Genomic DNA, 114,058 nt, shown 5'->3' on the forward strand with positions numbered 1-114,058 from the left:
ACCATGGTGCAGGTCGAAGACCTGCCCCACCTGCACAGCTTTATCCGGGGCCTGACCCTCGACCTCGACGCTGTCTGTGCCGGAATCACCCTGCCCTACAGCAACGGGCCTGCCGAAGGCGTCGTCAACAAGATCAAAATGATCAAGCGGCTGATGTTCGGCCGCGCCGGATTCCTGCTCCTCCGCAAGATGATCTTGCACCGCTGATCAAAGCTACATTCCGTAACCACGAAAATCTTGGCAGAACCCTTAGAGTGATACCCCCCTAACCCCTGATCTGGGATGTCCGTCAAACCGGAACAAGCTCATGAGCAGTGGCGGTGTCGGGCGGAGTGTGGCAGTGGGGAAATGGTCGAGCGTTGCGAGGGGTGGGTCTGTGGGGCGCGATCCGTACCGAGAGCCTGGGCCGGGGCGTACAGCACTTGAGTGGCGGCAGTGCCGGGCGGAGCGTGGCAGCGGGGAAACGTTCGAGCGTGGCGAGGGGCGGGCTCTTCGCTTGCGCGAAGTGAAGGCCCGTGACGGTCAGGGGGATCGCGTCCTACCCGGTGATGGTGCTTCCCCGCGGCCCTGGGCTGTTCCCATTGACACCACTCGGCGGGACGCCGCCCTTGCGCAAGGGGCCCGGGTGCCTTCGGAGCCTCGTCTCCTCCGTCCAGGCGCGGCCGCGTCCCTCGGTCCTCGGTGGGTCAAGGTAATGGGCGGAGTACTGGTTCGGCGGGGAAATAATGGGCGTACGAGGGGTTGGGGCGGGGGTGCCGTTGGGTTTCGTGGATGGTCAGGGCAGAATGCCCGGGATGTCGTATACCCCGGTGTTCTCCTGCGCCGGGGACTCGGACACCGCGAGGAGGCCGGGATGAGTAGGCGGCGGAGGGCCGGTATCGCGGGCGCGGTCGTCGGTGTCGCGTCCGCCGGGGTGGCGGCGGTGGCGCTGGCCAAGCGTTACGCCGTGGGCCGCATCCGGTTGCGTCCCGACCCCGAGGCGGGCGAGCCGTTCGGCGAACTGCGCGGACGTGCCGAGACCGTGGTCACCTCCGACGGCGTCAGTCTGTACTGCGAGGTCGACGGCGTGGAGGACGCGCCGCTCACCGTGGTGCTCTGCCATGGGTACACGCTCAACCTCGACTCCTGGCACTACCAGCGGCGCGACCTGAGCGGCACCCACCGTGTGGTGCTGTGGGACCAGCGCTGCCACGGGCGCTCGCAGCGCAGCCCCGCCGAGGACTCCACGATCGACCGTCTCGGTGACGACCTCGCCGAGGTGATCGAGGCCCTGGTACCAGGCCCCTGCATCCTGGTCGGCCACTCCATGGGCGGCATGACCATCATGGCGCTGGCCGACCGCCGTCCGGAGCTGTTCCGTGAGCGGGTGCGCGGCGTGGCGCTGATCTCCACGTCGGCGGGCAAGCTCGCGGAGCTGACGCTGGGGCTGCCCGCGCTGGTGTCCAAGGCGGTGCACAAGGTCGCGCCCACCGCCGTGTCGGCGATCGGCCGTCGCGGGGCCTGGGTCGACCGGGGGCGGCAGGCGGGCAGTGACGTGGCATTCTTGGGATTGCGGCTGTTCGGGTTCGGCGATTCGGCGAACGCGAGCCCGACCGTCGTCGACTTCGTCGAATCGATGATCAGATCCACGCCGACAGAGGTCATCGCCGAGTTCTATCCGGCGCTGATGTCGCACGACAAGCTGAGCGCGCTGGGCGTTCTCGGCGATGTGCCCACCGCGATCCTGGTGGGCGAGAAGGACTGGCTGACCCCGCCCGAGCACGCGGGCGCCATCGCCGCGGCGCTCCCGCACGCGCGGTTCACCCAGGTGCCGGACACCTCGCACCTGGTACAACTGGAGCGCCCGGGCGTGGTCAACGACGCGCTGCGCGACCTGCTGAAGCAGGCCGCCGGGGAGGGATGACCGCGATGGAGGAGCGCCGGGTGGCGGCGACCGCCGACGACATGCGGGCGCTGGGAGCCGAGCTGGCCGAGCTACTGTCGGCCGGTGATCTTCTGGTGCTGTCCGGGCCGCTCGGCGCGGGGAAGACCACGCTGGTCCAGGGGCTGGCCGACGGCCTGAAGGTACGCGGGCCGATCACCTCGCCGACGTTCGTGATAGCACGCGTACACCCGTCGCTGTGCGGCGGACCGCCCCTGGTACACGCCGACGCCTACCGCCTCGGCGGCCGGCTGGAGGTCGACGACCTCGATCTGGACGCCTCGCTGGAGGAGTCGGTGACGGTCGTCGAGTGGGGCGAGGGCCTGGTCGAAGGGCTCACCGACGAGCGCCTGGAGGTCTCCATCGAACGCCCGGAGGAGGACGGTGGCGACGAGACCCGCATCGTCCACCTCCACGGCATAGGCCCCCGCTGGTCCACGACGGCCGACTGAAGCCCCGGCGCTGTTTGCGCCCGGATCCGTCCACGCATGTGGAGTCGGTGCCTCGGTAGGTGGTTGAGTTTCGGCTGTTCGATTCCGTATGCCCCCTCCTGGGGTTGGTGTCCGCTGGTCCATGACGGCCGACTGAAGCCGCGGCCTTTCCGTCCCCGGATCGTCCGCGTACGTGGGGTCGGTGCCTCGGTAGGTGGTTGAGTTTCGGCTGTTCGATTCCGTATGTCCTCTTCTGGGGTTGGTGTCCGCTGGTTTGGGGCGGGCCGTCCGAGGGGTGAGCCGTGGTGTCGATTGCCCGGAGTTGGGGCTGGCGCGAACTCGTGGTTCGCCTGTCGCGGATCGGGATGGGGGGTTTGTTGTTCTGTGGGAAGTGGTGGGCGTATCCACTAGGTAGCTCTTACGTTTTCCGCCACCACACGGGGCGGGTTTTTGGGACGCTTGACGTCAGTCCCGGTTGATATAGATCATCGGTCTTGAAGATCGCCTGCGGCGGGTTGGGCTGATATTTCGGGGTATCAGGTTCATTGGGCGATCAACAGTCGACGGCGAAGTGGAGCACGCGGTGGCAGCGGTGTCGAGAATCAGGCGTGTCACGGCCGTGGGGGCCCTCGCGATGATCGGTGTGGTGGGGTGCAGTGCGGAGGCCGGTACCGGGGCGCCCACGCCCGCGCCGACGCCGACCGATTCGGGGGCAACGCCCGCGCCGACCGGGCCCGGGCGTCAGAACATCACGGTCCGGCTCAATCCCGACAGCGTGATCGAGGGCGAAGAGTCCAGCGTGTGGATCCTGGCCAACTGTCCCGTGCCGAACGGCGGCCCGGAGCACAGTGGCAGCGCGACCTCCGACGCGTTCGTCCGGGCCGTCACCCTGGACCCCGTGCCGCCGCCCACGCCCACCGCGACCGCCGACGGCCAGCCCGCCCCCGTTCCGTGGGTCCGTGGCGAGGCCCAGGTGCGCAGTGGGGCCGACCCCGGCCGCTACAACGTCGATGTCAAGTGCGAGGGCACCAACGACACCGGCAGAGGGCGGCTGCGGGTGACCGCCGACAAGGACGAGCCCACGGTGGTGCCGACCAAGGCGCCGAAGGCGGGCGGCGGCGGTACCGCGGCCGGGGCCGCCCAGAGCGACGAGGGCCTGTCGCCCGGCCTGACCGCGCTGTTGCTCGGCGCGGCGCTGGCGGGTGGCGTCGGCGTGGCCGTCGTACGGCGTCGTCGCTCGTAGGCGTCCTGGCGAGCAAGTAGCAAAGCACCTGGCATGGCGGAAACACGGTGGGGCCGCATCGTCCTGGCGGGGGTGGTCACCGGCGCGGTACTGGTCGCGATCAACCGCGGCGGGCAGGAGGAACGACCGGCCTCCCAGGCCGGCGTGGTGCCCCGGAGCATCGACATCCCGGCGCTGAAGCTGGAGGCGCCGCTGATGAAGCTCGGCATGTCCGGCGACGGCGAGGTCGAACTGCCCCCGTACGAGAAACCGGACACGGCCGGATGGTTCCGGCACAGCGCGGTCCCCGGGGACGAGGGCGCGTCGGTCATCATCGGCCACGTGGACACCAAGACCGCGCCCGCCGTGTTCTACCGGCTCAGGCAGCTTCGCAAGGGCCAGGAGATCCGGGTCGAGCGCAGCGACGGCAAGGTGGCGAGGTACCGGGTCCAGTCGGTGGAACAGGTGGACAAGAACCGCTTCCCGGCCCGCCGCGTCTACGTGGAGGACGGCCTGCGGCTGGTCACCTGCGGCGGTTCGTTCGACTGGTCCAAGCACGAGTACCGCGACAACATCATCGTGTACGCCTCCCTGGTCAAGCGGGCTTGACCCGCTAAAACCGCTCGCCGGACGCCGGCGCGATGCGAAACCATGTGTGGATGAGCGACCAGGACGAGATCGCCGTCCCACGGGCGGCCGGTGTCCGGCTGCCCTGGCACAAGGTGCCCCCGGCCGTGCGCGCGGCCGTCGAGGAGCACCTGGGCGGGCGTGTCGTCGAGGCCGTCACGCAGGTCGGCGGGTTCTCGCCCGCCGCCGCGGCCCGGCTGCGGCTCGCCGACGGACGCCGGGCGTTCGTCAAGGCGGTCGGGTCCGAGGTCAACCCCGACTCCCGCGGGATGTACCTCGAAGAGGCCAAGATCTCCGCCGCGCTGCCCGCCACGGCTCCCGTGCCGCGGCTGCTCGCCGCGTTCGACACCGACGGCTGGGTGGCGCTCGTCTTCGACGACGTGGACGGACGCCAGCCCGCCATGCCCTGGCGGCCCGACGAGCTGGCCCGGGTGCTCGGCGCGCTGGGCGAGCTGGCTCGGCTGCCCGCCCCGCCCGCCGTTCCCGCCCTCGAAGACCGCCTGGCGCGGGCCTTCACCGGCTGGCGCAGGCTGGCCGGCGGCGAAGACGTCACCGGCCTGCACCCGTGGGCGGTGCGCCACCTCGACGCGCTGGCCGCGATCGAGGCGGACTGGCCGCTGGGGGTGGCGGGCGAGACGCTGGTACACGCCGACATCCGCGCCGACAACGTACTGCTGACCGGTGACCGGGTGGTGATCGTGGACTGGGCGTGGGCGAGCCGGGGGGCGGCCTGGTACGACCTGGTGCAGATGCTGCCCAGCGTGCGAATGCAGGGCGGGCCGCCGCCGCAGGAGGTCCTTGACGGGCACCCGCTCGGCCGCGTCGCCGACCCCGGCGCGGTGACCGCGGTGGTGGCGGCGCTCGCCGGGTTCATGCTGAGGATGAGCCGTCGGCCCGATCCGCCCGGTCTGCCCAGTCTGCGGGCCTTCCAGCGGGCCCAGGGCGTCGTGGCGCTCGACTGGCTGCGCCTCCGCACCGGCTGGCCGGACTGACCCCGCCCACCTGGGCGCCGGCGGGCGTGGGCACGTCCGGGAGCCGATAGGCTAGACGTTCGTGCTGGTCCTGGCCTTTGACACGGCGACCCCCGCGGTCACCGCTGCGATTTACGACGGTGCCCGGGTGCTCGCGGAGTCCACCACGATTGACGCCCGGCGACACGGTGAGCTGCTGATTCCCGCTGTTCAGGCGGTGCTGCGCGAGGCCGGTGCGACGCCGCGCGAGCTGACCGCCATCGTCGCGGGCACCGGCCCCGGCCCCTACACCGGGCTGCGGGTCGGCCTGGCGACCGCCCAGGCGCTCGCCGCCGCCGCGCAGGTTCCGGCGTACGGCGTCGGCACGCTCGACGCTCTGGCGCACGCGGCCGGCATGTCCCGGCCCTTCATCGCGGCCACCGACGCCCGGCGCAAAGAGGTCTTCTGGGCCCGCTACGCCGCCGACGGCACGCGCGAGGCCGGGCCGTTCGTGGACAGGCCGCACGACCTGCCCGCCGAGCTGCCGGTCATCGGGGCGGGCGGCCTGATGTACGCCGAGATCATCGGCCCCGGCCGGGTGGTCCAGGACGCGCCCGAGCACCCGTCGGCGGGCGCGCTGGCCGCCATCGCCGCCGCCCGCATCACCGCGGGCGCGGAGCTGGACCCGCCGCTGCCGATCTACCTGCGCCGCCCCGACGCGCAGGTGCCCGGCGCGCCGAAGCGGGTGACGGCGTGACCGGCGAGCCCTCCGCGGCGCTGCGCCCCATGACCGTGGACGACCTGCCCGCCGTGCTTGAGATCGAGCGTTCCACGTTCCCCGCCGACGCGTGGAGCGAGGGCATGCTCCGCGGCGAGCTGGACGACCAGCCGCGGACCCGCCACTACGTGGTGGCGCTGGTGGGCGGGGAGATCGTGGGATACGCCGGGCTCGCCGCCGCGGGCGACCAGGCCGATGTGCAGACCATCGCCGTCACGGCCGCGCACCAGGGCACCGGCGTCGGCGGGGCCATGCTGCGCGAGCTGCTGGCCGAGGCGGCACGCCGCGGCGCCACCAGCGTCTTCCTTGAGGTGCGCGCCGACAACCCGCAGGCCAGAGGCGTCTACGAGCGGTACGGCTTCACGGAGCTCGGCGTACGCCGCGGCTACTACGACGACGGCACCGACGCGATCACGATGATGAGGAAGCTGCATGGCTGACCAACCGCTCGTGCTGGGCATCGAGACCTCCTGCGACGAGACCGGCGTGGGCATCGTCAGGGGCCACACGCTGCTGGCCAACACGATCGCCTCCAGCGTGGAGCAGCACGCGAGGTTCGGCGGAGTGGTGCCCGAGGTGGCTTCCAGGGCCCACCTGGAGGCCATGACGCCCGCCGTGGAGCGGGCTTTGGCCGAGGCCGGGGTGGGCTTCGGCGACATCGACGCCATCGCCGTCACGGCCGGTCCCGGGCTCGCCGGGGCGCTGCTGGTCGGGGTCGCCGCCGCGAAGGCGTACTCCCTCGGGCTCGGCGTCCCGCTGTACGGCGTGAACCACCTGGCCGCGCACGTCGCGGTGGACCAGCTCGAACACGGGCCGCTGCCCAAGCCGTGCGTGGCCCTGCTGGTGTCCGGCGGGCACTCGTCGCTGCTGCTCGTCCCCGACGTGGCGCACGACGTGATCTCGCTCGGCTCGACCGTGGACGACGCGGCGGGCGAGGCGTTCGACAAGGTCGCCAGGGTGCTCGGGCTGCCGTTCCCGGGCGGCCCGCACATCGACCGCGAGGCCCGCGAGGGCTCGGGCGCGGCCGTCGCCTTCCCGCGCGGCAAGTACGACGACGGCACGCTGGACTTCTCCTTCTCCGGCCTGAAGACGGCCGTGGCGCGCTGGGTGGAGGCCCGCCGGGCGGCCGGCGAGTCGATCCACGTGCCCGACGTGGCGGCGTCGTTCCAGGAGGCGGTCGTCGATGTGCTGACCCGCAAGGCGATCGACGCCTGCCGCCGGTACGACGTACGCGACCTGCTCATCGGCGGCGGTGTGGCGGCCAACTCGCGGCTGCGCGCGCTGGCCAGGGAACGCTGCCAGGCCGCGGGCATCCGGCTGCGAGTGCCCCGGCCCGGCCTGTGCACCGACAACGGCGCGATGGTCGCCGCGCTCGGCGCCGACCTGGTGAGCGGCGGCGCGGCTCCCTCCGCCCTCACCATCCCGGCCGACTCCTCGCTGCCGATCACCACCGTCCACGTCTGAGCGGCCCCTCGGTCAGTCCTTGGCGGTCCTGGCCGGGCGCAGCAGCGCCTCGGCCAGGGCCAGCATGGTCTCCTCAAGCGCGCTGAGCCTGCGGGTGAGGTCGGCGTGGGCGGGCTGGACGACCTCGCTCACCGCCTCGGTGAGCTGGTCGCGGTCGGGGTGGGCGTCGATCAGCTCGGTGAGCGCGGCGGCGGCCTTGGACAGGGCCTCGAAGCGCCTGGCGTGGTCCTCGCTCTGCGCGTCGAGGAGTTCGCCGACCTTCTCGCCGACGCGTTCGCCGATGCCGAGCGTGGCCGGAAGCTGGCCGATGCGCTGGTTGACCGCCTCCACGTGGTCGTCCACCGCCTCGATCTGCTCCCTGGTCTCCTCGGCCCCGCCGGCCAGCTCGGACAGCCGGGTGTCGACCTTGTCGAGGCGGCCGCCGAGCCCGGTCAGTACCTCCGCCGCCGCCGCGAGCCGGTCATCGGCCTGCCCGATCCGCTCGCCCAGCGCCTCGACGCGCCCCTCGATGTGCCTGCCCGCCTGCTCACCGGCCGCCGGGCCGACGGCGTCGATGCGCTCGCCCAGCCTGGACTCCGCCGTGTCGATCCGCTCACCGACTCTCGCCTCACCGCCGCCGACGATCTCGCTGATCCGCCCCTCCAGCGCGTCGAGGCGTTCGGACAGCCGCGTCTCCGTGCCCTCCACCCGCTCGGTCATCTGGGTCTCGGCGACGCCGAGCAGGCCGCCGATCCGCTCGATGGCCGTCTCGACGCGGGCGGTGAGGGCGGTGGTGTCGTCCTGCCGGCGCTGGGCGAGGTCGGCCACCGCCTTGTCCAGCCGGGCGAACCGGCCCGCCGCCGCCTCCATGCTGCTCTGCATCTGACCGAGGCGGGCGGTGAAGTCGCCGATCCGCTGGGACACCGCCTGGGTGCCCTCCACCAGCGTCGCGAGGCGTGACAGGGCCTGCTCGACGTTCTCGCCCACCGCGCCGATGTCGGCCCACACGCTGGGCAGCTCGGCGATGGGCTTGACCTGCTCGCCGACCGCGTCGACGTGGACACCGACCACGTCCACGTGGTCGCGCACGGCCTCGATGTGCTGCGCCAGCCCCTCGGCCCAGGAGGGCGGGCGGGTGGTGATCTCGTCCAGGCGTCCGGACACGGCGTCGAGACCGCCGCTGAGGCCGCCCAGCTCACGCTCGCGTACCTCGCGCAGCAGCCACTCCATGCCCTCCAGCCGCTGCCGGATCTCGTCCAGCACCGCACCCTGCGTGCGCTGCTCGTAGACGTGGTCCTGGGCAGCGCGCGCGAGGAGTTCGCGCATGCGCTCGGAGATGGCGGTCTGACTGCCTGCCTGCAACAGGGTGTTGCCGGAGTGGTCCACCGAATGGCTCCTTCGCTCGCCGACGGTCGGCCGAACAGCGGTGGGATGGTCGAGGCTCGGAGCCCGGGGGGCCGCATGGGCCCGACCGGTGTGGACGACCTCACCGAGTCACTGACGGCGGGTCCCTCCGAGGCTCCAAAACTGTAGCCCGTCCTGGCGGGATCGGATGCCGGTAATCAAAAACTTGGTGATTGTCGAGGAATTGTCCCTAAATCAGGGAGGCGGTGTGTTTCGCCGGGGCGGTGGCGGTGCAGAGAAGTGCGAACGGCTTTTCGGCGATACGGGTAAGTACCACCGTGAGGGAATTCTCCCCGGAAAGGCGGAGATCTCGGCGTAGCCGTTCGATGTCCACGGCCGAGCCGCGCTTCTTCAGCGTCACGGTGCCGACCCGCCGCTCGCGCAGCGCCGCCCGCAGCCGCTTGAGCGAGAACGGCATCACCTCGCTGACCTCGTAGCGCGCGGCCCAGGGCGTGTCGACGTCCTCGTCACCGGTGATGTACGCGATCCGCGGGTCCAGCAGCCGCCCGCCCACGGAGGCGGCGATGTCGGCGACCAGGTGCGCCCGGATCGCGGCGCCGTCCGGTTCGTACAGGTAGCGGCCGGGCGGGCCGGTTTCGGGAGCCGTCTCGGACGAGCCGGGGCCGGTGGCCAGGGTCATTCCGTACGGGAGCATCGTCGCTCTCCGCAGGAAGGGCCGTTCCGAGCCTTCGGCCGATGGCCCGGCGAGGTCGCCGAGCCAGATGGCCGCCTCCTTGACCTCGCCGCGGTACGAGACCCACTCAGCCTCCGCCCCCTCCGGCACGAACTCGTACGGCAGCCCCGGGGCCACCTTCAGGCACGCCCCGCGGGCCGCCGCCGCCATGGCGAGCGCGTCGGGCAGGGGAGGGGAGTAGGACATCGGGTCGAACACCCGCCTGGCCGAGGTACGCCGGGCCGGGTCCAGGAACACGACGTCGTGGTCGCGGGGATCGACGGAGGCGGCCTCGGCGGTACGGACCCGGACGAGGTCGGAGAGGCCGAGCGCGTCGATGTTGGCCTGCGCGACGGCGGCGGTGAGCGGGTCGCGATCCACCGCCACCACCCTCAGCCCGGCCCGCGCCAGCTCGATCGCATCGCCCCCGATCCCGCAGCACAGATCCGCCACCGACCTGCCCGCCGCGTCGTCCGGGCCGGTGGCGATTCGGCGGGCGCGGTGGGCGGCGACCTCGGGGCGGGTGGCCTGTTCCAGGCCGTCCGGGGTGAAGTACATGCGGGCGGCGTCGGGGCCGAACTTGGCGTGGGCGCGGGTGCGCAGGCGCGCCTGGGTGAGCGCCGCCGTGGCCAGATCCGCCGGGTGGACGCGGCGGAGCGCGGTGGCCGCCGCGACCGGATCGTCCCTCGACGCCAGCTCCATGGCCATGGTCAGGGCGGCCTGCCCGCGGCTCGTCAGGAGCTCAAGAAATGCGTCAAGGTTCATGTTCCCGACGCTATCGCAGGGGGCCCTCCGGGTGGTCCAGGAGCGGTGCATATGAGGGGATAAGTCACCATATTTAGGTCATAAGTGATAGATCTTGCATAGTTGCGATTTACCCGGCACCCAACAGGAGTGCCCTTGGCGGGCAAACACGGCGCAAGTGGGTGATGCCAGGAAAAGGGATGGTGTTGTTTGTCTTTCTGGGATCAGAGGTATTCAAGACGACGGAAGATTCGAGTGGCGAGTTGGTGAGTTCGATTCGAGACCGTCCAACTTTTGCCTGGCGAGCACGAAGTACGGAGTCGCAAAGCGATGATCAGGAAGATGACAACCGCGGGCCTGCTGGCCGCAGGTCTGGCCATGACCTTCGCCGCCCAGGCGAGCGCCGGCACCGAGCCGACGAAGAAGCCTGCCGAGAAGAAGCACGAGACCGTCAACACGCTGTACTACGTGTACCTGTGCGACGTTGAGAAGAACAACGTCGGTCACTGGGTGGGTACGTCGTTCGAGGGCATCTACAACGCCCAGGACAAGAAGCACCGCCGTAGCGACTGCGACCGGTACGTGTACACCGATGACTCTTTCAACAGGGACTTCAAGAACAAGAAGTCGAAGGACTCCCACGACCGGGAGATCGAAGTCGAGAAGTCCTTCAACAAGGACGACTCGGCCAAGGGCTCCTACAACAAGGAGGCCACGGCCAAAGACTCGTTCAACAAGGACGACTCGACGGACGTGAACTACGAGGAAGAGAAGAAGTACACGTACGTCGAGGCCGACAAGGCGGACCACAAGAAGCACGAGTGGAAGAAGCCTGAGTACAAGAAGCCGGAAGAGAAGAAGTCCGACGAGAAGTGGGACGACGAGAAGAAGTCCGACGACAAGAAGTCGGACGACAAGAAGTACGACGAGAAGAAGTACGACCACAAGAAGCATGAGTACAAGAAGCCCGGATACAAGAAGTCCGGGCTTGACCTTGAGGGCTGGGTCTTCGAGGACTCGGAGCACAACAGCGCCGTCCTGAGCCAGGACTGACGCGTCGGCACGCGCACCCGGTTCGCGACGAACGGGCCGGGTGCCGTCCCCCACAGGGGCCGGGCAGGGTCATGCCGGCCCCCTTTTCCCATGCCCCCACCAGGGCGGAACGGCCGGTCTCCATCACCCTGAGACGTCCATGTCGAACGGGCACTCCCGCGCGCCCCGGCAGACCCGTCCGAAGTGAGCCCGTCGGCGGAATGCGCCTGACCTCCCAGGCCGCCCCCGTGCGATGCGATCCCGCAGGCCGCTCGGCCTGAACCGACCCCTTGACGCGGGTCCCCCGCCGACGCATGGCGGAATGAGGGGCGCCCGGCCGCGCCCATGGCCGGATACCCGGCCCGCGTCCCGCGCCCACCATCGGTATCCGCGCCGGGGCCGCCTGGCGTGCGTCTCGGACCCGGCCGGGCGGCGGGACCAACACACGGCCTGCGCGATGTCCGGTCAGAACGTTCCCCTGTCCCCCCTTCGGCGGACGCCAGGCCCGCTCTCGGAGCCGTTGGCCGGGCCGCCGCGTGCGTCCGTCGCAGGCCCGCGAACGGGCGGCGCCGCCCCGCCCCTGGGCATGTGCGGCCGAGCGGCCCACGGCCACGTTCGGGACGCCCGCTCGTCCCGACCCGGTGCCGTCCGGTTCGGCCTCGTCGCTCACCCGGTGGAACGGTCGTGGAACGGTCTTGGTCGTCGCAATTCCTGCACGCTGCGGGATCCGGCCGCCGTACTTGCCATGGCGGTTCGCGATCGACCGGCTCTCGACATTGAACCGGAGGGAAATATTGCCACTGAGAGGTTTGATGGGATGGCGTCCAATTTGGAATGATACGCCCGCCCAGTATGTCGCTTTTATCCCACTAAAGGGTGTACCGGTGAGAGTTGGGCTTTCTTTACCGCTATTCGCTTGCTATTGGCGCAATGTCTCAGGTCTACTAATTAGTGGCTCGGCATCCACGGAGGGAGGCCGGGCTATCAGACCAGATCGAACGGGAGATTGTCATGCTCAAGAAGTTCATCGTCGGCAGCGCCGTTGTCGCCGGCTTTGCCGCCCTGGGACTTTCCACGCCGGCGTATGCGGGTGAGGGCTGGGAAAGCAACGCTGCGGAGCAGAGCGGAAATGTTAACGTCTGCGGTAACCGCACCATCGGGGACATCTTCATCCCGATCATCCCGCTGGGCCCGGTCACGAACTCCAACAACGAGTCGACGGACTGCAGCTTCCGGGTGCACCAGAACTAAGGTGCCCCCGGCAAGCCTCGACGAGCGGGTGCCGAAGCAGCGATTCGCTCATGGGGGCAGCACGTGGATCCTTCGCCACCGTGCACTCCTGGCCGGTCGGGCACCATTGGCCGGCCGCTCACCTGCGACGCGGACTCGCGGTCTGCGGGGGCGGCCGGCCTGGGCCGGGGAGCGAGAGGGGGCGGGCGGCGGCGGGTCCGCTTATCGCCGTTCCTGGTCTGTTCGTTCACGTTGGGCGCGATGAGGATCTCTAAGGTCCGCGTGCCCGCGTGATCGGCGGATCTTCGAGGGTATACGCCTCTGATGCAACGAAATCCATTATTGGGGATGCATCGGCTTCGCGAGGATAAAGTTGGGCTTGCGGGTGTCGCGGCGAAAGCCGTGGCACCCGCTTCCTTTTTTGTTCCGCCAGATCTGCGCCTAACCGGCTCTGGTGTCGGGGTTTGTCGTACGTGCGGGCAGGTCAAGCCATCGCTCAGTGCGTATTAAGGTTCGCGTTCACCGGGCTGTGGTCGTTGGCGTGGCGCATGACTTCCGTTGGGGTTCTTTTTGCGGTCGCTGGAGTGGTGATTGGCTTGCCGTTCGTGTCGCCTGCCGTTTTACTGGCTAGCGGCTCGGCCGTCAGTGGTACGAGCTGAATTCTCATTCCGAGATCGATCGGGAGATCTAAATGCTCAAGAAGCTCGCACTCGGTGGGACCATGATCGCCGCATTCGCCGGCGTGGGGCTCGCCGCACCGGCCCACGCGGCCACGCCGTGGCCCGGGGGCGAGACCAACGCCTCGCAGCAGAACGGCAACACGATCACCTGTGGCAACAGCGCCATCGGCGACGTGTTCGTCAACCTCCTCAACCTGACGCCGGTGACCCTCGCCGACCGCAAGCCGGTGGACTGCGGCATCCGGGTCACCCAGAACAACAACTGAGCCGCAGACGCTGAGTTCCCTTTCCTGACGGGTGGCGGAAGCGGAGACCGCTAGGGAGACGTTCGTGACGCCGGCCTCCAGCCCGCCGTCTCCATCTGGAGGCCGTCGTCCGAGGCGCGGCGTGAGACGACGGCCCGTGAACCACCGTCGATCTCCATCGGCCGCCCCTCGGTGCCCTTGCCCGATCGACCGCCGGGGCCGGTCGTGGACCGCCCCATCGGGCGCTGTCCGGCCCCAGGGGCCGGTCGATCGGGTGCGATACCTCACACGCCACCTCTGGCCGGGGAACTCATGGCGACCGGCGAGTCCGGCGGGTCGTCCTCGGCGTATGGACGGTCACCGCCGGGATCGCCGGGTCGCCGGGGCCTTCAGGGAGACGTTCCGGCTGTGCGGGCACCGCTGCCGACGCTGCGGTGCCCCTTTTTCGTGGATTGCGAATCCTGTAGTAGTAGGCGCACTTCATGCCCGAAGTCCGATTTATTGGGATATAGGCATCAGGCGGCTGAAGTCCGCAAAGTGGAAATCCGGTTGATTGCCGTTTCTTTACGGCAATAACGGTGCTATTGGCTTGCTGTTCGTGACCGGTCCGGGTCTACTTGCAATCGGTCCTGCGCTCGGGTGGCGAGCGCCGGAGCCTCACGCAAGATCGATCAGGAGAATTCAGATGCTCAAGAAGCTCGCAATCGGCGGAATGCTGACGGCGTTCGCCGTCTCGGGGGTCGCCGCGCCGGCGGTGGCGGCCGCACCTTGGCCGGGGGACGAGACCAATACCGCCCAGCAGTCCGGCAACGTGATCGTGTGTGGCAACAGCGCCATTGGCGACATCATCGTCACGCTCCTCAACCTCGCCCCGGTAAGCGTCGCGACCAAGAAGCCGGTGGACTGCAGCGTTCGCGTTTACCAGAACTGAGCCGCTTGAGTCGCACACAAGGGGTGACCGGACGCCGGCGCGGACCTCGGCCCAGGGGCCTTGGTGGACCGTCTCCAGCGTCGGCGCACACCTTCGGCCACGGGCGCACCGAACCTTCGGTTCCCGCTCGTGCGAAGGCTCTGGGGGAGACATCGATGGGACCCTCCCATCCGGTGTCTCCCCCTCTCGCATGTACGGCCGGCCTCTCGCATGTACGGTCGGCGCGGCGGTGTCGGTCACGCAAGGTAGTGGGAAGATCCGGACAGTCTTCCTATAAGCCCCTGAGGTAGGAAATCTCCAATTCGCCTGCCTGAAAGCCGCTAGAAGCCCCAACCGTAAGAATTCCCCCTTCAGGGCCCGCGAATGCTCGCATGAATTCACCTGCCCGGGATGGTGATTTGCCTTTTCTTTACGGCGGTTATGGTGCAATTAGCTTGCTGTTCGGCCCACGGGTGGGTCTACTTGCTATCGGCTCGGCCTTCAGGTTGGTACGAGCTGGATCCTCATCCGAGATCGATCGGGAGATTTAGATGCTCAAGAAGCTCGCATTTGGTGGTGCGGTGCTCGCGGCTTTTGCCGGAGTGGGGCTCGCCGCTCCGGCCCACGCGACCATCGGGCCCGACGACGGCGGCAATGTTGCTCGGCAGTCGGACAACATCGTCGTCTGTGGCAACCAGGCCATCGGCGACATCATTATCCCGGTGATTCCTCTCACCCCGGTTACCATCGCCACGCGCAAGCCTGTCGACTGCAGCATCCGGGCCTACCAGAACAACAACTAATCTGGTACCCGTGATCAACGGGGTATTTGATCGCCCACTGAGGGAGCCGGCGCCGCGAGGCGCCGGCTCCCTCGTGTGTCCGGCCCCGCCGCCCCGGGCCGGGAAGCCCATGATCGAGTGTGTGCGCGTAGTGTGGACCCTTGCGCGTTCTGCCGCCCGTAGCGACACGCGTTCCTCTCTGGGCGGACAGGATAGGGCCTGACCTGCGGGCGGTTCGTGTTGACGACTCGCGCACCCTTGCATACTGTTTCGTGTTGGCACTCTCCCCTTGAGAGTGCCAACATGCGACGAGGCAGGTCTGACACCCGCGACGGCAGGCCCCGCTGGTCGCCTCTTCTAGATAATCGAAATCTGAAGGGGAGGTCCGATCGTGACGACCGCCACCAAGGTTCCCGTTAAGCCGCTCGGCGACCGCATCGTGGTTCAGCCGCTTGAAGCCGAGCAGACCACCGCCTCTGGCCTGGTCATCCCGGACACCGCCAAGGAGAAGCCGCAGGAGGGCAAGGTCCTCGCGGTGGGCCTCGGCAACTGGGATGAGGACGGCGAGAAGCGGATTCCGCTCGACGTCAAGGAGGGCGACGTCGTCCTCTACAGCAAGTACGGCGGCACCGAGGTGAAGTACGGCGGCGAGGAGTACCTGGTGCTCTCCGCCCGTGACGTGCTCGCCATCATCGAGAAGTAAGCGCCCACGGGGACTTACTCACATGACGTATCCGAGCCCCGGGCGCACCTGAGCCCGGGGCTTTGATGCGTCCTCCGCTGTGCCCCCGAGCCTCCCTGGCTCGTTAGAGAGGACTGTCATGCCGAAGATCCTGGAGTTCGAGGAGGACGCGCGGCGCGCTCTTGAGCGTGGCGTGAACGCCCTCGCCGACGCCGTCAAGGTGACCCTCGGCCCGCGTGGCCGCAACGTGGTCATCGACAAGAAGTTCGGTGCGCCGACCATCACCAACGACGGCGTCACCATCGCTCGCGAGGTCGAGCTTGAGGCCCCGTACGAGAACCTCGGCGCCCAGCTCGCCAAGGAAGTCGCGACGAAGACCAACGACATCGCCGGTGACGGCACGACCACCGCCACCGTGCTGGCCCAGGCGATGGTCCGCGAGGGTCTGCGCAACGTCGCCGCGGGCGCCCAGCCGATGTCGCTCAAGCGCGGCATCGACCAGGCCGCCAGGGCGATCAGCGAGAAGCTCCTTGAGTCGGCCCGCCCGGTGGTCGACAAGAAGGAGATCGCCGACGTCGCGACCATCTCCGCGCAGGACGCCAAGATCGGCGACCTGATCGCGGAGGCGTTCGACAAGGTGGGCAAGGACGGTGTGATCACCGTCGAAGAGTCCAACGCGATGGGCCTGGAGCTGGAGTTCACCGAAGGTCTCCAGTTCGACAAGGGCTACCTGTCGCACTACATGGTCACTGACCAGGACCGGATGGAGGCCGTCCTGGAGGACGCCTACATCCTGCTGACCCAGGGCAAGATCGCCTCCGTGGCCGACTTCCTGCCGCTGCTGGAGAAGGTCGCCCAGACCAAGCGGGCGCTGTTCGTGGTGGCCGAGGACGTCGAGGGCGAGGCCCTTGCCGTGCTCGTGACCAACAAGATCCGCGGCACCTTCACCTCGGTCGCGGTCAAGGCCCCCGGCTTCGGCGACCGCCGCAAGGCGATGCTCCAGGACATGGCCATCCTGACCGGCGGTCAGGTGGTGTCCGAGGAGGTCGGCCTGAAGCTGGAGCACGTCGGGCTGGACGTGCTCGGCACGGCCCGCCGGATCGTGGTCACCAAGGACACCGCCACCATCGTGGACGGCGCCGGTGAGGCGTCCGCGATCGAGGACCGGATCCGCGAGATCAAGCTCGCCATCGAGCAGAGCGACTCCGACTGGGACCGCGAGAAGCTCCAGGAGCGCCTCGCGAAGCTGGCCGGTGGCGTGTGCGTGCTCCGCGTGGGCGCGGCCACCGAGGTGGAGCTGAAGGAGAAGAAGCACCGCCTGGAGGACGCGATCTCGGCGACCCGCGCCGCGATCGAGGAGGGCATCGTCTCCGGCGGTGGCTCGGCCCTGATCCACGTCGGCAAGGACCTCGGCGACCTCGGCCTGACCGGTGACGAGGCCACGGGCGTGGCCATCGTCCGCCGCGCGCTGGTCGAGCCGGCCCGCTGGATCGCCGAGAACGCCGGCCTCGAAGGCTACGTCGTGACCTCCAAGGTCACCGAGCTTGAGGCGGGTCACGGGTTCAACGCGGCCACGGGCGAGTACGGCGACCTGATCGCTCAGGGCGTCAACGACCCCGTCAAGGTGACCCGCTCGGCCGTCCAGAACGCCGCTTCGATCGCCGGCATGCTGCTGACGACCGAGGCGCTGGTCGTGGACAAGCCCGAGGAGGAGGCCGACGCCCCCGGTGGCCACGGTCACGGTCACGGCCACGGGCACTGACCGCGCCCCGGCGTAACGGCTCTCACGTACGGCCCGCGCCCCCTCTCACGGAGGGGTCGCGGGCCGTACGCGCGTGCAGGGTCACATGTGCCATTCCGCGGGCATGTGATCAGTGGGACGCGAGTGCGTCAGATAGAAATCTGTTTCGCGGTAAACCTACGCCCGGCTTAAAGCGTCGTCCAAGGATCGCCCCAATAGACCGCATATTGGCTAATCCCCGGAAATATTTCGTGGCAATTAATCCGCACTGTCGTCATTCGATTACGGGGGGTCAGCGTCCCGTCAATGTGACCAATCCGTAGCCGTTCGCCATGACGACAGGCCCGATCAGTACGGGCATCATGCCTAACGTGACCGAGGGAAGCGTCGCCGACGCCATAGGTGGGGTAAGGCTTGCGACGAGATCGGATGAGTCCGACCTCAGGGAACTGACGAGCCTGGCCGTTCAGGGGGATCGCAGTGCGATCGAAACATTGCTCGGGCGGTTGCGCCCGATGGTGGTGCGTTATTGCCGTGCACGACTGGGCCGAGTAGCCGGGCAGTATCACATTGCCGATGACGTCGCCCAGGAAGTGTGCATTGCGGTGCTGTCCGCGCTGCCGCGCTACCGCGACATGGGGCGCCCGTTCGCGTCGTTCGTGTTCGGCATCGCCTCGCACAAGGTGGCCGACGCGTTGCGCAGTTCGGTGCGCTCGGCCGTACCGACCCAGGACCTGCCCGACGGGCCTGACGACGGTCCTGGGCCCGAAGAGACCGTGGTCCGCTACATCGAGGCCGAGCACGCGCGGCGGCTGCTGTCGCGGCTCCCGGACAACCAGCGCGAGCTGATCATTCTGCGCGTGGTCTCCGGCCTGTCCGCCGAAGAGACGGGTAATGTACTCGGCATGTCACCAGGTGCCGTTCGGGTCGCCCAGCACCGGGCGCTGGCGCGACTTCGCGCGATGGCCGAGCTGGAGTCGATCGCTTGAGCGCGCTCGACCCCTTCTGTCAGGCTCGCTCGCTGCGGCCCGGCGGCGAGGAGTCGGGCGTGGTCGCCGACGACATGATCTGCCACGCGTTGTCCCGCCGGGAGGCGCCCGCCGAGCCGGATGACCCGGCGGTCCGTCTGCTACAGGCGCTGATCGACGACGTCGATCAGCGCCGTTCCTCGGTGTCGATCACGCCATCGACGTAGCCTCTGGCGTACTCCCAGCTCACGTAGTCGGTCGGGTTGGGCTGGAAGGCGGGCTCGTGTACCTGCGGGCGGCCGTGGTCGATCATCTGGCGTAGGTTGCCGCGGAGCAGGTCCCAGTCAAAGTAGTGCTGTTCACCGCATTCGGGGCAGTCGAGCACCAGGCCCAGTACGCCCTGCGGCTCCAGGAGCGAGCGGAACACCTCCACGTCGGCGAGGTCGGTGATGGCCTCGTCGCGCTCGGCGGGCGTCAGCGGCTCGCTCTCCGTGAGCCCGCCGAAGGCTCCGGCCGGGTCTTCAGGATCGTCCGCGAACGGGTCGCGGGGGAGATCTTCCACGCATCCCACCTTGTCAACGACTATGGGGAAAGAGCCTATAGTCTGGCTTCCCGTATTGCTCGGTGTGTGACGCGCCTGATGAAGCACTGTTTGCCGTCGCTGTCAGCGCCCGGTGTCCGGGCCGCCGTACCGCTCACCGGTCAGCCTCCTCCAGCCAGCCCCGCCGGGCGGCCCGCACTCCGGCGTGGAAGCGGGACTGCGCGCCGAGTTCGGTCATCGCGTCGGCGAAGCGTGCCCGTACCGTGCGTACCGAAACCCCCAGATTCCTGGCGATCAGGACATCGCCCATCCCCTGGGCCGCCAGCCGCAGCACCTGCACGACGCCGTCGGCCGAACCGGCCCACGGCAGCGGCTCGGCCCGCGCCCACAGCTCCTCGAACAGCGAGCCCAGCACCCCGACCACCACGGAGGCCCGCACGAAGTAGCACTTGTAGCCGTGGTCGGGCGGGTTGCCGCCCCACAGCGCGGGCAGCCCCGCGGTGTCGTGCCCGGCGGTGAAGAACCAGCTCGGCACGCGGTCGAGGGTACGGGCCTGGCCGCCGCCCGCGGTCAGCGCCTGGAGCTTGCCGGCCAGGCCGGGCACGTCCAGCGACTCGGCCGGGACGATCAGGCGCAGCGACATGAGCCCGCGCCGCTGCGCGTCGATCCAGGTGTCGGCGTACCTCGAGGTGAAGTCGGCCATCGTGCGGTGGTCCGGGATCGCCGCGCAGACGTCGAGCGGGGGCGCGTCCAGCGCCATGCCCACCACGCTCTCGAACAGCTCGTCGGCGCCGCTGACCGGCTCCACGGGGAACGGGCCGCTGCGCAGGTCGTGCCCCGCGTCGTAGTCGCGCATCAGCTCCCTGATCGAACTCAGCGCCGAGTCGATCTGCCTGCTCTCGGCCGCCAGCCGGTCCAGGCGCTCGGCGACCAGGCGCCCGAGCGCCGCAGCCGGGTGCCTGGCGAAGTACTCGCCCGAACGCTGGTCCACCACGCCCAGCCGTACCAAGGCGGTCAGCTGCTCGCTCAGCCGCTCCTGCGGGTGGTCCGTCGCCGCGGCCAGCTCGGCGGGGGAGGCGCGGTGCAGCCGTAGGATCGTGGTGTAGAGCACGGCCTGGGCCGGGGTGAGGCCGAGGCCCCCGAGCGGGTCGGATAGCGTGCGGGAGTCGTTGCGCATCGGCGGGGCTCCTGGGGGACGCGATGTGCCGTGAGAATAACCCGGTCACGGCGCGGTGGTCCCCGGCTTGGGCGGAGTCCGTGCAACCTGGTTGCAACTTTGTGCAGTTGCACGTTCTTTCGTTGCGCAATGACGCCGAGTGACGCAGGCTTGACACAGCGTCGGCATCGCCCGTCGGATCGACGGCCCGCTGACCGGAGACGGAGGGGGATCCGGTGGCAGGCGCTTTCCGCCGGTCGGTGCCGGTGGCGGGGGATCGGGGGGAACACCGACCTTTCCGATCTCCCGTCTTCTCGTCTCCGGCCGCGTGCCCGCGAGCACGGACCGGGGCCGGTCGTCGCCCGGCCCCGTGCCATGTCGGTGATTGTCACGACTCGTGGGCCCGTGGCCGGACGGCGGTACGTGGGGATCGTCGTCCGCCCTCGGGCCCACGCGCCGCTCCCCGGGCCGCCCGGTCCGCCGCCTGATGTAAGCCCCGCATGTCAATGCTCCATGCGCCCACTAAACTGATCTGGTACCGCTCCACAAGGGCTTCGCCACGGTCGGGGTCCATGATCATGGGCGCGCCACGGCAGAGGGGTTTCCAGCAATGGCCAAGTTCACCGAGACCGGGCTCACGTACGACGACGTCCTGCTCGTCCCGGCGTATTCCGACCTGCAGCCGGGCGATGCCGACACCACCACACGCCTGTCCAGGTCGCTCAGCCTGCGCATCCCGCTGATCTCCGCCGCGATGGACACCGTCACCGAGGCCCGGATGGCGGTGGCGATGGCCCGCCAGGGCGGCATCGGCATCCTGCACCGCAACCTGTCGATCGAGGAGCAGGCCCAGCAGATCGACCTGGTCAAGCGGTCCGAGGCCGGGATGGTCACCAACCCGGTCACCTGCTCGCCCGACGACACCCTGGCCGACGTCGAGCGGCTGTGCGCCCACTACCGCATCTCCGGCGTCCCGGTCACCGACGACAACGGCGTGCTGGTCGGGATCGTCACCAACCGCGACATGCGCTTCGAGACCGACCAGAGCCGCCAGGTCCGCGACGTGATGACCCCCATGCCGCTGGTGACCGCCCAGGTCGGGGTGTCCCGCGACGAGGCGTTCCGGCTGCTGCGCTCGCACAAGGTGGAGAAGCTGCCGCTGGTCGACGCGGGCGGCCGGCTGCGCGGCCTGATCACGGTGAAGGACTTCACCAAGAGCGAGCAGTATCCGCTGGCCACCAAAGACGTCAACGGCCGGCTGATGGTCGGCGGCGCGGTGGGCGTCGCGGGCGACGCCGAGAAGCGCGCGATGGCGCTGCTGGAGGCCGGGGCCGACGTCATCGTGGTGGACATCGCGCACGGCCACTCCCGGGGCATGCACGAGATGGTGGCCAAGGTCAAGAAGAACGGCGACGCCGAGGTGATCGCCGGCAACATCGCCACCAGGGCGGGCGCCCAGGCCCTCATCGACGCGGGGGCCGACGCGGTCAAGGTCGGCGTCGGACCGGGCTCGATCTGCACCACCCGGGTGGTCGCGGGCGTCGGCGCGCCGCAGGTCACCGCGATCTACGAGGCGTCGCTGGCCTGCCGCCCGGCCGGGGTGCCGGTGATCGGCGACGGCGGCCTGCAATACTCCGGGGACATCGCCAAGGCCCTCGCGGCCGGGGCCGACACCGTCATGCTGGGCAGCCTGCTGGCCGGGTGCGAGGAGTCGCCGGGCGAGCTGATCTTCATCAACGGCAAGCAGTACAAGTCCTATCGCGGGATGGGTTCGCTGGGCGCGATGCGCAACCGCGAGCGCGGCGGCTCCTACAGCAAGGACCGCTACTCGCAGAGCGACGTCGCCAACGAGAGCCTGCTGATCCCCGAGGGCATCGAGGGCCAGGTCCCCTACCGCGGCCCGGTCGCCGCGGTCGCCCACCAGCTGATCGGCGGGCTGCGCCAGGCGATGTGGTACACCGGCTCCCGTACGGTCGCCGACATGCACGAGCGGGGCCAGCTCATGCCCATCACCGCGGCCGGTCTGACCGAGAGCCACCCGCACGACATCCAGATGACGGTCGAGGCGCCCAACTACCACGGCCGCTAGCAGTTCCGGCCAGGAAGAAGCACAGCATGACTCAGGTGGAGATCGGCAGGGGCAAGAGCGCGCGGCGGGGCTACGCGCTCGACGAGATCGGCATCGTGCCGTCCCGCCGCACCCGCGACCCCGAAGAGGTCTCGATCGCCTGGCAGATCGACGCCTACCGGTTCGAGCTGCCCGTCGTGGTGAGCCCGATGGACAGCGTGGTGTCCCCCAAGATCGCGATCGAGGTGGGCCGGCTGGGCGGGCTCGCCGTTCTCGACCTCGAAGGGCTGTGGACCCGCTACGACGACCCCGAGCCGCTGCTCGCCGAGGTCGCCGAGCTGGAGGGCGAGGCCGCGACGCGGCGGCTCCAGGAGATCTACTCCGCGCCGATCAGCGACGAGCTGATCGGACGGCGCATCGAGGAGATCCGCGCCGCGGGCGTGGTCACCGCGGGCCGGCTGTCACCGCAGCGCACCGCCCAGCACCACAAGGCGGTGATCGACGCGGGCGTCGACATCTTCGTCATCCGCGGCACCACCGTGTCGGCCGAGCACGTCTCCGGGCAGGCCGAGCCGCTCAACCTCAAGCAGTTCATCTACGAGCTGGACGTCCCGGTCATCGTCGGCGGCTGCGCGACCTACACGGCGGCGCTGCACCTGATGCGGACCGGCGCGGCCGGCGTGCTCGTCGGCTTCGGCGGCGGCGCGGGCCACACCACCCGCACGGTGCTCGGCGTGGCCGTGCCGATGGCCACCGCCATCTCCGACGTGGCCGCCGCCCGCCGCGACTACATGGACGAGTCGGGCGGCCGTTACGTCCACGTCATCGCCGACGGCAGCATGGGCACCTCCGGCGACATCGCCAAGGCCATCGCCTGCGGCGCCGACGCCGTCATGGTCGGCTCCCCACTGGCCCGCGCCGCCGAGGCCCCCGGCCGCGGCCACCACTGGGGCTCCGAGGCCCACCACCCCGACCTGCCCCGCGGCAGGCGGGTCACCTTCGGCACGGTCGGCACCCTGGAGCAGATCCTGCACGGCCCGTCCTCGGTGGCCGACGGCTCGATGAACCTCATGGGCGCACTGCGCCGCACGATGGCCACCGCCGGTTTCTCCGACATCAAGGAGTTCCAGCGCGTGGAGGTCGTGGTCGCCCCCCGCTGACCCCCCACCCGGCCACCCGCCGACGCCGTTCCTGTATCGGCCCTGCGGTGTGGCCGGATTTCTCCCGGGGGTCGCTCGGCCGTTCGGACGCCTATGGCGTGTGAGCAGGGGCGAGGGCGGTGTCGTAGGGGGGCGGCAGCCGGGTGGGGGAGCGCCCGGACCGCTTCCGCGATCCCGAAAGCGGATCCGGGTTCGAGATCCGGTCGTCACCACCAGAGACCACAGTGGTGGGCGGTCTTCATGTTGATCGGTCGTATCGACTCGGGGGCGAGGTCGAGCGCGCGGCCGGCGTCGGCAGCGGCCCGAAGTGGCGGAACCGGCGCAGGTGCCGGGTGGTCCGGGGCGAGATCTGCAGCAGTGGGCGTTCCGGCAGCCGGTCCTTGACTGCGTGGCCGGCTTGAGCGCTGTGCCCGGCTGACGTACGGGCCTTGAGCGTCGGCCGCCCCTTCTCGTCGATCACCGGGTCGGGCTGCTCCGGATGCCCGGCGTCGGCGGCTCGGCCGGCCCCCGATCACACACCGCCGGCCGGTCCCGCGCGGCTGCGACGGCGCGGTGTCAAAGGCCACCATCCCAGGCGAGGACCTGCCTTCGGCCCGGTGCTCGATCGGTCACTCCTTGCTGTGGAGCGGGGCGGTGACCGGCCCGGTTTCCGTCGTGCCGTCGTCGGCGGATGCGACGAAAATCGCTGTTCGCGGCGGCCCTGCCCGGCTTTCGGCCACCCGGCGGGCCGCACATGGATCACTTCACGTAATCACGGAGGATCCCATTCCCGTTACTCGAAACGATCTTTACTTTTACTTCTTCCTTATGTGATGATCGGTCCGCTTTCATACATCTGTTCGAAAGGATCTCTATGAAAATGCACCGATTAACATCCGGCTCACCTGGCCGGATACGCCGCCCCGCCGCCCTGATCGCGGCCCTGACGCTACCGCTCACGCTACTGAGCGGACCCGCCATCGCCCAGGGAGCCGAAACGCCCCCCGCCTCGACCGCCACGCCGGCAGGCGCCGCCCCAGACCCCGCGCTCAAGAGCGCCTGGGAGAAGGCCGCCAAAACCGGCAAACCCATCGAGGTCCCCGCCCGGTTCACCGAGACCATGAAGGTCTGGGCCGACCCCAACGGCAAGCACCTCAAAGCCGAACTGCACACCCGCCCCATCCAGCTCAAGAACAAGGCCAGCGGCGCCTGGGAACCCATCGACACCCGCATCGTCAACCGTGACGGCAAGCTCCAGGCCGCCCGCGTCAAGACCCCGCTGACCTTCGGCGGCCAGGGTGCCAAGCACCTGGTGACCGCGACCGGCGAGCACGGCGGTACCGGCCTGGGCGTGACCCGGGCACTGCCCGAGCCGAAGATATCCGGCAATGCCGTCACCTACCCGGACGCCATCGCCCCCGGCGCCGACCTGGTGATACAGGCCCAGGCCGACGGTTTCGTCTCCCAGGTGGTCCTCCGGCGCAAACCGGCCGGCCCGGTCACCGTACGCCTGCCGCTCACCCTGCCCCAGGGCACCGAGTTCGGTAAGACGCCCCAAGGGCTGCCGCAGCTCAAGGACGCCAAGGGCAGGGCCAAGGCCGCGCCCGTCGTGCTGACCGCGACGGACGCCAAGGTGGAGACCGCCCCCGGCGAAGGCAGGACCTCCCCGGTCAAGGCACAGGTGGAGACCTCCGGCAAGACGCCGGAGCTGGTGTTCACCCCGGACGCGAAGTTCCTCGCCGACCCGGCGGTGACCTACCCGGTGACCATCGCCGCCGCCTCGGAATGGTTCGGCGGCGGAGCCCCCGAGGACGCCTGGGTCAGCAAGAACGACCCCTACAACAACAACGCCGCTGCCGGGTACCTTCGCGCGGGCACCACCCAGACCAGCGCGGACATCGCCCGTGTCTACATGAAGTTCGACACCACGGACCCCGTGCTGGAGGGCGCCACCGTCGTCCAGGCCGACCTGCGGATGTGGAACTACAAGTCCGGCGGGCCCAACGGCCAGCTGTGCGGCGACCCGGTGGGCGCGGGCATCGTGGCCGCGCGCGTCACCGCCCCCTGGACCCTGGACGGGACGGCCGACAGCCTGGACTGGTACAACCAGCCCTCGGCCACCGGCACCGAAGGGCTGAACCGGGCCGGTTACAACTACGACGCCGACCCCGCGACCTGGTGCGCCAAGGACGACGAGCTCTTCTACCGCGTCACCGGCATGGCCCGCGCCTGGGTCGAACAGGGCGTGCCCAACCACGGCATGGTGCTGCGGGCCGCCAGCGAGACCGCGGCGATCAACTGGCGTCAGTACTACTCCAGCCAGTTCGGCGGCGGCCAGCCCTACCCGGGCTATCGCCACCCGCCCGCCCTCATGATCGAGTACATCCCGAGCGTCAAGGAGCACCTGATCGTGCTCCGCACGTACCCGGGCGACCAGGAGCCGCCCGCGGCGTCGTACGCCGACGACCGGGCCTGGGTGGCGTCGGGCAACGTCCACTACGACGAGCTTCCCCCGTCGCGCGTCATGACCGACGACGAGGCGCTGGCCAACGCCGTGGCCACCAACAGCTCGGCGCAGACCTCCCTGACCGAGGCCTACTATCCGGAAGGGCTCACCGACGAGGAACTGATCGAGGGGATCGACACGAATCCCGAGGCGCCGCCGGAAGAGCCCGAGCCCGGCACCAACCCTCGCCCCGAGGACGACACAACGCCTCCCACGGTGACGGAGACCAGCCCGGCGAGCGGCCAGGCAGGGGTCCCCACCACGACGTCGGTCGTGGCCGTCTTCAGCGAGTACGTCACTGACGCCGCCGTCACCGTCAAGAACCCGCAAGGGGCGCAGGTCGCGGGGAACGCGGTCCTGGACGCCTCCCACAAGGTGCTGACCTTCACCCCGGACGCGGCGCTGGCCGGCGACACGGCCTACACCGTCGTGGTGAGCGGCGCCAAGGACATCGCGGAGAACGTGATGACCCCCCGGACGTGGTCCTTCACCACCGCCGCGCCGGACACCGCCCCGCCGGTCGTGTCGGGGACGAGCCCGGCCGCGAACGCCACCGGAGTGCCGGTCGACGCGCCGGTGCGGGCGACCTTCGGCGAGAAGGTGTCGGGCGCGCAGATCAGCGTCAAGAACGCCCAGGGCGCCGCGGTCGCGGGCACGTCCGCGATGGACGCCGAGGGTAAGGTGCTGACCTTCACCCCGCAGCAGCGGCTGGCCGGCACCACCGTGTACACGGCCGAGGTGAGCGGGGCCAAGGACACCTCAGGCAACGTCATGGCCGCGCCGCACATCTGGTCCTTCACCACGGCCGCGGACGCGCCGCAGCCGATCCCGGGGCTGGTGGCCGCGTACGGCATGAACGAGGGCTCGGGCACGAGCGTGGCCGACGCCTCCGGCAAGAACAACACCGGCACCGGCAGCGCCACGACCTGGGTGAACGGCAAGTACGGCAAGGCGCTGTCGTTCAACGGCTCCTCAAGCTGGGTCACCGTCCAGGACGCCGCGTCGCTGCGGCTGACGACCGGGATGACGCTCTCGGCCTGGGTCAACCCGGCCACGGTGTCCTCCTGGAGCCCCGTCGTGGGCAAGGAACTGAGCGAGGAGGCGCTCTCCTACACCCTGTACGCCTCCAACAGCACGGTCCCCTCCGGCTGGGTGCAGACCGATCCGGAGACCCCCACGACCGTCAACGGGGCCTCTCCCTTGCCGGTCGGCACCTGGAGCCACGTGGCGCTCACCTACGACGGAGCGGCCCTGCGGTTGTTCGTCAACGGCGCGCAGGCCGGCCAGACCGCACTCAGCGGCGGCCTCCACTCCGACGGCAGCCCGCTGCGGATCGGCGGCAACGCCGCCTGGGGCGAGTTCTTCGGCGGCCTGATCGACGAGGTGCGCGTCTACAACCGGGCCCAGAGCGCGACCGAGATCCAGACCGACATGAACACCCCCGTCGGCCAGCCGCCGGTACAGGACACCCAGGCGCCGAGCGCGCCCGGCTCGCTCACCGCGACGGGCGGCGCCGGCACCGCGCAACTCGCCTGGACGGCCTCGACGGACAACGTGGGCGTGACCGGCTACTCGATCCACCGCTCCACGACGCCGCAGTTCACCCCGTCGGCCGCGAACGCCGTCGGCTCCTCGACGGCCACCACGTTCACCGACGCGGGCCTGGCCGCCGGGACCTACCACTACCGGGTCCGGGCCTTCGACGCGGCCGGCAACCTCAGCCCGTCATCGAACGAGGCCACGGCCACCGTCACGGACCCACCGGCGAACCCGGGCCTGGTGGCCGCCTACGGCATGGAAGAGGGCGCGGGCACCATCGTCGGCGACTCCTCCGGGAAGAACAACATCGGCACGGCCACCGACACCACCTGGGCGGCGGCCGGCAGGCACGGCAAGGCACTGTCCTTCAACGGCTCGACCAGCTGGGTCACCGTCCCGCACGCCCCGTCGCTGCGCATGACCGACACGCTGACGGTGTCGGCCTGGGTGCGGCCCACCGCGTCGGGCGGCTACCGCACCGTGCTGATGAAGGAGAACATCACGGACGGCTCCTACACCCTCTACTCCGACTCCGGCGGCTCCCTGCCCATGGGCTCGGTGGAACTCGCCGACGCGCCCCGCGGGGTGCGGGGCGAGGACCCGCTGCCGCTGAACCAGTGGAGCCACCTGGCCCTCACCTACAACGGCAGCATCGCCTACCTGTACGTCAACGGCGTGGAGGCCGACGCCTACCCGATCACCGGCGAACTCGTCGACGAGGACGGCGACCTGCGCCTCGGCGGCAACGCCGTCTGGGAAGACGAGTACTTCAGCGGCCTGATCGACGAGGTGCGCGTCTATAACCGGGCCCAGACCGCGGCCGAGATCCGGGCCGACATGAACAAGCCGGTCGGCGCCGCCCCGCCCGCGCGGCAACAGCGCATGAACATCACCACGAGCTCGGCACCCGAGATCGCCAGGCTGACCGTGGACGACGCCCGCACCGCGGACGGCGTCGCCGTCACCTCCACCCTCACCCCGCGCCTGACCACCTGGCTGCCCGCCAGGCGGAGCGGCGAGGCGAAGGTGGACGTCGAAGTCGCCCGTGCCCCTGCTGCCAAAACCGGTGCCAAGACCGGCAAGGTGGACAAGCCGGGTGTGGACCGGCGGCCGATCTGGTCCGGTCAGGCCACCGCCGGACCCGGCGACGCGCAGGCCACCCTGCGGGTGCCCAAGGACCGGCTGCGGGCGGGCTCAGAGGTACGCTGGCGGGCCAGGGTCACCATCGGCGGCGTCACAGGCGACTGGACCGGCTGGCAGGCCATCATGGTCGGCCGGAACCCCAAGGTCACGGCGCGCGCCGCCACCGCCGACCCGCCGACCACCCCCGATGACCTCAAGACCACCCTGCCCACCGGGGCGGAGCAGCCGAAGTGGGCGACCGTCCAGGACTGCTACCGGGAGGCCGGGCGCGCGTCCTCCGGCGGCGTCTACGCCCCCAACCGTTTCTCACACTGCCGCCTGACCAGGTTCGTGGTGAACGTCTGGGAGGGGACACCGGGCAGTACCTCGGCGGTGCTCAGGGGACAGTTGCACGGCTTCCAGATGATGCACACCGGTACCCGTGTCTCCCAGCGGATCCTCCAGGTGGACAAGAGGATCTCACTGCTGCCCGACAAGAACTGGGGCTACCAGCCCAAGAGGGTGGCCTTCGGCGCAGAGGTACTGAGCACGGTGCCGGCCGACCAGAACCCGACCATCTGCGACCGCAGGTCGGAATCCGGCATGCTCGGCATGCACACCGTCGCCCAGTGGGCCACGGCGTCGTCGCAGCAACCCGGCTGGCACATGACGGAGACCTACGCCGACCGGGGCAGGGAGGGCTACCACAAACTGGGCAGGTGCACGGTCAACAGCCACGTGCGCGGCGAGAGCCCCTTCGACAAGGGACCGCGGGAGTTCAGCGGCACGGTCGGCCTCCCCTCCTTCGTCCGCTGCGACGCCTCGCCGACGATCGGCTGGCACAACAAGAACGGCGGCGGCTGCGTGCACATGAACTCCGTCGCGAAGATGGTCATGCGGCTGGACGACGTCAACCCGCGGGGAGTCGGCTTCAAGGACATCTATCACCACGTCTCGACGGCCTTCCACAATCCGGACCAGACCTACCCTCTGGCCGGCGGGAAGTCGTTCCCCGACACCGAGAACGAACGCAAGAACATTCCCGGGAAGAGCATCGCGTCAAGGCTGACCCGGGCGGCGTTCAAGGCCACGAAGGAAGCGAATTACGCGGCGACGGCCAGTGTCTGCAAGAACGAGGTCCCGGTGGAGGATGAGAACAAGAAGAGCTGCGACGAGTTCCCCTTCGAGTCGACCTATCAAGGGGCGGCGCGGGCGAATCCCGACCACAACTTCTCCGTCGCCAGGATCAACGAGACCATGAACAAGCAGCACGGCAACGTGCTGAAAGCCTGGTACTGGAACAACCGGATCATCAACAAGGACGGTTTCTACATCGAGCTCCCGTAGCGCCGTGACCGTCCGATGAGGTGGGATGGGGTCGCCGCGCCCGCGCGGTGACCCCATTCCGACGTCGCCCCACCCCCGAACCGCGAAGGCAGGCAGCATGGCCGCATTGATCAGTGAGTTACTGGACGACGACGCGACCCATGGCTTCGTCGGGGTGGTGGATGCCGATGCCGAGGAATCCCCTGACGAGTCCGCCATCGAGCCGGGAGGATGGGCCGCGGCCAAGGACAACTGGATCGCCATCGACGAGCCGATCGAGCAGGGGTGCCTCGTCAGGTACGAGTTGTGGGACGGCGAGCCGCCGGCGCCCCCGCCTGGGGTATCGACCTGGCAGGGGACCGTCTATCTGGAGTCCGGGATCATCCAGCCCGAGGACATCGCCGGCAGCGATCTGACCGGCAGAAGATTCGATCTCGGCCGGCCCGGCCGACGGTGGAACGTCCGCGCCCACCGCGATCGTCTCGGCTACGGGGCGTTCCCGCCGGAGGTCGTCCAGCGGACGTTGATCACCCTGCAGTTCTGGGCGTGAGAGGCCGAGCACGGCGGCCGAGGTCCAGAAGGAGCCGGGGTCGGCGCCGAGCAGCCCAAGAACACCCCAGGCGGTAGCTGGAACAAGTTGCCAGGGCATAACGGCGTCTCCAAAAAGGAAACCCGACCCGTCGGATCTGGATGATCCGGATTGCGATGAGTTTCCATTCGCCTCGACCCTGCAAGGGGCGGCACGTGCCAGCCCTCGGCACAACTTTTCGGCCGTCTGGACAGACGAAACCGAGAATACTGGGTCGATCTCCAGTGGCCTCATAGGCTTGGCCGGGCCGCGCTGGGCGGTCCGGCCAAGCCGCACTCCCGCCTGTGACGTATTGGAATATCCTCAGCCATGGCCGGTATTATCGCCGAACTTCTCGACCCGAACGAGATATCGAAGTATCTGCACGGTGTCTCGGACGCCGAGGAGACGTGGGCACTCTACGACATCAGCGGCGATCCGGCGGAGTGGATCACGGCCGGCGAGAACGGGATCGTGATCAACGAGCGCCGGAGCGAGAGGTGCCTGATCAAGTACGAACTCTGGGACGACGCGCCCCCGCTCCTCGCCTCCTGGGACAGGACCTGGACCGGAAGCGTGCGCTTCACAACGGGGCGAGTGACCGCGATCAGCGGAGCCTCGGGCGGTACGTCCTACGGCGAGGAATTCGACCTCGGCCGGCCGGACGGCGACTGGAATGCCAGGATCTACCGTAAATCCCTCGGGCATGAAGACTTCACGACACACATAGTCAGCTTCACTCTGCTGAAGATACAGTTCTGGACCGCATCGCCATAAGAAAGGCGGTCCACCCGGTAGGACTGAAGGTGAGGCTGGGGTCTTGCAGCATCTGGCGGGTCCGCATCGACACCTGACCCGAGCCCCTGTCCAGGTCAGACGGTCAAGCTCAGCCAGGAGGCCAGATGGCTGAGATCGGGGTTGGAGCGGCGATGCAGGCTGATCAGCACACGAGCGGTCTCTCGGACCATGGGGTGATAGCGGGTCTGCTCGGGCGCGATCTGCCGGGCCCGCCGCAGCGCGTGCAGGACAGCGGGCCGGTCGCCGGCCATCAGATGAGCGCGGGCCAGGTCGATGTAATGGTGCCCGGCTCGTGTCGGTGGCACTGAGGCCGGCGGGACATAGGACTTGCCAAGCGCGATGGCCTGGTCGACGTGGCCCAGCTCGACCTGGGCGGCGACCGCATGGATGTGGATGTTGGCCGGGCCGAAGGTCAGGTGATAATGCTGCTGGTCGTCGGTGCCGAGGTCGGCGGCCAGGCGATGAGCGGCCCGCAGGTGCTCCTCGACGGTGGCGGCCTCACCGGCCCGGGAGGCCAGCGTGATCGCTCGAAGGTGCATGCTACCGGCCAGCACGATCGCGGCCGGGTCGGCTTGCAAGTGGGGATCCAGGGCGACCCGGGCGCGATCCAGCAGGTGCAGGCCGTGGTCGTAGTCGCCCGCCGCCTGGAAGGAGTTGGCGCGCGTCCAGTCGGCCAGGCCCACGGCGAGGGGGTCTTCGGACTGGGCGGCGGCCCAGGCGAGCTTGTGCTCGATGGACTCCGACAGGTCGCTGTAGCCGAGCCGGTACGCCAGGCCGTGGGCGGCGTAGTAGCCGGAAACCAGCAGCCCGGACGCGGTACGGCGGTTGCGACCGGTGGTGCTGAGCACGGCGGAGGTCAGTTCACGCAGCAGGCCGGGGAGGAGCGCGCCGAGGCGGGTGTAGAGGCCGCGACTACGCAGCTCGGAGATGGCCGAGATCTCGGCGCGAAGGGCGGCCAGTGGGCGGACGGCGTCTTGCTCTCCGGGCGGCAGGTCGTAGGCGCGCAGCGCGGGGCGTAGTTCTTCGATCGGGGCATGGGTGGCGGCGGCGTCGTACGGCTGGCCGTGGATGCGTTCGATCGGGACGCGCAGGGCGCGGGCGACGGCGGTGACCAGAGCGTGGGAGGCGGGCCGGTCCCCGACCTCCACCTTGGACAGCAGGCTCTTGGAGACGTTGGCGCGCTGAGCGAGCTGGTCCTGGGTGAGCCCGGCGGCTTTCCGCAGCACCGCGATGTTCGCGCCGGCGACAGCGGTGCCAGGCTGATCAGGGGTGGCGAGGTGACCGGTGGTGTCGCTGGCCATCGACGGATCCTCCCGGTGAGAGTCGGGGCGGTTGGTTTCAGCGTAGGCGGCATCTTCTCACCTCGCCCAGAAGCATCGGTCGCGGATCGGCGCGGTGTGCAAGTTCAGTGCAACCTCGGAGCCAGATCTCGGTCTTTCCTGGAGCCAACATCCACTGCTCCGAAGGAGGAGCCGATGACCATCACCGACCTCGACCTCGGCACCAGTGATCTGGAGGAGATGTTCCGGGCGCCCGACTCGCAGGTGCCGGCCACCGGCCAGTTGTTCACCGGCAAGCCCACCTACGTCGTGCAGCGACCGGAGATCCGCAACGAATACAAGAAGGCGTCGGGTTCGTCGGACGGGGCCAGGACCTACGACACGACGGCTACGTGATCGACGCCGCCTCCGCTGCGCTCCACAGCCCGGCCGCTACGCCTATCGGGGGCGGCCGGGTCCTCCCCTGGCCCTGACGAAGGAGAGACGGCTGTGCTGATCCTTCAGATCGACCCCGCTGCCGCACCAGCCTGGCATTGGGAGGGAACCTCCTATGTGACCGACGACGGTGCCGGCCGGGTAACGCCGTACGCGCATCCGATGATCGAGCAGCTCGCCGCCACTGACGGCGACCGGACCGTGATCATCGTGCGGGAGCGGGTGCCCGGCCGGGCACCGGTGCCGCCGGAGCCCGTCGTGGTGACCGTGGCGCAGTTCGGCGAGCTCGTTGCCCAGGCCCGCCGCTGGCCGGTCGACCACGTACTGATCGAGGTGACCCGGCACAGGCCGGTCCGCGTCACCGCCGGCGCGGTGCGGGCCACGCCGCTGTACCTGGCCCACCACGACGGGATTCTGCGCGGGTCGTGGGACATCACCGAGCTGCGGCCGTTCGCCAGGGGCATCAACGCGAAGGAGGCCACCCGGCTGCTGATCTACCGCCCCCGTTACAGCATCGACACCCCTTTCACGGGGATCTGGCGGCTCACTGAACGGGCCACCGCCAGCTTCGGCGGCGACCTGGTCATCACCTACCCGGAGCCGGTCGTGCATGCCGAGCACCGTGACCTGGTCGAGGGCGCCGATGTGCTGGCCGCTTTCACTGCGGCGATCGACGCGGCGCTGGATGCCCGGCCGTTGCAGCCGGATGCGACATTGTGTCACCTGACCGGCGGGCTGGACTCCGGCTCCATCGGCACCCGGGTCGCTCGGCGCTGGCCTGGGCAGGTCAACACGGCCACGCTGATCGTCATAGGACCAGGCCGGGAGCAGCAGATCCGGCGCCGCAACGAGATCCGCCACCGCGTCCCGTTCGGGCCGCATGACGCCTGCCTGGATACCGCCGGGCGGCCGATGTTCGGGCCGAACTGCCCTAGAGTCCGCGGCGAGCTGGTCAGCCCGTACGACGAACCGTTCTTTGAGCACTTCACCGAGTTGAACAGGATGATCGCCGACCTCGGCGCGCACACGTTGGTCACCGGGCTGGGCGGCGACGAGATGGTCGCGGTCGGCTCTGCCGAGTCGGCGAAGGCCGCCGCCGACAAGGCGCAGAACTTCGACCTTCCCTGGCTGGGACCGCGGGCCCAGGCCGCGATCGAGTACGGCGACGACGGCATCGCCCCGCCGGCGATGGCGGGCGGGATCACCCTGATGGCGGCCGAGACCGTCGCGCCGCCTCTGCTGCGGGCCGGGCTGTGGCCCCTCCACCCATTCACCCACCAGGCGATGGTCGAGCTCGGCGACCAGCTCCCGTTCTACTGGCGTGAGCTCAAGCAGCTCCAACGCAAGCACCTGGCCACCTTCGGACTCAGCCACGACGCGTGTAACCCGGTCCTGCGCGAGAGCTTCGCCGAACTGGTCGAGGAGTCCATGCTCGACTACGGCCTGTCGCTGCTGCGGCGCATCCTGAGCGACGGGTCACCACTGATCGACGCCGGGCTGTTGAACCCTGACGGGCTCAAGGCGGTCGTCACGGAGCTGGAAACCGGCGGTGTCTACACCGAGCACCGCCATTCCAAGCTGGTCGAGGTCATCACCCTGGACCAGGCGACCAGGGCGTTCCTCGGCTAGGACTGCGAATGTGGCTGCCGGAACCAGGCCGACAGGTCGAGCCGCTCCGCCCGGCGGGCCATCACGTACAGCCTCGCGTTGGTGCGCTGTTCCTCGCGCACCAATGTGAAGCCCTGGGTAAGGTTGTAGCGGGCCACCCCAGAAAAATGACAATGCCGCCGAACCCACGGGACACCGAGCTGGGCCGCCCGGTCGACCGTCCACGAAGCCATCAGCGTGCCCGGCCGCTGGTCACGCTGCGCCGGGTGGGTGATGGAGCCCGACAGATACAGGGCGGATTCCGCGCGCTCGGCGTCAGTCCAGCCCCAGGGGGGGCCTTGGTCTTGCACCACGGTGCGCCCGATGACGCGGCCCTGCGCGGTCTCCAGCACCCACACATCATTGTCGGGATTGTCGCACTCAGCGGCTAGGGCATCGACCGCGTCACGCCAGCTCGGCAGGCCCCGCTCTTCCAACCAGCCGCAGCGGGCGCGTACCAGGTCAGCGATCTGGGCGCTGTCGTTGGCCGAAGCCAGACGCATCATGAACACCCTCGTCACGATAGCTCGCCGGCTTCCTACACGGCTTCCAGTCCGGCCCGTCGGACAGATAACGAAGGCCCAAGTGAGCGGTGCCTGGTCAAATACGAACTCTAGGACGGCGCGCCCCCTCGGCCGGTCGGGCGGTGTCTGGGATGTGAGGATCCACCGCAAATCCCTTGGGCATGAAGAATTCACGCCGGACCTGGCCAGCTTCACTTTGCTGAAGGTTCAGTTCTGGGCCGCAACGCCATAGGGCCGCCATGACTGGAACTGGGCTGGACGAGTACGCGTGGGTGTGAGTTCCTGATGGCGTCGTCAAGCGCAGAGGGGGCCTCATCATGAGGCGAGGAGAATTACGCGCACGGCACTACACCCACTGGTTAGCACTCGTGATCACGATGGCGGCCGTTCTCGTCGGAGTACAGACGGGACCGGCCAGCGCGGCCACGTACCCGGTTCAGCTCTGGATGGACAAGGGCAGCTACAACGTCGGGGAATACCCGTACTACAGCGTCACGGGGCCGCCCTACACGCCGATCTACTGGTCGAGCACCCGCGACGGTTCTTCGACGGGCGAGGAGGACGCGTACTACGGCCACCGTACGGACGCGCACGGGAACTGGACGAGCTTCGGCGGTGTGTGGACGTCCTCGCACGTCGGCACATGGAGCAAGATCGCTAAGTTGAACGGCATCACCGCGACGGCGTACTTCTCGGTCTGCTGATCACCCTGATGCCCGGGCGCGCGCGCCCGGGCATCTACGCGTCGTTGCCGATCTCGTTGAGGAAGGTGGTCCATTGGGCTGGGGTGAAGGTGAGGGCGGGCCCGGTGGGGTCCTTGCTGTCGCGTACGGCGATGAGGCCGGGGAGGTTGGTCGCCACCTCCACACAGTCACCTCCGTTGTCGGTTGAGCGGGTGCTTTTCCGCCAGATCGCTCTGTCGAGGCTTACTTGCTGTTCCATTTGTCTCGCCACCTCTTGATCACTTGTGGTGATTCGCCAGCGCGAAGCGCGTCCGCTCTAAGCTTGTCATATCTACGCAGAATGAGGGATACCAGATCAGGGTCGGATGTCACGTCTGCCTGTCCGGCCGAATCGATGTAAACCGTGGTCGGTTGATCGGCTATCTCCGCGATCATGAAGCCGCCGGATAGCCCTGCGGTGGTCTCCGAGTTTGTGGGCACCACCTGGATGTTCACCTTGGAGCGCTCTGAAAGTGCCAGTAGGTGGTCGAGTTGGCCGACCATGACTTCTGGGGTGCCGATCTGCCGCTGTAGCGCCCACTCGTCGATCAGCATCCATAGCGTGGGCGGCTTCTTGCGGTCCAGAATGGCCTGCCGAGCCATTCTCGCGCGAACGTGATCTTCGACGTCTTCCTCTTCGACGATGCCGAGCTTGTACATCGCTCGGGCGTACTCTTCGGTCTGGAGCAGTCCAGGTATGACGAACGGTACCCAGGAGCGTAGGGCGTTCGCCTCGGGCTCGATGTCGTCGGCCCAGTGTGCGTACCACTGAGGCCCGGTGAAGGCGTTGTTCATCCGCTTCCAGAGCTTGACGAAACGGCCATCCAGCCCAAAAGCCTCATCACACTTCTCCGCGAACCTGAGCTGCGGATTCCTGGTGCCCCGCTCGATCGCGCCGACCAGGCTGTGGCCGCAGTTGAGGTGGCCCGCCAGTGCCCGATGCGTCCACTGCTTGGCGGTTCGGCACTTCCGTAGCTCTTGTCGGAATTGATCCTTTGGGGAGGTATTCTTTTCCTTCGCCATAGGAGGCTCCTCGGGGGCCGGACGCAAGAAGCTCACATCTGGACACACCAGTTGGAGCCACCTGACGCTGTGTGTCGGGCGATATCGGGATCGGCCGAGTCGTTGCTACGGCAATGTATGAGACACGATTCTTCGCCACTACGCAAGGGTGACGTCAAATGACGGCTATCCAAATTAGTGCAACCATCGCGAGTCGCCGCGATTCCCTTACTCTCGTCGCGCTCCCCGATTCCGCATACCTCGCACGCGCATATTCGGCGGCGACTATTCGTGGATGGGGACTCGTCGACGAGGAGTTCGTGGACAACGCCCGGTTAGTGGTGAGCGAACTCGTGACCAACGCCATTGAGGCCGCCGGCCTTTCCGAAAAGCAGCCCAAGCTGAGCGCCCTGCTCACCGGAGCGTCCCTGATCCGCCTGGTCCTGGAAATACCCGCCGACCTCGACGCCCTCGTCATCGAGGTATGGGACGCCGCCCCGCACACCCCAGAGCCGCGCGGAGACGTACCCTTCGATTCCATCAGGGGCCGGGGCCTCGCCCTCGTCGATGCCCTGGCGGCGGGCTGGGGATACCGTTGCCCGAAAGACGCGCCCCCGCCATGGACCAAGGTGGTCTACGCCCTCATGCGTTTTCCCTAATGCCTTTCACCGATCTTCTACGGGTTTGCCGTCTTTTGTCGGTCACCACGCGTACGCTCGGCGTAGCTCCTCCGTACGCGCGTTCCCCCGATATCCGCCCGCTTGGAGGTCCTTTGATGGCTTCGGCGTCCCCAGTTCCCCCGGCGGCTCCATCGCCGCGTCCCCGGTCGTCCGGTGCCGGTGCGTCCGCGTACGCCCGCTACCGGGCCGAACTCGCCGCAGGCCGCCCTCGGCGGCTGGTGATCCGTGGCATCGTGGCGGCGGTCGCCGCCGTCGTGGGCTGGATCGTGCTCGGCTTCGAGGGTGGCCTGCTGTTCGCGCTCGCCGCCGCGGTGGCCGACACCGTGTATCAGTGGCGCAGGCATGAGGCCGTCCGCACCTGGCGTCGCGGTGCGCGGGGTGAGCGGCGGACCGCTCGTCAGCTCCGCCGGCTGGAGGCCGCCGGATACCTGGTGCTGCACGACCGCGCACTGCCGACCGGCCGCGCCAACCTCGACCATCTGGCCATCGGCCCCTCCGGCGTCTACGTGATCGACAGCAAGGCATGGTCTCCCGACCGGCGTATCACCCGGCGCGGCCGGTATGTCAACGTCGGCCGTCGCTGGGGCTCCGACGAGGTCAAGTCGGTACGGTACGAGACCCGCTCGGTGGCCGCCGCGCTCAGGGGTCGGCTGCACACGCCGGTGGAGGTCACGCCGGTGCTGGCGGTACACGGCCCGCATGTGCCGCTGCGCGGCCTGGACGTGGACGGTGTGCGGATGCTGCGCGCGTCGATGGTCTCGGGCTGGGTCTTACGCCGCCCGGCGCGACTCTCTGCCGCCGACGTCGCACGAATCGAGGCGGCGGCGGCCGAACTGTTCCCCGCGTATACCGAAAACGAGAATCTCCGCAGTCGGTGAGAGGAAGTCAAGGGGTCAGGATCGCCAGCAGGTGGGCGACCTCCTGAGATACCGCGTCGCGGCCCTCGGCGATGTACTTTCGCGGGTCCACCAGCTTCGGATCGGCGGCCAGGCGGTCGCGCAGGGCGGTGGTGAACGCCTTGTTCAGGTGGGTGGCGATGTTGATCTTCTTCATGCCGTGCCGGACGGCGGCGCGCAGGGTCTCCTCCGGCACGCCGGAGGAGCCGTGCAGGACCAGGGGCACCGGGACGGCAGCGTGGAGGTCGGCGATCAGGGCAAGGTCCAGCGTGGCGTCCCTGGTGGTCATCGCGTGCGACGTGCCCACCGCCACCGCCAGCGCGTCCACGCCCGTGTCGGCGACGTAGCGGACCGCCTCGTCCGGGCGGGTGCGCGCGCCCGGCGCGTGGACGCCGTCCTTGCCGCCGACCTCGCCCAGTTCGGCCTCCACCCACACGCCGCGCTCGTGGCACCAGGCGGTCACCTCGGCGGTGAGGATCACGTTCTCCGCGTCGGGCAGCGCGCTCGCGTCGTACATCACCGACCCGACCCCGAGCGCGACGGCCTCCTCGACCAGCGCGCGGTCGGTGGCGTGGTCCAGGTGGACGGCGACGGGGACGGCGGCGGCCCGCGCCACGGCCAGGGAGGCGAGCGCGATGGGGGCGAGAGCGCCGTGGTAGCGGACGCAGTTCTCGCTGATCTGGAGGACGACCCCGGCCCCGGCCCGCTCGGCACCGGCCACGATGGCCTCCGCGTGCTCAAGCTGGATCACGTTGAACGCCCCGACCCCGCCCGCGCTCGCGCGGACGATGTCCCCGGTGTTTACCAAAGGCAACGGTGTCACTCCTCTTCGTTGACGCGTATTTCCGAGCGAATGCCGTGAAAGAGGGTGGCGTCGAAGTCGCCGGCGACCGGCGCGGCCACGGCGGCGGCCCCCAGCGCGGCGGCGGTACGGAGGCGGTCGGGCCAAGGGGTGCCGGTGACCAGGCCCTGGGCGAGCCCGGCGACCACGGCGTCACCCGCGCCGGTCGGGTTGCCCGCCACCGGGTACGGCATGAGCACCCGCCACGTACCGTCCGCCGTGACCGCGACCAGCCCGTCCGCCCCCAGCGACACCACTACCGCCCTGGCCCCCGCCGCCCGCAGCGCCCGCGCCCCGGCGACCGCGTCGGTATGGGCTCCAAGAAGGGCGTGCGCCAGTTCGGCGGCGTTGGGTTTGAGGATGGCCGGGCGGCCGGAGGGGGCGTGGCGGAGAGGGTCGCCGTCGGCGTCCACGATGGCCGGGACACCGTACTCGCCCGCCCGCCAGGCCAGTGTCGAGTAGAACGCCGCCGGTACCCCCGGCGGCAGGCTGCCCGAGATCACGACCGCCGACGCCTCCGCGAGCAGCCGGTCGAAGTCCCCCAGGAACGTTCCGATCTCGGCGGTGGACACCGCCGGTCCCGGCTCGTTGAACATGGCCGTCGTCCCGGTGTCCGAGCAGACCGCCAGGGTGGTGCGGGAGTGGCCCGAGACCGGCGTGAACGCGTGCGGCACCCCCGCCGCGTCCAGGTCGGCCCGGATCGCCGCGCCCGGCGTACCGCCCGTGAGGCCGAGGGCCAGGACGGGATGCCCGAGCGCGGCGAGAACCCTGGCCACGTTGACGCCCTTGCCCCCGGCCCGGCGGTGGACGGCGCGGACGCGGTTGACCCCGTCCCAGTCCACGCCATCGACCTCGTAGGTGACATCGAGGGCGGCGTTCAACGTGACCGTGAGCACTGTCATGGGGCGGGCGGCTCCGCGATCCACGCCCCGCGCTTCATGACCGCCTCCACCTGGAGGTCGTCCGAGAGCACGACCAGGTCGGCGTCCTTGCCCGCCTCGATGGAACCGGCGCGGTCGTCGATGCCGAGCACCCTGGCCGGGGTGAGCGAGGCGACCTGCGCGGCCTCCACCAGGGACAGCCCGGCCAGTTGCACCGCGCGCCGGAAGGCGACGTCCATGGTGAGCGTGCTGCCCGCGATGGTGCCGCCCTCGACGAGCCGGGCCGCGCCGTCGGAAACTCGGACGCGCATGCTGCCCAGCACGTACTCGCCGTCGCCGATCCCGGTCGCGGCCATGGCGTCGGTGATCAGCGCCGTACGGCCCGCCCCCGCCGCCTTGAACGCCAGCCTGAGCATCGCCGGATGCACGTGCACCCCGTCGTTGATCAGCTCGACGGTGACCCGCTCGTCCTGGAGCAGCGCGGCGATCGGCCCGGGGGAGCGGTGGTGCAGCGAGGGCATCGCGTTGTACAGGTGGGTGGCGACCGTGCCGCCCGCCTCGATCCCGGCCTGCGTCTGCTCGTACGTCGCGTCGCTGTGCCCGAGGGCCGCGGTGACCCCGGCGGCCACTGCGTCGCGGACGACGTCGAGCGCGCCGGGTAGTTCGGGCGCGATGGTGAGCATCCGGACGTGCCCGCGCCCGGCCTTGACCAGCGCGGCGAACTCGCCCCGGTCGGGCGTGCGCAGTACGCCCGGGTCGTGCGCGCCGCACCGCGCCGCCGAGATGTAGGGGCCCTCGAAGTGGATGCCGGCCAGCAGCCCGTCCTCGCACAGGTCGGCCAGCGCGGACGTCGCCGCGCCCAGGTCCTCAAGCGAGCCGCTGACCAGGCTGGCGACCGTGGTCGTCGTACCGTGCCCGGCGTGGAAGGCGGCGGCCCGCGCCGCCCCCTCCGGGTCGCCCTGCGGGAACGACGCGCCCGCGCCGCCGTGGTTGTGAATGTCGATGAAGCCGGGCACGACGAGCCGGCCGCCGAGGCCGTGGCCGTTGCCTGTGGGGGCCTGGCCCTGCCCGACGTAGGTGATCCGGCCGTCTTCGATGGTCAGCCAGCCGGGGTGGACCCCGCCCGGGGTCACGAGGCGGGCGTCGGCGAGTGTGATGCTCATGGAGAAAGGATCACAGATCGCGTGAGGTGCAGGGGGTGGTCGGGGTCCAGTCCGCGGGCGTGGGCGCGGGCGACCGCCACCCGGTGGACGCGCACCAGCTCGGCCAGCGGATCGGCGGTGGAGGTCAGGAAGGCGCCACCGGCGCGTTCGACCTCGGTCGCGAGCCCGTCGGGGGCCTCGCCGAGCATCCAGGTGACCCGCCCGGGACCGGCGATGCTGATCGGCCCGTGCCGGTACTCCATCGCCGGGTACGCCTCGGTCCACGACCGCGACGCCTCGCGCATCTTCAGCGCGGCCTCCAGGGCGAGCGCGTAGGTCCAGCCGCGCCCGAGGAACGTGACCTGCTCGGCCCGCACGGCGGCGTCGGGCAGCGGGCCGCGCAGCGCGTGTTCGGCGTCGTTGATCGCGGTGGAGAGGTCTTCGCCCAGGTGGGCGCGGAGCAGCGCGAGCTGGGCGGTGGCGAAGCGGGTCTGCACGACCGAGGACTCGTCGGCGAAGTCGAGCACCACGGTGCGGTCGGCCAGCTCCATGACCGGGCTGGCGGGGTCGGCGGTGATCACGGTGGTCGGCGGGCCGCCGTCCGCGCGTACCGCCCGCAACAGGGCCAGGACCTCGGTGGTGGTGCCCGACCGGGTCAGCGCGAGCACGCGGTCGTAGCGGCGGCCGGTCGGCGCCTCGGAGGCGGCGAAGGCGTCGGTCTCCCCGTGGCCCGCCCGTTCGCGCAGCGCCGCGTACGCCTGGGCGATGTACCACGAGGTGCCGCACCCCACCACGGCCACCCGCTCACCGGGGGCGGGCAGGGCCGATCTCGGAGCCTCGGCGGAGACCATGGCCACCGCGCGCCGCCAGCACTCGGGCTGGGAGGCGATCTCGGCCTCGGTGTGCGTGCTCATGAGCAGCCCTCTCCGAATAAGTCGTTTTCTGTTCCTTTTATAGCAGGAATGAGCAATATTGTGCATCAAGGGATGACCCGACGGGCCATGTGCCAGGCTTGACGATCAGAGCCGTGAAGGAGGTCTTCGGTGGCACGCTACGAACGCTGGAACGCGATCCTTGAGCTCCTCGCGCAGGAGGGGCGCTTGAGCGTGGAGGAGGCGGCGGCCTCGCTGAGCGTTTCGACCGCCACCATCCGTCGCGACTTCGACCAGCTCGCCCAGCAGCAGATGCTGATGCGCACCCGGGGGGGCGCGGTCGCGCAGAGCGTCAGCTACGACCTTCCGCTGCGCTACAAGACCGCCAGGCACGCGGGGGAGAAGCACCGCATCGCCGAGAAGGCCGCCGAACTGGTCGGCCCCGGCGCGATCGTCGGCATGAACGGCGGCACGACCACCTCCGAGCTGGCCAGGGTGCTCGCCACCCGGGCCGACCTCAACGCGGAGACCGGCCCGCCGGTCACCATCGTGACCAACGCCCTGAACATCGCCAACGAGCTGACCCTCCGCCCGCACATCAAGATCGTGCTGACCGGCGGCGTCGCCCGCCCGCAGTCGTACGAGCTGATCGGCCCGCTGGCCGGGGGCGTGCTCGAACAGGTCACCCTGGACATCGCGTTCATCGGGGTCAACGCGATCGGCGTCGAGGGCGGCGCGGGCGCGCACCACGAGGGCGAGGCGAGCGTCAACCACCTGCTGATGAGCAGGGCGGCCAAGGTGGTCGTGGTGGCCGACTCCTCCAAGGTGGGCGCGCGGGCCTTCGCCAGGATCTGCCCGATCGGCGAGGTGGACGCGCTGGTCACCGACAAGAACATGACGGAGGAGGCGGCCGGCGACTTCGCCGACGCCGGGGTCGAGGTGATCCGGGCCTGACCGCCCCACGCATGGTTCATCCCCCGGCGGCGGGGCGGCTACCCGTGCGTAGCCACGCGATGGGCGAACGGGTAGAAAGGGCGTGACGAGACGTCACGCAGGGGGGAGCCGGATGAAGGCGCGCATGGGCACCACGAGGCTCGGACCGGCCGAACGGTCGGCCGCCCTCGCCGAGATGGCGGCGCGGGAGCTGGACCTGGTGGTGGTCGGCGGCGGCGTGGTCGGGGCGGGGGTCGCCCTGGACGCCGCGACCCGGGGGCTCGACGTCGGCCTGCTGGAGGCGCGCGACTTCGCCTCCGGCACCTCCTCGCGTTCGTCCAAGCTCATCCACGGCGGCCTGCGCTACCTGGAACAGCTCAACTTCGACCTGGTCAGGGAGGCGTTGCAGGAACGGGCGCTGCTCATGCAGCGGGTCGCGCCGCACCTGGTGCGGCCGGTGCCGTTCCTGCTGCCGCTCACCCACCTCGCCTGGGAGCGGCCCTACGTCGGCGCGGGGCTCGCCCTCTACGACAGCCTCGGGTTCTCCTTCGGGTTCACCAGGGGCGTGCCGGGCCACCGGCATCTGTCCAGGCAGCGGGCGCTGCGGCTGGTCCCCGCGCTGCGCCGGAGCGCGTTCACCGGGGCGGTCCAGTACTGGGACGCCCAGGTGGACGACGCCCGGTACGTGATGACCATGCTGCGCACCGCCGCCTCCTACGGCGCGCACGTCGCCTCCCGCGCCCAGGTCGTCGGGTTCCTGCGGGAGGGCGAGCGGGTCACCGGGGTGCGGGTACGCGACCTTGAGGGCGGCGCGGAGATCGACGTCCACGCCCGGCAGGTGGTCAACGCCACCGGGGTGTGGACCGACGACATCCAGGGCCTGGTGGGCGGGCGCGGGCAGATCCACGTACGGGCCTCCAAGGGCGTTCACCTGGTGGTGCCGCGCGACCGCATCCACTCCCACACCGGGATCATCCTGCGCACCGAGAAGTCGGTGCTGTTCGTGATCCCCTGGGGCCGTCACTGGATCATCGGGACCACCGACACCGAATGGTCGCTGGACAAGGCGCACCCGGCGGCCTCCCGCTCCGACATCGACTACGTGCTCGACCACGTCAACGCGGTGCTGGCGGTCCCGCTGACCCGCGACGACGTGGAGGGCGTGTACGCCGGGCTGCGCCCACTGCTGGCCGGGGAGAGCGACGAGACCTCCAAACTGTCGCGCGAGCACGTCGTGGCGCACCCGGTGCCGGGGCTCGTGATGATCGCGGGCGGCAAGTACACGACCTACCGGGTGATGGCCCGCGACGCGGTGGACGCCGTGGCGCACGGCCTGGACCAGCGGGTCCCGCCGTCCTGCACCGACCGGGTGCCGCTCGCCGGGGCCGAGGGCCACCAGGCGCTGTGGAACTCCCGGCACCGGCTGGCCAAGTCCGCCGGGCTGCACGTGGCGCGGATCGAGCACCTGCTCCAGCGGTACGGCACGCTGATCGAGGAGGTGCTGGCGCTGATCGAGGACGATCCGACGCTGGCCGGGCCGCTCGCCGGGGCCGACGACTACCTGCGCGCCGAGATCGTCTACGCGGCCACCCACGAGGGGGCGCGGCACCTGGACGACGTACTGGCCCGCCGCACGCACATCTCGATCGAGACCTTCCACCGTGGGCTGGCGGTGGCCCAGGAGGCGGCCGAACTGGTCGCCGGGCCGCTGGGCTGGGACGACGACCAGATCGACCGTGAGGTCTCCTACTACACCAAAAGGGTGGAAGCCGAGCGGGCCTCCCAGGAGGAGGACACCGACCACGAGGCCGACGCCATCCGCCTGGGAGCGCCCGAGATCGTTCCGGTGGACACGCCCGTGCCACCGTCCTGACGCCAGGCTCAGCGGCGGGGGTCCCTGTCCCGGGTCCTGGCCGGGTACTGCGTGGCGTCGTGTACGTCGAGCAGCGGCTCCCTGACCCCGTCGGGCGAGTCGTCGGTCCAGTTGGCGTTGCCCGTGCTGATCAGGCGCTGCCGGATGGCGAGCACCCCCGCACGGTTGGCCGGCTTGCGCGTGCCCGCGGCGAGCACCCCGGCCGCGCCCGTGACGTGCGGGGTCGCCATCGACGTACCGGTGAGCACCGCGTACCGGCCGCCCGGCCAGGTGGACTCGATGCACACGCCGGGCGCGGTGATCTCGATGGTCCTGCCGTAGTTGGAGGTCTCGGCGAGCGTGTCGTCCTGGTCGGGCTCGGGACGGCACGGCGGCTGGTCGCCGCCCTGGCCGCCGGGCAGGCCGTCGAGGTCGTTCAGCGCCGAGACGGTGATCACGTCGGGGTTGTTGGCCGGGAAGAACGCGGCGGCGTCGGTGGCGCCGTTGCCCGCCGCTGCGGCCACGACCACGCCACGGTTGACGGAGTTGGCGATGGCGGTGTTGATGGCGTTGCTCTCGCAGCCCTCGCAGCCGAGGCTGAGGTTGGCGATCTCGATGGTGGCGGAGTTCCTGGCCACCCAGTCCATGCCCGCGGCCATCGCGGAAAGCGAGCCCGCGCCCTCGTCGTCCAGCACCCGCACCGAGTGCAGCCGCGCGCCGGGCGCGGCCCCGACCACCCCGGAGTCGTTGTCGATGGCGCCCGCGATCCCGGCCACATGGGTGCCGTGGCCGTTGCCGTCGGTGCCGGCGTTGTCCACGCACACGCCGCTGGTGCAGTCGGTGCTTGCGACCACGTTGAGGTCGGGGTGCTGGGCGTCGATGCCGCTGTCCACGATGGCGATGTCCACGTTGACGCGGCGGTCGTCCACGCTGTCGATGTCCAGGTTGGGGTTCTGGGTGGCGAGGATCCTGCGGATGCCGGTCGGCACGGTCTGCTCGAACGCCACCACGGTGGCGTCGCGCTCGACGCTCTCCACGTCGGGCGACCGCTTCAGCTCCTCGGCGGCCCGTGCGGTGAAGGTCGCGGTGTACCCGCTGAAGGCGTGCGTGTAGACGCCGACCAACCGGCCGCTGTGCGTCTTGACATGCTCGCCGGCGACCGCCTGCGTGCTGGTCACGGTGGGCTTGAGCAGCACGATGTAGCGGTCGGTCTCCTCGGCGGGATCGGTACGGGCGCTCGCGGCGGCGGGCGCGAGTACGGACAGCCCAAGTGCCAGGGCGGCGAGGACGGTGAGGCGGCGATGGCCCCTTGGAAGATCACACATAGGGATCACGCTCACCTTTGGGGCACCCAAGGTGATGTACCGCCTCGCACCACCGACGCAGTCTTTGGGTGATTCTGTTGTGTACATGGCGCTTGTTGCGCTCGGGTGAGCGCAACAAGCGCCAACGGCACTATCAGTCAGTGAAGACCTGGAATTCGGCGGCTCTTACGTGGTCGCGGGAGGCGCTGGTGGTGGCGCAGTCGGTGGTGGAGGTGGGGTCGGCGTCCTGTTCGCCGAGGTAGAGGGGGTTGCCGGTGCACTGGGTGGTGCCGACTCGCAGGAGCAGGTGGGTGGCGGTGGTGGGGCGGATGTCGAAGGACTTGATCAGCAGGTCGTTGCCGCGCGGCCGGGGCAGGCGGGTGGAGAAGGCGTCCGGCCTGCTCTTGTAGACGGGGGTGAAGGCGGCGGGGTCGGCGCAGTTCTTGCCGGTGGCCGCGTCGCAGGCCAGTACCTCGAACGAGCGCAGCGCGCTGAACCGGTTCTGGGTGGAGGGGTCGGCCTCGTCGCCGACCAGCGGCCGGAGCAGGGCGCTGACCTGTACGCGGCGGACCCGGGCCGGTTCGGCGCCCGCCAGGTCCACGATCACCGACTTGCCGCGTACCGCGCCGGTCAGCGAGGCCCAGTTCGTCGCCTCGGTGCCGTCGATCAGCCGGTCGAGGTTGACCCCGTCGCCGGAGGCGGTCGCGCCGAGCGCGGCGGCGGCCAGGTTGCGGTCCAGTTCGACGGCCAGCCTCCTGTTCTGGCCGGGGCGGAAGCGGGCGGTCAGGCGGGTGTGCCCGAGCCCGGTACCGGCCGCCACGAAGGAGTGGGTGCCGGGCACGATCTGGAAGGTGTCGCCCAGCGGGGTCGCCGGGTCGGTGTCGGCGATCGGCACCGCCCTGGCCTCGAAGTCGCCGACGTACAGGCGCACCGGCGTACCGGTCGCGTCGCCCCTGGGCGCGAGCGTGACGGTCGCGTTGCCGGCGTGCGGGGAGGCGAAGCTCGGCGTGGCCTGCGCGTCGCCCGGACCGTCGCTGGCGGCGTCGGTGCCGAGGCCGTGCTCGGCGAAGGCGTTCCAGATGATGTCGTGGTTCTTGCCGCCGAAGCGGATCGTGTCGGCCGCCAGGATCGCGTCCCTGTGGTCCACGTAGTCCACCGCGCCGCTGGCCATCAGCAGCAGCGCGTCGAACGCGAGCTGCACCCACCGCCGGTTCCCCGGGCACTTGTCGATCGGCAGCCTGCCGTCCGCGCACAGCCGCTGCACGGCGGGGGTGCCGTCGCCGTAGCGGCGGATGAACGCCTGCCGTACGTCGAACTGCGTCGCCGACCAGATCTCGCCGTCCGCGTGCGACTGCGTGCCGACCATGTCATAACCGAGGTCGCTGTAGTTGAGCGGCGAGCGGGACATGTCGAAGTTGCGGATGCCCGCCTTGGGGTCGCCGGTGACGTAACCGCCCGTGACGTACGGCGTGTCGCCCGCCGGGCGGAAGCCGTACTCGTACAGGTACTCCATGGCGAACAGGTCGGACGTGCTCTCGTTCATCGCGCTCGCCTGCGGGCCGCTCCACCCGGCGTTCGGCCCGCCGACCATGCGCCCGGAGATCGCGTGCGTGTACTCGTGCCCGATCACCGACATGTCGAAGTCGCCGTCCACGCAGGGGGCGTAGAACGCGCCCGCGATCGGCTGCCACAGGAACATGTTGGTGATCGGCGGCGTGCCGTCGGGGCCGGTGTACTGGTTGGCGTTGTCGCGGACGCTCGCCACCCGCGCGCCCGCCTGGGCGTTGCCCATCTCGGCGTCGCCGCCGAGCCCGCCGCGCGTGCCGTTGTCGGCCTGCAGGTTCCACGCGGTCTCGGTGAAGCCCAGTCGATAGGACCAGTCGTGCATGCGGTTGTGCATCGCGTGCAGGTTGGCGATGGCCGCGTCGAGGTCGGCGCCGCCCTCCTTGTCCAGTACGGCGGGGTCGCACCTGGCGGTGTACCAGGCGTTCTTCCAGGGGTAGCGGTAGTCGCGGCTCGGCGACGGGACGTTGGGCCGGGTGCCGACGGTGGGGCCGCCGTCGCCGGTGTGGTGCTCGAAGGTGCGGGCCGCGTTGCCCAGGCTGGTGTTGCTCGGGGCGTCGGTGGTGTGATCGACGTCCCACGCCTTGCCGGTGGCCGGGTCGCCGCCCGGTGCGTAGTCGCAGCCGCGGCCCGGCTTGTGGCACCAGGTCTTGCGGGTGTCGGTGGAGGAGTGGTCGGTGGGCGGGTTGGCCGGGAAGACCTCCCAGCGCGGGTTGCCCGGGTCGGCCTCCCAGGCGTGGTCCACCTGGTTCTCCCTGACCAGTACCGCGCCGGTGACGCCGTCCACGTGGGTGGTGACGCCGCTCAGGCCGCCGTCCGCGCCGGTGCCCGCCAGCGTCACCTGGTAGGCGCGGTGGAGGCCGTCCGGCGCGGGCACCGCGACCTCGGTGACCTTGCGGACGGCCGCGGTGGCGAGGTTCACGTCACCGTCGCGGGCGGCGATCTCCTCCGCCTGCCGCGCGGTGATCCTGCTCGCGGGCGGCGCGCCGGTCTCCCGCGACAGCGTCGAGGTGACGTGCACGATCGAGCCGTCGAAGACGCCGGCCGCGACCATGCCGTCCACCCCGGCGGGCAGGCCGCCGAACCGCTGGCGCAGGAGTACGGCATGGCCCTTGCCGATCGGGTTGACGGCCACCTTCTCCAGCGCGTCCACCGCCGCCGCGGACAGGCCGAACATGCCCTGGTTCGCCTTCAGGTACGCGCGGGCCGCCTGCTCGGGGTCGGCGCCCAGGCCCTCGGCGAGCGGCTTGCTCCCGGTGACGACCGCCGGGGTGCCGAGGGCGTTCCACCGGACGGTCGTGCCGGCCCGGTCGAGCGTGGCGGGCGGGGGGACGACGCCGCGCCGGTTGTCGACGTCGGGCTTGCCGTGCTCCTCCCCCTGAAAGTCGAAGACCTTGGGGGCGGACGTGCCCGGCTCACTGAGTGCGACCCCGGCGGTGGAGAGGGCCAGGGCCACGCCGGTGGCGACCAGCAAGCCCGCGCGTAACCAGGGTTTGGCGACGGTTGTTGACACGAATCCTCCTGCGCGAAACGAGCGCCGTTGGCCTGCGCAAGTGGTAACACCGTCAATGACTCATTACAAGGCTTGTAAAGGGGGGGATCTCAGTGTAGTGATGGGTCGCCTGTTCACTGGAAGGGAATCCAGCCCTGGTCAGTGAGGGTCGTGGCGTCGTGGGCGGCGAGCCCCGCGGCGGAGACTGTCCACAATGTGTCACCGATCACCAGCGCCCGCCGGATGCTCCCGTCAACAGGCGCGAAAACCTTCCCTCCGGCCTTTCCGCGCGGGTGCGCGACCTTTCCGGTCTCGCGGATGCCCTCCCGCGAAATGTTCAGCACCAGCGCGTCGCTGCCGCCGTCGGACTGCTGGGAGACCAGGGGCAGCACCGCGAGCCCGGTCTTGGGCCAGTACAGGAAGGCGTGCGGGTCCCATTCGACCTCGGTGTCGGACTTCTTCCTGATCAGCTGGGCCAGCCGGCGCGGCGCGGCCGGGTCGCTCACGTCGAACAGCGAGATCTGCGCGCCGACCCGCCTGCCCTGCTCCGTCGCCTCCTGGCCGACGCCGATCAGCCGGCCCTCGCCCGCCGGGTGCAGGTACGCCGAGTAGCCGGTGATCTTCAGCTCGCCGGTGACCTTGGGGGCCGCCGGGTCGCGCAGGTCGAGCGTGTACAGCGGATCGACCTGCCGGAAGGTGACGACGTAGCCGACCGGGCCGATGAAGCGCACCGAGTAGATCCGCTCGCCCTTGCCGAGCCCGCCCACCTGACCGGTCTCGGCGAGCGTGTTCGCATCCAGGACGTGGACGGCGCTCTCGCTCTGCTTGGGCGAGCTGGTGGTGGTGGCCACCCGCAGGTGGCCCTCGTGCTCCGACAGCGCGTACTGGTTCAGCAGCCGGCCCGGCACCTCGCCGGAGGCGACGTACCGCGGCTCGCCCCCGCCGCTGATGTCGAACCGGTGGATCTCGGTCCGCTCCGGCGGGATCGTCCGCGGCTTCTGCCAGGTGACGGGGGGTTCGGAGACGGTCGGCTCGGCCTTGGGGGCCACCGGGAGGCCCGCGGTGGGCTTGACGGCGGTCGGCTCGGCGGCCGTGGGATCGACGACGGTCGGGGGCGCGGGGCTGGCCGAGTCCGGTACGACGGGCGGCTCCTCGATCGGCATCGGCAGCCACGCCTGGGTGTTGCTCGTCACGTACAGGCTGGTCGCCGTGCCGTACACGGTGTCGCCGTCGGCGGCCACGCTCACCGGCCGGTCGCCGGACAGGGCGTTGTCGCCCGCCGCCAGGTCCAGGGTGTGCACGGTGAGCATCGTGGTGCCCGTGTACTCCTTCGGGTGCCTGATCCGGTCGCAGCCGACCCGCTGGGTGCGCCGCGTGCCGTCCGCCCCGATGACCTCGTAGCGCGGCTGCCACGCCTCGATGGGGGCCGCGCGCACGGCCTCGCGGTTGCGCTCGGTCAGCTCCCGCTCGCTCGGCGGCGTGCCGCCCACGGTGTCGTTGAGCGGCAGCTTGATGTCCGGTTTGCTGCTCACCACGATCCGTACGGCCGAGCCGACCATCCGGGCGTCCACATGGCCGCCGTCGGCGACGATCGACCCGGCCTTCCTCGGCTGCGGGCCGGAGAGGTCCACCAGCGTGTACGTCGTCCCCGGCCGCCAGTCCGGCCGCACCCTGAAGTCCTCGGCCGCGCCGCCGGCCAGGCCGGTCGAAGGGAGCTGCACGAGTGCGCGGTCGCCGTACATGAGCAGGTCGGCAGGGGTGTAACCCTGATCCTTGGGCACCAGCCGCAGGGAGCCGGTGACCTTCTTGGTGGCCGCGTCGATCACCCGCAGCACGCCGCCGGAGACCGTGACGATCCGCTTGCCGTCGGTCTTGACCTGGTCGGGCTCGTCCACCCCGGCCTCGTGGACGTTGGTGGTGGAGTGGTCGGCTTCCTGATTCGTCGTCATGGAGTCGGCGCGCATCTCCGACTTGGCCTCGGGGAGCGCGCGCGTGAGCAACTGGACGCCGCCGAACCCCCACGGGCCGATGTTGGCCGCGGTCCTCTCGCGCAGCTCGGCCAGCATGTCATCGCAGCTCTGGTAGGCGACCAGGCGGATCTCGCCGAGCCGCGCCGGTTTCGCGGACGAACCGGCCTGCGGTTCCTGCGGGGCGGCCGCGCTGCAGGCCGCGCAGGCCGTCGCGAGCAGGGCGGCGATCGTGACGCCGGCCGTACGGATGGAAGCCTTCATGCCCATAGCACGGATGGAGCCGGTGACCGGTTCAGGGCATCTCGGTCGTAGGCTTGTCCCTCGTGCCCATCCCTGAGTTCCTGGCCGCGCTGCGCGCCCGTGTGGGCGACGCACTGATCGTGCTTCCCTCCGTGACCGCCTGCGTGTTCGACGACGCGGGCCGCCTGCTGTTCGCCTGCCACGACGGCGGGGTGTGGGCCCCGCCCGGCGGGATCATCGAGCCCGACGAGCACCCGCGCGAGGCCGTGGTCCGCGAGCTGCGCGAGGAGACCGGCCTCGACATCGAGATCGTGGACCTGATCGACGTGTACGGCGGACCGCTGTTCCGCAACCGCTACCCCAACGGCGACCAGGTGTCGTTCGTGATCACCGCCTACGGCTGCCGGGTGACCGGTGGCACCCTCACCCCCGACCTGGAGGAGATCACCGACGCCAGGTTCCTGGCCGAGTCCGATCTGGACGGGCTGCGCCTGGCGCCCTGGACGGGGGTCGCGCTGCCCGACATGTACGCGTGGTGGCGCCGGGCGAATCTGTAGTTTTCCGGCTGTGTGGAACATCGAAGAGTTCGCCGGGGCGGCCCACGACACCGTGGACTCGCTGGCCGCGTACGTCTCGGAGAGCCAGGCCGGGCCGTCCCCGGTGCTCACCAACCCGCCGCCGGGTGAGCTGGCCGCCCGGCTCGGGCTGGACCGCTGGATCCGCGAGGGCGGCATGACGGGGGAGACCTACCGCGGGTTCCTCGACGACTACCTCGCCACGGGCACCCGCGTCCACCATCCGGGGCACCTGGCCCACCAGATCGCCGCGCCGTTCTTCCCGGCCGCGCTCGCCGACTTCGTGCACGGCGCGGCCAACAACCCGATGGCGCTCTATGAGATGGGCGCGTCGGCGGCCACCGTGGAGTTCGCGGTGATCCGCTGGATGCTGGAGAAGACCGGCCTGGCCGGGCAGGGCGGCGGGGTGCTCACCCACGGCGGTTCGCTGGCCAACCTGACCGCGCTGCTCGCGGCCAGGGCCGCCGCCGCCCCGGACGCCTGGCGGGCCGGGACGCCCGCAGGCGAACTCGCGCTGCTCGCCCCGCCGTCCGCGCACTACTCGCTGGCCAGGGCCGGGGCCATCATCGGGCTCGGCGAGGACGCCGTGTTCGAGCCGGCGACCGACCCGCTCGGCCGGGTCCTGCCCGAGCGGCTGCCCGATGTACTGGACCGGGTACGCCGGGCGGGCCGCCGCCCGATGGCCCTGGTCGCCGGGGCCTGCGCCACCGGCACCGGCCTGTACGACGACCTGCGCGCGATCGGCGCGTTCTGCCGCGAGCACGGGATCTGGTTCCACGTGGACGGCGCGCACGGGGCCTCCGCGCTGCTCAGCGAACGCCACCGGCACCTGCTCGACGGCATCGAGACCGCCGACTCGATCACCTGGGACGCGCACAAGATGCTCGGCACGTCCAGCCTCGCCGCCGCCGTCCTGGTCCGCCGGGCCGACGACCTGGACCGCGCCTTCCGCCAGGAGGCCAGCTACCTGTTCTACGGCGAGCAGGGCTTCGACACGATGGGCCGGACCATCGAGTGCAGCAAGGCCGAGCTGGGCCTGAAGGTGTTCCTGAACCTGGCGTGGTACGGCGAGCGCGGCCTCGGCGAGCACGTGGCCGCCCGGTACGCGACGGCCCGCCGCCTGTGGGAGCTGGCCGCCGCCAGACCCGGCTTCACCTGCCCCTACGAGCCGCAGAGCAACATCGTCTGCTTCCGGTACGGCGGGCCGGACACCGACCAGGCGGCGATCCGCGCCCGCCTGATGGCGCAGGGCGACTTCTACCTCTCCTCCGCCGAGATCGCCGGAAGCCGCTACCTGCGGGCCAGCGTGATGGCCCCGGCGACCGGGGACAAGACGCTCTCGGCCCTGCTGGACGCCGTGGCCCGTGCAGGGTCGTGACCATTGCGGGCCATGACCGCTAACGTCTGGGCATGAGCGAACTCGACAACTCCCGTAATTCCGGCGATCCCGGTAACTCGGGCAACGTTGATGACGTGGACGGCCGGCTGCGTGCCGTCTGCGACCTGGCGATGGCGGACGTGAGGGAGTCCGCCGGACGGCACGAGTACGACGGGAGGATCCAGGACCTCTCCCCTGAGGGGGTGCGCGCCGCCGTGGCCGCGCTCGGCCACGGGCCGCTGCCCGCCGACCCCCACGACGCGGCGCACCTCCAGGTCTTCGAGGAGTCCAGGCGGGTGCGGTTCGACCGGCTCCAGTTGCACCGCCGCAACCTGATGGACCACCTGGGCAACCTGGACCTGGCCTGCTACGACCGCGAGTACGCGCCCGCCGCCGAACGGGAGGCGGCCAGGCGGGCGCACCTGGCGCTGTGGCCGGAGGCGGTGGAGGCGTCCATCGCCTCCCTCGACCTGCTCAGCGCCCCGGTGGCCAAGGCGCTGCTCGGGGCGGTGCGCGGGCTCGCCGCCGGGGTCGAGGACGAGACCGCGATCAAGGCGCACGCCCGGCTGGTCGCGCACGTTGAGGGGATGGCCGCCGACGGCGACCCGGACGCCGCGCTCGGCGCGGACGGGCTGGCCGCGCTGATGGGCGCGGACGACGGCATGGAAGTGGACACCGGACGGCTCGCCGAACGCGCCGACGCCGAACGCGACCGGCTGATGGAGCGCCTGGCCGACGCCTGCGCCCGGTACGGCGCGGCGGACCGCGCGCCGCTCGACGTGTGCCGGGAACTGGTCAAGCAGCGCCCCGACGGCGACGGAGTGATCGAGGCGGCCAGGCACTGGACGGAGAAGTCGATCGAGTTCACCCGCGAACGCGAGCTGGTGCCCTACCTGGACGGCGAGTGCGCGGTCGGTCTGGCCCCCGAGTCCCGCCGCTGGGCCATGGCCATGATGAGCTGGGCCGCGCCGGGCGAGCCGGAGAGCCCGTCGTGGTACCACATCACCCCGCCCGACCCCTCCTGGCCCGCCCAGGACATCGCCGACTGGCTGGAGGTCTTCAGCGACACCACCTTGCCGGGCATCACCGTCCACGAGGTCGCCCCCGGGCACTTCTCGCACGGCCGCGCGCTGCGCCACGCGCCCACCCCGGTCCGGCGGACCCTCCAGTCGTCCGCGTTCATCGAAGGCTGGGCGCACTACGCCGAGGAACTGTGCGTCGAGGAGGGCTTCGAGGCCGACGACCTGCGCTTCGAGATCGGCGTGTGGCTGGAGTCGCTGGTCAGGGTCACCCGGCTGGCCTGCGCGATCGGCGTCCACTCCGGCGCGATGACCGTGGAGGAGGGCGCGCGCAGGTTCGCCGCCGACACCCACATAGCCGGTCCCGCGGCGCTGTCCGAGGCCTCCCGGGCCGCCTACGACCCGACCTACGGCCGCTACACCCTGGGCAAGCTGGCCATCCTCGACCTGCGCGAGCAGGCCAGGGCCCGGTGGGGGAGCGGGTTCACCCTCCAGCGGTTCCACAAGGCCATGCTGGACTTCGGCGCGCCGCCGCTCGGCCTGCTGGGCAACGCGCTGACCGCCTGACGCGCTGGGCGAGGCTGGGCGAGGCTGGGCGAGGCCCGGGAGCGCCGGGCCTCGCCCATGCGGAATCGTCGGCCGGTTCTGCCAGACTCGCAGGCATGCTGCGCATCGGTACGGTGGTCCTCGGCGTCGAAGACGTGCCCAGGGCGGTGGAGTTCTGGTCCAAGGCGCTCGGCTACGTGCTGCGCGAGGAGATGGACGACGACTGGGCCGTGCTGGTGCCGCCCGGCGGGCGGGGCTTCGGGCTGGCGCTGGGCCTCAGCGAGACGCCTGTGCAGGAGCACCCGCGCGTCCACCTCGACCTCTACGCGGGCGACGCGGCCGAGCAGGCCGCCGAGGTGGCGCGGCTGATCGGGCTGGGCGCCGAGCGGGTGGAGTGGGACCGCTACCCCGATGACCCCGACTTCGTGGTGCTGGCCGACCCCGACGGCAACCGCTTCTGCGTGATCGACACCGCCCACGGCTGAGCGGGCACGGCTGAGCGGGCGTGCTCAGCGGCGCACCCGGGTCACCAGGGGGGCGGCGGTGAGCACCTCGCGGGCCAGCCCCGGATCGCCGGTGACCGTCGCCTCGATCTCGTCCGGGCCGAGCCGGTCGCCGAGCAGGAAACAGAAGTCGATCACGTCCATCTCGATCTCCGCGGCGGGCTCCACCCGCTCGCGGCCGAAGTACACCACCCGGGTGCCGCCCCCGGGGCCGGTGAGCGTGATCCGCGCGGCCCGCTCGTCCGGGGCGCCGCCCGCCGCGATCATCATGGACGTGCGCAGCAGGCGGCAGCCGAACTGCGACAGGGTGTGCACGTGCTCGGGCACCGGCAGCGGAAACTCCAGCCCGCCGGCCGCGCCGGAGCAGATGTCGGCGGAGTGCATCCACGTCTCGTAGGCCCGCATGGCCAGATGGTCGCGCAGCCGCATCGTCACCGCCGTCGCGGTGATCCGTTCCTCCTCGCCGGGGAGTGAGTCCGCGGTGTTGAGGTGGTGGCACAGCGCCGCGGCCTGCTCCCGCCAGCGGTCGGCGGCCTCCGCGCCGGGCCGGTCGCGCAGCGCGTCGAGGACCAGGTCGGTCCTGGACTCGGGGTCGTCACCGGCCGCGGAGGGGCCGATCACCGGCGCGCCGAGCGCCGCGGCGAGCAGGCCGTCCACGGCCATGAGATGGCCCGCCACGCCCGCCGGGGTCCAGCCGTGGACCACCACGGCGGCCCACCCGGACGCGGGGAGCGCGGTGAGCAGCACGTCGAGCGCCGCGACCCGGTCGGCGTACGGCGCCGCGTAGGCGGGCACGCGGTGCGCGGGTCTTCGCCCGGAGCCGCCGCGCACGGCGGCGAGCAGGGCGGAACGTAGCCGGGAGGGGTCCATATCGGAGGTTCGCTCGTGTCCAGATCTCGGATGAAGATTATCTACCATGCGCACTCCACAGGCCGGGAATGCGCAGGGCGCCCACCCGAGCGGGGTGACCGAAGATTGTTCTCCGGAGTCCCCCCGCCGCCGAAAAGAATGAAAAATTACGATATGTTAGCCCGTTCAGCCTATCTCATATCATATATGATCTAGCCGGGATCTATTCGTCACGGCTGCGAGGGGGGCCACGGTGACCGACTCTGAGCGCGTTCCGCCCACTATCAACATGAGCCAGATGAGTCACGCCAGGGCGTACAACTACGTCCTTGGCGGTAAGGACAACTATGCCGTGGACCGGGCCGCGGCGCGGAAGGTCATGCGGGCCGCTCCCGATCTTCCCCTGTTAGGCCGGGCCCAGCGCCGACTACTGTTAAGAATCGTCCGGATGTGCGCAGAACAGGGCATTGATCAGTTCCTGGATATCGGGACCGGCATTCCCACCGAACCGAACGTCCATGAGACGGCCAAGGAAATCAACCCGCGAGCGCGGGTCGCCTATGTGGACTACGACCCGATCGTCTTCGTCCACAACAACGCGCTGCTCGCCACCGAACCGTCGGTGATCTCGCTACAGGCCGATGTCCGCGATCCCGCGGGAATCATGGACAATCCACGTGTCCGATCATTGATCGACTATGACCGGCCGATGCTGGTGCTCTTCGCCGCGCTGTTCCACCTGGTGACCGACGCGGAGGACCCGGCGGCCCTGGTGGCGCGGTTCAGGGAGCGGATGGTCCCGGGCAGCCACGTCATGATCTCGCAGTTCTGCAGCGACGGGAGTGATCCCAAGGCCCAGGCCGAACTGGAGGAGATATCGGTGAACTCGCCCTCGCCGATGCGCTTTCGCACGCGCGCCGAGATCGGCCGCTTCTTCGCGGGCTTCGAGCTGATCGGCCCCGGGGTGGCCGACGTACAGGACTGGTCGCCGGACGAGCGGATCCCCGCGACCAGCCTGCGGATCGCGGCGGGTGTCGGCAGGGTGCCCTGATCACCTTCGTCTCACAGGTCGGTGGAGGTGGCCCCGCCGTCCACGGTGAGGTGCGTTCCGGTGATGAAGGACGCCTCGTCGCTCAGCAGGAACCGCACGGCGTGGGCGACCTCCTCCGGCCGGCCCAGCCGGTCCAGCGGCGACTTGCAGGCGAACATCGACACGGCGGCGCGGTCGCCGTCCAGCGCGTCGGCCAGTTCGGGGGTGTCGATGTAGCCGGGGATCACCGCGTTGACCCTGATGCCCGCCGGGGCCAGTTCGGCGGCCATCGAACGCGTCAGCCCGAGCAGACCGGCCTTGGCCGCGCAGTAGGCGGGCGCGCCCGCCAGGCCCACGATGCCCTCGATCGCGCCGATGCCCACGACGGCCGCGCCGGGCGCGTCGCCGAGGTCGCCCAGCAGCGCCCTGGTCAGCATGAGCTGGGCGCGCAGGTTGACGTCGAGCACCGCGTCCCAGCGTTCGTCGGTGACCTCCCTGACGGCGGCGGGCCCGAACGTCGCGGCGGCGTGCACCAGCCCGCCGATCGGCCCGATGACCGCCCGGCTGGCGGCGACGGCGGGCCCGAGCGAGGCGGTGTCGGCCACGTCCACCGCGATCCCGAACGTCGGCAGCGGGGTCAGCATCGCCGCCTCCTTGGCCGTCCCCCGCGCCCCGGCCTCGTCCGCGTCCCAGACCGCGACCGGCCGCCCGCCCTCGGCGATGGCCAGCGCGCAGGCCCGTCCGACACCTGACGCGCCTCCCGTGACGATCACTCCGCTCAACGGTCTCTCCTAGGGTTGTCGGGGGTTGGTCGGGATTCATGGGGATTCATGGGGAGTGGACAGGTGTGTACCCCGTGGCGGTGGAAGATCTAACACGCAGTGTCGAACCGCCGGGCGGGGAACCGTCCCGCTGAGGGCGGGGAGCAGGGCCGGTCCGCCTGGCCGGGGTCGATAGACTTCGACTTACCGCGGGTGCCCTTTGGAGGTCTTTTCGTTGTCTGAGTTCGACACCGTCCTCGTCGTCGACTTCGGGGCGCAGTACGCGCAGCTCATCGCCAGGCGGGTGCGCGAGTGCCACGTCTACTCCGAGATCGTGCCGTCGTCGATGCCGGTCGAGGAGATGCTGGCGCGCAAGCCCAAGGCGATCATCCTGTCCGGGGGCCCCTCGTCCGTCTACGCCGAGGGCGCGCCCGCCGTGCCCCGCGGGTTGTTCGAGACCGGGGTGCCGACGTTCGGCATCTGCTACGGGTTCCAGGCGATGGCGCAGGCGCTGGGCGGCGAGGTCGCGCACACCGGGGTGGGCGAGTACGGCGGCACCGAGCTGACCGTGGCGCGCGAAGGCGTGCTGCTTTCCGGGCTGCCGTCCGCGCTGAAGGTGTGGATGTCGCACGGCGACTCCGTCGTCGCCGCGCCGCGCGGGTTCGCGGTCACCGCCTCCACCGCCGAGACGCCCGTCGCCGCTTTCGAAGACCCCGCCAAGGGCCTGTACGGCGTGCAGTTCCACCCGGAGGTGCTGCACTCCGAGCACGGCCAGGCGGTGCTCAAGCACTTCCTGGACGCCGCCGGGTGCCGCCCCAACTGGACGATGCTCAACATCGTCGAGGACGCGGTGACGGCGGTCCAGGCCCAGATCGGCCCCGAGGGCAGGGCGATCTGCGCGCTGTCCGGCGGCGTCGACTCCGCGGTGGCCGCCGCGATCGTGCAGCGGGCCATCGGCGACCGGCTGACCTGCGTGTTCGTCGATCACGGGCTGCTGCGCAAGGGCGAGGCCGAGCAGGTCGAACGCGACTTCGTGGCCGCCACCGGGGTCAACCTGCGCGTCGTGGACGCCGCCGACCGGTTCCTCGACGCGCTCTCCGGGGTCACCGAGCCGGAGGAGAAGCGCAAGATCATCGGCCGGGAGTTCATCCGGGTCTTCGAGGACGAGCAGCGCGCGATCATGAAGGACGGGCCGGTCGACTTCCTGGTCCAGGGCACGCTCTACCCCGACGTGGTCGAGTCCGGCGGGGGCACCGGCACCGCCAACATCAAGTCCCACCACAACGTCGGCGGCCTGCCGGAAGACCTGCGGTTCGAGCTGGTCGAGCCGCTTCGCACGCTGTTCAAGGACGAGGTGCGCCGGGCCGGTGAGGAGCTGGGGCTGCCCCCGGCCATGGTGTGGCGGCAGCCGTTCCCCGGGCCGGGCCTGGGCATCCGGATCATCGGCGCGGTGACCGCCGACCGGCTCGACATCCTGCGCGAGGCCGACGCCATCGCCCGCGAGGAGCTGTCCCGCGCGGGCCTGGACCGCGAGATCTGGCAGTGCCCGGTGGTGCTGCTCGCCGACGTGCGCTCGGTCGGCGTCCAAGGTGACGGGCGGACCTACGGTCATCCCGTCGTGCTCCGGCCCGTCACCTCTGAAGACGCCATGACCGCCGACTGGGCGAGGGTGCCCTACGACGTGCTGTCCCGCATCTCGACCCGGATCACCAACGAGGTACGCGAGGTCAACCGGGTCGTGATCGACGTGACCAGCAAGCCGCCGGGCACCATCGAGTGGGAGTGACCTAGTACTCCTCGTCGTCCGGCGGCGACTGCATGTCCTCCGGCGGGGACTCCAGGTCCTCCTGCTTCACCTTCGGGTCGGGGTAGATCTCGCCGGGCTCCAGCTTGCGGCCGTCGCGCAGCAACGACGTGACCGTCACCAGGTGATAGCCCTGCCGCTTGAGTTCCTTGAGCAGCTTGGGCATCACGGTGACGGTCTGCTGCACCCAGTCGTGCATCAGGATGACACCATCGCGCTTGGCGCTGCGCAGCACTTCCTTGTAGATGGCCGTTTCGTTCTTGGTGGCCCAGTCGCGCGAGCCGCCGTTCCACAGGACGAGCGGCAGGCCCATCTGGGCGGCGATCCGCACGGTTCGTTCGTCGAACTCCCCGTACGGCGGGCGGATCATGGTGGGCGCCTTGCCCGCCGCCTTTTTCACCAGTTCCTGCGTCGAGGTCAGCTCATCGCTGATCTCCTGCTCGGTGATCTCCCGGAACTTCGGGTGCTTGTAACTGTGGTTCCCCAGGTCATGGCCTTCCTTGGCCATTCGCTTGACGAACGTGGGCCGGGACTTCGCATACTGCCCCTCAAGGAAGAACGTCGCCTTGGCGTCGTATTTCTTGAGCGTGTCGAGCAGTTTGCCGGCGTACTTTCCTGGACCGTCGTCAAAAGTCAGTGCGAGGCACTTGACCTTGGCGCAGTCCACCTTCGCTTCCTTCTTCGGGGGTTTCTTCGGGGCCTCGGCATGGGCGGCGGGTGCTGCCGCGCCCATGCCGGCCAGAGCCCCGGCGAGCGCCACGGCGAGGGGGAGCCGGGCGCGTTGATGGCGAGCCATCGGGTGCTCCTCGCTTTGATACGAGATTGACTTACTCGGGCAGCGCACTACCGTAGCGCCCCATCTGTCACTTGTGCACCGATAACTAGCTGTGGATCTCCTCTGAGTTGACACCCCCGGGTGACGTCAAGTCAGCGGGCGGGCCACCTTTCCCCAGGTCCGGGCAGCTTGCCGCGGCGGGCCTCACTGACCGTGACGACGGTGTAGCCGCGCTTGCGGAGTTCCTTCAGCAGGGTGGGGATCGCCCGGACCGTGCCGGGCACGATGTCGTGCAGCAGCATGATCCCGTCCCGGCGGGCCAGCTTCAGCGCCCGCTTGACGATCAGGTCGGATCGCCGCAGCTCCCAGTCCCGCGAACTGGACGACCACAGCATCACCGCCTGGCCCTGCGCCCCCGCCAGTGCCTCCACCCGCTCGTCGGTCAGCCCGTACGGCGGGCGCAGCATCTCCGGCTGCCGACCGGTCAGCCTCCGGATGACGGCCTTGCCGCGCCTGATCTCGGACGCGATCTCGTTGGAGCCGAGTTCGGTCAGCCGGGGGTGGGAGAAGGTGTGGTTGGCGATCTCGTGCCCTTCGCGTGCCATCCGGCGCACCACCGAGGGACGGCGCTGGGCCATCTCGCCGACCAGGAAGAACGTCACTCTGACGCCGTTCTTCTTGAGGGTGTCGAGCAGGCGCGCGGTGTGCGGGCCCGGCCCGTCGTCGAAGGTCAGGGCGATGCACTTGGCGCGGTGGCAGTTCACCGGCTTGGCCGGCTTGGTCCGTGCGGTCTGCTGTACCGGCTTGACGGCCGTTGTGGCGGCCGACGCCTCGGCCGAGGGCCCGAGCGGGACTAACGCGCTCATCGCCACCGCCGCCACCCCCACCCGAACCCATCCAGACATATGTGTTTTTCCTCTCACTTACCTAAAGAAAAGCCCATAGCGCTGCGCAAACCATACCTAACCGCAGATCTTTCGCGGAGGGCCCGGTACCCGCATATTCCAATCCGCTATCGGTGGGTCACGATTACAGAACGCCATTACCTGTGATCCGTTCGCTACATTTACGCATCCAGGCTCCCGTCACCGAGCCGGATTGCGAGCACCCATGACCGTCGCCACTACCGCGATCGAGCAGGCCGGACGCCGGAGCACGGCCGAGCGGCCCCCGCGCGGCATCCCGGGCGTACGGCTGCTGCCCGGGGCGGCGGTACTGGCCGCGGCGGTGGTGACACTGCTCGCGCACGACACCCCAGGCCCCGATATAGCGCGCTATTTCGGCTATCTCGTCCTGGGCATCGTCGTGCCCGGCACCCTGATCTGGCGCGCCTGCGGCCCCCGGCGCTGCGCCCTCCCGGTCGAACTGGCCGCCGGGGCGGCCGTCGGCTACGCCCTGGAGATCGGCGCCTACGCCGCAGCCCGCGCAGCGGGCGCCCCCCGCGCGTTCCTGGCCTGGCCAGTGATCACCATCGTCCTGTTCGCCGTGGTCCCCGCCCTGCGCCGCCACTACCACCTGCGCCCTCAGGCCGAGCGGGTGCCCGTGGGTGCCGCGTGGACGCTCGCCGGGCTGGTCATGGCGCTGGTGGTGTTCGCGGCGCCCGCGTTCTACCGCGCCCATGGACTGGCCTGGCCCGGCAATGCCGCCCCCTATGTGGACATGCCGTTCCATCTGTCGCTGGTCGGCGAGCTGCGCCATCACATGCCGCCGACGGTCCCCGAGGTGGCGGGTGAGCCGCTGGCCTACCACTGGTTCCTGTACGCCGACCTGGCCGCGACGAGCTGGGCCACCGGCATCGAGGCGCAGACCGTGCTCTACCGGCTGGCCATCCTGCCGATGGCCGCCGCGTTCACGATCCTGGTCGCGGCGCTCGGGCGGCGGATCGCCGGGTCCTGGTGGGCGGGCGCGGCGGCGGTCGCGCTGTCGTACCTGGCGGGCACGCCCGACCTGTTCGGCTGGCGGGACAGCCCGCTGCCCAGCGGCGCGCTCGCGGGCACGCTGACCTGGCTCAGCCCCACACAGACCTTCGGCGCGGCGCTGTTCGCCGCGCTCACCCTGGCCATCGCCGGGGTGCTGCGCCGGGCCACGCCCGCGCGGCTGGCGCTGGTGCTGGTGCTGCTGACGGCCGTGTCCGGGGCCAAGGCCACGTTCGTGCCGCTGATCGGCGCGGGGCTGGCGCTGCTGCTGCTGTTCCGCAGGGACCGCGTGGTGCTCGCGCTGCTCGCGATGACCGCCGCCGTACTGGCGTTCGCGCAGTTCGTCGTGTTCGGCGGCGCGTCGCAGGGGATGAGCGTACGTCCGGGCGCGCTCGCCGCCTGGCTCGTGTCCACCCACCCGGCCCCCGGCGACGACCCCGCCCGGCTCACCGTGGCGGTCAGCGTCGCGCTCGGCGCGGGCTGGGCCGTCGCCTTCGCCGGGGTCGCGCTGCTGCGCCGCGCGCACTGGAAGAACCCGATGGTGCCGGTCTGCCTGGGCATCGGCCTGGCCTCGGCGGGCGCGGCCCTGATGTTCGGGCACCCGGGCGTGAGCCAGCTCTACTTCCTGCGGGGCGGCTGGCCGTACCTGGCGGTGCTCGCGGCGGCCGGACTGCGGGTGGCGCTCGCGCGTGTCCCCGCCCTGGCGCGCCCGGCGCTGATCGCCGTCTGCCTGACCGGCGGCGCGGCCCTCGCGATGGAGACCAGGAGCGCCGCAGGCGACGTACTGAACATGGACACCGCCCTGGTGCCGGTCGCGATCCTGGCCGGGGCCGCCGCGCTGACCGCGCTGGTCGTGCTGCGGTCCACCGGCGGTGTGGCCGCGGTGCTCCTGCTGCTCGCCGGGCTGTGCGCAGGACCGCAGGTCACCGGGCAGCTCAACGCCTACTCCGGCGGGCCGCACGCGATCCCCGAGGTGCCCGAGGTGCCGCGCGGCGGGATGGAGGCCGCCCGCTGGCTGCGCGCCAACACCGGCCACGGCGAGATCATCGCCACCAACGTGCACTGCCGGGGCGTGCGCGTACGCCACTGCGACAACCGGCACTTCTGGGCCTCGGCCTACAGCGAGCGCCGGATGCTCGTCGAAGGCTGGGGCTACACCCCGACCAACCTCGGCCAGGTGGTGGACTACCAGGCCGACCGCTACACCACGTTCATCTTCTGGGACCAGGCCAGGCTCGCCGCCAACGACGCGGTGTTCCGGGAGCCGTCCAGGGAGGCGGTCCGCCGCTTGCTCACCGGCCACGGCGTGCGCTGGCTGCTGGTGGATCAGCGTGACCCGCTGCTCAGCGACGACGTGGGCCGGTACACCGCGCTGCGCTTCCGCTCGGGCGACTGCGCGGTCTACCAGATCACCCCCTGGGCCGCGAACCCCGACATCTTCTCCCCGTTCGTGTAAAAGCCACGTCATCAGTGCGCCGCGCCCGGCGCGGCGGCGGGCGGCGCGTCCGTGAGGGCCGCCGAGACTGACCGGGAAACCGCCAGTGACGACAGCCGGAGGTGCCCGATGGGGGAGAACGCCGTCGAGGACGCCGTCACCACATGCGTACCGGGCACGCGCGATACCGACGTAGCGGTCAAGCCGCCCACGGTGGACATCGTGATCCCGGTGCTGAACGAGGAACGCGCGCTGCCCGGCTGTGTCGAGACGCTGCACGCCTTCCTGCGCGACACGTTCCCGCTGACCTGGCGGATCACCATCGCCGACAACGGCAGCACCGACGCCACCTGGGACATCGCCCGGGATCTCGCCGCCCGGCTGCCCGACGTCCACGCGACCAGGATCGAGGTGCGCGGGCGCGGCGCGGCCCTGCGGCACGCCTGGAGCCACAGCCCCGCCGAGATCGTCGCGTACATGGACGTGGACCTGTCCACCCACCTGGACGCCCTGCTGCCGATGGTCGCCCCGCTGGTCAGCGGGCACTCCGAGATCGGCATCGGCTCCCGGCTGGCCAGGTCCTCGCGGGTGCGCCGCACGGCCCGGCGGGAACTGATCTCACGCTGCTACAACCTGGCGCTGCGGCTCAGCTTCGGCACGGGGTTCCGCGACGCGCAGTGCGGCTTCAAGGCGGTACGCGCCGACGTGGTACGCCCGCTGCTCCAGCGCGTCCAGGACGACGCCTGGTTCTTCGACACCGAACTGTTGCTGCTCGCCGAGCACAACGGGCTGCGCGTGCACGAGACGCCGGTGGACTGGTTCGAGGACGTGGACTCGCGGGTCAACGTGGTCGGCACGGCCTGGCAGGACATCCGCGGCATGGTCCGCGTCGCCCGGCGCATGTCGGCGGGCCAGGGCCGGGTGGACCTGCCGCCGCGCCGCGAACTCGCGCCGGTCCACCCCGACGCGGTGGTCGCCCCGGCGACCAACCCGCTGCTGGCCAAGCTGGTGTCGTTCGCGCTGATCGGCGTGGTGTCCACGATCGCGCACACCTCGCTGTACGCGGCGTTGCGCACGGTGTGGTCACCGGAGTGGGCCAACCTGGCCGCGCTCGCGGTGACCGCCGCGGCCAACACCGAGGCGAACCGGCGCTGGACGTTCGGCAGGCGCGGCGGCGCGCGGACCCGCGTCCACTCCCGCGCGGGACTGCTGTTCGTGGTGAACTACCTGTTCACCACCACCGTGGTGGTCACGGCCGTGCACGCCCTGCCGGGGCACGGGCGGGCCCTGGAGGTGGCCGTGCTGCTGCTCGCCTACGTGGCGATGACGATCGTGCGCTTCGCCGTACTGGACCGCTGGGTATTCAGGGACCGGCCCGCCGCGCTCACGGGCTGACCGTCACCAGCCGGGTGAACTCGGCCGGGAGGTCCATGCCGTCCCACACGCCGTCGAAACGCAGCGCCGAGCCCACCGGCACCATGCGGTCCACGCCCCGCCCGGCCAGCCTTTCGGCCAGCGCCCGCAGCTCCGCCGCGTCGAAGCCCAGGTGGGTCATCGTCTGGTCGGCGCGGCGCACCACCGGCAGCAGTCCGTCCAGGGAGTCGAGCCTGGCGTGCGCGAACACGCCGGCGCCCAGCCAGTGGCGGGGGAGCGCGGCGGGATCGCGCAACTCGACGGCGGTCACCTCGTTGCCGTGGAAGGACAGCCGGGCGGCCACACCGTCGGCGGCCAGCCCGTAGGCGGCGACGCGTTTGCGCACCGCCATCGCCGGATCCACCGGCCAGCGGTCGCGGGCCAGCGTCGCCAGGCGTTCGCCCAGGTCACGGGCGGGACCGGCGTGGTCGCCAGGGCCGACCCAGAAGATCGTGCGCGGCGAGGCGCAGGCGGCCTGCCCGAACCAGTACGCGTCGTTGGCGAAGCCCTCGGCGGCCTGCCCGCGCGCGCCCGGCGACGCGTCCAGCCACCAGGAGGTGCGGATCACCGCGAACGACGAGCGGTCCGGGAAGGTCACATCGCGGGCGTGCGGGGCCAGCGGGTGCCGCCGGATCTCGCGTACCGAGTCATCGCCGCCCCAGATCACCCGCAGGTCACAGGCCGCCGACAGCAGCCCGGTCACCTCCGCCGAACGGTCGTAGCCGATCACCCGCTGGGAGTGGGCCACCGCCGGGTGGGCGTCGGCGAGCGCGTCCAGCAGCATCCCGATCACGGTCAGCGCGGGGCCGCCCGCCCGGGGCGACAGGCGTACGACGTTGTGGTTGCCGGACAGCGCGGACAGCGCCCAGGAGTAGACGAACAGCGTGTCCACGTTGGCGGGCGGGACGTGGAAGACCAGCCCGCGCGGGACCCGCAGCCGCGCCGGGTCGCCGGGTCGCAGCGCGTCGAGCGTGCGGGTGACGGCCGAACGCCGCAGGAAGTAGCCGAGCGCGGTCAGCTCGGGATGGCGGCGGGCCAGCGCCGGGGCGACCAGGCGGCGCGAGACCGACTCCAGGAACGCCCTGATCCGCTCGTCGCCCACCACCAGCGGCCCGCCCGGTGGTTCGGCGGTCAGCCCCTTGACCAGCTCACCGGCCGGGACGTCGGGGCCGGGCGGGAACAGGCGGCGCACGCTCACGCGGCCTCCTCGCCGACCGCGCGGAAGGTGTCGCTGCACCCGCGGGCCTCGGCGCGGGGCAGCCTGCCGAGGACCGAGAAGCGCTTGCCCGGCCACACGCCGTCGTCCACGCCGTGGACCACGCCCATGTCCTCGGTCAGCACCGCGTGCCCGGGGTAGGAGGTGGGCAGTGTGCTGACCACCTCGATCAGGCCGGGCGTGCCCGGCGGGACCTCCTGCCAGGTCACCGGGTCGCGGATCACCACGTCGGCGAAGCCGGGGCAGTACAGGCCGCCGCCGTCGGGGCCCTCCAGGAAGATCGTGCCGATCTGCTCCACCATCCCGTAGAAGTCGTGGACGCGGGTCAGGCCGGTGTCGGCGGCGAACCGCTCCCGGTAGACCGCGTTGTCCACGGCCTCGTCCGCCATCTTCTTCCAGCCGCCGGAGTGGATCAGCACCCCGCCGGACAGGTCGAGGCCGTGCTCGCGGGCCGGCCGGTAGAGGTGGCGCCAGGTCATGAAGGTGAACCCGAAGATCAGGTAGGGCGTGCCCGCGTGCCGGGCCAGGAAGCCGCGTACGGCGTGGAGGTCGGGCGCGCCGTCGTCGTCCAGGGCGAAGGTGTGGTCCCTGCCGAAGTTCATCATGCCGAGGACGCCCGCGCCCCGGGCGCTCAGCGCCGCCGCGCGCGTCACCGAACGGGAGTCGATCACCAGCATCGGCAGCCGCCGCTCGCCGAGCACCGCGCGCAGCGTCGCGGCCAGGGCCCGCGCCTGCGCGGCGGCGGCGGCGCGGTCCAGGAACACCCGGCTCGGCGGCCCGCCCGTGGTGCCGCTGGAGGTCAGCACCCGGAACACCGCCTCGTCGGGCACGCTCTTCAGCTCGTGCGTGGCGAACAGCCGCACCGGCAGCCACGGCAGCGCCGCCACCGAGTCGTACGGCGGGGCGTGTCCCAGCGCCGCCAGCACCCGCCGGTAGGGCGGGCAGGCCGTCCGGTGCCGCTCGGTCAGCGCGGCCAGCTCGGGGACCAGCCTGGCCTCCTTGACCGCCTGCGGCAGCGTGAACACCGTCACAGCTCCGCCTCCAGCGCCCGATAGTCGATCTTGCCGGAGGCCAGCAGCGGCAGCTTGGGCACGCCCCGCACGTCGAAGCCGCTCCAGTGGACGCCGGTGCGGCCCGCCAGCGTCAGCGCCAGCTCCCGCCCGCTCGCCGTGGTGGCCGCCTCGGCGAACACCACCACCCGGTCATCGCCCGCCACCGCCGCCACCGGCCCGTGGCCGCGCAGCAACTCCTCGATGTCGTCCAGGCCGACCCGCACGCCGAACACCTTGCCGATGCGCCGCCGCCGGCCGGTGAGGTAGAGGAAGCCGTCGTCCAGGCGGCCGAGGTCGCCGGTGCGCAGCACGCCGCCCAGGTCGTCGCCGCGGGCCAGGTCGGCGGCGCACTCGGCGTAGCCCATCATCACGTTGGCCCCGCGATAGACGACCTCGCCCTCCCCGCCGGGCCCGGCGTCGATGGACAGCGCGCCGCCGGGCACCGCCCGGCCGACCGAGCCGGGGCGCGTGGCCAGGTGCTCGGGCGGCAGCACCGCGATGCGCGGGGCCTCGGTCATGCCGTACATCTTGACCAGGTGACCGCCGCCGCGGGCCATCCGCGCGGCGAAGTCGGCGACCAGGTCGCCGCGCAGCCGCGCGCCGGACTGGGTGATCATGCGTAGCGCCGGGTGCGCGGCCGCGTCGAACCGCAGCCTGCGCAGCATCTCGAACTGGTAGGGCACGGCGGCCAGCGACGTGCCCCCGAAGGCGTCGGCCGCGTCCCAGAACTCACGGTCGAGCAGGCCGTGGGCGGTGAGCAGCACGCCCGCACCGGCCGCCAGGTGGGAGTTGAGGGTGGTCAGGCCGTAGGTGTAGTGCAGCGGCAGCGTGGTGGGCCACAGGTCGCGGTCGGTCAGGCCGAGCGCGCGGGCCACGGACCCGGCGTTGGCCAGCACGGCGTCCTTGGCCAGGCGGACCAGCTTGGGGCTGCCGGTGGACCCGGAGGTGGTGAGCAGCACCGCGAGGTCGGGGTGCGGCTCGGGCGCGTCGGCGCGGGTCCAGCCGTCGGCCGTGGCGCGGTATCCGGCGGGGGCGGCCAGCCCGGCGGGCGGGTCGGCGACCACGGCCGGGATGTACCGGTCGATGAGGCCGAGCAGTACGTCGGCGCGGATCGCCGGGTCCAGCAGCGCGATCGGGCGCTCGGACGCGAGCGCGGCCAGGTAGCGCAGCACGGCGGGCACGCTCGGCGGCGCCGGGCTGAACAGCACGCCCTCGGGAAGCGCCGACAGCTCCGCCGCCGCCCGCTCGATCCGGTCCCAGAGCGCCCCGCCGGCCAGCTCGGCCCCGCTCGCCGCGTCGATCAGCCGCGCGCCGGGATGCGGGACCCAGGGCCGATGGATCACACGACCACCCCGCCGTCCACGCCGAGGACCTGGCCGGTGACGAACGACGCGGCGGGCGACAGCAGGAACGCCACCGCGGCGGCCACGTCGTCGGGGGTGCCGAGCCTGCGCAGCGCGGTGGACCGGGCGACCTCCTCGCGGTGCGCGTCGTCCAGCCCGGACAGCATGTCGGTGGCGATGTAGCCGGGCGCGACCGCGTTGACGCGCACGCCGATCGGCCCCAGCTCCTTGGCGGCGGCGAGGGTCAGCCCGATCACGGCGGCCTTGGTCGCCGAGTAGATCGCCTGGCCCGCCGCGCCCCGCACCCCCAGCACCGACGACAGCAGCACCGCCGCGGGCTGGACGCCGCGGCGCAGCAGCTTGGCCGCCGCCTGCAGGGTGTGGGCCGCGCCCATGGCGTTGACCTGGAACAACCGCTCGACGGCGGCGGCCCCGAGCATGCCGAGCAGCGCGGCCTCGTGGACCCCGGCGTTGATCACCAGCCCGTCCAGCCGCCGGTGCCGCCGGTGGACCTCGCGCATGATGTGGTCCACCGCCGTGGCGTCGGCCACGTCGCCGTGCACGGTGTCGAACTCGGCCCCGGTCTGGGCGGCCAGCTCGGCCGCCGCCTCCGCCGCGGGCCCCTGCGTGCGGCCGTGCACGACGACGGTGTGCCCGGCCAGCGCGAGCGCGCGGGCCACCGCCCGGCCGATGCCCCGCGAGGAGCCGGTGACCAGTACGACCCGCCCCGGCGCGGGGTCAGCGGGCCGGGACGGGGACGCCATGCTTGACCAGCAGCGCGGTGGCCTTGGTGAACGAACTCATGTCGAGCACGTCGTCGGTGTCGATCATGATGTCGAACTCGTCCTCCATGGCCGCCACCAGGGACATGTGGGCCAGTGAGTCCCACTGCGGGATCGAGCGGTACTCCAGCCCGTCGACCGCGGCCCCCTCGGGCAGGCCGAGCGTGCGCATGAAGACGCCGCGCAGCCGCTCCACCGGATCCATGACGTTCACCCCGACTTCCTCTACGCGTTCATGTGCCTACGGAGTGTAGCCAACTCGGCGACGCGGAACGGCCGCGTTGCGGATGCGGGCTCCGCGGCGGAGGTTGGGTTAGGGTTGCTATGCGCAACAAGGTGGTTACTGTGCGTTTCTCCTCAAGGTAATGGAAGCGTATAGGGCGCCGCGCCGCGAGTGGCGGGCTGCCATCGTCGTGGCGGCGTGGCAGCGCCGTTCACGCGCTTGGGGGAGTGATGGACGAGTCCAATCATTGGTACGGGCATTCACGGATATTCGCGAAATACTGTGGGATCAGCCGGGGGCGGCACCATGTACCGCGCATCCGGGGCTTCGTGCAGCACGGCTGGAACTACCTGCACGGGTTTCCGCCGAACGACCACTGGTGCACGCCGGGGTACCCGCGGTTCGTGTGGTCGGAGCCATTGGCCCGGCGCGGCTGGTCGATGGGGCGGCGCGGGCACTACGTGATCGGCTCGCCGTGGGCGTACCTGCTGACCATGGAACCCGATCTCGGCCGGACACCGGTGCGCGAGGGCACGATCTGGTACCCGTTCCACGGCTGGGAGAAGGCCGCCGTGCACGGCGACCACGCCCGGCTGGTGGGCGAGATCAGGAGCGTCGAGACCGGGCCGGTGACGGTGTGCCTGTACTGGCTCGAATACCGCAACCCCGAGATCCGGAGATGGTATGAAAAGGCGGGCTTCCGGGTGATCTGCCATGGCGAGCGCGGCTCCCGATGGGACGCCAAGGGCCGCGACTTCCTCCGCCACCAGCTCACCGAACTCCGCCGCCACCGGCGTGTCGCCTCCAACCGGCTCACCAGCGCCATCTTCTACGGCGCGTCCGTCGGCTGCGACGTCGCCGTCTACGGCGACCCGATGACCTTGGCCGAGGAGCGGCCCGAGTACGGCGGCACGGCCCGCCGCCTGCGCCAGTGGCCGGAGCTGCACGGCTTCTCCATCGACGCCCGCACCGCCCGCGACATCGCCGACCACGAACTCGGCTTCGCCCACATCACCGGCCCGGAGGAACTGCGCGCCCTGTTCGGCTGGGACCCCGTCCGCCGCGTCACCCGCCACCGCGGCCTCCTGGTCGTCGAACGGGAGCGATGCGCATGACCACCCGCCAAGACCACGACACCCCGCCCAACGTCCGCCTCATCGGCGGCGAGATGCTCCTCTGGTCCGACGAACGCCCGGAGGGCGGGGCGGTCCGGGCGCGGCGCGGGCACGCCGTGCGCGAGCTGATCCGCAGGCTGGCCCCCGGTGACGGGAGCGTGCTGCTGATCGGGCCGCATCCGGCGGACTTCGTCTCCTGGGTGGCCGGGCGCGCGGGCACGGTGGCCGCGGTGCTCCGCTCTCACCCCGACGCCTGCCGGCTCGGCCGGGCCCACGCCGGGCGGCCCGGGTTCACGGTGTACTGCGGGCGGCTGGACAAGCTGCCCGACCTGCCGCCGTTCGACATGGTCTGCGCCCTGGACGGGCTCGGCCGGGTGCACCCCGCCGACGTGCCCGTACAAACCTGGCGCGACACGCTGGCCGACGTCGCCCGGCTGGTCGCGCCCGGCGGCACGCTGGTCCTGGCCGGGCGCAACGACCTCGGGATCGACGCGTTCATCGAGGCCGCGCCGTACGCCCGGGGCGACGGCGACTGGCTCCCGCCCGGGTCCGACCCGACCGCCCCGGTGAGCCTGGCCGCCACGGCCGGCGAGCTGGCCGCGCACGGGCTGACCCCCGGCGCGGGCTACGCGGCCTTCCCGACCGCCGCCGATCCGCGCGTCCTGCTCCCGGCCGAGCTGCTGACCGGCGGCGTCGCGCCGCCCGAGGCGCTGGTCACCGCCTGCGCCCGCCCGGCCCGCGACGGCCGCCCGGTCGCCGACCCCGCGCGCCTGGTCGCCAAGGCGTTCCGGTACGGCCTCGCCGACCGCCTCGCCCCCCTCTGGATCACCCTCGCCCACCGTGCCGGAGGGACCAGTGGAGGCGGGCCGGTGGCGTTGGTGGAGGACACGGTGTGCGAGGAGCCGTGGCTGCGCGTCTGCGAGCTGACCTACGACGCCGATCTCGGCGGCTGGTGGCGGCGCGGGCTGCCCGCCGCCGCGGCGATCGGGCTGGACCGGCTGCGGCGTGATCCCGCCGCGCTGGACGGGCCGTTGCCCCCCGGGCGCCCGCTGACCGAGCTCCTGCGCGCCGCCTGCGCCGCCGACGACGTCAAGCAGGTGCGCCGGACGCTGCGCGCGGTGACCGGCGAGCTGGCCGGACGCGCCGAGCACGGCATGCTCCCCGGCGACCTGGCGTTCGTCACCACCGACGACCTGACCTGGGACGGCGACCGCGTCCACCGGATCGACCCGAGCTGGTCGCTGGCCGGTCCGGTGCCGATCCCGGTGGCGCTGACCCGGCTGGTGTGGCGGTTCGCCGACTCGCTGCTGTCCGGCGGCCACCATCACCCCTGGCCGTGGGACCTCGACGCCGAACGCCTCACCGGCACCCTGCTCGCGCTGTGCGCCCTGCCGTACGACGCCGACGACCTGGCCGAGGCCAGGGCGCTGGACGCCGACATCGCCCGCACGCTCGGCACCCCCGACCAGGCCGCGGGTCCACTCTCCGGCCCGCCCGAGACCTACCGGGAGGTGCTGGCCGTCCGCGAGCGGATGCGCGAGACGCTGACCGCCGCGCAGGCCAGGATCGACCGGCTGGAGGTCAAGCTGACCGTCCGCGAGCGCGAACTGCGCCGGATGCGCCGCAAGCTGCGCAGGACCAGGAAGAAGGTGGCCGCCCTGCGCCGGACCTTCGCGCACCGCGCGGTCCGAGGCGTCACCTGGCCGCTGCGAACCGGTGCCCGCCTGGTGAGGCGAGGCTGAGGAGGAGTACCGACGTGCCGCTCTTGTCCGTCGTCGTCCCGTTCTACAACGTCGAGAAGTACATCGCCGCCTGCCTGGCCTCGATCGCCGCGCAGACCCTCACCGACCTTGAGGTGATCTGCGTGGACGACGGCTCCGCCGACGGCAGCGCCGGGGTGGTCGCCGGCTGGGCGGCCCGCGACCCGCGGTTCCGGGTGCTGACCAGGCCGAACGCCGGGCTCGGCCCGGCCCGCGACGCGGGGGTGACCGCCGCCACCGGCCGCTACCTGGCCTTCGCCGACAGCGACGACATCGTGCCGCCCGGCGCCTACGACCTGCTGGTCGGCTCACTGGAACGCACCGGCTCCGACCTGGCCTGCGGCAACGTGCGGCGGCTCAAGGACGGCAGGCTGACGCAGTCGTGGGCGCACCGCGAGGCGTTCGCCCGGACCCTGCCGCGCACGCACATCACCGAGCACCCCGGCCTGGTCCGCGACCGGATGGCCTGGAACAAGGTCTTCCGCCGCGCGTTCTGGGACGCCCGCGGGCTGTCGTTCCCGGCCAGGATGTACGAGGACCAGCCGGTGATGATCCCCGCGCACGTACACGCCTCCCGGGTGGACGTGCACGCCGAGCCCGTCTACCACTGGCGCGAACGCGAGGACGGCGGCGGCTCGATCACCCAGCGCCGCCTGGAGCCGGACAACGTACGCGACCGGCTGCTGTCGGTCGCCGAGACCGCCGCGTTCCTCGCCCGGCACGCCCCGGAGCTGAAGCCGCCGCTGGACGCCGAGTCCATGGAGATCGACCTGCTGGTGGCGGCCGAGGCCGCCGCCGTGCTCACCGGCCCCGACCGGGACCGGCTGCTCGACCTGGCCTGCGGCTACCTGGACGGCGTAGACGAGACCACCTGGCGGGCCGTGCCCGCGCTGACCCGGCTGCGGCTGCGGCTGCTGCACCGCCGGATGATCCCCGAGCTGCGCTCGGCGCTCGCCTTCGCCGAACAGGCCACGGCCACAGAGGTCCGGGTACGCCCCGGCGGGGTGACCCGCCGCCGCTGGTACGCCGACTACCCGCTGCGCGGCGACCGCCGGCTGCCCGCCGACACCCACGAGGTCACCGGCGAGCTGCGGCTGCGCGGCAGCGTCGAGCGGCTGTGCTTCCAGACCGGCGGGCTGCGCGCCCAGGGCCGGATCTGGCTCCCCGGGGCGGCGCTCGACGACCTCGCGGGGGCCAGGCTGAAACTGGCGCTGCGCCAGGGCGGGCGCGAAGGGCGGGCCGTGCCGCTCGGCCAGTGGCGGCTCGCGCCCGGCGCGCGGGAGTACGCCGAGGCCGCGGGCATCACCGCCGACGCCGACGGGATCGGCTTCGACCTGGACCTCGGCCGCGCCCTGCCGCTCGCCGACGGCCCCAAGGCCGAGGGCGCCTGGCAGATCCGCGCCGACCTCGAGGGCCACGGCCTGACCCTGTCGGCCGGGCTCACCGCCCCCGCCTCCGACCCCGTCTTCGGCAAGGGCCCGCTGCGGCTCGGCGCGGGCCTGTGGATCATCCCGTGCGTCGGCAACCACCGCCGCCTGCGGCTGCGCGTCCGCTGCGCCGGGGCGGCGGTGACCCGCTGCGTCCCCGGCAGGGCCGGGCTGACCATCTCCGGCTGGGTCCGCGCGGACGTGCCGCCGCCCGCCGAGGTCGCCCTGCTGCCGCAGGACGACGCCGCGGGCGGCAGGGAGGTCGCCTTCCCCGCCGAGGTGGGACGGGTGCGGGCCGGGATGTGCCGGTTCACCGCCGACATCCCGCTGGGCGGCATCGGCGCGGGCCCGGCCTGGCGGTTCGCGCTGCGCCACCGCGACGCCCGTACCGTACCGCTCGCCTTCGACTCCGCCGAGCACGTCGAGGGGGAGGCCGACCGCCGCCGGTTCGTGGTGACGCGGTCCGGCAACTGCAACCTTGTCCTCAGAGAAAGGATCGATCAGCGATGACCGCACTGCCCGCGGCGCCCTGGACGCTTGCGAACATACCCGGCCGGCTCACCGAGACCGACATGCGCGTCTTCGACTGGCTGCTCGGCTACCAGGGCCGCTTCTTCACCCCCGGCCACCTGGTGGAGCTGGGCGCGGGCCAGGGCCGCAGCGCCATCCTGATCGGCCGCCATCGCCGCGAGGAGGAACGGTTCGTGGTGTGCGACCCGTTCGAGCCCGAGGCGCTGCGCGGCGGCTTCGAGGCCAACTACCTGGCCTTCCACCAGCGGCTGCCGGAGATCGTGCAGGGACCGGCCGCCGTCATCCTGGACCACGTCGAGCCCGACTCGTGCAGGTTCGCCCACCTGGCGGCCTCGCGCGCGTACGAGGACGTCCGCGACGACCTCGCCGCGGCCCGCAAGCTGCTGCTGCCCGAGGGCATCGTGGCCGTGGACGACTACCGCTTCGAGGGCGCGCCCGGCATCGCCGCCGCCGTCTGGGAGGCGGTCACCGCGCACGGCCTGCGGCCGATCTGCCTGACCCCGCAGAAGTTCTACGGCACCTGGGGGGACTCCGGGGCGGTGCAGGAGGAGCTGACCCGCTGGCTGGGCGGACGCGCCGACGAGTGGGCCTCGCACGCCGAGCAGGTGGCCGGGCGCACGGTGGTCCACCTGGACCGCAGGCCCGACCCCGAGCCGCTGCCCGAGCCCGCCGAGGAGGAGGAGCGGGAGCAGACCCTCCCGCTGCCCGCCGAGCCCGCCGACCCCGGGCCGGTGGCCCCGCGCTGGAACACCAGGACGGCGCGCAGGCGGCGCAGGCCGCTGCACCGCAGGCTGCTGCGGATGCTGCTGCCCAAGCCGGTGCGCCGCAGGCTGCGGCGGCGCAGGTCACGTTAGGATCGCCAGCAGCTCCGCCAGCACGCGGTCCTGGTCGGCGTCGGTCAGGCCGGGATACAGCGGCAGCGAGAGCTGCTCGGCGTAGTACGCCTCGGCGTGCGGGCACATCCCGCGCCGGTAGCCGAGGTCTTCGTAGGCCGGGTGCCAGTACGCCGGGATGTAGTTGACCTGCACGCCGATGCCCGCCGCGCGCATCCGGTCGTACACCTCGCGCCTGCGCCCGCCGCGCACCCGCACCGGGTAGAGGTGCCAGGCCGGGTCGGCGTACGCCCGGCGCGCCGGGATCGCCAGCCCGTCGAGCCCGCCGAGCGCGGCGTCGTACCGGGCCACCAGCGCGGCCCGGCGCGCCCGGAAGGCGGGCAGCCGGCGAAGCTGGCTCACCCCGAGCGCGCACAGCACGTCGGGCAGCCGGTAGTTGAGCCCGAACGCCGTCACCTCCTGATGCCAGCCGCCCTCATCGGGGTGGCGCAGCAGCGCCCGGTCGCGCACCAGCCCGTGGTTGCGGAACCGGGCGGCGGCCTCCAGCCTGCGCGGGTCGATCGCGGCCACCGCGCCGCCCTCCGCCGTGGTCACCGTCTTGGTCGGGAAGAACGAGAACGTGGTGAGGTCGGCCACCGACCCCACCGGGCGGCCGCGGTAGCGCGACCCGATCGCGTGCGCCGCGTCGGACACCAGCAGCGCCCCCGCCGCGTCGGTGACCTTGCGCAGGGCGTCGTAGTCGGCCGGATGACCGGCGTAGTCGACCGCGGTGACGACCTTGGTCCGCGGGGTCGTCGCGGCGTGCGCGGCGGCCGGGTCGAGGGTCGCGATGTCCGGCTCGACGTCGGCGAACACCACCTCGGCCCCGAGCTGGGTCGCGGTGGAGGCGGTCGCCACGAACGTCAGCGGCGAGGTCACCAGCTCATCGCCCGGCCCGAGCCCGGCCGCGACGTAGGCGGTGTGCAGCGCCGCCGTACCGGAGGTGACGCTCACGCACGGCACCCCGCCGGTCCACCGGGCCAGCTCCGCCTCGAACGCGGCCACCTGCGGCCCGGTGGTCAGCCAGTCGCCGCGCAGCACGTCACAGACCGCCCGCACGTCGTCTCCGTCGATGGACTGCCTGCCGTAGGGGAGCATCACGACCCCGCCGCGACCATCTCGCGCAACTGCGCGACCGTCAGCCACTGGTCATTGCCGTCGGAGCGGTAGGAGAAGCCCTCCGGCAGCGTCTCGCCCGCCTGCGGCGGCACGTATCCCCAGGTCGCGATGGTCGGCAGCACCACGTAGCGGTCGGCCAGGCGCAGCGTGCGGCGGCCGTCGTCGGGGGCGATCATCTCCTCGTGCAGCTTCTCGCCGGGCCGGATGCCGATCTCGTAGGTCGGGCTGTCCGGGGCCAGCGCCTCGGCCAGGTCGGTGAGCCGCATGCTGGGGATGCGCGGGACGTACAGCTCACCGCCCTGCATCATGTCGAAGGACTCCACGACGAACCGCACCGCCTGCGGCAGGGTGATCCAGAACCGGGTCATCCGCTTGTCGGTGAGCGGGATGCTGCCGCCCTCCTTGGCCAGCCGCTGGAAGAACGGCACGACCGAGCCCCGGCTGCCCACCACGTTGCCGTACCGGACCACGGCGAACCTCGTGGGGTGCCCGGCGGCGTAGTGGTTGGCCGAGACGAACAGCTTGTCGGCGACCAGCTTGGTCGCGCCGTAGAGGTTGATCGGGCTGGACGCCTTGTCGGTGGACAGCGCCACGACCTTGCGCACCCCCGCGTCGATCGCGGCCTCCACGACGTTCTGGGAGCCCGCGACGTTGGTGCGGACGTACTCGAACGGGTTGTACTCGGCCGTGTCCACCTGCTTGAGCGCGGCGGCGTGGACCACGTGGTCGATGCCGTGCATGGCGCGCAGCAGCCGGTCGCGGTCGCGTACGTCGCCGATGAACCACCGCAGCCGTTCGTCGTCGCCGAACCTCTGGCGGGCCTCGTACTGTTTCAGCTCGTCCCTGGAGAAGACCACCAGGCGGCGGGGCGCGAGGCGGGCGAGGGCGTAGCGGATGAACTCCTTGCCGAACGAGCCTGTCCCCCCTGTGATCAGGATCGATGATCCCGTCAGAACGCTCACGTCTTGCTTCCCCCGTGTTCTGAAGCCCGTGTTTTGCAGACAGCCGGATGTTCTGGTCCGGTCGAGCCGGTAGCATAGCGCGACCGGATAGGCACTCACTGTCACACGGGGGAATGGGGCAACGGTGCGTATTATCGGGATCGTCCAAGCTCGTATGGGGTCCACCCGGCTCCCCGGCAAGGTCCTGCGGGAGCTTTCCGGGCGGTCGGTGCTCGGCTGGGTGGTCAGGGCGGCGCGTTCGTCGGGCGCGCTCGACGACCTCGTGGTGGCCACCACGACCGAGCCCGCCGACGACGCCGTGGCGGCGGAGTGCGCGCGGCTCGGCGCGCCCTGCCACCGCGGGCCCGTCGATGACGTGCTCGGCAGGTTCGCGGGCGTGTTGCGGGAGCGGCGGCCGGCCGGGGCGGTGATGCGGTTCACCGCCGACTGCCCGCTGCTCGATCCGGGCCTGATCGCCGAGGCCGCGAGCGTCTACCGGGCGGTGCCCGGCCTCGACTACCTCGGCACCGGCCTGGGCGGCACGCTGCCGCGCGGCACCGACGTGGAGATCGTCGGGCGCGCCGCGTTCGAGGCGGCCGACGAGCTGGCCGAAGGCCACCACCGCGCGCACGTCACCTCCTACGTCTACACCCACCCCGAGCGCTTTCGGGTGCTCGGCCTGAGCTACCCGCCGTCGGCCGCCGACCTGCGGGTCACCCTCGACACCGAGGCCGACTGGCGGCTCATCGAGGCGGTCGCCGGGCACACCGGCGACACGCCGACGCCGGTCGGCGCGCTGGTGCGCTGGCTGCGCGAGCGGCCGGAGATCGCCCGGATCAACGCCCATGTGCGGCAGAAGGCGTTGCAGGAGGCGTGAGCAGGCGGGTGGGCGTGCGCTGCGACGCCGGCCCCGGGGTCGGCGTCGGGCACCTGGTGCGCTGCGTGGCGCTGGCCGAGGAGCTTGCTGCCCGCGGCGCCGAAGTGGTGTTCCTCGGCGACCTGGGCGGCCTGCCCTGGGCCGCCGCCCAGCTCGAACGCCGCGGCCTGCCGCTGCTCCCGGCCAAACCGGGCGCGGAGGGCCTGGGCTCGCAGGCCGCCTGCCTCGGGCTCGACGCGGTCGTGCTCGACTCCTACGACCTCGCCCCCGAGACCGGGATGGCGCTGCGCCGGGCGGGCATCCCGGTGCTGGCGATCATCGACGGCGACACCCGGGGCCAGTCCGCCGACCTCTACCTGGACCAGAACCTCGGCGCCGAAGACCGGCACGCCGGGCTGCCGGTGCTGGCCGGCACCCGTTACGTGCTGCTGCGCGATGAGGTGCGCAGGCACCGGTCGGTGCCCGCCGGGGGCATCCCGCACGTGCTCTGCTTCTTCGGCGGCACCGACGCCACCGGCGTGACCATGGGCTGGCTGGACGCGCTGGCCGCGACCGGCGTGCCGTTCTCGGCCACGGTGATCGCCCCGGAGCCGGTCGTGCCGCCGCCCGGCCTGCCGATCTCGGTGCTGCCGCCGACCGACGAGCTGCCCCGCCTGATGGCGCAGGCCGACCTGGTCATCACCGCGGCGGGCACGACCGTGTGGGAGCTGCTCTACCTCGGCGTGCCCACCGCGCTGACCTGGGTGCGCGACAACCAGTTGCTCGGCTACCACGCGGTCACCAAGCGCGGCCTGGCCGCGGGCCTCGGCGCGGGCAACGACCCGTCCTCGGCGGTGCCCGCGCTGCGCGAGCTGCTGGCCGAGCCCGCAAGGCGGGCCAGGTACGCCAGGCGGGGCCGTCGCGTCGTGGACGGCCTCGGCCGCGAACGCGTCGCCGACGCCCTGGCCCGCATCCGCTGACCGATCAAACGAGATCTCGCTGAGCGCTCAAACGAGGTCCCAGGTCAGCGGGGTGCCCGCGGTGGCGTCGCGGGTGAACGTCCGGCCGATCACCAGCGGGATCGCCTGCGGGGGCAGGCCGCCCGCCGGGCGGATGGACCGCACGTTGCGTTCGGTGACCGGCTCGCCCGCGCTGACGTCGGCCACCACGTACAGCGAACGCCGGAAGCGCAGCCCCTCCCGCTCGCTGGGCCGCGGCCCGATGCGCGCCCGCCCGAGCGCCTGCCAGGCCCGCTCGCTCTCGGCCACCAGCGCGGCCAGCTCGTACGGTTCCAGGGAGAACGCCGCGTCCACCCCGCCGTCGGCCCGCGACAGCGTGACATGCTTCTCGATCAGGCACGCCCCGAGCGCGACCGCCGCGACCGCCGCGCCGATGCCGGGCGTGTGGTCCGACAGGCCGACCACCGCCCCGGTGAGGTCGCGCAGCAGCGGCAGCGCACGCAGGTCGCTGTGCTCGGGCGGGGCCGGGTAGGAGGCCGTGCAGCCGAGGACGACCGGCTCGGCGCAGCCAGCGCCGCGCGCCGCCGCCACCGCCGCGTCGATCTCGCCCGCGCTCGCCATGCCGGTCGAGATGATCAGCGGGCGGCCGGTGGCCGCGCACCGCTCGATCAGCGGCAGATCGACGATCTCCGACGAGGCGATCTTGTAGGCCGCCGTGTCCAGCGACTCCAGCAGCTCCACCGCCGTGGCGTCGAACGGCGAGGAGAACGCGATCAGCCCGCGCTCCCGTGCCCGGCGGAAGATCGGCTCGTGCCACTCCCACGGCGTGTGCGCGCCCTCGTAGAGCCGGTAGAGGGTCTGCCCGCCCCACAGCGCATGCCCCTCGCCGATGCGGAAGGCGGGCAGGTCGCAGTCGACGGTGATGGTGTCGGCCCGGTAGGTCTGGAGCTTCACCGCGTGCGCCCCCGCCTCGGCCACCGCGTCCACGATGGCCAGCGCGCGGTCCAGGTCGCCGTTGTGGTTGCCGGACATCTCCGCCACCACGAACGGCGGATGCTCGGGGCCGATCGGCCTGCCGCCTATCTTCATCGCGCGTCCTCCCGGTCCAGGCGGATCCCGACGACCTCGCGGGACACGCCGTCGATCTCGCGGTGGTACACGGCGGTCTCGGTGAAGCCGAACCTGCGGTGCAGCTCGCGTACCGCGGTGTTGGCGGCCAGCACCTCGCCGCGCAGGGTGAGCAGGCCGAGCGCGCCGAAGGCGTGGCCGAGCGCCGCCCGCTCGATGCCCACCCACGCGCGCAGCAGCGTGCCGTCCCGCTCCAGGCCCGCGATGTCCAGGTAGAAACCCCAGCTCGCCGCCCGGTCGAACCCGCCCAGCCCGCTGAAGGTCACCACCCCCTCGGGCGGGTCGTCGCCGTAGATCAGCACCCGGCGGGACGGGTCGCCGCGCACCCCGGCCCACCAGCGGGCGTGCTCGGCGGGCAGGATCTCGTGGGTGGTGAAGCTGGCCGCCCGCACCAGCGGGTGGTTGCGCCATCGGCGCACGGTCTCCAGGTCGCGCTCCTCGGCCGCTCTCAACATGTCTCGATCACCTCTCGCGATTACTTTGCTACAGAGCGTAGCGAGAACGGCTGGTGACGACCGGCAAAGGCTTGCGCAAAGTACGGGTCAGCGCCCGGTAGTGAGCGCGGCGACCAACGGCAGCCGGGGGCATCGTGGCTGCCATGGAACCATTGCTCACTGTCATCGTGCCGTTCCACGACGTGGCGGACTATCTTGAGGAGTGCCTGGCGTCCCTGGCGGCCCAGACCCTGACCTCCATCGAGGTCGTCATGGTGGACGACGGCTCGCTCGACGGATGCGACGCGATCGCCAAGGGCTACGCGGCCCGGGATTCCCGGTTCACCCTCGTCCGCTGCGCCAACCAGGGGCCGGGCCCGGCGCGCAATCTCGGCATCGGCCTGGCCACCGGCAGGTACCTGGCGTTCGCCGACGCCGACGACGTCGTGCCCCCCGACGCCTACCGGGCGCTGGTGCACAGCCTGGAGGCCACCGGATCGGACATCGCCTGCGGCGGCGTGCGGCGGATCACCTCGGAGGGGGAGGTGCCCTCGCCGTTGCACTCCCGGTTGTTCCGGCGTATCCGGCAGCGCACCCATATCACCAGATATCAGGGCTTGATGAGGGACCGTACCGTCTGGAACAAGGTCTACCGCCGCTCGTTCTGGACCGAGCACGGCCTCGCGTTCCCCGCGGGGCTCTACGAGGACGCGCCCGTGGCCATCGCGGCGCACGTCCACGCCTCCCGGGTGGACCTGCTGCCCGACGTCGTCTACCTGTGGCGGGAGCGCGAGGAGGGCGGCGGCTCGATCACCCAGCGCCGCTCGGAGCCCGCCAACGTCGCCCAGCGCGTCGCCGCGCTGCACGCCGTCCAGGAGTTCCTGGACGAGCACGCGCCCGGCCTGCGCCCCGCGCTGGACGGCATGATCGCCACCTGGGACCTCGGCATCGTCGCCGCCGCCGTCACCGCCGCCGAGGACCCCGAGACGCGGGCCCGGCTGCTGGACCTGGCCGCGCCTTTCGCGGGCGGCCTGCGCGAGGAGGCGGTCCGGGAGCTGCCCGCCGTACGCCGGCTGGAGCTGCACCTGCTGCGCAACCGCATGGCGGACGAACTCGCCGAGGTACGCCGGGCCCGCCACGAGGGCCGCACCGCCCAGGCCCACGTCGTACGGCGGGGCCGCAGGACCTACCGCTGGTACGCCGCCTACCCCTACTTCGGCGACCGGGCCCGCAGGCTGCCGCCCGACGTCTTCGACGTGACCGACGAGATCGCGCTGCGGGCGCGCGTCGAACGCGCCGAATACCGCGACGGCCGGTTGCGGCTGGACGGGTTCGCGTACATCACGCCCGTCGAGGAGTCCCGCACCGACCTGCGGCTGTGGCTGGTGGAGATCGGCACCAAGACCCAGATCCCGATCGACTACGCCACCGAACCCGGCGGCCGGTTCTCCGCCGAGGTCAACCCGGCCGTGCTGGCCGAGGGCGAGGGCCCCTGGCGGCTGCACGTCGAGGTCGTGGTGCCCGGCGGCCTGCGGCGGCGCGGGCGGGTCCGCAAGGTCCGCCTGATGGCCAGGGACGGCGACCCGGACGCGCCGCTGGCGGTGGAGGAGAGCCGTCCGGCGGGTCCGTGCCGTATCCGGAGAGTCCGCGCGCAAGCGGGGGAACCGGGGCAGGGCGGGGATGCCGGGGATGCTGCCCAAGAGGCCGGTAAAGACTCGGCCAGGACAGTTTCCCAAGGTGGCTAGGCAGCAGTGACGCAACGCCCGATCTCATCATGCTGTCTGTCATGACGACGTACTCGCTCGCGGATGTGCGTGCCGCATGCAAGGCACGCGACGCCTGGTGGACCGTGTTGTTGGTGGATCCGATCGCCTGCCGTCTGGTGCGCTGGGCGGCGGGCCGTACGTCGATCACACCGAACCAGGTGACCGGGCTCGCGTTCGTGCTCGGCGTCTGCGCCGCGATCTGCTTCAGCGTGGGGGAGTGGGGGTTCCTGGCCCTCGGCGCGCTCTGCTTCCACCTGGGGTTCATCGCCGACTGCGTGGACGGCAAGCTGGCCCGGCTGAAGGGCAACGGCACGACGTTCGGGCTCTGGCTGGACTTCAGCCTGGACCAGGTCCGCCTGGTGATGTGCTCGTTCGCGCTGTCGTTCGGCCTCTACCGGCAGACCGGCAGGGTCGAGGCCGCCTACCTGGCGGCGGTGATCATCGCCTTCGACCTGTTCCGGTACCTCAACGGGCCGCACATGGCCAAGGTCCGCAGGGCGATGCGGGAACGCCTGGTCGCCGCCATGACCGCCGCCGGGGACAGCGCCTCGGCGGAGAGGCTGGCGGAAAGGCAGGCGGAGGAGCCGGACGAGCCCGAGGAGTACGGCGTCGAACTGCGGCAACGGGCCAAGGAGGGGCTGCAGTCGGGGTTCCGGTCCCGGTTCCCCTGGTACCTGCGGGCCAGGGAGATGCTGCTGGCCCGCCGCATCCGCACCCACCTGTTCAGCGGGATCGAATACCAGATGGCGGTGTTCGTGGTGGGGCCGCTGCTCGGGCCGGGGGCGGTGCCGTACACGGTGGCGGTGGCCGGGGGCCTGCTGATGCTCTTCGAGAGCGCCCTGGTCTACAAGCTCTGGATGTCCACCCGCGACTTCAAACGGACCATGCGCCGCCTGGCCGTCAAGGCCGAGAAGGCCGAACGCCGGGCGGCCCGCGAACAACGCCGGGTCGGCACGCCGTCCGTCGGCTGAGCCGATCCAGGTTCCACAGTTCTTCACACGGGGGATTCACTTCGATGCAGCCACAGCCCGCCCGGCCGGACCGGCCGATCTTCATCATCGGCTGCCCGCGCTCGGGCACCACGATGCTCCAGCTCATGATGCACTCGCACGCCAACATCGCGATCCCGCCGGAGACGCGGTTCATGATGGCCGCCTACCACCGCAGGCTCTCCTTCGGCGACCTGCGCGACCCCGGCCAGCGGCGCAAGCTCGCCGACTGGGTCGTCAGCCGCCGTCAGACCCGTTTCTACGAACTCGGGCTCGACGGCGAGGAGGTGACCAGGCAGATCGTGGACGGCCCCGGTACGCTCGGTTCCGCGCTCGGCATCGTGCTGCGCGCCTACGCCGGCCGGTTCGGCAAGCCCCGGTGGGGCGACAAGCGCCCGTCCTACTTCCAGAACATCGAGGTGCTGCTGCGGCTGTTCCCCGACGCCCAGTTCGTCCACCTGATCAGGGACGGCCGTGACTGCGTGGCCTCGCTGAAGGAGATGCCCTGGTACAAGGGGAACGTCTACAGCGCGATGTCCGGCTGGGCCGAGGCGATCGACTTCGCCAGGCACGGCGCGCACCGGATGCCGCAGGGCAGCTACTACGAGCTGCAGTACGAGCACCTCATCGAGGACCCGGCGACCGAGCTTGCGGGCGTGTGCGAGTTCGTCGGCGAGGACTTCGACCCGGCGATGTGCCGGCCGCACCTGATGGCCGACGTGGCGGTGCCGGAGCGCAAGACCTGGCACTCGCGCACCCACGGCGAGGTCACCACCTCGCGTTCGGGAAGCTGGCGGCACCGGCTGGAGCCGTGGGAGATCTCGCTGTGCGAGACGGTGCTGGCCGACCGCCTCACCGCGTACGGGTATGAGCTGTCCGGGGCGGAGAAGGCGTCGATGGGACGGCTCGCCGCTTATGAGCGGGTGGCCGCGCGGCGCAAGCTGTCCCGGATGAAGAAGAAGACCTTCGACCGGTTCGTCCGGATGCGCGAGCCGAACCCGATCGGCGCGCAGCTCACCACCGGGCAGCTCGCCCTGGCCGGACTGCCCAGGCAGCGCACCGGCTCGCCGGAGCTGGCCGCCAAATAGACGTCCTTGTCCCCGGCGCGACATTGGGGGAACGCCGGGGGCCGGCATGGGCCGTGGGTTCAACGGGCTCAACAGGCTCAACGGGCTCAACAGGTTCAACGGGCTCAGCGGGCGAGATGCGCGAGCAGCGCCTCCCATCCGTCGAGCACCTGGTCCAGCCGGAAGGACTCCGCGTGGGCGCGGGCGGCGGCACCCAGCCGCCGCCGCTCGCCCGCCGACCCCATCAGGTCCGCCAGCGCGGCGGCGAACGCCGCCACGTCCCCCGGCGGCACCAGCATTCCCGTACGGCCGGACGCCACCAGCGACCGCATCCCGCCCGACACGTCGAACGCCACCGCCGGCACCCCGAACGCCGCCGCCTCCGCCACCGCCAGCGGAGCCCCCTCATGCTCGCTGGCCAGCCCGAGGACCGACCCGTTCAGGTACTCCACGGCCATCCGCCGGGGCGAGACCCGCCCCCGGAACACCACCCGCCCGGCCACCCCGGCCGCCTTCGCGTGCTCGCGCAGCCGGGGCAGTTCCTCGCCCTCCCCGATCAGGTGCAGCTCCCACGGCTCGGGCACCCGCTCGCAGGCCGCCGCGAACGCCGAGATCAGCCGGTCGAACCGCTTGACCCCCGCCAGCCGCCCCACGCCGAGCACGCGGCGCGCGGACAGCTCCGCCGTACGGCCCGGCCAGCCCGGCAGCGGGTTGGCGAGCGCCCAGGTGTTGGGCAGCATGGCGTGTTCGGCGAACAGCCCCGCGTCGTCCTCGCTGAGGAACACCGCCTGCTCCAGCCGCCACCAGTCGCGCCGCACCGAACCGAGGTGCCAGGTGCCCCTGGCGTGCTCGAACGAGCCGTGATAGTGCCCGATGCCCGACAAGTCGGGCGGCAGCAGCGAAAGCAGCCTGCTCACCACGGCCGGTGAGGTCATCACGACGTGCCCCGGCCCGATCCGCTGGAACAGCGCCCGCAGCCGCCGGTCGGCCAGGCGGCGCGCGACCCGCCCCACCGGCCCCGCCGTCGTCCGGTGGATCACGTGCCGCCGGTAGCGGGGCCGCTCGACGTACCGGAACGGGCGGCGCGCCCGGTGCAGGCCGATCACGTGCACCTCGTGCCCGCGTCCGGCCAGCCCCTGCGCCACCGTGTGCGTGACCCGCTGGACGCCGCCGAGCGTGTCGGCGTCCAGGCAGGCGAACACCAGCGCGCTCACCGCGCCACCGGCGCCCTGACCCTGCTGCCCGCCCTGCCTGTTCTGGGCGCGCGGCGCGGTCCGAAGAAGGCGTCCACCACCCGCGCCGCCGCCTCGCCGCGCTCGTCCGCGCACCACGTCTCGCGGAACGCGGCGTACTTCGCGGCGAACGCCGCCGTCAGCCCGTCCAGCTCCCGCACCGCCGCCACCAGCTCCTCCGTGGTGGTCACGCACGGGCCGGGCGCGATGGCGGGCAGGTCGTAGCGCGAGCCGCGCCCCGCCGCCCGGTACTCCGCCCAGTCGTCGATCAGGAAGATCATCGGCTTGCCGGTCACCGCGTAGTCGCACATCAACGAGGAATAGTCGGTGATCAGCGCGTCGGAGGCCAGCATCAGATCGTTGACCTCCGGGTAGGAACCCGCCGGTCGCACGAAGTGCCGGAGGTGCTGGGGCACCGCGAACCGCTCCACCGGGTGCGTGCGCAGCACCAGCACCCATTCGGCGGCCAGCGCCTCGGCCAGCTCGCCCAGGTCGGCCCGGACGCTCGCGCCCGAGTACTCGGCATGGTCGCGGTAGGTCGGGGCGTAGAGCAGAATGCGCCGGTCGTCCGGTATCTCCAGGCGGTCGCGTACCCGCCGGGCGGCGCCGGGGTCGCCGTGCGCGAGTACGTCGCAGCGCGGCGAGCCGTACCGCAGCACCGGCCCCGCGTACCGGTTGGACGGCAGGAACGTGCGCTCGAACTCCGCCCCCGGCGACACCAGCGCGTCCCACCGGGCCACCGCCGCCGCCCACTGCGTGCGCGGGCCGTCGAAGTCGCCGCGCAGGTCGGGCGCGTTGTAGCCGATCGTCTTGATGCCCTGGCCGTGCCAGGTCTGCAGGTAGCGGGTGCCGCGCGGCTTGGGATAGTCGAGCGGGAAGCCGTGGCTGTCCACCCAGTAGGCGGCGCGGGCGAGGGTCCAGACGTAGCGCCAGCTCATCCGGCGTACGAGGGCCGCGTCCTTGGGGAAGTCGGCCCGCCGCCGCGCCACCGACCACACCGCCGTGATCGGCAGCCTGCGTCTGCGCAGCTCCTCGTAGATGTAGCGGGGATTGCCGGTGTAGCCCTTGCCGACGTCCGCCTCGAAGATCGCCAGGTCGGCGCGGCGCGGCACGACGCGGATCAGGCCCTTGTAGACGCGCAGCTTCAGGCGGGGGTCACCGGCCCTGCGGATCGCCCGCCGGGCCACCCGGGCGAGCCTCGGCACCTGCTTGCGCAGACCCTCGCGCCGCCAGCGCACGCGCAGCACGGCGGCGTGACCCTCCGGGCGCAGCGTGACCGTATGTCCCGGGACGCGAACCTGGATGGCCAGGGCGGTGGGATCGACGAGCAGCGGGTCGGTGGTCCTGCGGCCGTCCGGACGGGTGATCGCGATCTGGGGGGCGTGCGATCCGTCGTGGCCTGTGAGGGGCGTTTTCACGGTTCTGGCCAGGTCGATGGTGACCTCGGAGAGGTAGCCGCCGTCGTCCTGGGGGACGGGGGCTAGGCGTACGGCGCCGGAGCGCAGGCGCAGTTCGGCCCGCCAGGCCGGGGTGGCGTCGAGCACGCCGAAGGGGTCGTAGGTCCTGATCGCCAGGGTGACGCGGGTGCCGTGGGCGGACAGTTCGGTGACCTCGTGGCGCAGGCGACTCGCGGTGAACGGCAGCTCGGCCATCCGCATGCAGGTGATGTCGAGCGCCGGGTCCGGGGTCGTGCCCCAGTACGTGCGGCCGTCCTTCCGCACGGCATGGCGGGGCGCGGCCCGGGGCCCGCTCAGCGAACGGGCCGCGACCTCCAGTTCCTCGGTCCGGTCGGTGACGATCAGGCGGCAGCACACCCGGGTGAGCGGATCTACGGTCGCGTAGACGTCGGGCTTGATCTCGCTCAGGTACGGCCGGACCACGGACGCGAACTCCTTCACCCACACCCGGTCGCGGGAGGGCAGCGGGTTCAGGTAGACGCGGATGTCCTGGCGCAGGAAACGGCGCTGGCGTTCCGGGATCAGGTCGGTGAAGCCGTTGGCCCGTAGGATCACGTCACAGGCCCAGGCGGCGCGGACCCGCTGGCGTACGTTGTCCATCTGCTTGAGCCGCTGCGAGATCGACTTCTCGGCGCCGGGGCGGTCGGGGGCGCGGCGCCAGTCGTACACGATCCACGGCACGACGGCGAACCGGCGGGTCACGCAGAACAGGCGCGCGGTGAAGATGTGGTCCTCGAAGTGGATGCGCTCCTCGAAGCGCAGGTCATGCTCCCTGAGGAAGGCGGTGCGGTAGAGCTTGTTGGTCGCGAACGTGTCGAGGAACATCTCCGGGTCGCGTCGGATGCCCTCGACGACGCGGCGGCGGTAGAGGTCGGGGAAGTAGCGCTGGGGCTTGCGCTTCCACTCGTAGACGCGCTGGATCTGGCCGGTCACGAAGTCGGCCTGGGTGCGCTCGATCTCGGTGATCAGGCTTTTGCAGGTGTGGCGGGGGAGGGTGTCGTCGCTGTCCAGGAACATGATGTAGGGGGAGGCGGCGAGGGCCATGCCGGTGTTCCGGGGGGCGCCGCAGCCGCCGCTGTTGCGGGGGCGCCGGACGAATCGGACGCGAGGGTCCTGGGCGCATAGGTCGGCGGCGACCCGGGGGGTCTCGTCGGTACTGGCATCATCCACGATGATCACTTCGACGCCGTGCAACGTCTGGTCCAACACGGAACGCACCGCCCTTGGCAACCGCCCCGCATCGTTGTACGTGATGACGACCACAGTGCAGTCGGGCATGCGACCCCCCTTTAGTCCCTATTGCGACTGTAAGTGGGGGATTGTCCGATCAACGGGACGCATGACCGTTTCTTTGACCGATACTTCCCCACCTTCGGCGCGGGCGGCGCGTTCCCGCGCGTTGCCGCGCGCCCAAAGGCCCTAAAGGCATGGCCCTCGCTGCCGCTCGGACGGTCGGGCTTCGCCCGACGCCGGGGCTGATCATGTGCCGTATGCTCCGGCCCTGTTTCCTGTACGGCAGGGCCCCTGGTCCGCCGCAGTCCGTGCCCCTTCCGCTGCGGTGCCCGGCTCTCCCAGGGCGTGCCCTTGCCCGCCGTCCCGGCACCGACTCCAGAACTCTCCGCCGGCCGTACCCCGATCCCCGCCTCCGGCGGGCGGCGCGCTCCCACGCGCCCGTAGGCCCTAAAGGCGCGGCCCTCGCTGTCGCTCGGACGATCTCACTCACGTCGGGGCACATCGTGTGCAGCAACTTGCAGGGAGATAGAAAGGTCATCACTGTATGGATCAAAGAACCCTGGCTGAGCATAGAAAGATCGCCCGGACCGGGGCGCGTGGATCTCTTGAAGGCCAACGCCGTACCGCGGGCATTTGAGTCGCCAGGTATGAACAGGTCGCGAGTTTATGTGGCTGGCAATTCAAATAGCTTAAGCGTTACGGACGTTAGCCTGGCCCGATGCATTCTTCCAGATGGTGACGACACTATCACCACTCGCACTAACCAGCAGTTCTGCCAAGCTGTGTGGATCGTCGGCATGACCGAGAACATCCACTGCGTAGACGAGCTGGTACTGATGTGAGAGATGGCTCAATGGGCGCACTCGGGAGGGATCGCCCACATCTTGTTCAAAGCGCCACTGGGCATATCGGAGGCTGGGGTTGTCCAGGTCGTAGGCATCGACGTCGTAGCCGACCTGGATGAGCGCCTGAGCGTCGAGGGCGATGCCGCATCCCACGTCGGCGATACGGCGGAGCCCGTGTTCGTCAGCGAATTCCATCAATGTATGGAAGAAGCCGTCTTTGGCGCCCATGTAGTGGAAGCAGGTCAGGTCGTAGAGGTACCCGATGCTCCGTTCGTAGAAGTGCGCCCCCAATTGGTCCCACTCCTGGTCCATGAACCGACGTATGCGCTCGAAGTCGGTGAGACCAGGGTCGAAGGCATCGCCGAGATAAGCGGCCAGGCGCTGCCATGCCGTCTCGATGTCGGGATACGCCCTGGTCCACGTCACTTGTGGGCCCTCGGTACGGTAAGGGCCGCGTTCGATTCTGCTGCCTGCCGTATGGCCTCTGTTACACGAAGAACGTGCAATGCTGTATCGCCGGATGCCCTGTGTGGGCGTCTGCTGAGTACGGCATTGGCAAGATCGAGAACGCCCATGCCGCGGCCGATCACCTCGAACGCCACTGCTTCCTGCGGGAGGACCCGCCAGCCCGTCTCATCGCGGCGGCGGACGCGGACGACGCCCCCGTGGAAGTTCGGGTCGGGGAGGACCAACGTGCCTTCGGTCCCGTAGATCTCCAGGTGTGGACGGGTAGTCGCCTGAATGTCGAAACTCGTGGTCAGCGTGATGGAAACGCCAGTAGTGGTCTCCAGCAGCGCTTCGACGTATGTCGGCGATGCGGTCGTGAACACCTCGCCGGACGGGCGGGTTCGGCAAGAACGGCTACGGCAGGTGGCACCGCGGACCTTCCCGATCGGGCCGAGCAGTGCGGTCAAAACGCTCAGGTAGTAGGGCCCCATGTCGAGCAGTGGGCCGAGGTCGTAGATCGGCTGTGGGTTTGGGTGCCAGCGCTCCGGGCCCGGTGAAAGGAGAGCGCCTGTGGCGGCGATCGGCTCTCCGATGAGGCCGGAGGCGAGCGCCACGGCGGCAGTGCGCGTCGGCGGGGCGAGGAAGGTGTCCGGTGCCGCCCCGATGAGCACGCCGGATCTCTGCGCCAAGGTCAGCAGGGACTCGGCTTCCGCCACGGAGCCGGCAAGGGGCTTCTCCACGTACACGGACATCCCCGCTGCGATGGCGGAGGAGGCGACATGCAAGTGGTGTTCCGGTGGCGTGAGCACGAGTACCACCTCGGCGTCGAGCTGCTGGAAAGGTACGACGTACGGGATGGCGTGCCGGTCGGCGAACACGCGGGCCTGATTGAGGTCGATGTCGGTGCAGGCCACGAGTTCGACGAGGGTACTCGGCCGCAAGGTGCGCGCGTACTCGTCGGCCACCATTCCGCAACCGGCGATGGCACAGCGAAGCCTGCGGCTCATGCCCGGATAGCTTCGATCGCACCGCTCAGTAGCACTAGGAACTCCTCGGGGCGGTCGGTGTACGGGATCTGAATGTCCAGGTAGCGGTCCCAGCCGTTCGACGGCGTGGCCACAGGCCAGGCGGCGCAGGTATGTAGGTCGCCCGGCGTCGGCCGCCAGCAACGCAAGTGAGCGAGCCGTGCCGCAAGTACTTCGGCGGCTGCCGGTGTGTCCAACCAGACGCCGACATGGGCGCCGTTGCCGGCATCAATATCACTGGGAAGAACCATCCCCACTGCTCGCAGGAGCTCCACAGCCGGGCGTTGGAGCGAGCGCAATCGCTCAACCAGTTCGTCCAGCCGATCGAGCTGCGGCAGGGCCAGGGCGGCCGAGATCTCCGGTATCCGGACGTTGCCCCGCCAGATCGGCGCGGACGTGCGTACACGGGTGTCTCCGGCCAGCGCGCGTATGCGCGAGGCCAGCTCGGTGTCATCGCACAGGGCAAGGCCGCCTTCTCCGGTCGCGATGAGCTTGTACGCCTGGGTGGAGAAGAACGCCGCCGCGCCGTACGTACCGGCCCGCGGAACGCCCCACGCCTGGGCACAGTCCTCGATCAGCGGGATGCCGCGCCGGTGCAGCTCCGCGGCGATCCGCGCCACATCACCTGCCAATCGGCCACGTAGATGAGCGATGACCACGGCCTTAGTAGCGGGTGTCAGCAGGCCGGAGAGGTCTTCGAGAGAAGGGGTGAGGTCTGTTCCGGTCGGTGCGATGCGTACCGATGCTCCGGTCGCGGTGACCGTCGCGCCGACCGACACCCACCCGAGTCCGGGGATCACCACCTCGTCACCAGGCCCTATGCCGAGCCCCCGCAAGATCACGTCGAACGCCGCCGTGGCGCTGGCGGTCGCGATGGCATGTGCCCGGCCGGTTCGGGCGGCGACGGTGGTTTCGAGTCGTGGTACGTAGACGCCGCCGATCAACCCGAGGTGTCCAGTGGTGATGACCTGCCTGGCGAGGTGGGTCTGAGTGTCGGCGGTGAGCAGGCTGTACTGGTAGAGCATCGTCGTGCGCCTCCGATGGAGTCACAGGAAGTCGGATGCAGGGAGCCGTCCGAGCACGGGGATGGGGGTGAACGCCTCGCCGTACGCGGCGCCGATCCGGCCGCCGTGCAGCCGGGCGAGGTTCTCGGCCATCGGGCCGAAGTGCTCGTCGATGGGCTGGGAGCGATGCACGGCGAGGGCGCGCATCTTCGTGGTGAAGGTCGTGCTGATGTCGATGATCGTGTGGGGCGCGGTGGTGCCGTCCAGCGACAGGCCGTTGTAGGACTCGCACATGTACACCCGATGGGGGCGGCCGGTGGCGATCACCGGTGCCGGTAGCGCGTCGAGAACGGCCAGGCACGCCTGCCGGTGATCTGGGTGGACGTCCCGGCATCCGTGGGTGATGACGACGTCCGGGCACAGCTCGGTGAGCAGTTCGGCGACGGTCGTCGCGGTGACCTCGGGCAGGAGCCGCAGTGACGCACCGAGGACGGACGCACCGGCGGCGGCTTCGGCGTCACGTACGGGGTCGTGGGCCGGGACGGCGATGGTGACCTTCGCTCCGGCTTCGGCGTGGCGGGCGAGGGTGCCGCCCGCCCAGAGTTCGGCGTCGTCGGGGTGGCCCATGACGGTCAGGACCGAGGGCGGGTTCACCACAGGCCCAGCTTCTCGACGATCTCGGCGGGGGCGGGAAGCGCTGGGCTTGGAGCACCGCAGGGCCGGTACGGGACCGCCACGTCGGTCCGGACGCGGATCATCTCTCGCCAGGCCAAGACCTGGTCGAAGGTATCCCGCACTCGCTGCCCGGCGGCTCCGGCCAGACGGCCGGAGCCCGGCAGGTCTTCCAGCGCGAGGCCGCCGGCCAGCAATCGGGCGGCCGTGACCGAGCCGATCCCGCGTACGCCGGGGATGTTGTCCGACGGGTCGCCGCACAGCGCTCGGAAGCATGGCCACTGGCCGGGGGTGACGCCGTAGCGCTCGATCACCTCGGGTGGGCCGATATGGCGCTTGCCCGGGTGCATGGCGGTGTTGAGCACGCGGACGTCATGGTCCAGGAGTTGGTAGAAGTCCCGATCGCCGGACATGATCAGCCGCTTCTGCCCGCCGGTCAGGTGGACGAGGGTGGCGATCGTGTCGTCGGCTTCGGCGTCGTCGATCTCCGTCCAGGCGATGCCGTAGGCGTCCAGGCCGCGTTTGACGTCGGGCAGCGCGCGGATCGGCTTGAGCGTGCTCTCGTCGGGGACCCGGTTGGCCTTGTAGGAGGCGTCGGCCTGTTTGCGGGCGGCCGAGCCGTACTCGCCGTCGAAGATGACGATCACTTCGGGCGGATCGGGGATTTCGTCGCGGATCGCCACCCGGAGCAGGGCGAAGAAGCCGAAGACGCCGGTGAGTTCCCGGGTCTTGTCGCGGGAGTGGATCGGCGTGGGGAACCCGAAGGTCGCGCGGTACAGCAGGTTGTGGCCATCGACCAGCAGCAGTGGAACTTCCATCACCAGACCGCCTTCAGAAATGCTTCAGCGATTGTGGTGGGCCGGAAGTCCCGTGACCGGTAGTACGCAGCCCGTGACGTACGCAGGTAGGTTACCGCGTCGCTTGTGATCGCCGCAGCGGCTCGCCAGAGTCCGGCCGCTCCCGTCGACCGCCGGACGATGATGCCGCCGGGGCCGATCAGTTCGGGGAGGTTGCCGACGTCATAGGCGACGACGGGCGTGCCGACGCTCATCGCCTCCAGCGCCACGAGCCCGAAGGTCTCCGCATGCGAGGGCACGACGACCACGGCGGCACCCGCGAGCCAGCCCGGCACCTGACGCCAGACGAGGCCGCCGGTTCGTACCGTCAGATGAGGGGCGCTGAGGCATCGGCGGACGATCTCGGCCTGCCGGCCCTGCTTGTCCTCGAACGGTGCCGAGGCCAGGACGACCTGGACGCGTCGGCCATCCGGCGGTGAGGAGGTCAGAAGGTCCTCCACTCCCTTTTCCGGTGCGGCCCGGGCCAGCACACGGATAGGGCCACGTTGGCGTAGTCGCCCTCGCCGGGTGTCGTCAAGCCATGCGCACTCGTCGTAGAGCAGTGCGTTCGGTACGACCTGCCATCTCTCGGTGGCATAACCGCGATCAGCCGCCTGGCTGAGTACGGTGGCCGAGGGGGCGATGACGGCTTCGGCGGACGCGAGTGCCGGGCCGAGGTCTTCGTCGTGGCCGACGACGTGTACGGCGAGCACCTTGCGCGCGGGGTGTACGGCCATCGCCCGGCCGAGACCCCACAGGGCATCGGTGTAGACGACGATGTCCACACGCCGTTGATCAAGGATTTTCGCGATCTCCTCCCCGAGCGCGGCGGCGTCGATGGCATGCCGCAACGTGGCATCGTCGGCGGGAAAGGACACATTGAGTCCGGTCAACCGGACGCAGCCCGTCGAATCGGTGCCGCTCAGAATGAGCGTCTCGTGGCCGAGTTCGCGAAGGCCGGCGGCGAGGGCGGCCGTGGCGCGTTCGATCCCGGCGGGCGTGTCAGGCCGGTACGAAGCCAGCACGAACGCGATCACCATGACCGCACCCCGACCGTATCGGGCAGCCGACTGGTCTGCTGTCCAGGTGGAGTCCGTTCCCACGGGAAGATCACCCAGTCGGCGACCTCCCACACGTACAGATCGGGCAGGCTGGGCGGTGCCCCCGCGTTACGGCAGAGCGTCACCGTACGAACCCCACTCTTGGGAAGGCCAGAGACCACGGCGGTGAGCGTCGCGCCGCTCCCGCAGATGTCGTCCACGACGAGGATCGGGCCGGGCGGGGTCTGGCGGACAGGGCTCAGGTCATAGGTCACCTCGCCGGTGGCCGGGAGTCCGATCTCCTCGGACGCGTTGTGGCTGGCCTCGGCGATGACCACGACCGCTCCGGTCTCCGCGCCGATGGCGTACGCCGGAGCACGCCCGCCGTTCGCGATGCCGATGACCACGCCCACGCTTCCGAACCGTTCACGGGCCGCCATGGCCAGCAGGCGGGTCGCGGTCCAGTACTGATCAGGGTCCATGCGCCAGACGCGGCGGCCCTCGAAGACCCTGCTCATGCGGACCCGTCCGGTCCGGTCAAGGTGAGGTCTGCCGGGCTGCGCAGCGGGCGCAGGGCGGAGATGTGCTCGGCCGGACGGTCGTTGCGCCACACCCGGCCGTCGGCCCGGATGACGGTGAAGCCGCCCGCGCCGCGCCGGGTGCGAAGCCGTACCGTCAGCTCAGGCGGCACGTCGAGCCGTTCGATGAGTGCCTGGGCTTCGTTGTCGCTCAGCATCTCCGCCGGTGGAAGCCGGGCGGCCTCGCCGATCGGGAGCATTTGCAGGAACGTGACGCCGGCGGCCCCGAGGCGGTGCGCCAGGCGTACCAGGTCCTGCGCGAAAGCGCGGCTGGACGCCATGAGCACGCTCTGGAGCTGCACGCACAGACCGGCTGCGACGGCTTCCTTCACCCCGTCGATGGCGCGGCTGAACGATTCCGGCCCGCGCCACGCGTCGTGAACCAGGCTGCTCGGGCCGTCGAGACTGACCTTGACCGCGTCCACATGCCCGGCGAGCCGGGCGGCGCGGCGCTGGAGGTGCCAGCCGTTGGTGGTCACGCTGACCGCACAGCCGCCCGCCGTCAGCTCGTCGGCCAGATGAGCGAGGTCGGGCAGCAGGAGCGGTTCGCCACCGGAGATGTCCACTCCCAGGACGTCTGTGCCCGCGATCAGGCGGGCGATCCGCCGCTGGTCGGCCGCCCCCAGTTCGGTGACGGACTTGTCGTCCAGGCAGTGCGGGCACTGAAGGTTGCAGCGAACTATCGGCGACCAGCAGACGCTGACCGGGACGGTTCCGCCGCAGGCAGCGGGATGTACGACGGGCCACTTGCTCACCTCGGCCCCGTCCAGCTCCGCACGGCCGGGAGGCAGAGCGAGAGGGGCGCGATGGGTGAGGCCGGTCGCCGGATCATGAGCGAGCGTCGTTCCATCGCGTACGGCGACGGCGAAGGTTCGGATCACCTGTTGACCTCACATCGGGAGAGAAGCCGGAGCGTTTCGGCAGTGAAGAGGGCAGAGCGTTGAGGCGGTGGCGCTTCCAGCAGCGAGCGGTAATGGCGGAGCGTGGCGGGCCAGGACGCGAGCTTGGACTGCCAGAGAGCCGCAGCGTCCGGCGGGTCGAGATGGAACCCGGCGGCCTGCCGTACCGGGATGACCACCAGCCCGGCGGCGATCAGCTTCGCGCCCAGGTGGGTGTCCTCCATGCCCCACCCGAGCCGGCCGAACTCCGGATCGAACCCGCCGACCTCGAAGAACGCGTGCCGGGGCACGGCGAGCAGGGCGGTGACCACCATCCGGGGCAGGTCCCAGTCGTAGTAGGTCCGTCCGTATCCGAGGTCGATCAGGTCGCGCGTGTGCTCCAGGGGCCATCCGTCGATCGGCTCGTCCAGGACGATCCCGGAGTAGAGCAGCGGCGTGCCCACAGGCGGACGCCACCGGACCCGATGATCCTCGTAGATGTCCGGGGCGTCAGGGAGCGGCGTACCGTGGGCGACGTTGTGACGGAAGCCCAGTAGCACGGCGGCGTCGTCGGCACGGGCCGCCAGGTCGGCGATCACATGCGGCGGGATGACCATGTCGGCGTCCATGAAGACGACCGTGTTCTGCGAGGCGGCGACCGCTCCCACGTTGCGCGCCGTGGCCGCGCCCCGATGCTCGGGCAGGCAGATCACCTGATCGACGCATGTGTGCCTGCGGGCGATGTCGGCGGTGCCGTCCGTGCTGCCGTCGTCCACCACGATGATCTCCGGGGTGTGCGTCTGGACGGACAGGGCGTCGAGAACGGCGGGCAGGCAGTACGCGACGTTGTAAGCCGGGATCACCACCGAGGCGCACGGCCTGGTCGGCGTGACTCCAGCCTCATGCCAGCCGTGCCGGTTCTCCGCCTCGAATCGACTCGTGATCGGCCGATAGTCGTTGTCCTGGCGGAGGAGCAGAGCGCGAAGGGACTCGGTCACGGCCACCCCCATGTGTCGAGTACGACGGAGGCCGTCGCCCAGTCGCGCGGGTCGTCGACAAAGCGGACCCGGACGTCCCGCAGATGCTCCCGCACGATGTCCTGGTAGGCCGGTTCGGCGATCACGAGGACGCCGGTCGGCGTGCCGTACCGTGCCAAGACGGCCCCCGCGTTCTGTCGCAGCTCAGAGGCCCGCTCGGGAGTGAGAACCCGGTCGTACGGCAGGAGCGGCCGATCGGCATCGATCAGGCCGTGTTCGGCCGATAGGATGCGCACCTGCCGACGCAGACCCTGGCGATGGCCGATACGGCGGCGCAGTTGCGGGATACAGCCGCCCTCGTAGAGGTCGAGCGCGGGGACCGGGGTCGCGGTGTCCCGCTTGCGGCGGGAGCACCCCACAATGACGAGCTTCATAGGTCACGCACCACCCGGAAGCCGATGCCCGGCGATGCCAGTTCGACCGGCGCGGCGTTGAGGAACGTGCATTGGGCGTACAGCGGCGGTGACGCGAACGAGCCGCCCCGGATGATCGCGCCGTTCCCCATCACGGTGGTGGCCGTCCATTCCCAGACGTTGCCCGCGACGTCGAGCAGCCCGAGCGGAGTCGCGCCCGCGGGGCATGCGCCTGTCCGGCACGGGCGTCCCCGGCCGGATTCCCGCAGGTTGGCCAGGCTAGGCCGCCAGGGCCGGTCACCCCACGGGTAGAGCCGTCCTTCGGGGCCGGCGGCCATCCATTCCCATTCCACCGAGGTCGGCAGGCGTCCGCCGAGTCGTACGGCGATGGCGGCGGCCTCGTCGCGGCTGACTTCGGTCAGCGGGTGGTCATCGGCTCCCGTGATCGGAGTCGCCGTCCAGCGAAGGCTGCGGACCGGGACCCGGCGGCCCTGGTCGCCGTACTCACAGCTACCGCCGGGCACGAATATCCAGGTCAGTGCCATGGTGTTACCTCCCTCACCCGTCGATCAGGAACAGGTCCTCGGCGCACGCCGAGGTTCTGATGCGGCTCTTGCGGGGGTTGGCGGCGAGGCCGACCTCCTTGATGGCGCGCTCGATGCGGCCCATCGCCTGCCTCGCTTCGGCATGGCCGGCCGTGAAGGCGCAGTAGTTGTCCACGAAGCGCACGATCCGCAGATCGGAAAGGAGCCGGTCGGCCGGAGCCAGTCGCAGGTTGATCAGGGTCGGTGCCAGCCCTGTACCGGACACCAGCGGGTACGGCAGGCCTGACAGGGCAGTGCGGAATCGGTCCAGAAACCTGCCGTCATGGACATGTTCGGCCAGCCAGCCGGTGACCTCATCGGCGTTCGAGCCCTCGGACACGCGGGCGACGTCCACGTCGGCCACCCAGGTGAACCCTTTGTCGAGGTACGTCATGGCCTGCCGCAGGGCGGTCAGCCGGTTCCGCCGCGGCCGGTAGCCGGACACCCAAGGAGCGAGAACACCGGCTTCGAGGATGTGGTCGATGGCGTTGCGCAGCGCCCGGTGTACCAGGCGGTCCTCAACCGTCGGGATCACGCACACCAGTGGCTTGCCCGTGTAGGTCAGGAACGGGTTGGCCCGAAGCGGCGCCGGTCGCCAACTCCCTTCGCGCAGGGCCACTGCCAACCGTGGAATCCGTACGGCGGCGGCTCTGCGGTAGTCACCCCACGTCACGCCGTCAGCCCCGGGAGAGGAACAGCGACGGCCGCACTGCCGAAGCGCCCGGACGAGATGGACCTCCCCGAGAAACGGCATCAGCGAGTGGGTCTGAGGGAGTACGCTGGTGCCCGCCTGAGCGGCAGGAACGATCCCGGCTTCCCCCTCGGACACTGGCCTGCAACCCAGCACGCGCGGCCCGGGAAGCCCGGAAAGACGGCCCCGCTCAGGTCTGGTCTCAGCGGACACTTGTCCCCTCCAGCAGGATGTGCAGGCGGGTGCTCAGATTCCAGCGCCGGGCAAGGGTCTCGTCCGCTATCTCTCGCATCGCCGTCAGCACCTGCGGTGAACTGGTCGCCTGTGGCATGACCCAGATCGGCGTAAGGCCGTACTTCTCCTCCAGCCTGGCGATCTCTTCCAGATCGGCGGGGCTCTCCACGACGAACTTGAACGCCGTGCGCCCCGAGCTGACGAACATCGCGAGCGCGTCGGGCCTGATCCGCTTGTTTTCCGGGACGCCGGAGTTCGCGAGCTTGGGAGAGACGTTCCACTGCTTCACCGCGTCGAGCAGCCCGCGCGAGGGCACGATGGTGCCGTTGGTCTCGATCTCGACCCGCCGCCGGTTGGCGCGGAACATGTCCGCCAGCCAGACGAGCCGATCCTTCTGAAGCAGCGGCTCCCCGCCGGTGATCACGACCAGCGGCGCGGGGATCGCGAGCACCTCGTGCAGCGCCTGCGCGTCGGTCATCCGGCGTGTGATGGCGGTCAGGTCGTAGCGGCTGGCGTCCCAGCTCTCGGGGGTGTCGCACCAGGTGCAGGTCAGATTGCACCGGCTCAGCCGCAGAAAGGCGGCGAGCTGCCCGGCCGAAGGCCCTTCGCCCTGGAAGGTCGGGCCGAAGATCTCGGTGACGAGAAGGCTCACGGCTCCTCCCGGTACTCGGCCCAGGTGGACGGCGTTTCCGAGACACGAACCGCGCGCAGCAGATGGGCGACGGGCAGGTTGTCCGAGCACCACCTGTACAGGCGTCGTGCGAGCCGTTCACAGGTCGGCTGCTCCAGGATGTCGTTGAGGCAGCGGTGGTCGTAGGTGTCCGCCAGGTGGTCCCGTACCGGGGTCAGCTCGCCGAAGTCCGCGACGAAGCCGTAGGGGTCGAGTTCGTGCGCGGTCAACCGGATCTCGACCACGTAGTTGTGCCCGTGGTCCCTGCGGCACGGGTGCCCCTCGGGCAGCAGGTCGAGCCGGTGGCTGGCGCTGAAGGCGAACCGCTTCGCGATCACGTACACGGCGTCTCCCGGGTTTCGTAGTCGGTGGGGTCGGGGACTCGTGCCAGCGCGAACGCCTCCTTGCGTTCGGTGCACGTACCGCACCGGCCGCAGTGCCGCGCCCCTCCGACGTAGCAGGACCACGTGTCGGCGAACGGGACGCCCAGGTCCGCGCCGAGCCGAACGATGTCCGCTTTGGTCACGTCCATGAACGGCGCGACGACCTGGAAACCGCTCACCGTGAGACCCTCGCTGGCCACGGCGGCCATGCGCCGATAGGCGTAGAGGAAGGACGGCCGACAGTCGGGGTAGATGGGGTGATCGCCCGCGTGCGCGCCGAAGGCGACAGTGTCGGCCTTGACGGAGATGGCCAGGGCCACGGCGACGTCCAGCAGCAGTGCGTTGCGGTTCGGGACCACGGTGGCGCGCATGGAATGGTCGGTGTAGTGCCCGGCTGGGACAGTCGCCTGGTCGTCGGTGAGCGCGGTCCCGGACAGGACCGGCTTGAGGCCGCGCAGGTCGAGGATCACACATTCGGCGTCGAGCGCCTGCGCGAACGCGGTCAGCCGGGACAGCTCGACGCGGTGGCGCTGGCCGTAGTCGATGCCGAGCAGGGTGAGCCGGCCGGTGCCCTTCGCCTGAAGCCAGTAGGCCAGTGTGGTGGAGTCCAGGCCACCGGAGGACACGACGACGGCGTGCCCGGCCTGGCGTTGGGTGGTGATCATGGTTGTCCTCCCCGAGCGGGTGAAGTCAGGAACGACCGCGCATGCGGGCCACTCGAACGGCGGCCCAGGAGCGGAAGAGTCTGCGCCTGCGTACAGGGACTCGGGCTGCTGAAGGGAGTGCGAAGCCGACCGCCTTGCCGGGAATGCCGGTGTCGCACGTTGTTGCGGGGTAGACGCCACAGCGCCCTCCGGAGAGCTGATGGACCATGAGAAGTCCCCGGCCGCTCTCCTGAAACCACATGGCGCGCGGATCGAAGCCGCTCATCCCGCGCAGAAGGCGGGAGACCACGCGCAATTCGGGATCGCCGTCGAAGACTTCGCACCAGACGGGTACGTCGTTCTCGGTGATGATGCGCAGCTCGTACGGTGGGCGGCCGTGCGTCTCCGCGTTCGCCGCCAGCTCGGCCACCGCGATCTCCGCGTCGGCGATTTGTTCAGGGTCCATGTCCGCGTCTTCGGGCGCCTGGCGGACGATCGCCCGGACCTGGTGAGCGGCGGCACCGAGCCGCAGTTCTTGTACGCGTAGGTTCGGGTTCTGGCACGCGATGAAAAGTTCCACGACTTGTCTCCGGGTTCCTGCGGCCGATTGCCCAGCCGGCCGCGTCCATGAGTTAGCGGTGGTGCGGCGTGAGCCTGCTGGTTGCACTGTGCGGCTCACGGTGATCGGCGTGAACGTGTGGCGCAGGTCGGTGTGGCCCATACGTCGGCTTCGAGATTGGTCCCGGCATGCTCAGCGGTTGCGAGGAGTGCGGGCGGGAAGTCCGTCTCCGCCGGGAATCGTGGACGCGCATCGAACGGTCTCCTAGCTGGCTGATGCTCCACCCTGTGCGTGGTCGCATGCGGCTGGACGTCAACGTGCACAGCAGATCACTGCAACACTGACCATACTGCCTTTCCGATAAGGCGGCAAGGAGTTGGCGGCTTATGGCCATACCACCTCCTCGCTAAGGTGGTATGGAGGAGATCGACTACTGAAGGGCAGGCCATGGCAGACGAACGGACCTGGATCAACGCGTCTGCGCCGTACATGGACCCTCGCCCGGGCCGGGCGGATGCATGGACGGACGAAGCCGCCCAACGCGGGCATGTCGGCATGCAGCAACTCCGCGAAGTAGCGGAGGTGGAGGCCCCGCCGGAGGTCGCGGAGGCATTCGACACACCTTCGGGCGATGCCGTTGTCGTTCGCCGCCGAGTCGTACTGCTCGATGGACGCCCCGTGGAGCTGGTCGACTCCTACTACCCGTCAACGGTGGCCCGCGGTACCCGTATCGCCGACCCTCGCAAGGTGCCGGGCGGCGTTGTCACTCTGCTTGCGGAGATGGGCTACCGCCCGGAGAGCATCGAAGAGGATGTCCATGCGCGACCAGCAAGCACACAAGAACGTCAACTGCTGCACCTCGGCGAGCGGGACTGGGTGCTCGTCCTCGCCAGGCTCTTGCGGACCCGGGGCGGCATGCCGTACGAGATGAGCGTCATGACGATGTCCGCCTATGAGCGTCACCTGCGCTATAAAATCTACTCATAGAAATCGGGGTATGTTCTTTGGCCAGCCATTCGGACACGCGGCCTCGGCACCAGCAGATTGCGGCCGATCTGCGGGCGCAGATCATGGCCGGTATCCTCACGCCAGGAACCCAACTTCCGTCCACGCAACAACTGGTCGAGCGATACGCGACAGCCAACGCAACGGTGCAACGCGCGCTGTCCATCCTCAAGGAGGAGGGACACCTTTACGGCAGGGCGGGCAAGGGCGTCTATGTGCGAGATCGCCATGTCTTCGTGGTGGAGGCGGAGGCGTACTTCGCTCCCTCATCAGGGGGCTACAGCTACCGCATCCTGGACGTGGCCGAAGTGCAGGCGCCGCCCGACGTCGCTGATGCGCTGGGCGAAGAGCGGGCAATCCTTCGACACCGCCTGACCATGCACGATGGTGACCCGGTCGAACTGTCCTGGTCCTATTACCCTACGAGCATTGCGGCTTCTTCGGTTCTGGCGGGACGGGGGAAGATCTCCGGCGGGGCTCCGGTCGCTCTCGCCCAGTTGGGATATCCACAGGTCGAGTTCACGGACCGGGTATCCACTCGGCCGCCGACATCAGACGAGGTCGAGGGCCTGGCCTTGCCGGAAGGCGTCCCTGTGATCAGGCAGTTCAGAGTTATTTTTTCGCATGACAAGCGCCCGGTCGAGGTGTCGATCATAATAAAAGGTGGTCACCTCTACGAGCTTATGTATCGTCAGATCATCAATTGAGCAATACATGTTCTGGCAGCCGCCGCAGGCGACCTCTCCGGTTTCTGCGAGGCGTCGGTCGGGGCAGCACGAGCCGCTCTCACCCGGTTGAGCGATCCACCGGCAGGTATGGCCGGTTGCGGTACACCGAGATGGTGGACACGAAGGCGTAGCGCTCTGTGGCGGGTGCAAGGGCCCGTGCCACGTTGCCCACCACGGCCGGTACGGCACCAGCGACATCCAGGACCACGTCCCAAGGTCCAGAAACCGCGAGCCGGGCGAGGTCCGCATCCCGTTCCCAGTCTCCCTGGATGAAGGGCTTGCTCGGCAGAGGGGCGGTACTGTGGCCTCGGTTGATGGTATGACCTTCACCCTCGTCCTAGGGCATCAGCGACGATTGCACGCCCGACGAACCATGAGCCACCGGTATGAGCATCCGCACGACCACAGGATGCGGTCCGACCATCCCGTGGATCGACCGGTTCGCACATCCCGGATGGGCCGGAAACGGCCGAAGGCCGGGGCCGCTCAGGCGGCGGCTCCCGGCATGTCGACGTGGAGATGGGCTATTCGGCGGGGACCGGGGTGTAGGTGAGGATGATCACGCCGGTGCTGTGGACGTCGGTGCCCGCCAGGGTGAACTTGCGCTGTGCCCCGTCGCGGTACAGCAGGTCGCTCGGCTTGGCCTTGCCGGACAGTACCGGGTGCAGCCAGATCCGCAGCTCGTCCAGCAGGTCGTTCTCCAGCATCAGCCGGGTCACCGGGCCGAAGCCGTACTGCAGGATGTTGCCCTCGGTCTTCTCCTTCAGCTCCCTGATCCGCGCGGCCACGTCGCCGGAGATGACCTGCGAGTTGTTCCAGCTCGGGTCCTTCAGCGTGGTGGAGACGACGTACTTCGCGATCGAGTTCATCCGGTCTGAGAAATCATCGGCCCCTGCGCGCTCCGACCAGACCGGCGCGAATCCCTCGTACGTCTCGCGCCCCATGATCAGGGCGTCGGTGCCCTCCATCTGCTCCTGCGCCGACCGCCCGGCGTCCTCGCCGAAGTAGTCGAAGTGCCAGTCCTGCATGTTGGCGATGTCGCCATCGAGGGTCATGTACGTGGCGTTGATGATCTTGCCCATGATTCGGTTCCTCTTCCAGAATTCGGTATGTCGTACGTCAGGAAACGGGGGAGGCCGAGGCCCGCACGTGTTCGGCGAGCCGGTCGATCAGTTCGAGCCAGCCTTCCCGTGTCTGTTCCGCGCGTTCCCGGCCGTCGCCGGCGGCGGCGTTCAGGTGGACGCGCATCCGCGTGCCGCCCGCGTGTTCCTCCAGCGTGAGCGTGACCACGGACGGCGGCCCGTCGCCGGGATCGTCCGGGTCGCCCGCGGTGAACACCAGCCGGTACGGCCCTGCCACCTCACGGTAGACGCCCCCGATCGTGATCTCGAAGCCGTCCTCTCCGAGCATCGTGGCCTGCCATGCGCCTCCGGGCCGGACGTCCAGTACGACCCGTTCGGCCGGTGTCGCGAAGATGCGCGGACCGAACCAGCGCGCGAACCGCTCCGGCCGGGTCCAGGCCGCGTACACCTGGTCCGGGCCGGCCGCGAGATCGCGGACCATCTCCTGCTCGGCGCTCTGCATCGTGGTCGTCCCTCCCGGATCTCCGGTGGCTTGCCGGATCCCCTCCGGCCACTCCCCACATTGCCGGGGACCACTTACGGTTCCGCTTAGAAGTTCTTAAGGTCCGGTGCGAAGGGCCGGAAGCCGGCCGGAGAACAGCGGCCCGCCGATGATCGGGTCTCCACCGGCAGAAGTACGACGATGCCCCACAAGGGGGCCATCACGATGATGCCGACCAAGGCCGGAATCGAGGCGTGGCCGGTCAGACACACTGGAAGTCCTTGCCACGTCCCGCCCGTGGGACGGCTTCAGATGATCGGCGCTATCAGCAAGGCGGTGGCGGGCCTCGGTGTCATCCCGGCCATCAGGCCGACGGCCCGTGCCGGAGTGATGACCGCCAGCAGGCCGACGGCCCGCGACGGCGGGTTGATCGCCCTCAGTAGCTCGACGGCCCGCGATGGATCGATGGCCGTCAGCAGTTCGGCGCCCCGCGACGGGTCGATGGCCGTCAGCAGTTCGGCGGCCGGCTTCGTGTTCATGACCGTCAGCAGTTCGGCGGCCAGGGCCGGGGCCGTGGCCGCGAGCAGTTCGGCGGCAGCCGCCGGAGGCATGATCTCCATGTGTCCGGCCGTACGCCTGATGTACTCGTCGTGGGCCGATTCCGGACCGCCGGACATGCTTTCCAGTCGCGTGTCACCGCTGGCGCTGGCGCGCTGCCAGGCGGCCTGCCAGTGTCTCAGTCCGGCCGGGCCGATGCCGCAGGCCAGGACGAAGGCGAGGATCACCTCCCAGCGAGGGAGGACCTTGCCGGATTCGGCGTTGCCGGCGGTGCTGCGGGGCAGTTCGAGGCCGTGATCGGCCCGGGCTCGCCGTCCCAGCTCGCGGAGCGACGGCTTTCCTGAAGCTATACGCAGTTTGCGTAGCTCGCGGGCCAGGTCGGCTTTCGTGGTGACCGAGCCGGGGTCGGCTTCTACGCCCGGACGGTAAGGACGTGCCGGGGCGTGGCGTGGTAAATGGTCCACCATCCCTCAAGGATGGCAGACCATTATCCTCCACTCCCAATGGCTTCTCTTTGCAGAAATCCACAATATTTGCTGTTGGGGGCCAACAATTGCGGCCCCCTTGCGGCTTGTCTTGTCCCAAGATCGCCTATAGGCGCTGGGCGTGTCCGCGTTGTGCGCGGTTCATCCGTGATCCCTGTGCCGGTCGGACGATCGCCGCTTTCCTGGCCTCACCATGCCCGCCCACCGGGCAGGCGCTGGGCCGGAGAGGAAAGGGCGATCTCATGGCACGTTCCCGGCGGAGTTGCGCGGCGCCTTCCGCCACGACGCGTCTGGTGCGGGTCGCCGGTACCGGCGCGGCCGTACTCGGTGCCCCGGCCGCCGCCTGGCTGGCCGATCCCCGCCTTGGCGTCCTGGTGTCCGGCGCCGGCCTGGCGCTGGTCGTCATCATCGCCCTGGCCGCGTTGTTCGGCTCGCACCGGATCAGCGAACGCGCGTTCCGGCTCCTGCGCTGGATCACCGGCCGCGCCGAGCCCCGCGCCCCGGCGCCTCGGAAACCGGCTTCCCCGCCATCAGGCCCAGCCGGACCTCCCTGACCACTCCCGGGCGGGGATCCCGCGCGGCTACGGAATCTGCTCGAAGAACCAGTTGGCGATCTCCTTGGTCATCGCGCTGTGCTCGGTGTTGGTGGAGGAGAGCATGAAGCGGTCCAGCTCGCTCTCGTCGGTGGACAGTTCGCTGATGTCGGTGTACAGGTCCGTGTCGGTGAGGATGTCGCGGACCGCGACCGCGCTGACGGACGGGACGAAGTTGACGTCGGGGTAGGGGCACTGGACGTCCGGGTCGATCTCCTTCAGGTACTCGGCCGCGATGCCGAAGGAGGCCAGCGTGCCGCCGGGGGCCGAGTCCGCGCGGGCGAGCCCGCTGGTCTTCTTCTCGAAGCTCTGGGTCAGGAAGCGCAGTGCGGCGACCACGAAGTCGTCGGTGTTGTCCTGCGCGTAGAGCCGCAGGCCCAGGTTCGCGGTCTCGCTGCTCAGGGTGAGCGCGCCGGGCGGGATGCCGTTGCCGACGCCGTTGCCCGCGCCGTTGGCGATGCCGAGCTTGATCGGCTGGCGCGGCCAGCCGCCGTACCGGCGCAGGTCGTCCAGGAACTGCCGGCGCAGCGGGTCCTGGGCGGGGTCGGCGACGAACGTCTCGGTGTGCAGTGCCAGGAGCTGACGGGCGGCGGGGCTGTTGACCTGCTCGCGCAGCTTCGGCGCGATCGACTCGGCGATGTGCGCCAGCGCCTGCAGCGAGATCGGGATCCACGCGCCGCGGTGCGGGCTGTCGAACGACACGTACGTGCCCACCTCGCCGTGCAGGAGGTCGTCGTGCTCCATCTTGGCCAGCGCGTAACGGGTGACCAGGCCGCCCATGCTGAAGCCGCCGACGATCAGGTCGGCGCTGCCCTGGCGCTGGGTGACGGCCTGGGAGATGGCGGCCGTCGCGGCCTCGGCGTTGTCCTGGATGGCCGCGCTGCGCTCGTCGTACCCGACGATGACCAGGTCGTAGTCGCGGTTGTGCAGTTCGGAGATGAACGGGAACGCGAGGTTCTGCATCCGGTGGTACAGCTCGTCGCGGTTGCTGCGGCCCAGCGAGAACCCGTCGGCCAGTACGACCGGCCGGGTCAGCACCCTGTGCCGGGGCGCCTGGTAGACCCACGCCACCCCGCCGGGCAGCGGCCAGGTCTCCCGGGGCTCGGGCGACGGCGGATATTCGGCGGACGGATCTTCCGTGAGAAGCCAGTTCTCGATCCCGGCCATTGTCTCCCTTTCCTGGAAATGGCGAATCCGATGCTCTGATGACCGCATGACATGCACAAAGACATCTGGTCGCGGCGGCTTATGCCCTGGAGTGGCACGTTCCAGCATCCGTTGCGGAATCGCCTACGTCACTAGCTCGATGTGTCCACAAATGGACATTCGGCAAAGGGCCACGACATGGCTGTCACAATCGACGACCACTAATCAAAAAGTGGGATATAAAGTGGCCATTTTCCCTGCGCGTTCCCGGTGGCCGGCCACCGGGCGGCCCGGATCAGTCTCGGGCGGGCGGTGCCAGGCGGGCCATCCGGTGCAGTTCGGCGGTCTGGGTGACGGAGATGTCCTCGGCGATCTCGCGTACCTTGGGGTGCGCGCCCGCCGCGATGACCTTGGCGGCCATCGTGATCGCGCCCTGGTGGTGGGCGGTCATCAGGCTGATGTAGAGCCGGTCGAAGGCCGTGCCCGTGGCCGCCCGCAGCTGTTCCAGTTGTGCGGGGGTGGCCATGCCCGGCATGCCCTGGTGCGCGGTGTGATGGTCGGGTACCTGCTGGCCCTGCTCGCGTAGCCAGCCGGCCATCATGGCGATCTCGGGGCCCTGGACGTCCTCGATCCGGGCGGCCAGGCGCTTCAGCGCGCCCGAGGACGCCCGGGTGGGTGCGAGCAGGCTCATGTCGATGGCCTGCCGGTGGTGGATCACCATGTCCCGGACGAACCGGACGTCGGCCGCGTTCGCCGTGGGTGCGGGGACGGCGGTCGCCGCCTCATTCGGGGCGAGCGTCCTGGCGGGCTCGCCCGGCTCGCCGGGGGCGATCACCGGGGCCGTCCCGGCGGCGGTGTACGGGGGCCGGGTGGTCGCGGGCGCGGCGGTGCATGCGCTGGTCAGTGCGGCTGACAGGGCGAGCGCGGTGAGTACGGCGACGGGGGAGGACGTGGGGCGCACGTCACCTCCTCATTCCATCACCTGGCCGTTAATTGTGACTTAACGTACATGACCGAATTGCCACACATGACAGGCCGAGCATGCACTCTAACCCCATACATCGCATCTCGTAAAGGTGGCAGACAAGTACTTTTCTTGACACATTGCCTCCTAGCTGCCCCACCCGATCTGCGGAAGACTTTGCGTATTTCTGTGCACATACACAGTGTGTGTGGGAGCAAGGAGGTCCTTCGTGTTCACCCTCATAAGGGCCGGTTTGGCAGGTCGGGTGGTCGCCGCGGTCGGCGCGGCGGCGGCACTCGTGCTGTCGGCGTTGCCCGCACAAGCCCTGGAGATCCCAGGGCCTGAAGAGATCGTGATGAGCCCCAACGTGGCTCACGTCGCGAACATCCCCAAGCCGACGCCGATCACGAACACCATCAACACCGACATCGCCTTCAGCGGCAACTACGCATATGTCGGTAACTATGGTGGGTTCTCGATCTACGACATCCGCAACCCCAGGAAGCCCGCCGCGGTCAGCTCGGTCGTGTGCCCGGGCTCGCAGATGGACGTGTCCGTCTACGGCAACCTGCTGTTCGGATCGGTGGACGCGTCCAGAAACGACGATTCGTGCAACAGCACCTCCCAGAGCCCGACGATCGCCTCGTCGTGGGAGGGCGTCCGGATCTTCGACATCAGCGACAAGGCCAACCCGAGGTACATCAAGTCCGTCGAGACGGACTGCGGGTCGCACACGCACACGCTCGTCCCGGACCGGCGGCACAAGGCCGTCTACATCTACGTCTCCTCCTACCTTCCGGCTGCCGACTACCCGAACTGCCGGCCGCCGCACGACAAGCTCACGATCATCAAGGTCCCGCTGAACAAGCCGACCGAAGCGACCATCGTGAGCACGCCCGTCGTCTTCCCTGACGGCGGCAACGAGACCCAGCCCGGCCTGCTCCTGCCGACCACGGGCTGCCACGACATCACCGCCTACCCGGAGAAGGGCATCGCGGCGGGCGCCTGCATGGGCGACGGTGTGCTGTTCGACATCTCCGACCCGGAGAACCCACGGGTCACGGCCAGGACCACCGACCCGAACTTCGCCTTCTGGCACTCGGCGACCTTCAACAACCGCGGCAACAAGGTCGTCTTCACCGACGAACTGGGCGGAGGCGGCGGCGCCACCTGCAACGAGGCCACCGGTCCCAACCGCGGCGCGGACGCGATCTATGAGATCCACCGCGGCCGGCTGGTCTTCAAGAGCTACTTCAAGATCCCGCGCCACCAGGCCGACACCGAGAACTGCGTCGCGCACAACGGCTCACTGATCCCGGTCAGGGGCAAGGACATCATGGTGCAGGCGTGGTACCAGGGCGGCATCTCGGTCTGGGACTTCACCGACTCGGCCCGGCCCCAGGAGATCGCCTACTTCGAGCGCGGCCCGTTCTCCGTGCCGTTCAGCGCGGGGTACTGGTCCGCGTACTACTACAACGGCTACATCTACGGGAGCGAGTTCAACAAGGGCTTCGACGTCCTGAAGATCAACGACAAGCGCACCAACCAGGCGAACGGCGTCAGGATGCAGACCCTGAACGTCCAGACCCAGCAGTCCTATCCCGACCGCGGCCACGGCTGGCCCTGGGACTGACCCACCCTCACTCCTCCCGGTCTCCGACCCTGGGCTCCGGGCCCGCCCCGACTGGCGGCAGGCCCCTTCCAGGGCCGGTGACCGGGCCTGGAACGGTGGCGCCGGGACCTGACACGTAGTGATCCGGTGACGGATCGCCGTGGAATCGGCATCACCCTGCGATCGCGCCAACCCAACGGTTCCGTAACCTCCGCCGCTGTCATCTCGACAGATGGCCGTAAACACGGTTTCGTCATAGGCGGCATCTCCCCGGGCGGCGGCTCCGTCCGGCCAGTCACCTCGGAGCCGTGGTCCGGATCAAGGGGGACACCGGATAAAACGGGGACCGCCCGCGTAGCCTCTCCCTCATACGCGGGCGGTCCCCACTCCCCCTAGTGCGAGCAATGCCCCATCGCCCGCTTTGACTACACGTGCCCGTGATTACGGGCTCTATGCCGGAATGTGGCATCAATCTCAGGCAGGCGGGACGAATCCTCCCGGAGTGGGCCCCGGATCGCCGCTGACGTGGCCGTTTCCGGCCACTAGCCCACCATGCCCACCGGGGGGCGGGGTGTAGGCGGGCGCGGCCGGTGGCCCCGCCGGGGGCGCGGGAGCCGGGGCGTGCTGTGACTGCTGCCGGGCCAGGCGCATGCCCTCGCGGCGGTGACGCTCGGCGAGCACCGCGGAGAGGTAGGCGTGCGGCGGGACCTGGGGGGGCGGGGGCGGCGAGACGAAAGTGGCCACCTGGGCGGCGATGCGCATCCCCATCTCGTGCTGGATCTGCGGGGCGAGCTGGTGGAAACGGACGAGGTACTGCCTGGCGGTGCTCGCGACCTCGCCGGGGAGGGCGGAAAGCTCCAGCCCGGTGGCCCAGGCGGCGAGCTGGGGCGGCATCGCGGCGGGCAGCGAACGGTCGCGCGGCCCGCGCTCGGAGATGACGACCGTGCCCGCGAAGATGTCGCCGAGGCGCTTGCCGCGCTCGGAGATCAGCGAGGTGATCAGCGCCGGGGCGCCGGCGAGCAGCCAGATCTCCGGCACCGCCGCCAGGGCGCGGAAGAGCGCCTGCCGGAAGCGCTCCGGGCCGCCGTCGTCGCTCACCACCCGCAGACCCATGGCGAGCTTGCCGAGGCTTCGCCCCCGTGACAGCGTCTCGAAGATGACCGGGTAGCCCACGATCACCAGCGCGCTGAACAGGATGGACAGCGCCGCGAACAGGGCGGGGTCGGCGCGCAGGCCGACATTGCCGACCAGGGCGAACACCGCGTAGAGCAGCACACCCTGCACGACCACGTCGATGAACAACGCCACCGCTCGGCTGGGGACCTGGGCGAACCGCACCTCGACGACCACGGCCTCGCCGGTCACGACATCGGACACGCCAAGAAGCCTACCGACCAGCCCGCGCCCCGGCCGGGCAATGCGCCCGCCCTGTGGAAAACCCGCCGCCTCGGGCTCCGGCCCCCTGTGGACAACCCGGAAACGAGGGGACGGCCTTCGCGCCCACAGGCGGTCCGGACGGGAATAGGCTCGGTCCGTGGACATCGACGCGTTCGTCATGGCGCACCGCGGGACATGGGACAGGCTGGAGCACCTGATCCGCCGCAAGGGGTCCCTCACCGGGCGCGAGGTGGACGAGCTGGTGGACCTTTACCAGCGGGTCGCCACCCACCTGTCGATCGTACGGTCAGGATCCACGGACGCTGTTCTGGTCGGCAGGCTGTCCAGCCTGGTCGCCAGGGCGCGGTCCGCCGTCACCGGGGCGCACACGCCCGCATGGCGGGAACTGGCCCGGTTCGTGACGGTGACCTTCCCGGTGGTCGCCTACCGGGCGCGGTGGTGGTGGCTGGCGACCGCGGTCGGGTTCTGCGCCGTGTCGGCCGTGCTCGGGTTCTGGGTGGCGGGCGACCCGGAGGTACGGGCTTCGCTCGGACCGCCCGAGATGATCGAGCAGTTGGTCGAGCACGAATTCGCCGACTACTACTCGGAGAACCCGGCGGCGTCCTTCGCCGGCCAGGTCTGGGTCAATAACGCGTGGCTGTCCATGCAGGTCATCGCGTTCTCCATCTTCTTGGGGCTGCCCATTCCGTGGGTGCTCTGGATGACCGCCTCCAACCTCGGCGTCTCAGGGGGCCTGATGGCGGCGCACGGCAGGCTGGACATCTTCTTCGGGCTGATCACCCCGCACGGCCTGCTGGAGCTGACCGCGGTGTTCCTGGCGGCGGGGGCCGGGATGCGGCTCGGCTGGACCGCGGTCGATCCGGGTCCGCGCAGACGCGGCGAGGCGCTGGCGGAACAGGGGCGCGCGGTGATGAGCGTGGCGCTCGGGCTGATCGTGGTGCTGCTGGTGTCGGGGCTCATCGAGGCCCTGGTGACGCCCTCCAGCCTGCCCACCTGGGCCAGGGTGGCGGTGGGCGTGGTCGCCGAGGCGGCCTTCCTGGCGTACGTGTTCGTGTACGGCCGACGAGCCCTCCGCCGCCAGGAAACAGGCGACATAGAACGCGCCCCAGATTATGCCCCTGCGAGTTGATTGCGCTCGCTCCGCTCGCGCGGGCCTGCGCGAGCGAAGCGAGCGCCATGTGCTCTTCCAAGTGACGCACCCGCCGTAACCACGCACGGCCCGGGCGCGGTCGTGTCCGGAGTGACGAGCGATGGAGTGAGGAACGAGCGACTGAGCGAGGAGCGGAGGACGCGACCTTGAAGGCGCCCGGGCCCTGCGCGAGCGAAGCGAGCGCCATAAACACAGCGAGCGCCATAAGCACAGCTACAAGCGACCCGTGGCCTTGAGGGCCAGGTAGGCGTCGGCGAGGGCGGGGGCGATCTCGTCGGGGGGTGCGTCGACCACCTCGACGCCGTGGCGGCGGAGGCGGGCGGTGATGGCGCGGCGGTCGCCGGTCAGGTGTTCGGCCGCGGCGGCGTCGTAGACCTGTTCGGCCGTACTTCGGCTCGCCGCCATGGCCGCGACCCGGGGGTCGGAGACGGCGGCGACCAGGACCAGGTGGCGGGAGGAGAGCTGCGGAAGTACCGGGAGCAGGCCTTCTTCCAGCGATGCGGAGTTGAGGTCGGTCAGCACCACGACCAGGCAGCGGCGTTTGGCGCGGGCCAGCACGGCGGCGACCATGCCCGCCGCGTCGGCCTCCACGAGCTCGGCCTCGATCGGGGCCATCACGTTGACCAGCGCCGACAGCAGTTCGGTACGCCCCGCGCCGGACACCCACGCCCGCACCGCGCGGTCGTAGGCCAGGAAGTCGACCCGGTCGCCCGCGCGGGCGGCGAGCGCGGCCAGCAGGAGGGCGGCGTCCATGGACCAGTCCAGCCGCGGCCACCCCGGCGGGACGAGGTCGCCGCCGAGGTCCTGGACGGTGGCCGCGGTACGCGCGACCGCCCCGGCCAGCGGGACGGGAGCGGCGCCCACGCGCCCGGCGGAGGTGCGGCCGGTGTCGAGCACGATCAGTACCCTGCGGTCCCGCTCCGGCCGCCAGGTGCGGACCACGACGTCGTGCCTGCGCGCGGTGGCCCGCCAGTCGATCGAGCGTACGTCGTCGCCCACGACGTACTCGCGCAGCGAGTCGAACTCGGTGCCCTGCCCGCGCACCAGCGCAGGGTGGACGCCCTCCAGCTCGCGCAGCCGGGCCAGCCGCGCGGGCAGGTGCTTGCGGCTGAGGAACGGCGGCAGCACGCGTACCGTCCACGGCACCGTGTGCGACCCCTGCCGGGCGGCGATCCCGAGGGGCCCGAGCGCGCGTACGGTGACCTTCACCGCGTCCCGGTCGCCGCGGCGGGTCGGCGACAGGGTCAGCGTGAGCCGCCGGGACTCGCCGCCGGGGACGTCCAGCGGCAGGTGCCGGGGCGTGGCCCCGGCCGATGGCGGCCAGGCGTCGCGCAGTACCCCGCGTACGCGCCTGCGGCCCGGGTTGTC

The 114,058-nt window shown here is 70.6% G+C and carries 106 protein-coding genes (1 of these 106 cut by a window edge); 52 read left to right on the forward strand and 54 right to left on the reverse strand.

Annotation, left to right across the window (positions count from 1 at the left end; all coding sequences use genetic code 11):
• The 9 genes from DP939_RS29320 to tsaD form a co-directional block, all read left to right on the forward strand.
• On the forward strand, window positions 1-207 hold a 207-nt coding region (locus tag DP939_RS29320), incomplete at its 5' end, for a transposase (RefSeq protein WP_147268188.1).
• 646 nt (window positions 208-853) lie between these two features.
• Window positions 854-1,903: an alpha/beta fold hydrolase gene (locus DP939_RS29325; RefSeq protein WP_113984068.1), complete on the forward strand. Its 1,050-nt coding sequence runs from the start codon at window positions 854-856 to the stop codon at window positions 1,901-1,903.
• Window positions 1,900-2,373, forward strand: coding sequence for a tRNA (adenosine(37)-N6)-threonylcarbamoyltransferase complex ATPase subunit type 1 TsaE (tsaE, locus tag DP939_RS29330; protein ID WP_404828613.1), 474 nt, complete (start codon window positions 1,900-1,902; stop codon window positions 2,371-2,373). Before DP939_RS29325 ends, tsaE begins: the two co-directional genes overlap by 4 nt.
• Window positions 2,374-2,944: 571 nt before the next feature.
• Window positions 2,945-3,595: a hypothetical protein gene (locus tag DP939_RS29335; RefSeq protein ID WP_147268189.1), complete on the forward strand. Its 651-nt coding sequence runs from the start codon at window positions 2,945-2,947 to the stop codon at window positions 3,593-3,595.
• A 33-nt stretch (window positions 3,596-3,628) separates the two neighbouring features.
• Complete coding sequence (locus DP939_RS29340) at window positions 3,629-4,183, forward strand: class F sortase (RefSeq protein WP_113984071.1); 555 nt, start codon at window positions 3,629-3,631, stop codon at window positions 4,181-4,183.
• A 50-nt stretch (window positions 4,184-4,233) separates the two neighbouring features.
• Entirely contained in the window at window positions 4,234-5,193 is a 960-nt protein-coding gene (locus DP939_RS29345) for an aminoglycoside phosphotransferase family protein (RefSeq protein ID WP_113984213.1), read from the forward strand.
• A 61-nt stretch (window positions 5,194-5,254) separates the two neighbouring features.
• Window positions 5,255-5,908 (forward strand): tRNA (adenosine(37)-N6)-threonylcarbamoyltransferase complex dimerization subunit type 1 TsaB, encoded by a 654-nt coding sequence (tsaB, locus tag DP939_RS29350; protein WP_113984072.1) that lies wholly within the window; start codon window positions 5,255-5,257, stop codon window positions 5,906-5,908.
• A gap of 29 nt (window positions 5,909-5,937) precedes the next feature.
• Window positions 5,938-6,369: a ribosomal protein S18-alanine N-acetyltransferase gene (gene rimI, locus DP939_RS29355; protein WP_113984214.1), complete on the forward strand. Its 432-nt coding sequence runs from the start codon at window positions 5,938-5,940 to the stop codon at window positions 6,367-6,369.
• Entirely contained in the window at window positions 6,362-7,393 is a 1,032-nt protein-coding gene (tsaD, locus tag DP939_RS29360) for a tRNA (adenosine(37)-N6)-threonylcarbamoyltransferase complex transferase subunit TsaD (protein WP_113984073.1), read from the forward strand. The genes rimI and tsaD overlap by 8 nt, the downstream gene beginning before the upstream one ends.
• Before the next feature lie 12 nt (window positions 7,394-7,405).
• Here the strand turns inward: tsaD and DP939_RS29365 are convergent, their stop codons facing one another.
• Both DP939_RS29365 and DP939_RS29370 read right to left on the reverse strand, forming a co-directional pair.
• Window positions 7,406-8,758 (reverse strand): coiled-coil domain-containing protein, encoded by a 1,353-nt coding sequence (locus DP939_RS29365; RefSeq protein WP_113984074.1) that lies wholly within the window; start codon window positions 8,756-8,758, stop codon window positions 7,406-7,408.
• Between the two features lie 208 nt (window positions 8,759-8,966).
• On the reverse strand, window positions 8,967-10,214 hold the full coding sequence (locus DP939_RS29370; RefSeq protein WP_113984075.1) for a class I SAM-dependent methyltransferase: 1,248 nt from the start codon (window positions 10,212-10,214) through the stop codon (window positions 8,967-8,969).
• A 321-nt stretch (window positions 10,215-10,535) separates the two neighbouring features.
• Here DP939_RS29370 and DP939_RS29375 point away from each other — a divergent pair, with 321 nt between their 5' ends.
• From DP939_RS29375 to DP939_RS29415, 9 genes are all read left to right on the forward strand, one after another.
• Entirely contained in the window at window positions 10,536-11,246 is a 711-nt protein-coding gene (locus DP939_RS29375; protein ID WP_113984076.1) for a hypothetical protein, read from the forward strand.
• Window positions 11,247-12,236: 990 nt separating this feature from the next.
• A complete protein-coding gene (locus DP939_RS29380) occupies window positions 12,237-12,476 on the forward strand; it encodes a hypothetical protein (protein WP_113984077.1) in 240 nt (79 codons plus the stop codon).
• Between the two features lie 670 nt (window positions 12,477-13,146).
• A complete protein-coding gene (locus tag DP939_RS29385; protein WP_113984078.1) occupies window positions 13,147-13,401 on the forward strand; it encodes a hypothetical protein in 255 nt (84 codons plus the stop codon).
• A 664-nt stretch (window positions 13,402-14,065) separates the two neighbouring features.
• Window positions 14,066-14,311, forward strand: coding sequence for a hypothetical protein (locus DP939_RS29390; RefSeq protein ID WP_113984079.1), 246 nt, complete (start codon window positions 14,066-14,068; stop codon window positions 14,309-14,311).
• 530 nt (window positions 14,312-14,841) lie between these two features.
• The gene (locus DP939_RS29395; protein ID WP_111165265.1) at window positions 14,842-15,093 is read left to right on the forward strand and encodes a hypothetical protein; all 252 of its coding nucleotides are present in this window, start codon (window positions 14,842-14,844) and stop codon (window positions 15,091-15,093) included.
• 370 nt (window positions 15,094-15,463) lie between these two features.
• Window positions 15,464-15,775 (forward strand): co-chaperone GroES, encoded by a 312-nt coding sequence (groES, locus tag DP939_RS29400; RefSeq protein ID WP_450097545.1) that lies wholly within the window; start codon window positions 15,464-15,466, stop codon window positions 15,773-15,775.
• A gap of 118 nt (window positions 15,776-15,893) precedes the next feature.
• The gene (groL, locus tag DP939_RS29405) at window positions 15,894-17,516 is read left to right on the forward strand and encodes a chaperonin GroEL (protein WP_113984081.1); all 1,623 of its coding nucleotides are present in this window, start codon (window positions 15,894-15,896) and stop codon (window positions 17,514-17,516) included.
• Window positions 17,517-17,857: 341 nt separating this feature from the next.
• Entirely contained in the window at window positions 17,858-18,484 is a 627-nt protein-coding gene (locus DP939_RS29410) for a sigma-70 family RNA polymerase sigma factor (RefSeq protein ID WP_111165298.1), read from the forward strand.
• On the forward strand, window positions 18,481-18,690 hold the full coding sequence (locus DP939_RS29415; protein WP_113984082.1) for a hypothetical protein: 210 nt from the start codon (window positions 18,481-18,483) through the stop codon (window positions 18,688-18,690). The genes DP939_RS29410 and DP939_RS29415 overlap by 4 nt, the downstream gene beginning before the upstream one ends.
• Here DP939_RS29415 and DP939_RS29420 read toward each other — a convergent pair.
• Both DP939_RS29420 and DP939_RS29425 read right to left on the reverse strand, forming a co-directional pair.
• Window positions 18,651-19,025 carry a DUF5319 domain-containing protein gene (locus tag DP939_RS29420; protein WP_113984083.1) on the reverse strand — a complete coding sequence of 125 codons (375 nt, stop codon included), beginning with the start codon at window positions 19,023-19,025 and terminating at the stop codon, window positions 18,651-18,653. The two genes, DP939_RS29415 and DP939_RS29420, sit on opposite strands and share 40 nt — an antisense overlap.
• A gap of 133 nt (window positions 19,026-19,158) precedes the next feature.
• Window positions 19,159-20,181 carry a helix-turn-helix transcriptional regulator gene (locus DP939_RS29425; RefSeq protein ID WP_113984084.1) on the reverse strand — a complete coding sequence of 341 codons (1,023 nt, stop codon included), beginning with the start codon at window positions 20,179-20,181 and terminating at the stop codon, window positions 19,159-19,161.
• A 589-nt stretch (window positions 20,182-20,770) separates the two neighbouring features.
• Here DP939_RS29425 and guaB point away from each other — a divergent pair.
• Together guaB and DP939_RS29435 are read left to right on the forward strand one after the other, a co-directional pair.
• Window positions 20,771-22,249 (forward strand): IMP dehydrogenase, encoded by a 1,479-nt coding sequence (guaB, locus tag DP939_RS29430; RefSeq protein ID WP_113984085.1) that lies wholly within the window; start codon window positions 20,771-20,773, stop codon window positions 22,247-22,249.
• Window positions 22,250-22,275: 26 nt separating this feature from the next.
• Window positions 22,276-23,388, forward strand: coding sequence for a GuaB3 family IMP dehydrogenase-related protein (locus DP939_RS29435; RefSeq protein WP_225878570.1), 1,113 nt, complete (start codon window positions 22,276-22,278; stop codon window positions 23,386-23,388).
• Between the two features lie 238 nt (window positions 23,389-23,626).
• Here the strand turns inward: DP939_RS29435 and DP939_RS45585 are convergent, their stop codons facing one another.
• Window positions 23,627-23,848, reverse strand: a complete 222-nt coding sequence (locus DP939_RS45585) for a hypothetical protein (RefSeq protein ID WP_147268190.1) — start codon at window positions 23,846-23,848, stop codon at window positions 23,627-23,629.
• Between the two features lie 399 nt (window positions 23,849-24,247).
• On the opposite strand from DP939_RS45585, the gene DP939_RS29440 reads away from it, so the two are divergent.
• The 3 genes from DP939_RS29440 to DP939_RS29450 all read left to right on the forward strand — a co-directional run bounded on the left by DP939_RS29440 (window position 24,248) and on the right by DP939_RS29450 (window position 31,205).
• Entirely contained in the window at window positions 24,248-29,881 is a 5,634-nt protein-coding gene (locus DP939_RS29440; RefSeq protein ID WP_113984086.1) for a LamG-like jellyroll fold domain-containing protein, read from the forward strand.
• Window positions 29,882-29,978: 97 nt separating this feature from the next.
• Window positions 29,979-30,410, forward strand: a complete 432-nt coding sequence (locus tag DP939_RS29445; protein ID WP_113984087.1) for a hypothetical protein — start codon at window positions 29,979-29,981, stop codon at window positions 30,408-30,410.
• A 348-nt stretch (window positions 30,411-30,758) separates the two neighbouring features.
• Window positions 30,759-31,205 (forward strand): hypothetical protein, encoded by a 447-nt coding sequence (locus DP939_RS29450; protein ID WP_113984088.1) that lies wholly within the window; start codon window positions 30,759-30,761, stop codon window positions 31,203-31,205.
• Window positions 31,206-31,300: 95 nt separating this feature from the next.
• Here DP939_RS29450 and DP939_RS29455 read toward each other — a convergent pair whose 3' ends face one another.
• Window positions 31,301-32,527, reverse strand: a complete 1,227-nt coding sequence (locus tag DP939_RS29455) for a helix-turn-helix domain-containing protein (RefSeq protein ID WP_113984089.1) — start codon at window positions 32,525-32,527, stop codon at window positions 31,301-31,303.
• Between the two features lie 174 nt (window positions 32,528-32,701).
• Between DP939_RS29455 and DP939_RS29460 the strand changes: the two genes are divergently transcribed.
• Window positions 32,702-32,902, forward strand: coding sequence for a hypothetical protein (locus tag DP939_RS29460; RefSeq protein ID WP_113984090.1), 201 nt, complete (start codon window positions 32,702-32,704; stop codon window positions 32,900-32,902).
• A gap of 93 nt (window positions 32,903-32,995) precedes the next feature.
• A complete protein-coding gene (locus tag DP939_RS29465) occupies window positions 32,996-34,570 on the forward strand; it encodes an asparagine synthase (RefSeq protein WP_113984091.1) in 1,575 nt (524 codons plus the stop codon).
• Here DP939_RS29465 and DP939_RS29470 read toward each other — a convergent pair.
• Window positions 34,567-35,094 carry a GNAT family N-acetyltransferase gene (locus DP939_RS29470; RefSeq protein ID WP_225878593.1) on the reverse strand — a complete coding sequence of 176 codons (528 nt, stop codon included), beginning with the start codon at window positions 35,092-35,094 and terminating at the stop codon, window positions 34,567-34,569. The two genes, DP939_RS29465 and DP939_RS29470, sit on opposite strands and share 4 nt — an antisense overlap.
• Window positions 35,095-35,489: 395 nt before the next feature.
• Here DP939_RS29470 and DP939_RS29475 point away from each other — a divergent pair, with 395 nt between their 5' ends.
• Window positions 35,490-35,816: a hypothetical protein gene (locus DP939_RS29475; protein ID WP_113984093.1), complete on the forward strand. Its 327-nt coding sequence runs from the start codon at window positions 35,490-35,492 to the stop codon at window positions 35,814-35,816.
• Between the two features lie 34 nt (window positions 35,817-35,850).
• On the opposite strand, the gene DP939_RS29480 is transcribed toward DP939_RS29475, so the two are convergent.
• Both DP939_RS29480 and DP939_RS29485 read right to left on the reverse strand, forming a co-directional pair.
• A complete protein-coding gene (locus DP939_RS29480; protein ID WP_113984094.1) occupies window positions 35,851-36,054 on the reverse strand; it encodes a DUF397 domain-containing protein in 204 nt (67 codons plus the stop codon).
• Complete coding sequence (locus DP939_RS29485; RefSeq protein WP_113984095.1) at window positions 36,039-36,857, reverse strand: helix-turn-helix domain-containing protein; 819 nt, start codon at window positions 36,855-36,857, stop codon at window positions 36,039-36,041. The genes DP939_RS29480 and DP939_RS29485 overlap by 16 nt, the downstream gene beginning before the upstream one ends.
• Window positions 36,858-37,015: 158 nt before the next feature.
• On the opposite strand from DP939_RS29485, the gene DP939_RS29490 reads away from it, so the two are divergent.
• The gene (locus tag DP939_RS29490) at window positions 37,016-37,495 is read left to right on the forward strand and encodes an ATP-binding protein (protein WP_113984096.1); all 480 of its coding nucleotides are present in this window, start codon (window positions 37,016-37,018) and stop codon (window positions 37,493-37,495) included.
• 116 nt (window positions 37,496-37,611) lie between these two features.
• Window positions 37,612-38,394, forward strand: coding sequence for a nuclease-related domain-containing protein (locus tag DP939_RS29495; RefSeq protein ID WP_158578749.1), 783 nt, complete (start codon window positions 37,612-37,614; stop codon window positions 38,392-38,394).
• A 7-nt stretch (window positions 38,395-38,401) separates the two neighbouring features.
• Here DP939_RS29495 and DP939_RS29500 read toward each other — a convergent pair whose 3' ends face one another.
• The 4 genes from DP939_RS29500 to DP939_RS29515 are packed head-to-tail and all read right to left on the reverse strand — an operon-like array spanning window position 38,402 to window position 42,190.
• Window positions 38,402-39,235 carry a class II fructose-bisphosphate aldolase gene (locus tag DP939_RS29500; protein ID WP_225878571.1) on the reverse strand — a complete coding sequence of 278 codons (834 nt, stop codon included), beginning with the start codon at window positions 39,233-39,235 and terminating at the stop codon, window positions 38,402-38,404.
• The gene (locus tag DP939_RS29505; protein WP_113984216.1) at window positions 39,232-40,155 is read right to left on the reverse strand and encodes a 1-phosphofructokinase family hexose kinase; all 924 of its coding nucleotides are present in this window, start codon (window positions 40,153-40,155) and stop codon (window positions 39,232-39,234) included. The genes DP939_RS29500 and DP939_RS29505 overlap by 4 nt, the downstream gene beginning before the upstream one ends.
• Window positions 40,152-41,297, reverse strand: a complete 1,146-nt coding sequence (gene nagA, locus DP939_RS29510) for an N-acetylglucosamine-6-phosphate deacetylase (RefSeq protein WP_113984099.1) — start codon at window positions 41,295-41,297, stop codon at window positions 40,152-40,154. Before nagA ends, DP939_RS29505 begins: the two co-directional genes overlap by 4 nt.
• Window positions 41,294-42,190: an SIS domain-containing protein gene (locus DP939_RS29515; RefSeq protein ID WP_113984100.1), complete on the reverse strand. Its 897-nt coding sequence runs from the start codon at window positions 42,188-42,190 to the stop codon at window positions 41,294-41,296. The genes nagA and DP939_RS29515 overlap by 4 nt, the downstream gene beginning before the upstream one ends.
• A 129-nt stretch (window positions 42,191-42,319) precedes the next feature.
• Here DP939_RS29515 and DP939_RS29520 point away from each other — a divergent pair, with 129 nt between their 5' ends.
• Together DP939_RS29520 and DP939_RS29525 are read left to right on the forward strand one after the other, a co-directional pair.
• A complete protein-coding gene (locus DP939_RS29520; protein ID WP_113984101.1) occupies window positions 42,320-43,102 on the forward strand; it encodes a DeoR/GlpR family DNA-binding transcription regulator in 783 nt (260 codons plus the stop codon).
• 124 nt (window positions 43,103-43,226) lie between these two features.
• Window positions 43,227-44,954 carry a glycerol-3-phosphate dehydrogenase/oxidase gene (locus tag DP939_RS29525; RefSeq protein ID WP_113984102.1) on the forward strand — a complete coding sequence of 576 codons (1,728 nt, stop codon included), beginning with the start codon at window positions 43,227-43,229 and terminating at the stop codon, window positions 44,952-44,954.
• An 8-nt stretch (window positions 44,955-44,962) separates the two neighbouring features.
• Here the strand turns inward: DP939_RS29525 and DP939_RS29530 are convergent, their stop codons facing one another.
• The 3 genes from DP939_RS29530 to DP939_RS29540 all read right to left on the reverse strand — a co-directional run bounded on the left by DP939_RS29530 (window position 44,963) and on the right by DP939_RS29540 (window position 51,523).
• Window positions 44,963-46,258: a S8 family serine peptidase gene (locus DP939_RS29530; RefSeq protein WP_158578750.1), complete on the reverse strand. Its 1,296-nt coding sequence runs from the start codon at window positions 46,256-46,258 to the stop codon at window positions 44,963-44,965.
• A 133-nt stretch (window positions 46,259-46,391) separates the two neighbouring features.
• Window positions 46,392-49,313, reverse strand: a complete 2,922-nt coding sequence (locus DP939_RS29535) for a M36 family metallopeptidase (protein ID WP_225878572.1) — start codon at window positions 49,311-49,313, stop codon at window positions 46,392-46,394.
• Between the two features lie 113 nt (window positions 49,314-49,426).
• Window positions 49,427-51,523, reverse strand: a complete 2,097-nt coding sequence (locus DP939_RS29540; protein WP_113984218.1) for a beta-propeller domain-containing protein — start codon at window positions 51,521-51,523, stop codon at window positions 49,427-49,429.
• A gap of 62 nt (window positions 51,524-51,585) precedes the next feature.
• Here DP939_RS29540 and DP939_RS29545 point away from each other — a divergent pair, with 62 nt between their 5' ends.
• The 4 genes from DP939_RS29545 to DP939_RS29560 all read left to right on the forward strand — a co-directional run bounded on the left by DP939_RS29545 (window position 51,586) and on the right by DP939_RS29560 (window position 55,505).
• Window positions 51,586-52,059 (forward strand): NUDIX domain-containing protein, encoded by a 474-nt coding sequence (locus tag DP939_RS29545; RefSeq protein WP_158578752.1) that lies wholly within the window; start codon window positions 51,586-51,588, stop codon window positions 52,057-52,059.
• Between the two features lie 10 nt (window positions 52,060-52,069).
• Window positions 52,070-53,455 (forward strand): pyridoxal phosphate-dependent decarboxylase family protein, encoded by a 1,386-nt coding sequence (locus tag DP939_RS29550; RefSeq protein WP_113984105.1) that lies wholly within the window; start codon window positions 52,070-52,072, stop codon window positions 53,453-53,455.
• Window positions 53,456-53,487: 32 nt separating this feature from the next.
• Entirely contained in the window at window positions 53,488-55,041 is a 1,554-nt protein-coding gene (locus tag DP939_RS29555) for a DUF885 family protein (protein WP_113984106.1), read from the forward strand.
• 95 nt (window positions 55,042-55,136) lie between these two features.
• Entirely contained in the window at window positions 55,137-55,505 is a 369-nt protein-coding gene (locus DP939_RS29560; RefSeq protein WP_113984107.1) for a VOC family protein, read from the forward strand.
• Window positions 55,506-55,529: 24 nt separating this feature from the next.
• Here the strand turns inward: DP939_RS29560 and DP939_RS29565 are convergent, their stop codons facing one another.
• A complete protein-coding gene (locus DP939_RS29565) occupies window positions 55,530-56,393 on the reverse strand; it encodes a maleylpyruvate isomerase N-terminal domain-containing protein (protein WP_158578753.1) in 864 nt (287 codons plus the stop codon).
• A 232-nt stretch (window positions 56,394-56,625) separates the two neighbouring features.
• Here DP939_RS29565 and DP939_RS29570 point away from each other — a divergent pair, with 232 nt between their 5' ends.
• Window positions 56,626-57,423 carry an SAM-dependent methyltransferase gene (locus tag DP939_RS29570; RefSeq protein WP_263972356.1) on the forward strand — a complete coding sequence of 266 codons (798 nt, stop codon included), beginning with the start codon at window positions 56,626-56,628 and terminating at the stop codon, window positions 57,421-57,423.
• An 11-nt stretch (window positions 57,424-57,434) separates the two neighbouring features.
• Here the strand turns inward: DP939_RS29570 and DP939_RS29575 are convergent, their stop codons facing one another.
• Entirely contained in the window at window positions 57,435-58,175 is a 741-nt protein-coding gene (locus DP939_RS29575; protein WP_225878594.1) for an SDR family NAD(P)-dependent oxidoreductase, read from the reverse strand.
• A 223-nt stretch (window positions 58,176-58,398) separates the two neighbouring features.
• On the opposite strand from DP939_RS29575, the gene guaA reads away from it, so the two are divergent.
• Window positions 58,399-59,949: a glutamine-hydrolyzing GMP synthase gene (gene guaA / locus DP939_RS29580; protein ID WP_404828614.1), complete on the forward strand. Its 1,551-nt coding sequence runs from the start codon at window positions 58,399-58,401 to the stop codon at window positions 59,947-59,949.
• A 1-nt stretch (window position 59,950) separates the two neighbouring features.
• Here the strand turns inward: guaA and DP939_RS29585 are convergent, their stop codons facing one another.
• Window positions 59,951-60,763, reverse strand: a complete 813-nt coding sequence (locus DP939_RS29585; protein ID WP_113984112.1) for a polysaccharide deacetylase family protein — start codon at window positions 60,761-60,763, stop codon at window positions 59,951-59,953.
• A 131-nt stretch (window positions 60,764-60,894) separates the two neighbouring features.
• Window positions 60,895-61,647 (reverse strand): polysaccharide deacetylase family protein, encoded by a 753-nt coding sequence (locus DP939_RS29590; RefSeq protein ID WP_113984113.1) that lies wholly within the window; start codon window positions 61,645-61,647, stop codon window positions 60,895-60,897.
• A 205-nt stretch (window positions 61,648-61,852) separates the two neighbouring features.
• On the opposite strand from DP939_RS29590, the gene DP939_RS29595 reads away from it, so the two are divergent.
• Together DP939_RS29595 and DP939_RS29600 are read left to right on the forward strand one after the other, a co-directional pair.
• The gene (locus tag DP939_RS29595; RefSeq protein ID WP_113984114.1) at window positions 61,853-64,114 is read left to right on the forward strand and encodes a hypothetical protein; all 2,262 of its coding nucleotides are present in this window, start codon (window positions 61,853-61,855) and stop codon (window positions 64,112-64,114) included.
• Window positions 64,115-64,222: 108 nt separating this feature from the next.
• The gene (locus tag DP939_RS29600) at window positions 64,223-65,488 is read left to right on the forward strand and encodes a glycosyltransferase (RefSeq protein WP_113984115.1); all 1,266 of its coding nucleotides are present in this window, start codon (window positions 64,223-64,225) and stop codon (window positions 65,486-65,488) included.
• Here DP939_RS29600 and DP939_RS29605 read toward each other — a convergent pair.
• The 5 genes from DP939_RS29605 to DP939_RS29625 are packed head-to-tail and all read right to left on the reverse strand — an operon-like array spanning window position 65,478 to window position 70,104.
• Window positions 65,478-66,704 (reverse strand): acyl-CoA reductase, encoded by a 1,227-nt coding sequence (locus DP939_RS29605; protein ID WP_225878573.1) that lies wholly within the window; start codon window positions 66,702-66,704, stop codon window positions 65,478-65,480. The two genes, DP939_RS29600 and DP939_RS29605, sit on opposite strands and share 11 nt — an antisense overlap.
• The gene (locus DP939_RS29610; protein ID WP_113984116.1) at window positions 66,701-67,753 is read right to left on the reverse strand and encodes a LuxE/PaaK family acyltransferase; all 1,053 of its coding nucleotides are present in this window, start codon (window positions 67,751-67,753) and stop codon (window positions 66,701-66,703) included. Before DP939_RS29610 ends, DP939_RS29605 begins: the two co-directional genes overlap by 4 nt.
• Complete coding sequence (locus DP939_RS29615) at window positions 67,750-69,117, reverse strand: AMP-binding protein (RefSeq protein ID WP_225878574.1); 1,368 nt, start codon at window positions 69,115-69,117, stop codon at window positions 67,750-67,752. The genes DP939_RS29610 and DP939_RS29615 overlap by 4 nt, the downstream gene beginning before the upstream one ends.
• The gene (locus tag DP939_RS29620; protein WP_113984117.1) at window positions 69,114-69,881 is read right to left on the reverse strand and encodes an SDR family NAD(P)-dependent oxidoreductase; all 768 of its coding nucleotides are present in this window, start codon (window positions 69,879-69,881) and stop codon (window positions 69,114-69,116) included. Before DP939_RS29620 ends, DP939_RS29615 begins: the two co-directional genes overlap by 4 nt.
• Window positions 69,856-70,104, reverse strand: coding sequence for an acyl carrier protein (locus DP939_RS29625; RefSeq protein ID WP_113984221.1), 249 nt, complete (start codon window positions 70,102-70,104; stop codon window positions 69,856-69,858). Before DP939_RS29625 ends, DP939_RS29620 begins: the two co-directional genes overlap by 26 nt.
• A gap of 248 nt (window positions 70,105-70,352) precedes the next feature.
• On the opposite strand from DP939_RS29625, the gene DP939_RS29630 reads away from it, so the two are divergent.
• From DP939_RS29630 to DP939_RS29640, 4 genes are read left to right on the forward strand one after another with little or no spacing between them, the layout of a single operon-like run.
• Window positions 70,353-71,237 (forward strand): hypothetical protein, encoded by an 885-nt coding sequence (locus DP939_RS29630; RefSeq protein WP_113984118.1) that lies wholly within the window; start codon window positions 70,353-70,355, stop codon window positions 71,235-71,237.
• Complete coding sequence (locus DP939_RS45590; protein WP_147268191.1) at window positions 71,234-72,979, forward strand: class I SAM-dependent methyltransferase; 1,746 nt, start codon at window positions 71,234-71,236, stop codon at window positions 72,977-72,979. Before DP939_RS29630 ends, DP939_RS45590 begins: the two co-directional genes overlap by 4 nt.
• 14 nt (window positions 72,980-72,993) lie before the next feature.
• The gene (locus tag DP939_RS29635) at window positions 72,994-74,934 is read left to right on the forward strand and encodes a glycosyltransferase family 2 protein (RefSeq protein WP_147268192.1); all 1,941 of its coding nucleotides are present in this window, start codon (window positions 72,994-72,996) and stop codon (window positions 74,932-74,934) included.
• Window positions 74,931-75,809, forward strand: a complete 879-nt coding sequence (locus tag DP939_RS29640; RefSeq protein ID WP_113984120.1) for a class I SAM-dependent methyltransferase — start codon at window positions 74,931-74,933, stop codon at window positions 75,807-75,809. Before DP939_RS29635 ends, DP939_RS29640 begins: the two co-directional genes overlap by 4 nt.
• Here DP939_RS29640 and DP939_RS29645 read toward each other — a convergent pair.
• Window positions 75,801-76,925: a DegT/DnrJ/EryC1/StrS family aminotransferase gene (locus DP939_RS29645; RefSeq protein ID WP_113984121.1), complete on the reverse strand. Its 1,125-nt coding sequence runs from the start codon at window positions 76,923-76,925 to the stop codon at window positions 75,801-75,803. The genes DP939_RS29640 and DP939_RS29645 overlap by 9 nt on opposite strands.
• Window positions 76,925-77,908, reverse strand: coding sequence for a UDP-N-acetylglucosamine 4,6-dehydratase (inverting) (gene pseB / locus DP939_RS29650; protein ID WP_113984122.1), 984 nt, complete (start codon window positions 77,906-77,908; stop codon window positions 76,925-76,927). The genes DP939_RS29645 and pseB overlap by 1 nt, the downstream gene beginning before the upstream one ends.
• A gap of 124 nt (window positions 77,909-78,032) precedes the next feature.
• On the opposite strand from pseB, the gene DP939_RS29655 reads away from it, so the two are divergent.
• The gene (locus DP939_RS29655) at window positions 78,033-78,764 is read left to right on the forward strand and encodes a cytidylyltransferase domain-containing protein (RefSeq protein WP_113984123.1); all 732 of its coding nucleotides are present in this window, start codon (window positions 78,033-78,035) and stop codon (window positions 78,762-78,764) included.
• A complete protein-coding gene (locus DP939_RS29660) occupies window positions 78,761-79,723 on the forward strand; it encodes a PseG/SpsG family protein (protein ID WP_113984124.1) in 963 nt (320 codons plus the stop codon). The genes DP939_RS29655 and DP939_RS29660 overlap by 4 nt, the downstream gene beginning before the upstream one ends.
• 27 nt (window positions 79,724-79,750) lie before the next feature.
• On the opposite strand, the gene pseI is transcribed toward DP939_RS29660, so the two are convergent.
• Both pseI and DP939_RS29670 read right to left on the reverse strand, forming a co-directional pair.
• On the reverse strand, window positions 79,751-80,791 hold the full coding sequence (gene pseI, locus DP939_RS29665) for a pseudaminic acid synthase (RefSeq protein WP_113984125.1): 1,041 nt from the start codon (window positions 80,789-80,791) through the stop codon (window positions 79,751-79,753).
• A complete protein-coding gene (locus tag DP939_RS29670) occupies window positions 80,788-81,285 on the reverse strand; it encodes a GNAT family N-acetyltransferase (protein WP_113984126.1) in 498 nt (165 codons plus the stop codon). The genes pseI and DP939_RS29670 overlap by 4 nt, the downstream gene beginning before the upstream one ends.
• Before the next feature lie 143 nt (window positions 81,286-81,428).
• Between DP939_RS29670 and DP939_RS29675 the strand changes: the two genes are divergently transcribed.
• The 3 genes from DP939_RS29675 to DP939_RS29685 are packed head-to-tail and all read left to right on the forward strand — an operon-like array spanning window position 81,429 to window position 85,107.
• Complete coding sequence (locus tag DP939_RS29675; RefSeq protein WP_113984127.1) at window positions 81,429-83,009, forward strand: glycosyltransferase family 2 protein; 1,581 nt, start codon at window positions 81,429-81,431, stop codon at window positions 83,007-83,009.
• 41 nt (window positions 83,010-83,050) lie between these two features.
• Window positions 83,051-84,001, forward strand: a complete 951-nt coding sequence (locus tag DP939_RS29680; protein ID WP_113984128.1) for a CDP-alcohol phosphatidyltransferase family protein — start codon at window positions 83,051-83,053, stop codon at window positions 83,999-84,001.
• Window positions 84,002-84,045: 44 nt separating this feature from the next.
• Window positions 84,046-85,107, forward strand: coding sequence for a sulfotransferase family protein (locus tag DP939_RS29685; RefSeq protein WP_113984129.1), 1,062 nt, complete (start codon window positions 84,046-84,048; stop codon window positions 85,105-85,107).
• 104 nt (window positions 85,108-85,211) lie between these two features.
• Here the strand turns inward: DP939_RS29685 and DP939_RS29695 are convergent, their stop codons facing one another.
• From DP939_RS29695 to DP939_RS45595, 18 genes are all read right to left on the reverse strand, one after another.
• Window positions 85,212-86,300, reverse strand: coding sequence for a glycosyltransferase (locus tag DP939_RS29695; protein WP_113984131.1), 1,089 nt, complete (start codon window positions 86,298-86,300; stop codon window positions 85,212-85,214).
• The gene (locus DP939_RS29700) at window positions 86,297-89,053 is read right to left on the reverse strand and encodes a bifunctional glycosyltransferase/CDP-glycerol:glycerophosphate glycerophosphotransferase (protein ID WP_113984132.1); all 2,757 of its coding nucleotides are present in this window, start codon (window positions 89,051-89,053) and stop codon (window positions 86,297-86,299) included. The genes DP939_RS29695 and DP939_RS29700 overlap by 4 nt, the downstream gene beginning before the upstream one ends.
• Before the next feature lie 644 nt (window positions 89,054-89,697).
• Window positions 89,698-90,279, reverse strand: coding sequence for a class I SAM-dependent methyltransferase (locus tag DP939_RS29705; protein ID WP_113984133.1), 582 nt, complete (start codon window positions 90,277-90,279; stop codon window positions 89,698-89,700).
• Window positions 90,276-91,307 carry a Gfo/Idh/MocA family protein gene (locus DP939_RS29710; RefSeq protein ID WP_113984134.1) on the reverse strand — a complete coding sequence of 344 codons (1,032 nt, stop codon included), beginning with the start codon at window positions 91,305-91,307 and terminating at the stop codon, window positions 90,276-90,278. Before DP939_RS29710 ends, DP939_RS29705 begins: the two co-directional genes overlap by 4 nt.
• Window positions 91,304-92,350 (reverse strand): aminotransferase class V-fold PLP-dependent enzyme, encoded by a 1,047-nt coding sequence (locus DP939_RS29715; protein ID WP_113984135.1) that lies wholly within the window; start codon window positions 92,348-92,350, stop codon window positions 91,304-91,306. The genes DP939_RS29710 and DP939_RS29715 overlap by 4 nt, the downstream gene beginning before the upstream one ends.
• Window positions 92,351-92,371: 21 nt before the next feature.
• A complete protein-coding gene (locus DP939_RS29720; protein WP_225878575.1) occupies window positions 92,372-92,986 on the reverse strand; it encodes a PIG-L deacetylase family protein in 615 nt (204 codons plus the stop codon).
• On the reverse strand, window positions 92,980-93,819 hold the full coding sequence (locus DP939_RS29725; RefSeq protein ID WP_225878576.1) for a 5'-3' exonuclease: 840 nt from the start codon (window positions 93,817-93,819) through the stop codon (window positions 92,980-92,982). Before DP939_RS29725 ends, DP939_RS29720 begins: the two co-directional genes overlap by 7 nt.
• The gene (locus DP939_RS29730) at window positions 93,819-94,877 is read right to left on the reverse strand and encodes a glycosyltransferase family 4 protein (protein WP_113984136.1); all 1,059 of its coding nucleotides are present in this window, start codon (window positions 94,875-94,877) and stop codon (window positions 93,819-93,821) included. Before DP939_RS29730 ends, DP939_RS29725 begins: the two co-directional genes overlap by 1 nt.
• Window positions 94,871-95,395 carry a phosphoribosyltransferase gene (locus DP939_RS29735; protein ID WP_113984137.1) on the reverse strand — a complete coding sequence of 175 codons (525 nt, stop codon included), beginning with the start codon at window positions 95,393-95,395 and terminating at the stop codon, window positions 94,871-94,873. Before DP939_RS29735 ends, DP939_RS29730 begins: the two co-directional genes overlap by 7 nt.
• Window positions 95,392-96,336: a radical SAM protein gene (locus tag DP939_RS29740; protein WP_113984138.1), complete on the reverse strand. Its 945-nt coding sequence runs from the start codon at window positions 96,334-96,336 to the stop codon at window positions 95,392-95,394. Before DP939_RS29740 ends, DP939_RS29735 begins: the two co-directional genes overlap by 4 nt.
• The gene (locus DP939_RS29745; RefSeq protein WP_225878577.1) at window positions 96,333-97,331 is read right to left on the reverse strand and encodes a glycosyltransferase family 2 protein; all 999 of its coding nucleotides are present in this window, start codon (window positions 97,329-97,331) and stop codon (window positions 96,333-96,335) included. The genes DP939_RS29740 and DP939_RS29745 overlap by 4 nt, the downstream gene beginning before the upstream one ends.
• Entirely contained in the window at window positions 97,328-97,744 is a 417-nt protein-coding gene (locus tag DP939_RS29750; RefSeq protein WP_113984140.1) for a DUF6884 domain-containing protein, read from the reverse strand. The genes DP939_RS29745 and DP939_RS29750 overlap by 4 nt, the downstream gene beginning before the upstream one ends.
• Complete coding sequence (locus tag DP939_RS29755) at window positions 97,741-98,268, reverse strand: formylglycine-generating enzyme family protein (RefSeq protein ID WP_113984141.1); 528 nt, start codon at window positions 98,266-98,268, stop codon at window positions 97,741-97,743. Before DP939_RS29755 ends, DP939_RS29750 begins: the two co-directional genes overlap by 4 nt.
• A 13-nt stretch (window positions 98,269-98,281) precedes the next feature.
• On the reverse strand, window positions 98,282-98,926 hold the full coding sequence (locus DP939_RS29760) for a reverse transcriptase domain-containing protein (RefSeq protein WP_225878578.1): 645 nt from the start codon (window positions 98,924-98,926) through the stop codon (window positions 98,282-98,284).
• Between the two features lie 274 nt (window positions 98,927-99,200).
• On the reverse strand, window positions 99,201-99,884 hold the full coding sequence (locus tag DP939_RS29765; RefSeq protein WP_225878579.1) for a 7-carboxy-7-deazaguanine synthase QueE: 684 nt from the start codon (window positions 99,882-99,884) through the stop codon (window positions 99,201-99,203).
• Window positions 99,881-100,246 carry a 6-pyruvoyl trahydropterin synthase family protein gene (locus DP939_RS29770; RefSeq protein ID WP_113984143.1) on the reverse strand — a complete coding sequence of 122 codons (366 nt, stop codon included), beginning with the start codon at window positions 100,244-100,246 and terminating at the stop codon, window positions 99,881-99,883. Before DP939_RS29770 ends, DP939_RS29765 begins: the two co-directional genes overlap by 4 nt.
• Window positions 100,237-100,950, reverse strand: a complete 714-nt coding sequence (gene queC / locus DP939_RS29775; protein ID WP_113984144.1) for a 7-cyano-7-deazaguanine synthase QueC — start codon at window positions 100,948-100,950, stop codon at window positions 100,237-100,239. The genes DP939_RS29770 and queC overlap by 10 nt, the downstream gene beginning before the upstream one ends.
• A 25-nt stretch (window positions 100,951-100,975) precedes the next feature.
• Window positions 100,976-101,650, reverse strand: coding sequence for an ATP-binding protein (locus DP939_RS45595; RefSeq protein ID WP_147268193.1), 675 nt, complete (start codon window positions 101,648-101,650; stop codon window positions 100,976-100,978).
• A gap of 285 nt (window positions 101,651-101,935) precedes the next feature.
• On the opposite strand from DP939_RS45595, the gene DP939_RS29785 reads away from it, so the two are divergent.
• Window positions 101,936-102,475, forward strand: a complete 540-nt coding sequence (locus tag DP939_RS29785; protein ID WP_113984146.1) for a UTRA domain-containing protein — start codon at window positions 101,936-101,938, stop codon at window positions 102,473-102,475.
• A 17-nt stretch (window positions 102,476-102,492) separates the two neighbouring features.
• Window positions 102,493-103,200, forward strand: coding sequence for a GntR family transcriptional regulator (locus tag DP939_RS29790; RefSeq protein WP_113984147.1), 708 nt, complete (start codon window positions 102,493-102,495; stop codon window positions 103,198-103,200).
• 545 nt (window positions 103,201-103,745) lie between these two features.
• On the opposite strand, the gene DP939_RS29795 is transcribed toward DP939_RS29790, so the two are convergent.
• The 3 genes from DP939_RS29795 to DP939_RS29805 form a co-directional block, all read right to left on the reverse strand.
• Entirely contained in the window at window positions 103,746-104,303 is a 558-nt protein-coding gene (locus tag DP939_RS29795) for a dihydrofolate reductase family protein (RefSeq protein WP_113984148.1), read from the reverse strand.
• A gap of 37 nt (window positions 104,304-104,340) precedes the next feature.
• Complete coding sequence (locus DP939_RS29800; protein WP_113984149.1) at window positions 104,341-104,805, reverse strand: SRPBCC family protein; 465 nt, start codon at window positions 104,803-104,805, stop codon at window positions 104,341-104,343.
• Window positions 104,806-105,092: 287 nt separating this feature from the next.
• Entirely contained in the window at window positions 105,093-105,809 is a 717-nt protein-coding gene (locus DP939_RS29805) for a magnesium transporter MgtE N-terminal domain-containing protein (protein ID WP_113984150.1), read from the reverse strand.
• A 311-nt stretch (window positions 105,810-106,120) separates the two neighbouring features.
• On the opposite strand from DP939_RS29805, the gene DP939_RS29810 reads away from it, so the two are divergent.
• Entirely contained in the window at window positions 106,121-106,381 is a 261-nt protein-coding gene (locus DP939_RS29810) for a hypothetical protein (protein ID WP_113984151.1), read from the forward strand.
• Window positions 106,382-106,408: 27 nt separating this feature from the next.
• Here the strand turns inward: DP939_RS29810 and DP939_RS29815 are convergent, their stop codons facing one another.
• Window positions 106,409-107,587 carry an esterase/lipase family protein gene (locus DP939_RS29815; RefSeq protein WP_158578757.1) on the reverse strand — a complete coding sequence of 393 codons (1,179 nt, stop codon included), beginning with the start codon at window positions 107,585-107,587 and terminating at the stop codon, window positions 106,409-106,411.
• 274 nt (window positions 107,588-107,861) lie between these two features.
• Window positions 107,862-108,527, reverse strand: coding sequence for a DUF305 domain-containing protein (locus DP939_RS29820; RefSeq protein WP_225878580.1), 666 nt, complete (start codon window positions 108,525-108,527; stop codon window positions 107,862-107,864).
• Between the two features lie 232 nt (window positions 108,528-108,759).
• On the opposite strand from DP939_RS29820, the gene DP939_RS29825 reads away from it, so the two are divergent.
• Window positions 108,760-110,163, forward strand: coding sequence for an LVIVD repeat-containing protein (locus DP939_RS29825; RefSeq protein ID WP_225878581.1), 1,404 nt, complete (start codon window positions 108,760-108,762; stop codon window positions 110,161-110,163).
• Window positions 110,164-110,616: 453 nt separating this feature from the next.
• Here DP939_RS29825 and DP939_RS29830 read toward each other — a convergent pair whose 3' ends face one another.
• Window positions 110,617-111,519, reverse strand: coding sequence for an RDD family protein (locus tag DP939_RS29830; RefSeq protein WP_225878582.1), 903 nt, complete (start codon window positions 111,517-111,519; stop codon window positions 110,617-110,619).
• A gap of 157 nt (window positions 111,520-111,676) precedes the next feature.
• Between DP939_RS29830 and DP939_RS29835 the strand changes: the two genes are divergently transcribed.
• The gene (locus tag DP939_RS29835) at window positions 111,677-112,669 is read left to right on the forward strand and encodes a stage II sporulation protein M (protein WP_113984153.1); all 993 of its coding nucleotides are present in this window, start codon (window positions 111,677-111,679) and stop codon (window positions 112,667-112,669) included.
• A gap of 234 nt (window positions 112,670-112,903) precedes the next feature.
• On the opposite strand, the gene DP939_RS29840 is transcribed toward DP939_RS29835, so the two are convergent.
• Window positions 112,904-114,058 carry the 3' portion of a DUF58 domain-containing protein gene (locus tag DP939_RS29840; protein WP_113984154.1) on the reverse strand. Its footprint extends 222 nt past the window's final position, so the window shows 1,155 of its 1,377 coding nt (coding positions 223-1,377); its start codon lies off the right edge, out of view — the gene reads right to left on this strand; it ends in the stop codon at window positions 112,904-112,906.

The sequence above is a fragment of the Spongiactinospora rosea genome, from assembly GCF_003315795.1.
GTDB classification, from domain to species: domain Bacteria; phylum Actinomycetota; class Actinomycetes; order Streptosporangiales; family Streptosporangiaceae; genus Spongiactinospora; species Spongiactinospora rosea.

Excerpts from the sequence above, each read along its gene's own strand:
- DP939_RS29325 (WP_113984068.1), top strand. The coding sequence starts at position 854 with ATGAGTAGGCGGCGGAGGGCCGGTATCGCGGGCGCGGTCGTCGGTGTC.
- DP939_RS29800 (WP_113984149.1), bottom strand. The coding sequence starts at position 104,805 with ATGCAGAGCGCCGAGCAGGAGATGGTCCGCGATCTCGCGGCCGGCCCG.
- DP939_RS29815 (WP_158578757.1), bottom strand. The coding sequence starts at position 107,587 with ATGGCCGGGATCGAGAACTGGCTTCTCACGGAAGATCCGTCCGCCGAA.
- DP939_RS29475 (WP_113984093.1), top strand. The coding sequence starts at position 35,490 with ATGGCGGCCGTTCTCGTCGGAGTACAGACGGGACCGGCCAGCGCGGCC.
- DP939_RS29435 (WP_225878570.1), top strand. The coding sequence starts at position 22,276 with ATGACTCAGGTGGAGATCGGCAGGGGCAAGAGCGCGCGGCGGGGCTAC.
- DP939_RS45595 (WP_147268193.1), bottom strand. The coding sequence starts at position 101,650 with ATGGGCCACACCGACCTGCGCCACACGTTCACGCCGATCACCGTGAGC.
- nagA (WP_113984099.1), bottom strand. The coding sequence starts at position 41,297 with ATGAGCATCACACTCGCCGACGCCCGCCTCGTGACCCCGGGCGGGGTC.
- DP939_RS29795 (WP_113984148.1), bottom strand. The coding sequence starts at position 104,303 with ATGGGCAAGATCATCAACGCCACGTACATGACCCTCGATGGCGACATC.
- DP939_RS29395 (WP_111165265.1), top strand. The coding sequence starts at position 14,842 with ATGCTCAAGAAGCTCGCATTTGGTGGTGCGGTGCTCGCGGCTTTTGCC.
- DP939_RS29640 (WP_113984120.1), top strand. The coding sequence starts at position 74,931 with ATGACCGCACTGCCCGCGGCGCCCTGGACGCTTGCGAACATACCCGGC.
- guaB (WP_113984085.1), top strand. The coding sequence starts at position 20,771 with ATGGCCAAGTTCACCGAGACCGGGCTCACGTACGACGACGTCCTGCTC.
- DP939_RS29490 (WP_113984096.1), top strand. The coding sequence starts at position 37,016 with ATGACGGCTATCCAAATTAGTGCAACCATCGCGAGTCGCCGCGATTCC.
- DP939_RS29595 (WP_113984114.1), top strand. The coding sequence starts at position 61,853 with ATGACCGTCGCCACTACCGCGATCGAGCAGGCCGGACGCCGGAGCACG.
- DP939_RS29600 (WP_113984115.1), top strand. The coding sequence starts at position 64,223 with ATGGGGGAGAACGCCGTCGAGGACGCCGTCACCACATGCGTACCGGGC.
- DP939_RS29785 (WP_113984146.1), top strand. The coding sequence starts at position 101,936 with ATGGCAGACGAACGGACCTGGATCAACGCGTCTGCGCCGTACATGGAC.
- rimI (WP_113984214.1), top strand. The coding sequence starts at position 5,938 with ATGACCGTGGACGACCTGCCCGCCGTGCTTGAGATCGAGCGTTCCACG.
- DP939_RS29585 (WP_113984112.1), bottom strand. The coding sequence starts at position 60,763 with ATGGCTCGCCATCAACGCGCCCGGCTCCCCCTCGCCGTGGCGCTCGCC.
- DP939_RS29560 (WP_113984107.1), top strand. The coding sequence starts at position 55,137 with ATGCTGCGCATCGGTACGGTGGTCCTCGGCGTCGAAGACGTGCCCAGG.
- DP939_RS29735 (WP_113984137.1), bottom strand. The coding sequence starts at position 95,395 with ATGAGCAGGGTCTTCGAGGGCCGCCGCGTCTGGCGCATGGACCCTGAT.
- DP939_RS29625 (WP_113984221.1), bottom strand. The coding sequence starts at position 70,104 with ATGGATCCGGTGGAGCGGCTGCGCGGCGTCTTCATGCGCACGCTCGGC.
- DP939_RS29390 (WP_113984079.1), top strand. The coding sequence starts at position 14,066 with ATGCTCAAGAAGCTCGCAATCGGCGGAATGCTGACGGCGTTCGCCGTC.
- pseI (WP_113984125.1), bottom strand. The coding sequence starts at position 80,791 with ATGAAGATAGGCGGCAGGCCGATCGGCCCCGAGCATCCGCCGTTCGTG.
- DP939_RS29630 (WP_113984118.1), top strand. The coding sequence starts at position 70,353 with ATGGACGAGTCCAATCATTGGTACGGGCATTCACGGATATTCGCGAAA.
- DP939_RS29410 (WP_111165298.1), top strand. The coding sequence starts at position 17,858 with ATGCCTAACGTGACCGAGGGAAGCGTCGCCGACGCCATAGGTGGGGTA.
- DP939_RS29495 (WP_158578749.1), top strand. The coding sequence starts at position 37,612 with ATGGCTTCGGCGTCCCCAGTTCCCCCGGCGGCTCCATCGCCGCGTCCC.
- DP939_RS29455 (WP_113984089.1), bottom strand. The coding sequence starts at position 32,527 with ATGGCCAGCGACACCACCGGTCACCTCGCCACCCCTGATCAGCCTGGC.
- DP939_RS29380 (WP_113984077.1), top strand. The coding sequence starts at position 12,237 with ATGCTCAAGAAGTTCATCGTCGGCAGCGCCGTTGTCGCCGGCTTTGCC.
- DP939_RS29555 (WP_113984106.1), top strand. The coding sequence starts at position 53,488 with ATGAGCGAACTCGACAACTCCCGTAATTCCGGCGATCCCGGTAACTCG.
- DP939_RS29565 (WP_158578753.1), bottom strand. The coding sequence starts at position 56,393 with ATGGACCCCTCCCGGCTACGTTCCGCCCTGCTCGCCGCCGTGCGCGGC.
- DP939_RS29680 (WP_113984128.1), top strand. The coding sequence starts at position 83,051 with ATGACGACGTACTCGCTCGCGGATGTGCGTGCCGCATGCAAGGCACGC.
- DP939_RS29700 (WP_113984132.1), bottom strand. The coding sequence starts at position 89,053 with ATGCCCGACTGCACTGTGGTCGTCATCACGTACAACGATGCGGGGCGG.
- DP939_RS29505 (WP_113984216.1), bottom strand. The coding sequence starts at position 40,155 with ATGACAGTGCTCACGGTCACGTTGAACGCCGCCCTCGATGTCACCTAC.
- DP939_RS29460 (WP_113984090.1), top strand. The coding sequence starts at position 32,702 with ATGACCATCACCGACCTCGACCTCGGCACCAGTGATCTGGAGGAGATG.
- DP939_RS29450 (WP_113984088.1), top strand. The coding sequence starts at position 30,759 with ATGGCCGGTATTATCGCCGAACTTCTCGACCCGAACGAGATATCGAAG.
- DP939_RS29480 (WP_113984094.1), bottom strand. The coding sequence starts at position 36,054 with ATGGAACAGCAAGTAAGCCTCGACAGAGCGATCTGGCGGAAAAGCACC.
- DP939_RS29515 (WP_113984100.1), bottom strand. The coding sequence starts at position 42,190 with ATGAGCACGCACACCGAGGCCGAGATCGCCTCCCAGCCCGAGTGCTGG.
- DP939_RS29530 (WP_158578750.1), bottom strand. The coding sequence starts at position 46,258 with ATGTGTGATCTTCCAAGGGGCCATCGCCGCCTCACCGTCCTCGCCGCC.
- DP939_RS29685 (WP_113984129.1), top strand. The coding sequence starts at position 84,046 with ATGCAGCCACAGCCCGCCCGGCCGGACCGGCCGATCTTCATCATCGGC.
- DP939_RS29675 (WP_113984127.1), top strand. The coding sequence starts at position 81,429 with ATGGAACCATTGCTCACTGTCATCGTGCCGTTCCACGACGTGGCGGAC.
- DP939_RS29710 (WP_113984134.1), bottom strand. The coding sequence starts at position 91,307 with ATGAGCCGCAGGCTTCGCTGTGCCATCGCCGGTTGCGGAATGGTGGCC.
- DP939_RS29725 (WP_225878576.1), bottom strand. The coding sequence starts at position 93,819 with ATGGAAGTTCCACTGCTGCTGGTCGATGGCCACAACCTGCTGTACCGC.
- DP939_RS29375 (WP_113984076.1), top strand. The coding sequence starts at position 10,536 with ATGACAACCGCGGGCCTGCTGGCCGCAGGTCTGGCCATGACCTTCGCC.
- DP939_RS29540 (WP_113984218.1), bottom strand. The coding sequence starts at position 51,523 with ATGAAGGCTTCCATCCGTACGGCCGGCGTCACGATCGCCGCCCTGCTC.
- DP939_RS29340 (WP_113984071.1), top strand. The coding sequence starts at position 3,629 with ATGGCGGAAACACGGTGGGGCCGCATCGTCCTGGCGGGGGTGGTCACC.
- DP939_RS29525 (WP_113984102.1), top strand. The coding sequence starts at position 43,227 with ATGGGCACCACGAGGCTCGGACCGGCCGAACGGTCGGCCGCCCTCGCC.
- DP939_RS29715 (WP_113984135.1), bottom strand. The coding sequence starts at position 92,350 with ATGCTCTACCAGTACAGCCTGCTCACCGCCGACACTCAGACCCACCTC.
- DP939_RS45590 (WP_147268191.1), top strand. The coding sequence starts at position 71,234 with ATGACCACCCGCCAAGACCACGACACCCCGCCCAACGTCCGCCTCATC.
- DP939_RS29755 (WP_113984141.1), bottom strand. The coding sequence starts at position 98,268 with ATGGCACTGACCTGGATATTCGTGCCCGGCGGTAGCTGTGAGTACGGC.
- DP939_RS29730 (WP_113984136.1), bottom strand. The coding sequence starts at position 94,877 with ATGGTGATCGCGTTCGTGCTGGCTTCGTACCGGCCTGACACGCCCGCC.
- groL (WP_113984081.1), top strand. The coding sequence starts at position 15,894 with ATGCCGAAGATCCTGGAGTTCGAGGAGGACGCGCGGCGCGCTCTTGAG.
- DP939_RS29645 (WP_113984121.1), bottom strand. The coding sequence starts at position 76,925 with ATGCTCCCCTACGGCAGGCAGTCCATCGACGGAGACGACGTGCGGGCG.
- DP939_RS29805 (WP_113984150.1), bottom strand. The coding sequence starts at position 105,809 with ATGGTGGACCATTTACCACGCCACGCCCCGGCACGTCCTTACCGTCCG.
- DP939_RS29370 (WP_113984075.1), bottom strand. The coding sequence starts at position 10,214 with ATGAACCTTGACGCATTTCTTGAGCTCCTGACGAGCCGCGGGCAGGCC.
- queC (WP_113984144.1), bottom strand. The coding sequence starts at position 100,950 with ATGATCACCACCCAACGCCAGGCCGGGCACGCCGTCGTCGTGTCCTCC.
- DP939_RS29670 (WP_113984126.1), bottom strand. The coding sequence starts at position 81,285 with ATGTTGAGAGCGGCCGAGGAGCGCGACCTGGAGACCGTGCGCCGATGG.
- DP939_RS29470 (WP_225878593.1), bottom strand. The coding sequence starts at position 35,094 with ATGATGCGTCTGGCTTCGGCCAACGACAGCGCCCAGATCGCTGACCTG.
- DP939_RS29590 (WP_113984113.1), bottom strand. The coding sequence starts at position 61,647 with ATGTCTGGATGGGTTCGGGTGGGGGTGGCGGCGGTGGCGATGAGCGCG.
- tsaE (WP_404828613.1), top strand. The coding sequence starts at position 1,900 with ATGACCGCGATGGAGGAGCGCCGGGTGGCGGCGACCGCCGACGACATG.
- DP939_RS29425 (WP_113984084.1), bottom strand. The coding sequence starts at position 20,181 with ATGCGCAACGACTCCCGCACGCTATCCGACCCGCTCGGGGGCCTCGGC.
- DP939_RS29750 (WP_113984140.1), bottom strand. The coding sequence starts at position 97,744 with ATGAAGCTCGTCATTGTGGGGTGCTCCCGCCGCAAGCGGGACACCGCG.
- DP939_RS29620 (WP_113984117.1), bottom strand. The coding sequence starts at position 69,881 with ATGGCGTCCCCGTCCCGGCCCGCTGACCCCGCGCCGGGGCGGGTCGTA.
- DP939_RS29345 (WP_113984213.1), top strand. The coding sequence starts at position 4,234 with ATGAGCGACCAGGACGAGATCGCCGTCCCACGGGCGGCCGGTGTCCGG.
- DP939_RS29385 (WP_113984078.1), top strand. The coding sequence starts at position 13,147 with ATGCTCAAGAAGCTCGCACTCGGTGGGACCATGATCGCCGCATTCGCC.
- tsaD (WP_113984073.1), top strand. The coding sequence starts at position 6,362 with ATGGCTGACCAACCGCTCGTGCTGGGCATCGAGACCTCCTGCGACGAG.
- DP939_RS29485 (WP_113984095.1), bottom strand. The coding sequence starts at position 36,857 with ATGGCGAAGGAAAAGAATACCTCCCCAAAGGATCAATTCCGACAAGAG.
- DP939_RS29445 (WP_113984087.1), top strand. The coding sequence starts at position 29,979 with ATGGCCGCATTGATCAGTGAGTTACTGGACGACGACGCGACCCATGGC.
- DP939_RS29440 (WP_113984086.1), top strand. The coding sequence starts at position 24,248 with ATGCACCGATTAACATCCGGCTCACCTGGCCGGATACGCCGCCCCGCC.